At 56.4% G+C, this 115,343-nt stretch carries 107 protein-coding genes (2 of these 107 cut by a window edge); 50 read left to right on the top strand and 57 right to left on the bottom strand.

The window, feature by feature from the left end; all coding sequences use genetic code 11:
* On the top strand, positions 1-1,030 hold the 3' portion of the coding sequence (norR, locus tag ACNT1W_RS17470) for a nitric oxide reductase transcriptional regulator NorR (RefSeq protein WP_041418605.1). It extends 494 nt beyond the left edge of the window; 1,030 of the gene's 1,524 nt are visible here — the last part of the coding sequence; the start codon falls outside the window, past its left edge; its stop codon occupies positions 1,028-1,030.
* A 499-nt stretch (positions 1,031-1,529) separates the two neighbouring features.
* Here the strand turns inward: norR and ACNT1W_RS17465 are convergent, their stop codons facing one another.
* Positions 1,530-1,892: a hypothetical protein gene (locus ACNT1W_RS17465; RefSeq protein ID WP_071593028.1), complete on the bottom strand. Its 363-nt coding sequence runs from the start codon at positions 1,890-1,892 to the stop codon at positions 1,530-1,532.
* 227 nt (positions 1,893-2,119) lie between these two features.
* Positions 2,120-3,337 (bottom strand): M24 family metallopeptidase, encoded by a 1,218-nt coding sequence (locus ACNT1W_RS17460; RefSeq protein WP_261128457.1) that lies wholly within the window; start codon positions 3,335-3,337, stop codon positions 2,120-2,122.
* 616 nt (positions 3,338-3,953) lie between these two features.
* On the opposite strand from ACNT1W_RS17460, the gene ACNT1W_RS17455 reads away from it, so the two are divergent.
* The 10 genes from ACNT1W_RS17455 to sbmC all read left to right on the top strand — a co-directional run bounded on the left by ACNT1W_RS17455 (position 3,954) and on the right by sbmC (position 12,952).
* Positions 3,954-5,096 (top strand): MFS transporter, encoded by a 1,143-nt coding sequence (locus ACNT1W_RS17455; RefSeq protein ID WP_419245919.1) that lies wholly within the window; start codon positions 3,954-3,956, stop codon positions 5,094-5,096.
* Positions 5,097-5,140: 44 nt separating this feature from the next.
* The gene (locus ACNT1W_RS17450; RefSeq protein WP_259189773.1) at positions 5,141-5,995 is read left to right on the top strand and encodes a cupin-like domain-containing protein; all 855 of its coding nucleotides are present in this window, start codon (positions 5,141-5,143) and stop codon (positions 5,993-5,995) included.
* The gene (locus ACNT1W_RS17445) at positions 5,995-7,218 is read left to right on the top strand and encodes an aminotransferase class I/II-fold pyridoxal phosphate-dependent enzyme (RefSeq protein ID WP_261098025.1); all 1,224 of its coding nucleotides are present in this window, start codon (positions 5,995-5,997) and stop codon (positions 7,216-7,218) included. The genes ACNT1W_RS17450 and ACNT1W_RS17445 overlap by 1 nt, the downstream gene beginning before the upstream one ends.
* Positions 7,215-8,078, top strand: a complete 864-nt coding sequence (locus ACNT1W_RS17440) for a CoA ester lyase (protein WP_329906768.1) — start codon at positions 7,215-7,217, stop codon at positions 8,076-8,078. Before ACNT1W_RS17445 ends, ACNT1W_RS17440 begins: the two co-directional genes overlap by 4 nt.
* Positions 8,075-8,962 (top strand): acetaldehyde dehydrogenase (acetylating), encoded by an 888-nt coding sequence (locus ACNT1W_RS17435; protein ID WP_012145748.1) that lies wholly within the window; start codon positions 8,075-8,077, stop codon positions 8,960-8,962. The genes ACNT1W_RS17440 and ACNT1W_RS17435 overlap by 4 nt, the downstream gene beginning before the upstream one ends.
* Positions 8,946-9,947 (top strand): 4-hydroxy-2-oxovalerate aldolase, encoded by a 1,002-nt coding sequence (gene dmpG, locus ACNT1W_RS17430; RefSeq protein WP_419245918.1) that lies wholly within the window; start codon positions 8,946-8,948, stop codon positions 9,945-9,947. The genes ACNT1W_RS17435 and dmpG overlap by 17 nt, the downstream gene beginning before the upstream one ends.
* Positions 9,944-10,900, top strand: coding sequence for an ornithine cyclodeaminase family protein (locus ACNT1W_RS17425; protein ID WP_419245917.1), 957 nt, complete (start codon positions 9,944-9,946; stop codon positions 10,898-10,900). Before dmpG ends, ACNT1W_RS17425 begins: the two co-directional genes overlap by 4 nt.
* Positions 10,894-11,409, top strand: coding sequence for a MaoC family dehydratase (locus ACNT1W_RS17420; protein WP_012145745.1), 516 nt, complete (start codon positions 10,894-10,896; stop codon positions 11,407-11,409). The genes ACNT1W_RS17425 and ACNT1W_RS17420 overlap by 7 nt, the downstream gene beginning before the upstream one ends.
* A 197-nt stretch (positions 11,410-11,606) precedes the next feature.
* Complete coding sequence (gene kynA, locus ACNT1W_RS17415; RefSeq protein WP_012145744.1) at positions 11,607-12,449, top strand: tryptophan 2,3-dioxygenase; 843 nt, start codon at positions 11,607-11,609, stop codon at positions 12,447-12,449.
* A 32-nt stretch (positions 12,450-12,481) separates the two neighbouring features.
* Positions 12,482-12,952: a DNA gyrase inhibitor SbmC gene (sbmC, locus tag ACNT1W_RS17410; protein WP_419245916.1), complete on the top strand. Its 471-nt coding sequence runs from the start codon at positions 12,482-12,484 to the stop codon at positions 12,950-12,952.
* A 93-nt stretch (positions 12,953-13,045) separates the two neighbouring features.
* On the opposite strand, the gene ACNT1W_RS17405 is transcribed toward sbmC, so the two are convergent.
* The 27 genes from ACNT1W_RS17405 to ACNT1W_RS17275 all read right to left on the bottom strand — a co-directional run bounded on the left by ACNT1W_RS17405 (position 13,046) and on the right by ACNT1W_RS17275 (position 48,798).
* Positions 13,046-13,954 (bottom strand): hypothetical protein, encoded by a 909-nt coding sequence (locus ACNT1W_RS17405; RefSeq protein ID WP_012145742.1) that lies wholly within the window; start codon positions 13,952-13,954, stop codon positions 13,046-13,048.
* A 14-nt stretch (positions 13,955-13,968) separates the two neighbouring features.
* Entirely contained in the window at positions 13,969-14,451 is a 483-nt protein-coding gene (locus ACNT1W_RS17400) for an Hcp family type VI secretion system effector (protein WP_012145741.1), read from the bottom strand.
* A gap of 563 nt (positions 14,452-15,014) precedes the next feature.
* Positions 15,015-15,461, bottom strand: coding sequence for a DUF6386 family protein (locus ACNT1W_RS17395; protein WP_310473598.1), 447 nt, complete (start codon positions 15,459-15,461; stop codon positions 15,015-15,017).
* A gap of 5 nt (positions 15,462-15,466) precedes the next feature.
* Complete coding sequence (locus ACNT1W_RS17390) at positions 15,467-19,897, bottom strand: RHS repeat-associated core domain-containing protein (RefSeq protein ID WP_419245915.1); 4,431 nt, start codon at positions 19,895-19,897, stop codon at positions 15,467-15,469.
* Positions 19,898-19,899: 2 nt separating this feature from the next.
* Positions 19,900-20,340 carry a DcrB-related protein gene (locus tag ACNT1W_RS17385; RefSeq protein WP_419245914.1) on the bottom strand — a complete coding sequence of 147 codons (441 nt, stop codon included), beginning with the start codon at positions 20,338-20,340 and terminating at the stop codon, positions 19,900-19,902.
* A gap of 41 nt (positions 20,341-20,381) precedes the next feature.
* On the bottom strand, positions 20,382-22,310 hold the full coding sequence (locus tag ACNT1W_RS17380; protein WP_329906776.1) for a type VI secretion system Vgr family protein: 1,929 nt from the start codon (positions 22,308-22,310) through the stop codon (positions 20,382-20,384).
* 85 nt (positions 22,311-22,395) lie between these two features.
* A complete protein-coding gene (locus tag ACNT1W_RS17375; RefSeq protein WP_419245913.1) occupies positions 22,396-23,838 on the bottom strand; it encodes a serine/threonine protein kinase in 1,443 nt (480 codons plus the stop codon).
* Between the two features lie 48 nt (positions 23,839-23,886).
* On the bottom strand, positions 23,887-26,550 hold the full coding sequence (gene tssH, locus ACNT1W_RS17370) for a type VI secretion system ATPase TssH (protein ID WP_419245912.1): 2,664 nt from the start codon (positions 26,548-26,550) through the stop codon (positions 23,887-23,889).
* Between the two features lie 52 nt (positions 26,551-26,602).
* The gene (gene tssG / locus ACNT1W_RS17365; RefSeq protein ID WP_218217142.1) at positions 26,603-27,676 is read right to left on the bottom strand and encodes a type VI secretion system baseplate subunit TssG; all 1,074 of its coding nucleotides are present in this window, start codon (positions 27,674-27,676) and stop codon (positions 26,603-26,605) included.
* Entirely contained in the window at positions 27,673-29,559 is a 1,887-nt protein-coding gene (gene tssF / locus ACNT1W_RS17360; protein ID WP_112363592.1) for a type VI secretion system baseplate subunit TssF, read from the bottom strand. Before tssF ends, tssG begins: the two co-directional genes overlap by 4 nt.
* A gap of 4 nt (positions 29,560-29,563) precedes the next feature.
* The gene (locus ACNT1W_RS17355; protein ID WP_012145732.1) at positions 29,564-30,139 is read right to left on the bottom strand and encodes a type VI secretion system baseplate subunit TssE; all 576 of its coding nucleotides are present in this window, start codon (positions 30,137-30,139) and stop codon (positions 29,564-29,566) included.
* A 2-nt stretch (positions 30,140-30,141) separates the two neighbouring features.
* On the bottom strand, positions 30,142-30,957 hold the full coding sequence (locus tag ACNT1W_RS17350; protein ID WP_419245911.1) for a type VI secretion system accessory protein TagJ: 816 nt from the start codon (positions 30,955-30,957) through the stop codon (positions 30,142-30,144).
* 17 nt (positions 30,958-30,974) lie between these two features.
* Positions 30,975-31,961 carry a type VI secretion system-associated protein gene (locus ACNT1W_RS17345; RefSeq protein WP_419245910.1) on the bottom strand — a complete coding sequence of 329 codons (987 nt, stop codon included), beginning with the start codon at positions 31,959-31,961 and terminating at the stop codon, positions 30,975-30,977.
* A gap of 30 nt (positions 31,962-31,991) precedes the next feature.
* The gene (locus ACNT1W_RS17340; RefSeq protein ID WP_012145729.1) at positions 31,992-32,765 is read right to left on the bottom strand and encodes a PP2C family protein-serine/threonine phosphatase; all 774 of its coding nucleotides are present in this window, start codon (positions 32,763-32,765) and stop codon (positions 31,992-31,994) included.
* Positions 32,765-34,525: a type VI secretion system-associated FHA domain protein TagH gene (gene tagH / locus ACNT1W_RS17335; protein ID WP_419245909.1), complete on the bottom strand. Its 1,761-nt coding sequence runs from the start codon at positions 34,523-34,525 to the stop codon at positions 32,765-32,767. The genes ACNT1W_RS17340 and tagH overlap by 1 nt, the downstream gene beginning before the upstream one ends.
* Positions 34,526-34,748: 223 nt before the next feature.
* Entirely contained in the window at positions 34,749-35,231 is a 483-nt protein-coding gene (locus tag ACNT1W_RS17330) for an Hcp family type VI secretion system effector (RefSeq protein WP_012145727.1), read from the bottom strand.
* 280 nt (positions 35,232-35,511) lie between these two features.
* Positions 35,512-37,017 carry a type VI secretion system contractile sheath large subunit gene (gene tssC / locus ACNT1W_RS17325; protein WP_012145726.1) on the bottom strand — a complete coding sequence of 502 codons (1,506 nt, stop codon included), beginning with the start codon at positions 37,015-37,017 and terminating at the stop codon, positions 35,512-35,514.
* 3 nt (positions 37,018-37,020) lie between these two features.
* Positions 37,021-37,557, bottom strand: coding sequence for a type VI secretion system contractile sheath small subunit (tssB, locus tag ACNT1W_RS17320; protein WP_012145725.1), 537 nt, complete (start codon positions 37,555-37,557; stop codon positions 37,021-37,023).
* 104 nt (positions 37,558-37,661) lie between these two features.
* Entirely contained in the window at positions 37,662-38,687 is a 1,026-nt protein-coding gene (gene tssA / locus ACNT1W_RS17315; protein WP_419245908.1) for a type VI secretion system protein TssA, read from the bottom strand.
* Positions 38,688-38,710: 23 nt separating this feature from the next.
* Positions 38,711-39,430: a type VI secretion system-associated protein TagF gene (tagF, locus tag ACNT1W_RS17310; protein WP_419246876.1), complete on the bottom strand. Its 720-nt coding sequence runs from the start codon at positions 39,428-39,430 to the stop codon at positions 38,711-38,713.
* Between the two features lie 17 nt (positions 39,431-39,447).
* Positions 39,448-43,086, bottom strand: coding sequence for a type VI secretion system membrane subunit TssM (tssM, locus tag ACNT1W_RS17305; protein WP_419245907.1), 3,639 nt, complete (start codon positions 43,084-43,086; stop codon positions 39,448-39,450).
* Positions 43,086-44,306 carry a DotU family type VI secretion system protein gene (locus ACNT1W_RS17300; RefSeq protein ID WP_419245906.1) on the bottom strand — a complete coding sequence of 407 codons (1,221 nt, stop codon included), beginning with the start codon at positions 44,304-44,306 and terminating at the stop codon, positions 43,086-43,088. Before ACNT1W_RS17300 ends, tssM begins: the two co-directional genes overlap by 1 nt.
* 3 nt (positions 44,307-44,309) lie before the next feature.
* Complete coding sequence (gene tssK, locus ACNT1W_RS17295; protein WP_012145720.1) at positions 44,310-45,656, bottom strand: type VI secretion system baseplate subunit TssK; 1,347 nt, start codon at positions 45,654-45,656, stop codon at positions 44,310-44,312.
* A 40-nt stretch (positions 45,657-45,696) separates the two neighbouring features.
* Positions 45,697-46,227, bottom strand: a complete 531-nt coding sequence (gene tssJ, locus ACNT1W_RS17290; RefSeq protein ID WP_329906785.1) for a type VI secretion system lipoprotein TssJ — start codon at positions 46,225-46,227, stop codon at positions 45,697-45,699.
* A gap of 26 nt (positions 46,228-46,253) precedes the next feature.
* Positions 46,254-46,754 carry a type VI secretion system accessory protein TagV gene (gene tagV, locus ACNT1W_RS17285; RefSeq protein ID WP_419245905.1) on the bottom strand — a complete coding sequence of 167 codons (501 nt, stop codon included), beginning with the start codon at positions 46,752-46,754 and terminating at the stop codon, positions 46,254-46,256.
* A 66-nt stretch (positions 46,755-46,820) separates the two neighbouring features.
* Positions 46,821-47,108, bottom strand: a complete 288-nt coding sequence (locus ACNT1W_RS17280; RefSeq protein ID WP_129939748.1) for a hypothetical protein — start codon at positions 47,106-47,108, stop codon at positions 46,821-46,823.
* Between the two features lie 757 nt (positions 47,109-47,865).
* On the bottom strand, positions 47,866-48,798 hold the full coding sequence (locus ACNT1W_RS17275) for a LysR family transcriptional regulator (protein WP_419245904.1): 933 nt from the start codon (positions 48,796-48,798) through the stop codon (positions 47,866-47,868).
* Positions 48,799-48,895: 97 nt separating this feature from the next.
* On the opposite strand from ACNT1W_RS17275, the gene pcp reads away from it, so the two are divergent.
* Positions 48,896-49,543 carry a pyroglutamyl-peptidase I gene (gene pcp / locus ACNT1W_RS17270; RefSeq protein ID WP_419245903.1) on the top strand — a complete coding sequence of 216 codons (648 nt, stop codon included), beginning with the start codon at positions 48,896-48,898 and terminating at the stop codon, positions 49,541-49,543.
* A 115-nt stretch (positions 49,544-49,658) separates the two neighbouring features.
* Here the strand turns inward: pcp and ACNT1W_RS17265 are convergent, their stop codons facing one another.
* From ACNT1W_RS17265 to ydgT, 3 genes are all read right to left on the bottom strand, one after another.
* Positions 49,659-50,693 (bottom strand): NADP-dependent oxidoreductase, encoded by a 1,035-nt coding sequence (locus tag ACNT1W_RS17265; protein ID WP_419245902.1) that lies wholly within the window; start codon positions 50,691-50,693, stop codon positions 49,659-49,661.
* Between the two features lie 76 nt (positions 50,694-50,769).
* Positions 50,770-51,189, bottom strand: a complete 420-nt coding sequence (gene uspC, locus ACNT1W_RS17260) for a universal stress protein UspC (RefSeq protein ID WP_419245901.1) — start codon at positions 51,187-51,189, stop codon at positions 50,770-50,772.
* A 150-nt stretch (positions 51,190-51,339) separates the two neighbouring features.
* Complete coding sequence (ydgT, locus tag ACNT1W_RS17255) at positions 51,340-51,555, bottom strand: transcription modulator YdgT (protein WP_012145712.1); 216 nt, start codon at positions 51,553-51,555, stop codon at positions 51,340-51,342.
* A gap of 1,380 nt (positions 51,556-52,935) precedes the next feature.
* On the opposite strand from ydgT, the gene flhD reads away from it, so the two are divergent.
* The 15 genes from flhD (at position 52,936) to ACNT1W_RS17180 (ending at position 69,120) form a co-directional block, all read left to right on the top strand.
* Complete coding sequence (gene flhD / locus ACNT1W_RS17250; protein ID WP_012145711.1) at positions 52,936-53,286, top strand: flagellar transcriptional regulator FlhD; 351 nt, start codon at positions 52,936-52,938, stop codon at positions 53,284-53,286.
* Positions 53,287-53,288: 2 nt separating this feature from the next.
* Complete coding sequence (gene flhC / locus ACNT1W_RS17245) at positions 53,289-53,870, top strand: flagellar transcriptional regulator FlhC (RefSeq protein WP_012145710.1); 582 nt, start codon at positions 53,289-53,291, stop codon at positions 53,868-53,870.
* 158 nt (positions 53,871-54,028) lie between these two features.
* Positions 54,029-54,919, top strand: coding sequence for a flagellar motor stator protein MotA (motA, locus tag ACNT1W_RS17240; RefSeq protein WP_017893240.1), 891 nt, complete (start codon positions 54,029-54,031; stop codon positions 54,917-54,919).
* Complete coding sequence (gene motB / locus ACNT1W_RS17235; protein WP_017893239.1) at positions 54,916-55,881, top strand: flagellar motor protein MotB; 966 nt, start codon at positions 54,916-54,918, stop codon at positions 55,879-55,881. Before motA ends, motB begins: the two co-directional genes overlap by 4 nt.
* 4 nt (positions 55,882-55,885) lie before the next feature.
* Complete coding sequence (cheA, locus tag ACNT1W_RS17230; protein WP_261098047.1) at positions 55,886-57,883, top strand: chemotaxis protein CheA; 1,998 nt, start codon at positions 55,886-55,888, stop codon at positions 57,881-57,883.
* 32 nt (positions 57,884-57,915) lie between these two features.
* Complete coding sequence (gene cheW / locus ACNT1W_RS17225) at positions 57,916-58,416, top strand: chemotaxis protein CheW (RefSeq protein ID WP_012145706.1); 501 nt, start codon at positions 57,916-57,918, stop codon at positions 58,414-58,416.
* A 287-nt stretch (positions 58,417-58,703) separates the two neighbouring features.
* Positions 58,704-60,374 carry a methyl-accepting chemotaxis protein gene (locus ACNT1W_RS17220; protein ID WP_012145705.1) on the top strand — a complete coding sequence of 557 codons (1,671 nt, stop codon included), beginning with the start codon at positions 58,704-58,706 and terminating at the stop codon, positions 60,372-60,374.
* 135 nt (positions 60,375-60,509) lie between these two features.
* Positions 60,510-62,135: a methyl-accepting chemotaxis protein gene (locus ACNT1W_RS17215; protein ID WP_126501755.1), complete on the top strand. Its 1,626-nt coding sequence runs from the start codon at positions 60,510-60,512 to the stop codon at positions 62,133-62,135.
* Positions 62,136-62,163: 28 nt separating this feature from the next.
* Positions 62,164-63,036, top strand: coding sequence for a protein-glutamate O-methyltransferase CheR (gene cheR / locus ACNT1W_RS17210; protein ID WP_012145703.1), 873 nt, complete (start codon positions 62,164-62,166; stop codon positions 63,034-63,036).
* Complete coding sequence (locus ACNT1W_RS17205) at positions 63,036-64,085, top strand: protein-glutamate methylesterase/protein-glutamine glutaminase (protein WP_012145702.1); 1,050 nt, start codon at positions 63,036-63,038, stop codon at positions 64,083-64,085. The genes cheR and ACNT1W_RS17205 overlap by 1 nt, the downstream gene beginning before the upstream one ends.
* Before the next feature lie 186 nt (positions 64,086-64,271).
* Positions 64,272-64,661, top strand: a complete 390-nt coding sequence (gene cheY, locus ACNT1W_RS17200; RefSeq protein ID WP_012145701.1) for a chemotaxis response regulator CheY — start codon at positions 64,272-64,274, stop codon at positions 64,659-64,661.
* Between the two features lie 11 nt (positions 64,662-64,672).
* On the top strand, positions 64,673-65,317 hold the full coding sequence (gene cheZ, locus ACNT1W_RS17195; protein ID WP_012145700.1) for a protein phosphatase CheZ: 645 nt from the start codon (positions 64,673-64,675) through the stop codon (positions 65,315-65,317).
* Positions 65,318-65,493: 176 nt separating this feature from the next.
* Positions 65,494-66,645, top strand: a complete 1,152-nt coding sequence (flhB, locus tag ACNT1W_RS17190; RefSeq protein WP_017893234.1) for a flagellar biosynthesis protein FlhB — start codon at positions 65,494-65,496, stop codon at positions 66,643-66,645.
* Entirely contained in the window at positions 66,638-68,716 is a 2,079-nt protein-coding gene (gene flhA / locus ACNT1W_RS17185) for a flagellar biosynthesis protein FlhA (protein WP_419245900.1), read from the top strand. Before flhB ends, flhA begins: the two co-directional genes overlap by 8 nt.
* Positions 68,716-69,120 (top strand): flagellar protein FlhE, encoded by a 405-nt coding sequence (locus tag ACNT1W_RS17180; RefSeq protein WP_419245899.1) that lies wholly within the window; start codon positions 68,716-68,718, stop codon positions 69,118-69,120. The genes flhA and ACNT1W_RS17180 overlap by 1 nt, the downstream gene beginning before the upstream one ends.
* A gap of 4 nt (positions 69,121-69,124) precedes the next feature.
* Here ACNT1W_RS17180 and ACNT1W_RS17175 read toward each other — a convergent pair whose 3' ends face one another.
* The 4 genes from ACNT1W_RS17175 to flgA all read right to left on the bottom strand — a co-directional run bounded on the left by ACNT1W_RS17175 (position 69,125) and on the right by flgA (position 71,328).
* Positions 69,125-69,427, bottom strand: a complete 303-nt coding sequence (locus ACNT1W_RS17175) for a helix-turn-helix domain-containing protein (protein ID WP_419245898.1) — start codon at positions 69,425-69,427, stop codon at positions 69,125-69,127.
* Between the two features lie 317 nt (positions 69,428-69,744).
* Positions 69,745-70,179 carry a flagella synthesis protein FlgN gene (locus ACNT1W_RS17170; RefSeq protein WP_017893231.1) on the bottom strand — a complete coding sequence of 145 codons (435 nt, stop codon included), beginning with the start codon at positions 70,177-70,179 and terminating at the stop codon, positions 69,745-69,747.
* Between the two features lie 46 nt (positions 70,180-70,225).
* Complete coding sequence (gene flgM, locus ACNT1W_RS17165) at positions 70,226-70,552, bottom strand: flagellar biosynthesis anti-sigma factor FlgM (RefSeq protein WP_017893230.1); 327 nt, start codon at positions 70,550-70,552, stop codon at positions 70,226-70,228.
* 122 nt (positions 70,553-70,674) lie between these two features.
* Positions 70,675-71,328: a flagellar basal body P-ring formation chaperone FlgA gene (gene flgA, locus ACNT1W_RS17160; protein WP_261098054.1), complete on the bottom strand. Its 654-nt coding sequence runs from the start codon at positions 71,326-71,328 to the stop codon at positions 70,675-70,677.
* A gap of 160 nt (positions 71,329-71,488) precedes the next feature.
* On the opposite strand from flgA, the gene flgB reads away from it, so the two are divergent.
* The 11 genes from flgB to flgL all read left to right on the top strand — a co-directional run bounded on the left by flgB (position 71,489) and on the right by flgL (position 81,807).
* Positions 71,489-71,902 (top strand): flagellar basal body rod protein FlgB, encoded by a 414-nt coding sequence (gene flgB / locus ACNT1W_RS17155; RefSeq protein ID WP_012145692.1) that lies wholly within the window; start codon positions 71,489-71,491, stop codon positions 71,900-71,902.
* Between the two features lie 5 nt (positions 71,903-71,907).
* Complete coding sequence (flgC, locus tag ACNT1W_RS17150) at positions 71,908-72,312, top strand: flagellar basal body rod protein FlgC (protein ID WP_115184398.1); 405 nt, start codon at positions 71,908-71,910, stop codon at positions 72,310-72,312.
* 12 nt (positions 72,313-72,324) lie between these two features.
* Positions 72,325-73,002: a flagellar hook assembly protein FlgD gene (gene flgD / locus ACNT1W_RS17145; RefSeq protein ID WP_012145690.1), complete on the top strand. Its 678-nt coding sequence runs from the start codon at positions 72,325-72,327 to the stop codon at positions 73,000-73,002.
* Positions 73,003-73,072: 70 nt separating this feature from the next.
* A complete protein-coding gene (flgE, locus tag ACNT1W_RS17140) occupies positions 73,073-74,296 on the top strand; it encodes a flagellar hook protein FlgE (protein WP_012145689.1) in 1,224 nt (407 codons plus the stop codon).
* A 12-nt stretch (positions 74,297-74,308) separates the two neighbouring features.
* Positions 74,309-75,064: a flagellar basal body rod protein FlgF gene (locus ACNT1W_RS17135; RefSeq protein WP_017893227.1), complete on the top strand. Its 756-nt coding sequence runs from the start codon at positions 74,309-74,311 to the stop codon at positions 75,062-75,064.
* An 18-nt stretch (positions 75,065-75,082) separates the two neighbouring features.
* Positions 75,083-75,865 carry a flagellar basal-body rod protein FlgG gene (gene flgG / locus ACNT1W_RS17130; protein WP_012145687.1) on the top strand — a complete coding sequence of 261 codons (783 nt, stop codon included), beginning with the start codon at positions 75,083-75,085 and terminating at the stop codon, positions 75,863-75,865.
* A 235-nt stretch (positions 75,866-76,100) separates the two neighbouring features.
* A complete protein-coding gene (gene flgH / locus ACNT1W_RS17125; protein ID WP_012145686.1) occupies positions 76,101-76,802 on the top strand; it encodes a flagellar basal body L-ring protein FlgH in 702 nt (233 codons plus the stop codon).
* A gap of 10 nt (positions 76,803-76,812) precedes the next feature.
* Complete coding sequence (locus tag ACNT1W_RS17120) at positions 76,813-77,913, top strand: flagellar basal body P-ring protein FlgI (protein WP_012145685.1); 1,101 nt, start codon at positions 76,813-76,815, stop codon at positions 77,911-77,913.
* Positions 77,913-78,869 (top strand): flagellar assembly peptidoglycan hydrolase FlgJ, encoded by a 957-nt coding sequence (flgJ, locus tag ACNT1W_RS17115; RefSeq protein ID WP_012145684.1) that lies wholly within the window; start codon positions 77,913-77,915, stop codon positions 78,867-78,869. The genes ACNT1W_RS17120 and flgJ overlap by 1 nt, the downstream gene beginning before the upstream one ends.
* A gap of 273 nt (positions 78,870-79,142) precedes the next feature.
* Entirely contained in the window at positions 79,143-80,789 is a 1,647-nt protein-coding gene (flgK, locus tag ACNT1W_RS17110) for a flagellar hook-associated protein FlgK (RefSeq protein WP_259189730.1), read from the top strand.
* Between the two features lie 58 nt (positions 80,790-80,847).
* Positions 80,848-81,807, top strand: a complete 960-nt coding sequence (gene flgL / locus ACNT1W_RS17105; protein WP_012145682.1) for a flagellar hook-associated protein FlgL — start codon at positions 80,848-80,850, stop codon at positions 81,805-81,807.
* 422 nt (positions 81,808-82,229) lie between these two features.
* Here the strand turns inward: flgL and sra are convergent, their stop codons facing one another.
* From sra to fliF, 14 genes are all read right to left on the bottom strand, one after another.
* On the bottom strand, positions 82,230-82,361 hold the full coding sequence (gene sra / locus ACNT1W_RS17100; RefSeq protein WP_017893223.1) for a stationary-phase-induced ribosome-associated protein: 132 nt from the start codon (positions 82,359-82,361) through the stop codon (positions 82,230-82,232).
* A gap of 367 nt (positions 82,362-82,728) precedes the next feature.
* Entirely contained in the window at positions 82,729-83,511 is a 783-nt protein-coding gene (fliR, locus tag ACNT1W_RS17095; protein WP_012145681.1) for a flagellar biosynthetic protein FliR, read from the bottom strand.
* Between the two features lie 2 nt (positions 83,512-83,513).
* Positions 83,514-83,783: a flagellar biosynthesis protein FliQ gene (gene fliQ, locus ACNT1W_RS17090; protein ID WP_012145680.1), complete on the bottom strand. Its 270-nt coding sequence runs from the start codon at positions 83,781-83,783 to the stop codon at positions 83,514-83,516.
* A gap of 12 nt (positions 83,784-83,795) precedes the next feature.
* Positions 83,796-84,632: a flagellar type III secretion system pore protein FliP gene (gene fliP / locus ACNT1W_RS17085; RefSeq protein WP_232020724.1), complete on the bottom strand. Its 837-nt coding sequence runs from the start codon at positions 84,630-84,632 to the stop codon at positions 83,796-83,798.
* Positions 84,629-85,039, bottom strand: a complete 411-nt coding sequence (gene fliO, locus ACNT1W_RS17080) for a flagellar biosynthetic protein FliO (RefSeq protein WP_112364487.1) — start codon at positions 85,037-85,039, stop codon at positions 84,629-84,631. Before fliO ends, fliP begins: the two co-directional genes overlap by 4 nt.
* The gene (fliN, locus tag ACNT1W_RS17075; protein ID WP_012145677.1) at positions 85,039-85,452 is read right to left on the bottom strand and encodes a flagellar motor switch protein FliN; all 414 of its coding nucleotides are present in this window, start codon (positions 85,450-85,452) and stop codon (positions 85,039-85,041) included. The genes fliO and fliN overlap by 1 nt, the downstream gene beginning before the upstream one ends.
* Positions 85,449-86,450, bottom strand: a complete 1,002-nt coding sequence (gene fliM, locus ACNT1W_RS17070; protein ID WP_012145676.1) for a flagellar motor switch protein FliM — start codon at positions 86,448-86,450, stop codon at positions 85,449-85,451. Before fliM ends, fliN begins: the two co-directional genes overlap by 4 nt.
* Before the next feature lie 5 nt (positions 86,451-86,455).
* Positions 86,456-86,941, bottom strand: a complete 486-nt coding sequence (gene fliL / locus ACNT1W_RS17065; RefSeq protein ID WP_017893219.1) for a flagellar basal body-associated protein FliL — start codon at positions 86,939-86,941, stop codon at positions 86,456-86,458.
* 136 nt (positions 86,942-87,077) lie between these two features.
* A complete protein-coding gene (locus ACNT1W_RS17060; protein WP_419245897.1) occupies positions 87,078-88,301 on the bottom strand; it encodes a flagellar hook-length control protein FliK in 1,224 nt (407 codons plus the stop codon).
* Positions 88,298-88,744, bottom strand: coding sequence for a flagellar export protein FliJ (fliJ, locus tag ACNT1W_RS17055; protein WP_012145673.1), 447 nt, complete (start codon positions 88,742-88,744; stop codon positions 88,298-88,300). The genes ACNT1W_RS17060 and fliJ overlap by 4 nt, the downstream gene beginning before the upstream one ends.
* A gap of 22 nt (positions 88,745-88,766) precedes the next feature.
* Positions 88,767-90,128, bottom strand: a complete 1,362-nt coding sequence (gene fliI, locus ACNT1W_RS17050; protein WP_012145672.1) for a flagellar protein export ATPase FliI — start codon at positions 90,126-90,128, stop codon at positions 88,767-88,769.
* Positions 90,128-90,832: a flagellar assembly protein FliH gene (gene fliH, locus ACNT1W_RS17045; RefSeq protein ID WP_012145671.1), complete on the bottom strand. Its 705-nt coding sequence runs from the start codon at positions 90,830-90,832 to the stop codon at positions 90,128-90,130. Before fliH ends, fliI begins: the two co-directional genes overlap by 1 nt.
* Entirely contained in the window at positions 90,825-91,817 is a 993-nt protein-coding gene (gene fliG / locus ACNT1W_RS17040) for a flagellar motor switch protein FliG (RefSeq protein WP_012145670.1), read from the bottom strand. Before fliG ends, fliH begins: the two co-directional genes overlap by 8 nt.
* The gene (gene fliF / locus ACNT1W_RS17035) at positions 91,814-93,511 is read right to left on the bottom strand and encodes a flagellar basal-body MS-ring/collar protein FliF (RefSeq protein WP_419245896.1); all 1,698 of its coding nucleotides are present in this window, start codon (positions 93,509-93,511) and stop codon (positions 91,814-91,816) included. The genes fliG and fliF overlap by 4 nt, the downstream gene beginning before the upstream one ends.
* Positions 93,512-93,944: 433 nt before the next feature.
* Between fliF and fliE the strand changes: the two genes are divergently transcribed.
* On the top strand, positions 93,945-94,259 hold the full coding sequence (gene fliE, locus ACNT1W_RS17030) for a flagellar hook-basal body complex protein FliE (RefSeq protein WP_026142424.1): 315 nt from the start codon (positions 93,945-93,947) through the stop codon (positions 94,257-94,259).
* 682 nt (positions 94,260-94,941) lie between these two features.
* On the opposite strand, the gene ACNT1W_RS17025 is transcribed toward fliE, so the two are convergent.
* The 4 genes from ACNT1W_RS17025 to fliD form a co-directional block, all read right to left on the bottom strand.
* The gene (locus ACNT1W_RS17025; RefSeq protein ID WP_115184406.1) at positions 94,942-95,808 is read right to left on the bottom strand and encodes a helix-turn-helix transcriptional regulator; all 867 of its coding nucleotides are present in this window, start codon (positions 95,806-95,808) and stop codon (positions 94,942-94,944) included.
* Positions 95,809-96,156: 348 nt separating this feature from the next.
* Positions 96,157-96,525, bottom strand: coding sequence for a flagella biosynthesis regulatory protein FliT (fliT, locus tag ACNT1W_RS17020; protein WP_012145665.1), 369 nt, complete (start codon positions 96,523-96,525; stop codon positions 96,157-96,159).
* Entirely contained in the window at positions 96,525-96,935 is a 411-nt protein-coding gene (gene fliS / locus ACNT1W_RS17015; protein ID WP_419245895.1) for a flagellar export chaperone FliS, read from the bottom strand. Before fliS ends, fliT begins: the two co-directional genes overlap by 1 nt.
* A 27-nt stretch (positions 96,936-96,962) precedes the next feature.
* Entirely contained in the window at positions 96,963-98,360 is a 1,398-nt protein-coding gene (gene fliD / locus ACNT1W_RS17010; protein WP_012145663.1) for a flagellar filament capping protein FliD, read from the bottom strand.
* Between the two features lie 281 nt (positions 98,361-98,641).
* Here fliD and ACNT1W_RS17005 point away from each other — a divergent pair, with 281 nt between their 5' ends.
* The 7 genes from ACNT1W_RS17005 to tcyN all read left to right on the top strand — a co-directional run bounded on the left by ACNT1W_RS17005 (position 98,642) and on the right by tcyN (position 104,807).
* Positions 98,642-99,880: a FliC/FljB family flagellin gene (locus ACNT1W_RS17005; RefSeq protein ID WP_012145662.1), complete on the top strand. Its 1,239-nt coding sequence runs from the start codon at positions 98,642-98,644 to the stop codon at positions 99,878-99,880.
* A gap of 184 nt (positions 99,881-100,064) precedes the next feature.
* Positions 100,065-100,787 carry an RNA polymerase sigma factor FliA gene (locus ACNT1W_RS17000; RefSeq protein WP_012145661.1) on the top strand — a complete coding sequence of 241 codons (723 nt, stop codon included), beginning with the start codon at positions 100,065-100,067 and terminating at the stop codon, positions 100,785-100,787.
* Between the two features lie 57 nt (positions 100,788-100,844).
* A complete protein-coding gene (fliZ, locus tag ACNT1W_RS16995) occupies positions 100,845-101,354 on the top strand; it encodes a flagella biosynthesis regulatory protein FliZ (protein ID WP_012145660.1) in 510 nt (169 codons plus the stop codon).
* 127 nt (positions 101,355-101,481) lie between these two features.
* Entirely contained in the window at positions 101,482-102,474 is a 993-nt protein-coding gene (locus tag ACNT1W_RS16990; RefSeq protein WP_261413595.1) for a D-cysteine desulfhydrase, read from the top strand.
* Between the two features lie 114 nt (positions 102,475-102,588).
* The gene (gene tcyJ / locus ACNT1W_RS16985; RefSeq protein ID WP_135344173.1) at positions 102,589-103,389 is read left to right on the top strand and encodes a cystine ABC transporter substrate-binding protein; all 801 of its coding nucleotides are present in this window, start codon (positions 102,589-102,591) and stop codon (positions 103,387-103,389) included.
* Positions 103,389-104,051 (top strand): cystine ABC transporter permease, encoded by a 663-nt coding sequence (tcyL, locus tag ACNT1W_RS16980; RefSeq protein WP_012145657.1) that lies wholly within the window; start codon positions 103,389-103,391, stop codon positions 104,049-104,051. Before tcyJ ends, tcyL begins: the two co-directional genes overlap by 1 nt.
* A gap of 3 nt (positions 104,052-104,054) precedes the next feature.
* Positions 104,055-104,807: an L-cystine ABC transporter ATP-binding protein TcyN gene (gene tcyN / locus ACNT1W_RS16975; protein WP_012145656.1), complete on the top strand. Its 753-nt coding sequence runs from the start codon at positions 104,055-104,057 to the stop codon at positions 104,805-104,807.
* Between the two features lie 31 nt (positions 104,808-104,838).
* Here the strand turns inward: tcyN and ACNT1W_RS16970 are convergent, their stop codons facing one another.
* The 3 genes from ACNT1W_RS16970 to putA all read right to left on the bottom strand — a co-directional run bounded on the left by ACNT1W_RS16970 (position 104,839) and on the right by putA (position 109,604).
* The gene (locus ACNT1W_RS16970) at positions 104,839-105,252 is read right to left on the bottom strand and encodes a type II toxin-antitoxin system HicB family antitoxin (protein WP_012145655.1); all 414 of its coding nucleotides are present in this window, start codon (positions 105,250-105,252) and stop codon (positions 104,839-104,841) included.
* Between the two features lie 31 nt (positions 105,253-105,283).
* Positions 105,284-105,466 (bottom strand): type II toxin-antitoxin system HicA family toxin, encoded by a 183-nt coding sequence (locus ACNT1W_RS16965; RefSeq protein WP_012145654.1) that lies wholly within the window; start codon positions 105,464-105,466, stop codon positions 105,284-105,286.
* Positions 105,467-105,632: 166 nt separating this feature from the next.
* A complete protein-coding gene (gene putA / locus ACNT1W_RS16960; protein WP_419245894.1) occupies positions 105,633-109,604 on the bottom strand; it encodes a trifunctional transcriptional regulator/proline dehydrogenase/L-glutamate gamma-semialdehyde dehydrogenase in 3,972 nt (1,323 codons plus the stop codon).
* Between the two features lie 545 nt (positions 109,605-110,149).
* Between putA and putP the strand changes: the two genes are divergently transcribed.
* From putP to efeB, 4 genes are all read left to right on the top strand, one after another.
* Complete coding sequence (putP, locus tag ACNT1W_RS16955; protein ID WP_012145652.1) at positions 110,150-111,634, top strand: sodium/proline symporter PutP; 1,485 nt, start codon at positions 110,150-110,152, stop codon at positions 111,632-111,634.
* A 410-nt stretch (positions 111,635-112,044) separates the two neighbouring features.
* Positions 112,045-112,890, top strand: a complete 846-nt coding sequence (gene efeU, locus ACNT1W_RS16950) for an iron uptake transporter permease EfeU (RefSeq protein WP_012145651.1) — start codon at positions 112,045-112,047, stop codon at positions 112,888-112,890.
* Positions 112,891-112,908: 18 nt separating this feature from the next.
* Entirely contained in the window at positions 112,909-114,045 is a 1,137-nt protein-coding gene (gene efeO, locus ACNT1W_RS16945; RefSeq protein ID WP_419245893.1) for an iron uptake system protein EfeO, read from the top strand.
* A 10-nt stretch (positions 114,046-114,055) separates the two neighbouring features.
* A protein-coding gene (gene efeB / locus ACNT1W_RS16940; protein WP_261408796.1) for an iron uptake transporter deferrochelatase/peroxidase subunit crosses the window boundary here: on the top strand, positions 114,056-115,343 show its 5' portion. Its footprint extends 5 nt past the window's final position; the window shows 1,288 of its 1,293 coding nt (coding positions 1-1,288); it begins with the start codon at positions 114,056-114,058; its stop codon lies off the right edge, out of view.

The following is a 115,343-nucleotide window of genomic DNA, read 5'->3' as shown; positions in this document are numbered from 1 at the left end:
GCTGGAGCGACAGGCGCTGTCTCCGCTGGCCTCTCCGGGGGGAAGTTCCCCGAGAGAAAATGATGAAATCATCGGGCTTTCGTCGGTGATGCAGCAGCTCAAGCAGGAAATCAGCATTGTTGCCGGTTCCGAGCTCAACGTATTGATCACCGGAGAGACCGGTGTCGGGAAAGAGCTGGTAGTGCGGGCGATCCATCAGGGATCGGCGCGGGCGGCCAATCCGCTGGTCTATCTAAACTGCGCCGCGCTGCCGGAAAGCGTGGCGGAAAGTGAGCTGTTCGGCCATGTCAAAGGCGCATTTACCGGTGCCATTCAACATCGCGCCGGAAAATTTGAAATGGCGGATAATGGCACTCTGTTCCTCGATGAGATTGGCGAACTGTCGTTATCGTTACAGGCCAAGTTGCTAAGGGTGATCCAATACGGTGATCTCCAGCGGGTGGGGGATGACCGGGTCAAGCGCGTTAACGTGCGCATTTTGGCGGCCACCAATCGTGACCTGAAACAGGCTGCGGTGGATGGGGCATTCCGCCTGGATTTATACCATCGGCTGAGCGTGTTCCCACTTGCCGTGCCGCCATTGCGTGAACGGGTCAGCGACATTGCCCTGCTGGCGGGGTACTTTTGCGAACGCTGCCGCATCAAACTGGGCTTGATGCAGTTAACGCTCTCGGTACAGGCGTTATCGGCGCTAGAACAGTATTCATGGCCGGGGAATATTCGCGAACTGGAACATTCGATCTATCGGGCGGCGATTTTAGCCCGCGCCGAGCAAAGCAGCAGCGAGCTACAACTGTTACCGGCGCATTTCACTATCAAGGCTGGAGCCTTGCCGGCCAGGATCATAGATGACGCCCTGCCGGAGAGTGCTATTGGGGTGAGTCTTGCCACACTGACGCAGCATTTCCAGCGCAGCGTGATTGAGAAAACCCTGGTGGAATGCGAGATGAACTGGGCCGCCACGGCACGTAAGCTGGAGTTGGACAGCGGTAACTTGCACCGATTGGCCAAGCGATTGAATATGAAATAAATACGCTTTTTTTATGATACCTATTTCTCATATGTTGGGCGATTTTATCAATGTTTTTTGAAAACCACACAGATGACTTTATATATGGAAATAATAATGGAAAGTGAAAAGAACACGGCAACGATGAGTTTTGAGATTTTTTCTGGCGCAGAGTAAAGATAATCAACGCCGATGCCTGCACCAGCTAATAAAACCATCCCAATTAAAACTGATATTGTCCAGTATGTTATCTTCATGCTGAAGACTTTGTAAAAAAATCGAATACTTTAAAAAATAAAGAAATGAAAAAAGAGAAAGTGGCAATGATAATGACTAATTGAGACATGCCTGCCGGCGCGGCAAAGCCTGAACCAGGGTTAAGCACACCAACGCCGCTAAGGAAAGGGCTGCTGGAAACTATAGCTAACAATACAAGTAACGATCTAATTGTCTTTATCATATATAACGCGACTCTGATGTATAAGGCGGTAGTAATAAACTACCGCCTATGGTTTCTAGTTTAGATACGGCATGAGCTACCAATTGAACCATTACAATTAGAACTTTTATTTCCGGCATTGCTATTATTATCACCATTAGAACCTTTGTTGGTGAAGCACCCACCAGCAAGTGATCCACCAATAAGTCCTAATCCGAGACCAAGCGGTCCGCCAGCAGCTCCTGCAATCATGCCGCCGATAATGCCAGCACTACAATTTGTTGTCTCCTGACTCTGTTTCTTATAATAACCACCATTATCAGCTTTTCCACTGGTGTTGCTGGTTCTACCTCTGTTTCTGCCGCCATTATCTACACGGTCGCCACCGTTATTACCACGGCCACCGGCGATAGAGTCTAGCAAAGCTATATCAATTGTTTTCATTATCAACTCCATTTGAATGTGTAATTTATTTTCATATTCACTTTTGAAAGGGACGGTTAATTTTTAGCTCACAACTATTTTTATATCAAGAGTTATTTCACTCAGGCGGCGCGAAATTTTAATTAATTAGTGGTTTCACTAAGTTTTATAATTAAATGGTTTTATTAAACATGGTCGATATTAATATTTATATTTAAACCCGAGCGGCATCGCCGCCCGGGGGATTATCAGCCCGCTAAATCAAATGGGTCATCAATGGATTTTGCCGGTGGGGTAAACCAGCGTGCGCCTTCGTGGGTAACGTAAAAATGATCTTCAAGGCGGATGCCAAACTCACCCGGCAGGCACAGCATGGGTTCGATGCTGGCGCACATGCCGACATCGAGCGGTTGCTGCTGTTTGCGGATCAGATACGGGGCTTCATGAATATCCAGCCCGATACCGTGCCCGGTGCGATGCGGCAGGCCCGGCAGCTGATAGTCCGGCCCAAATCCATAAGAAACCAACACATCGCGCGCCGCGTCATCCACTTTATGGCAGGGCACACCGGGCGCGATAACGGCAAAAGCGGCGGCCTGCGCCTCATGCTCCGCCTGCCAGGCGAAACGCTGCCGTTCGTTGGCTTCGCCGTACACATAGGTACGGGTGATATCGGACAGGTAACCCTTATAGCGGCAGCCGGTATCGAGCAGCACGATATCGTTGTTTTGCAGCGGGTTGGGTTGCTTCACGCCATGGGGGAACGCGCTATCGGATCCGAACAGTGCAATACAGAAGTACGAGCCGCTGGTGCCCATTTTACGGTGGGCTTTATCGACGAAGTCGATCAGTTCGCTGGCGGTGATGCCAGGGCGCAATATGCTGGCCGCAGCCTGCTGCACCCGCAGAGTAATATTATTGGCGGTTTGCATCAGCGCGATTTCCGTCGCCGATTTACGGCTGCGGCAATGGCCGGTGATCGGCTGGGCACTGATCAGCCTGATATCGCCGGCATATTGTTGCAGGCCGAGGAACAGGGTGACCGAAGCCGTTTCGCAAATTGCCACCTGGCGTGCGCCCGTTAGCCCGCGAGAGGCCAGTACGGTGAAGAACAACCGGTAGGGATCTTCTTCCTCATGCCAGCTAAAAATTTCTGCTTCTATCACCTGTGCGTCTTTGAAGGTGCCAATTTCAAACCAGGGGGCAATATAGGCGATTTCGCCTTCGGCTGGGATCACCGCGCCGACCATGCGTTCACTCGCCGACCATTGAGTACCGGTAAAATAGCGCAGATTACTGCCGGCGTTGACATAGCAGGCGTCGATACCGTTTTCGCGCATCAGGCGCTGTGCATGCTGAATGCGTTGCCGATACTCATCGCCGGCGATTTCAGGCGGATTGTCCGTCAACGGTTGCAACTGTTCCAGGGCCTGTTGCGCCGTGCAACCGCCAATGCCTGTAGCCATGCTTCTCTCCTCGCGTAGTGTCAAATGTCAGGGCCGATGCTCCTGCGCACTAAACCTTCATCATAAGTAAACCACAGCAACAAAACTTGGCTTTATTAGATAAGAAAGTTGTCGATTACGGCACAGTTTCTTGCCTGGCATTCTGATGCGCCAGAGTGCCAACCAATTTTGCTGAAAATGGTGAGTTTAGCGAAATAAAAATTATATTCGGTCATTATTTTATCGCTAACTGGTTATATTATCTAGATAATGCAATAACGCATCAATGTGATGCAAAAACGCTCTTGCTAATATCCATTAGCGTTGCTAATTCTTAATGCCCATCGTATTAAATAAATTTATAAACTTTGGAGAGCATATTTAGCATGGCGAAACTTAATCTTTGGGCGTGCTTTCACTTCCTCGGATTATTGTGTGTAAATAATTAAATTATTATCTCTATTGTGCGCACTTAATCTAATAGGTGGGTGGATGTATTCTGACGAATATATTTAATTGCCTGGGTATAAGCGATATTTTAACGAGAGTCCTTATGGAAACAAATGCCGTTGAGTCTAAATTCAGTTTTGGCTCCTATACCCGATTACTGTCCGGCCCCGGACATGCCGCGCTTTCGTTGTTTGGTTTATTGCTGCGCTTTCCCGTGGCGATGCGATCTATTAGCTGCATTATGCTGCTTTCTGCCACGACCAATTCGCTGTGGATAGCAGGCACCGTCGCCGGAACCTTAATGATTACCCAGGCTTTGGCCAGCCCGATACTGGGGGGCTTTGCTGACCGATTCAGCCAGCGAAAAGTGCTTATTGTCACCAGTTGCTGTCACGTTATCGCCATAGTTTTGCTGATTGCCCTGGTGTTTCTTGATGCCCATTTATGGCTAATTATGGCCGCGGCTATTGGTATTGGTTGTTCATCAGTACCGGTTGATGGCTTTATTCGTACCCGTTGGGCGGCGATGGTCACCGATGAGGCTCTGCGAACCGCCTATGCTTTAGAAACCGTACTCGACGAGATTATTTTCTTGTTGGGGCCATTGGTTGCCATTGTGTTAGCCACGGTATTGCACCCCGCTGCGGGGTTGGCTTTATGTGCCGCATTCACCTTCAGTGGGTCGATGGCGTTGGTGCTGCATCGGCGTTCAGAGCCGGTTATTGTGCAGAAGGTTGACGAAAAAAACCGCAGGGCTATTAGCATGATATGGGTGCGTAGCCTGATGGTTTCTTATGCGGCGGTGGGCATATTCCTTGGCTCGATCGATGTCATGATGATCGCCTTTGCCAAAGAGGTGGGCAATCCCACTCTCGCCGGAGTGCTGTTGTCTATTTGCGCCGGGGGCAGCCTGGTAGGAGGGCTCTGCTATGGTGCGATGAACTGGTCTATACCGCAGCCACGGCTGCTGTTGCTCACTTCCGCCACGCTTTTCGCAGGCACCGTTCCCCTGGTTTTCACCAGTTCCCCGTTGGTTATGGGTTTGTCTGCATTTATCGCCGGTTTATCGGTGGCGCCGTTATTAATCACCTGCAGTAACCTGCTGGAATCATTAACCCCGAAAGGCTGTTTATCCGAAGGCTTTTCCTGGCTTTCAAGCGCCGGGTGGCTGGGTTTTTCCTTCGGTGTCTCGGTGGGCGGGCAACTTTCAGATCAAACCGGGGCTGCCCAGGTCGCCTGGATCGCTCTGGCCGCTGGCATGCTCGCCTTATTAGCCAGTCTGTTCAGCCAATCACTACTCAGTAAGAAATCAATGCCAAGCCCCATTTAAGCGGGTTCTCTCACTCTTATTACCGAGACAGGAAAACGGCCATCGTGAACCAGTTAACCACGGGTATGCCCGTTCCACGTATTAGCTTTAATGAATTTGTCGCTATGGGAGTGGAGGCTATTTTCCGAGCCGACGTTCCTGTGATTATTACTGATTTACCGCTTGATACCAGCAATAGTGCTAATGACCTTATTGCTCAACGGTTAGGTGATGACAATGTCACATTATTCCGGGAGGCGAGTAATAAGGAAAATACCGAGCGATGGCAGACCACGAAAATTCAACTTCGTGGTTTTTTGGAAAATGAACAATACCAGCGAGACAACAGCACCTGGTACCGGGTGGTTTCCAATATTATGCACCGGCCAGAAGATATCAATACTCTTCTCGGCTTTGATGCGTTTTCGCTACTGGCTTCCCGTCGCGGTCTGAATGCGGCCAATTTATGGATAAGTTACCACGGTGTATTCACCCAAAGTCACTTCGACGAACTCGAGAACTTTAATATCGCCCTGCAGGGAAGAAAACGATTCATCCTTTACCCACCCGGCCGACGCGATTATTACCCGCGTTCTATCCTAAAGGGATTTGGCGACAAATCGCAGGCCTTCGATTTTAACAATATTGACCCACAGCGTTTTCCACGGTTGGCAGCGAAATCCCCGCAGCGCCGCGATTTTATTCTGGAGCCCGGTGAAATGCTGTATTTGCCGCTGGGCTGGTGGCATCAGGCCGAATCGTTAGACGACCTGAATATCAACGTTAACTTTTGGCTGTGGGATCTGAAAATCCTGCGCAGGCCTTATGTTTTGTATTCCGCGCTCTACACGGCTGCCTACCGTAAATTCAAAGGCATTTATAACTATCAACCCGAACCTGCCAAGAAGGAAGGAATTTGATGACCAGCCGCAAGAAGATCATGCCAACCAACCAATATCGCAACAACGACAAAGCTATCGGTATTGGTAATCCCTTCTGGGATATGTCAGAGCAGAACGGACTCGCAGGGATCGTCGCCGGACTCGAAAACGATCGCCTGTCCACCCCGAGTGGTCATCAATTTGTCAATTTTAGCTGCTGTTCTTACCTGAATCTGGACTCCCATCCCAGGGTGATAGAAGGGGCTATCGACGCGGTACGTCGTTACGGCGTGCTGGATCACTGCATCGCCCGTAGCCGGGTCCAGCTTCCGGTGCTCAAAGAGCTGGAGGAATCGCTCGGCGAACTGTTCCAGGCCAATGTTCTCAGTGGCGTGTCGGCCAGTAGCATCAGTGGGGGACTGCTACCGCTGATCGCCTCCGGACATTTGGGTAACGGTGTTCGGCCGTTAATGATTTTCGATAAGCATGCTCATGTTTCTTTGGCGGCGGCAAAACCCGCCTGTGCCGATGAAACCGAGGTCGTCACCTGCAATTACCACGATCTGGAGTTCATCAAGGACTGCTGCAAGAAATACCAACGGGTCTGCTACGTGGTTGACGGCAGCGATAGCCTGGGCGGCTATGCGCCGGTTAAAGAGTTGGCCGAACTGCAGGACAAATACGGCCTGATGGTGTTCTACGATGATTCACATTCTATTTCCGCCTATGGCGAACGTGGGATCGGTTACGTTCGCTCACACAGCCCGGCGCTCAATGAGAACACCGTTATGGTGGTCACGCTCAACAAGGCTTTCGGCACCAGCGGGGCGGCGATACTGCTCAACGGCTATTCACAGCCGATGTTGCGCCTGGTCGAGCGCTTTGGCGGCGGGCTCAACTATTCGCAAAATCTGAACACGGCGGCTATCGGTGCCAGCCTGGCCTCTGCCGAAATTCACCGCACGGCAGAACTGCCGATGCTGCAAAAGAAATTGTACGACAACATTGCGCTGTTCGATTCCCTGATCCCGACCGAGCAGAGCGGCAACGCCTACCCGATCCGACTGGTGCCGATGAGCGATGAGACGGTGATCAGCGAAGGGCGTCAGGTGATAGAAGCCGGTTTCTATGTCTCACCGGTATTCTTCCCGATCGTCGCCAAAGGCACTGCCGGTCTGCGGGTCATGATGCGTGCCGGGCAAACAGAAGATCAAATTCGCCGTTTGTGCAAAATACTGGCTGAAGTAAGGGCTCCCCAATGACGGATAACACACGCGCCATTCCGCGCAGCATTCTGTATACGCCCGCCTTGTCGCTCAACCGGGTAGTCAAGGCGCTGACTTATGACGCCGATGTCCACCTGATCGATCTGGAAGACTCGGTTCCCGGCCCGTCGAAGGCAGAAGGGCGGATTATCTGCCGCACCGCTCTTGATAATGCCCCTCCGTCGGCGAATATTGCCGTGCGCATCAACGCGCTGGGTACGGTTGATGCGCTGCATGATCTGGTGATGCTCTGTGGTAGCGGCACCGCGCCGGGGTTTATTGTCATGTCGATGGTCAGGTCACCTGCCGAGGTGGTTTTTCTGCGTGAGACTTTTGCCTCTGCGGGCAAGTACCCGGAGATTTACCTGACGATAGAGACCGTTGAAGCCATTACCGATCTCGATGACGTCGCGGCCGTAGCCGATGGCCTGATTTTTGGCTCTGCGGATCTGGCGGCCACGCTGGGCGTACCCATCACCTGGTCGGGAATGCTGGCGGCACGTCAGGCGATGGTTCTGGCCAGTGCCAGACACGGCATTGGTTGCATTGATACCGCCAACTATCGTCTTTCTGAACCCGAGGTGCTGGCTCACGAAATCCAGAACATCAGGGATCTGGGCTTCCACGGTAAAGCTACCGTGCATCCCAGTGAACTTGAGCCGATCAATTCAGCGTTACGGCCTAACGAAGGCGCGTTATTGGCGGCGCGCCGCATCACCGAGGCGGTCAAGGCTGCGCAAGGGGGCATTGCCTTGCTCGATGGTCATATGGTGGGGCCACCCTTCGCCCGCATGGCCCATACCACCCTGGGATTAGGCCAGGCCTGGGCTGCTCGTTTTAACAGGAGCAACTCATGACGCTCTCCGTTGCCGTGATAGGGACCGGCGCCATAGGGATGGATCTGGTCAATAAAATATATCGCTCATCCTGGCTGCATTGTGGGCTGGTGGCAGGGCGTAACAAGGACTCGGCCGGTTTGGCGATTGCCACTGAGCTGGGTTGCCCGATCAGTGCCGGCGGTATCGACGCCATTCTGGCTGCCCCCAAGCCATTCGATGTGGTGTTCGACGCCACCAACGCCATGTCACATGTCAAACACTGGGAGTTGCTACGTCCGTTGGGTACGTTGCTGATCGACCTGACTCCCAGCCACCTGGGGAAAATGATCGTCCCCACGGTGACCGGTACCGAAGCCCTGACCGATCGCAATGTCAGTTTGATCAGTTGCGGTGGGCAGGCGTCGATCCCGATCCTGCATGCCCTGAGCCGGCATTTCCAAATTAACGACATCGAGGTGGTGGCGACCGTAGCCAGCAATATTTTGGGGCGAGCGACCAGAGTCAACATCGATGAATACGTAGAAACCACGCAGATTGCGCTCAGCGCTTTCACCGGCGTGGCAAATACCAAGGCGATCCTCAATATCAGCCCGGCCACTCCGCCAGCCATGTTCAGGGTCACTATATTTGCCGATATTCCCGGCGTGACGGCAGAACAGATAACCCCGGTGGTCACTGCGGCGGCGGCGGCGGTGCGGGAGTTTTCGGCGGGTTATCGGTTAACGGCGCTCAAGGTGACCGAAGGGCGAGCGTCAATCTCGCTGGAGGTGACGGCCAGCAGCAAGGTCATGCCAGAATACGCGGGCAACCTGGACCTGATTAATTCCGCTGCCATTCTGGTCGCCGAACAGTATGCGCACTATCGAAATAAAGCGGAGGTGGCCAATGACTATTCTCATTAACGATTCAACCCTGCGCGATGGTCAGCATGCGGTAAAACACCAACTCACTGCGGCGCAGTTGCGAAGCTACGCCACGGCGGCAGACAAAACCGGTGTGGCGATGGTTGAAGTCGGCCACGGTAACGGGCTGGGGGCTTCCTCCTATCAGGTGGGGCGTGCGGCATTGAGTGACGAAGAGATGCTGACCACCGTGCGCGAGTCTTTGCAAAACAGCAAGATGGGGGTGTTTATGTTGCCCGGTTGGGGCACCATCGCCGACTTGACCAAAGCTCTGGCTTACGGCACGGATGTGGTGCGCATTGGTACCCATTGTACCGAGGCTACGCTGGCCGAACGCCATCTGGGTTGGCTGCGGGAACAGGGCGCTGAGGCTCATGCGGTGCTGATGATGAGCCATATGGCAAGCCCGGCCGAGTTGGCTGACCAGGCGGAGTTATTGGTGAGTTACGGCGCCCAGGCGGTCGGCATTATGGATTCGGCCGGCAGTCTTTTGCCGCAGGATGTCACCGCACGTATTACGGCCATGCGCATGCAGGTAGCGGTACCGCTGATTTTCCACGCGCATAACAACCTTGGCATGGCGGTGGCGAATTCGCTGGCCGCCGTTCAGGCGGGCGCCGGCATTATTGACGGCTGCGCTCGTGGGTTTGGTGCCGGGGCGGGCAATACCCAACTGGAAGTGCTGATCCCGGTATTGGAGCGCCTGGGTTTCAACACCGGCATCGATCTCTATCATTTTCTGGATGCCGCCGATCTCGCCGCCAGAGAGTTAATGGTGGTTCCGCCAATGATTGACTCTCTGGGCATCGTCAGCGGTCTGGCCGGTGTCTTCTCCGGCTTCAAAAGCCCGGTGCTAAACCATGCAGGCAGCGCCGGGGTGGATGCGCGCGATGTCTTCTTCGAACTGGGACGACGACAAATTATTGCCGGGCAGGAAGACCTGATCGTTGAGGTTGTCGCCGAACTGAAGAGGGCGGCCTCATGACCATGTTAATCATCGACGCCGCTGAAATGGCGGGGGGCGATCGTCTGCGACAGGTGATGATCGCCCTGAGTGACGTGTTCCAGGATTTACGCAGCGGTAAAGAACAATCACCGCCGCGCACCTTACTGGACCATGGCCGTTCAGAGATGCTGGTCAGCCCGGCCAGCTGGCTGAAACGCGGTGTCGCCAGCGTCAAAATCACTACGCTCACGCCGGGTAACTCCGCCCACGGGCTGCCGCTGATCCACGGTGTGGTGGTGCTGACCGACATCAATACCGGCCAGATGCTGGCATTACTTGACGGCGCAAGCTTAACGGCAGTTCGCACCGGCGCAGTGGCCGGTTTGGCGACCGACCTGTGTGCTAATGCCGATGCCGGCAACCTGGCCATTCTGGGGGCCGGGGTACAGGCCCGGGCAGTGCTGCTGGCAATGCTTGCCGTTCGCCCGATCCGCAAGGTGCGAATCTTTTCCCGCACGCCGGCCAGAACCGAACGGTTCGTGGAGTGGGCGAGAACGGTGACGGCGGCAGAGATTGCTATTTGCCATAGCGTGTTCGAAGCCGTGCAGGGGGCGGATATCATCTGCACCACCACCTCAACTTCATCTTCCCAACCCTTGATTGAGGCCGATTGGGTAACGCCGGGGGCGCATCTGAATATTATCGGCGGTACCCATGAAGAGGCTATTGAGGTTGATCCTGCCTTGCTGAAAACGGCGTTTGTGGTGGTGGAAACCGCCGCTGCCGCCAGGGAGGACGCGGGAGAGGTGCGAACCGCCCTCACGCAGGGTTACCTCCAGCCTGAAGATCTTAATGAACTTGGCGCTGTCATTCTTGGCGAGTCTGCTGCGGGCGAAGGGCTGACAACCTTGTTTCGCAGTGTGGGGCTGGCGATTGAAGACACGGCCGCAGCGATCGCACTCTATCCATCTAAAGAGAAGAGACCATGCTAAGACGAGTTGGCGAAAATGAGTACGTTGAAGAACACGGTGGCGACTACGAGGACTTCGAGCCTGGCATGACCATCAAACATTGGCCGGGGCGCACGCTTTCAGAAGCCGACAACACCTGGCTAACCTTGCTGACCATGAACCAGCATCCGTTGCATTTCGATCAGGCCTATGGCGCCCAGGTTGAATATGGCCGGGTATTGGTGAACAGCAGCATTACCCTGGCGTTGGTCAGCGGCATGACCGTGCAAGCCTTGTCCGCCAGAGCCGTGGCTAATTTGGGGTGGGAAAAAGTGCGTTTGAAAGATCCGCTTTTTGTCGGCGATACGCTGTATGCCACCAGCAAAATCTTGGCAAAACGGCCTTCAAAATCCCAGCCGAACAAAGGCATTGTCACGGTTGAAACCCTGGGCATCAAATCCACCGGCGAGACGGTGATTACTTTTGAGCGGTCGTTTATGGTTCTGCGACGGGATTATATTGCCGCCCAATCTTCGTCCGCGCAGGATTAAATGCCTGGCTCATCCCCGTTGATCACCGCAGCGGGGATGAGCAGAAAAAACCATGAAATGAAAGCGCTGTTACCCAGCCTGAGATCTGCGTGGCAACTCTGGTTGATAGTCCTTCAGGGCTGGGGGTTGTGTACTATGTTTTCTGTTTGCAGCACGCTACACGCCGCTTCCGGTCGTGAGCGCAGCGGAGAGAACAGATGAACAAACGGGAATTAGAAAGCGCGATTGTCACCGATTTTTCCAAACGCATGAGCTACGGCGACTATCTGTGCCTGGATCAACTGCTGGACTGCCAACATCCGTTGTCCAACCCGCAGCATCATGATGAGATGCTGTTTGTGGTGCAGCACCAGACCTCCGAACTGTGGATGAAGTTAATGCTGCACGAGCTGCAGGCGGCGCGGATACTGGTGCAGCAGGACAAACTCAGCCACTGCTTCAAAATCCTGGCCCGGGTCAAACAGATCCAGCGTTTGCTGTTTGAGCAATGGGCGGTGCTGGAAACCCTGACACCGTCGGAATACGTTGAATTCCGTGACGTGCTGGGCAACTCATCGGGTTTCCAATCCCATCAGTATCGCTCGATTGAATTTTTGTTGGGCAACAAGAATGCCGCCATGCTGGCGGTATTCAGCAACGATGCGGATAAACACGCCGCGCTGAAGGCGATCCTCGAGGCACCCAGCCTGTACGATGAATACCTGCTCTATCTGTCACGTCACGGCCTGCCGATTCCGCAGGAGTGTATCGAACGTGACTGGACCCAGCCTTACCAGCGCAACCCGGACCTGCTGCCGGCGTTTAAAGAGATCTACGACCACCCGCAAAAGTATTGGGAAGCCTATGAAATGGCCGAGAAGCTGGTGGATATTGAGGAGAGCTTCCACCTGTGGCGTTTCCGCCATATGAAAACGGTGGAGCGGATTATCGGCTTTAAAACCGGCACCGGCGGTTCCAGCGGTGTCAGCTTCCTGAAAAAGGCGCTGGAATTGACCTTCTTCCCGGAACTGCTGGATGTGCGAACCGAGATTGGTGCCTGAACGGTATCCCGTATTAGTGCGAGGAGAGGGCGATGACGGTAAGAATTGAAGATAAATCAGCGGAAAGAGTGGTGGGTGTGCGAGTGGTCGGGCCTTATCCGCAAACCATCCCTCAGGGCTGCCAACGGCTGATGGCCTGGCAGCAGCAACACCAGGTGCCACTGGGGAAGTGGCTGGTGCTGTACTGGGACGATCCGGCTGAAGTGGCGCCCGAGCGACTGCAGGCCGATGTGGTGTTTACCGTGGCGGATGATTTCGTATTGCCGACGTCGGGCAGTGAGGGTTTTGCGTTACAAACCCTGCCCGCCGGGCAATATGCGATTTACAACGTGCGCGTCAGCGACGGGGATTTCGAGCGGGTATGGGGTGATTTCTATCAGCGGGAACTGCCGGCCAGCGGCTATCAGCCAGTAGAAGGGGTGAGCTATGAGCACTACCTTAATGACTGCGAGGCGGATGGTTACTTTGACCTGGATATTTACCAGACGGTGAAAAAAGGCTGAGTTTGCGGTGCAGGGAAGGGAAAATGCTGAGGCGTCAGGGAGAGAAAAGGGGCTGAACCCGGCGAATACCGGGCTCAGCTCTCTTATTATCGGCTAGAAGGTACTGGCGATTTCATACATTAACTTCATATGCGCCCTTGAGATATCCGTCGTGCCGCTATCACTGATGACCGAGACATACTGCTGCTCACTGGTTAACAGGATTTTGGCTTGTAACGGCGCGGATCGTTCGTTCAGGGTGGTAAATAGCAGAGTTTCAATGCGATCCAGATTCGGATCCGCTCTGCCCCTGGCCTGGTCCGTATAACGTCTGCCCATATAGAGCTCGGCATTACTGCGGCATTTGTCTTCATCCTTGATGATTTTTATCCGCGTTTCGTTAACGAACTCAATCAGCTTGATCCTCGCCTTGGCCGTTCTTTTGGTTGCTTCCAGCAAGTCCTTATTGTCCGTCTGCTGACGCTCGGACAAGGTATTTCTAAGCATCAACAGGCCGGCGCTGACGATACCGGTCGCGCCGATCGTCGTCATGGCATACCGGACATAGATGTTGGTCATCAGTGTGTCTGCTGCCTGAGCGGCGGCGATCGCCGCATAGGTAGCCCCCGCGCCTGATAATGCGCCCACGGCACCTACTGCCTTGGCGGCATAATCATAGTTACTCTTTTGCCTGTCGTCATAGACGTTGCCTCCATAACCCCGCAGCGAGGTTTTATATTTTTGGAAGAAACCAGAGTTCTCTTGCAGAGTGGTATTGTTGCCATTATTTAATAGCCCCATTTCCATCTCGTTGGTGTTATCTTCACCATTGCGCTGGGCATCACTGCTCTGGCGCAATCGTTCGAAACTGGACATGATTGCCCGTTCGGAGTCATTCTCATACTGGTTGAGCGCTGTATTATCCAGCTCATTAACAAAGGCGATAATTATCCGCAGCTCGTCAGCATTGTATACCGAGAGATCGTTGAGCAGATTGTCTATCGCCAGCGTTGGGTCTGCCATAGTGCTGCCCTCGATTAAATCTCTTTATTCTGTTTAATATCCCAACCGGCTTTGGTTTCTGCACCCTTGGTGCCGCTGGCGCTTTGCTCCCAGTAATGCAGATTGACCTTGGAAGCCTGAAAACGATATTTAACCAGGATATTGTCGGTGTGCCCAACACCGGTAAAGTCCGCCATACTGACCAGGACATCTTCCAGCACGATCCTGGTATATTCGACCTGGGTCCCCCCGGCCTTGCAGATAGAAAGTTCTACTTTGGTTACATGTTTACCGCTGGAGCAAAACTTCAGAATGGCCGGTGTAGATTTATCAATAAGTGCCTGCACCTCCAAATCCTTGAAGTTTACTTTCCCCGTCCCGCCGCCACCGCCTACGGCCATATTGCCAGACTGGGTCGCCCCCCAGTTGAATGACAGAATATCAGTCCAATTCTTGTGATTCGAATCATTAGATTCGCCAGTAACCCCGTCAACCTTCAGAAATGAGTCAATTGCCATTTTGATACCTATATGAAATTGATTAATTTGCATTGGCGAAGCGGATTTATATCCATCAAGGCCAATAAGTGAGGTGATACTTCTGGGCAGTTACAGCATTTGCTAATACGCCCAGAATTAAACTTGAACCAAATATTAATGGTGATTGCAACGGCTATGGGTGGGTATCTCTCCTTTGGTTTTTAGGGTGAGTTTGGTTGTGCAGCGCAGAGAAGTCGCACTACCACAGGTTTTTATATTTAGGGGTGAATTTACGAATGCTTTTTATAAATAACTTATTGATTAGATAGAATGTTTTATATTTTATGATTTTCGTTTTTATTCACCAACCCAGACAGGTTCAGTGCATCACAAAGCTAAAGGTCGATATTTAGGGTTAAACCCAATCGAAGAGAGACCGGCATGCCATCGCGGGTTGCCTGCTGCAGTCGGAAACATTCCCTATGACTGGTGCTTCTTTAGGGTGTGTCAAACAAGTCTGGGCTGGTTCAGCATGCTACTAATCCTGAAGGATCTTTTAGATTACTTCAGGATTATTTTAGTTAATTAACATCCATACTTAACTAAATTCTAATGAGATCAGTGATGTTATTTACTTTACAATTACTTATAGAGAAAGATATCGATATGTCAGTTTCGTCTCTATTATATTTAACTTCATATCCACCAGGAGGTAATTTAATCATTATACCAGCCATGTAATCAGAGCCGTCTGGTTCAAGGTCACCACCACTCACATCCTCCCCAGCACCGATGAATACGTCTCCAGATGGGACGTTTAAAAAGAATGAGTCACGATCTCCATTTATCTCATCAATGATTTTAACTGTGTAACTACCATCGTCTCCTAAATTTAAAAAAAGCACATTACCTTTATTAATCTCATCTATTTCATCCTCAGGAATGCTCCACCAATCAGGTGAGTCACTAACTCTATGCTTTAGAGAGGACAAGTCGTAAATTACCAGAGTTGCTGTATCTGTTGAAAATGAGAAGGTTTTATTCATCATTACCTCTAATTAAATATTATTTCACTTATCCGGTCTCCAGGTTGAAGCCCAGCCTTCCGCCCAGCATTTTTTAACGAACTACCAACACTTTTATTTATAGATTCATTCAGCATTTGTAGACGTTGTGTTGGTGAACCACCAACGATTAAATCAACAGGATGATCCGCATTCAACTTAGTTAAATCTGCAGGCTTGCCGAACATCTTTTCATAGCGTGATGACACAGCTTGGCGATATGAACTCTGAACCGAAGAGATCCTCACATCATGAGTTCCTGGGGACCAAACTAACTCACCTCTTTGAGCTGCACGATTTAGAGAGTTCTGTTTTTTCATAAACTGCCTTTCTAGATACTTTCTTTCAGTATCCGTTAAGTTCGAGCTACTCAATATTTTGGGCTTATTAACAGATAATGATTTTCCGGTAGAACACTTGCTCAAACCCAGCGGATCCACCCACCCCAAAGGGTTCGGTGCATACTGATAAAGGTTTATCCCACCCGCCAACCCAATCGGGTCGTGCTGGGTAAATCTGCCGATATCCGGGTCGTAATAACGGAACAGATTGTAGTGCAATCCGGTTTCGCGATCCAGATATTGGCCCTGAAGGCGCAGGTTTTGGGAGTAATCCAGATGCTGCTGATTTTCTTCATACTTTGTTTTGCCCCAGGCGCTGCTGTGGCCTTGCCAGCGTAGGGTACCGTCGCTGTCGGTCAGGCTTTCCGGTTCGCCGTTGGGCGCGGTGTGGAAGTAAAACACCTGCGCCTGCGGCCCGCCGTCGATACGTGCCAGTGGCTCATAGCTTCCCTGATCGGCATACACATAGGTGAGCGGCATGCCGTCGCGGGTTTCCTGCAACAGTCGGAAACCTTCCCACAGGAAGGTGGTGGTCTGGCGTTTTCCGCCCGGTTGGCGCAGGTCCTGGCTTTGCATCCATACCTGTTTTTGCGTGCGCCGTCCGAGTGGATCGTAACGGAACTGCATATGCTGCAAGGGTTCGCTGCGGTGCAGGCTGTAACGTACCACTTCGCAGAGTCGGTGTTCGGCGTCGTAATGGTACTGCCAGCGGTAGTGACCCTTGCGTTTTTCCACCGTGCGGCCAAAGGTATCGTAACGGTAATCGATGCCTTGATAGTGCATCACGCGATTATGCCGCTGGCGGAATTGCCCCTCATCCAACAGGTTGGAGGCCGGATCGTAGCGGTAGCGCTCGGTGTCTGGCAAGGTGCCGTCCTGGCTTAGCAGACGGCCTGCGGCGTCATAGTGATAACGCTGATAGGCGAACGGGTTGGCGTTCTGTTCTTCGCGCGTCAGGTTATTTTGATAGTCGTAGAACCACTGCCGCGAACTGCTGGCAGGGGCCGGACGTTGGCGATTGTCGTGAAAAATCTCCCGGCGATCTTTGCGGCCGAGCCGATCGTAGTGCAGCCGGCTGGTCAGTCGGCCCTGGGTGCGGCTCAACTCACGGTGCAGGTTGTCACGCTCGAACTCGCTAATGGTAACGTCATCCAGCGCCACCTGCAGCAGGTGGCCGCTGCCGTAGTACAGCGAACGCAGGGTGCGGCCGTCGGGCAGAGCAATTTGCGTGCGGTTGCCCATCGGGTCGTAATCGTAGTTCAGCGTGCCCTGATTACCTTGCTCACTGAGCACCCGACCCAACAGGTCATAGCTGAAGCTGGCTTCGCTCTCCGCTTCCGGCTGAAAATCCCGCCATACATCGCCGCGATAGAAGGCGGCGTGCAGTAACTGGCCGACCGGATTGTAGCGATAGCGGGTTTCTCCGTCCGGTGTCTGCTTGTTCAACAGTTGTCCGGCGGCGTCATGGCTGAAGTAGTGTGAAAAGGCAGCAGGCGTATTGGCTGCAAAGATGCGCTCAATAACCCGACGGCACTCGTCATAACGATAGCGGGTACTGATACCGTCCAGCCCGGTCTCTTCCTGCAGCAGGTTGGCCGCTGTCCACTGGAAGCAGTAGCTCTCGCCGTTCTCATTGCGCAGGGCGGTCAGCCGACCACGAGTATCGTAGCTGCGCAGCACTTCGCCATCGAGCGGGTTGCGGGTGGCCAGCAGGCGGCCGACGCTGTCGTAACGGTAATGTGTCAGGCGACCATCGGCCCCCTGGTAATGCACCAGCTGACCCTGTGCGTTCCAGCCCAGTTTCTCCTGCCAGCCTTCGGCACGCTGCAACTGTGTCAGGCGGCCGACGTTATCGTAATGGTAACGGGTGCTCTCACCGGCGGCATCGGTGACCTCGGTTAACCAGCCTTGTGGCAGGTAGCTGTAGGTGGTCTGTTTACCTGAACAATCGCGGGCGCGGATCAACTGGCCGTGTTCGTCATAGGCGAAATGGCTGATGCCGCCGTTGGCGTCGACCGACTGTACGACCTGGCCGTAGTCATCGCGCAAATAACGCTGGGTGTGACCGAGTGCATCGACGTCGGCTACCAGCGCGTGGCGCTGATCGTAATAAAAATACTGTGTGCCACCGTTAGGTGCTTTGATACTGACCGGCAGCGCGCGCTGTGGCAGCCATTGTGTCAGGCGGATATTGCCGAGAGGATCTTGTTCTTCGACCAGGTTACCGGCTTCGTCGTAGCGAAATTGCCAGCCATGGCCCAACGGATCCTGGCTCGCGACCAGCATATCTTCGTCGTTCCACTGGTAGCGCCAGACTTCACCGCGTTCGTCGGTGTATTCGGTAATCAACTGCTGGCTGTTCCAGCGGTGGCTGTGTTGCAGACCATCGTATTCGGTGACGGTGGTCAGGCCTGCCGCCAAATCGTAATCTATGGTGCAGCCGTTTCCGGCTTCATCGCGGTGTTCCACCACCCGCCAGTCGTCAAACATTGCCCAGCGATATTCGAAATAGGGGCTGCCTGCCTGTTGATGGCGGGTCAACAGAGACTGATCGTTATAATGGAACTCGCGGGTAATCAGGCCACCGGCGTCAACCACCTGGTGAAGATCGCCAGTGTCGTTATAGCAATAACGTACCCGTGTCTGCTGGTTATGGCACAGTGCCGTAACGCGATCGGCAAAGCGAGCATCGGCGTATTCCAGTTGCAACGTCATGGCGTTGGCACTGTCGCTGATCTGGCTCAGACGTTGTTGTTCGTCGTAGCTCAACAGCAGCGCGTTGTCATATTCGTCGCTCAGCGACATTAGCCGCAGGCGAGAGGGCTCCTGTGGTAGCGGGACAAACAGCCGCCACACGCTGCCATCGGTATCGGCGATGACCAGTTGGCCCTCTTCACCGCTGCGGAACATCAGCCCTTCACCGGCGCTGAAGCTGGGTTTGTTCACTTCGGGTAGCGGGAAGCGCAACTCGCGGCCGGTTTCATCATGCAGGCAGCATTCGACACCGCCTTTGCCGTCGTCAACCAGATCGACCCAGGTTTCAAACGGTGTACGCCAGCCGTGACCGAACAGGCCCTGATAGCGGTTACGGCTGTTGTAATTACGCTGCCAGACCAGCGGGAAGCGTGCCGACAGCAGCAGATCGATATCCTCTTCGCCGTTCAGGACCTTGGCACCGGTGGCAGCGTGTACTGGATTAAACGCTGCGTGGATCGCTTCCCCAAGCGCATTGGCACCTGCCGCCGCCAGCCCGCCGCCAATCATGCAGGGCAGGTTCTTGACCAGTTTGGACGGGTTGCCGAGCAGCAATGGCAGTACGGTCAGCGCCAGGCCGATGCCTGGCAGTTTGCCGCTTTTGATATCCCGCACCACAACCGCATCGCCGCCGATCAGGACGTTCTTTGAAACGTCGGTCGAGACCTTGGCTTCACAGGTTGAACGGTCGTTACTGCGCACGGCTGGTTGACCATTAATGAATACCTTGCCGGAACCTTCCGCCAGATATTGCGGGCTGGAGTGCTTGTCGCAAGCGATCTTGTCTTCTTCCAGCGCCTGGCTGGGCAGGCTGGGACCGGCGACACTGGGCTGCCACAACTGGGAAATGATATTGCCCCCGGCGGCCAGCAGCTCAGAACCGTAATCCCAAAAACTTTGTGGCGGTTGCGGCGCGGGCAGGGCTTTGATCTCATCAGCTGTGAGCAACCGCCCGGCGGCACGAGCGGCCGGTTTGGCGTTAGTGAACACATTGGCCGATCCCGTGAGGATCACGCCGGAGACCACCGGGGGAAACAGCCAGTTGGCCACGGTGTCACAACCGTTGCTGATATGTTCGCCGACGCCGGTCAGGCTGGCGGTGAAGCCGACGATCAGACCGGCACCGACACAGCCGGAAGCCGCTGTTGCCGCCGCACCTAACACAGCCACTCCCGCCAGTGCCGGAGCTGCCGCTGCCGCTGCGGCCGCAACGGCGGCTGTCGCCAGTGAGTAAACCGCGACCTCGGCAACGGCGCTGGCGATGTCCGCCAGCGGGCTGGTATGGATCAGTTCGTCATCCTTTCTTGCCGCCCAAATATCGCTCATGGTTATCGGTCATCCTGTCCGGTCAATGCCAGCGAAGCTTTCACCTGCAGCCATTCATGGTCATCCTCGCGGGTGAAAGGCTTCATTGAGGAATACGTCACGATCAGCAGCGTCTGGCTCCCCTCGGGCTGTGCCGCTAACTGATGCTGATGATGGTGGTGGCCGGCGCGGATGAAATTGCTGGTGACCTCGATAGCCCGGATAAGGTGGTTTGGCCCGACGCTGATGCGCTGGCGTGGTGACTGCTGCAAATCGGTGATCTGCGGCAACAGCGCCTGCCACTGTTTTTCAAATTCGTCTTCCAGCGTGCTGTCCTGCGGGATCGCGCCACGGGTGATCACCAGAGAAGCGCCGGTCTGCGGGTTTTTGAGGATATTGACGGTGCAGTCCTGCCAAGGGCCGGCGGGCAGGGTGAAATGACCTTCCTGGAAAAGATAATTCATGGGTATTCTCTAAACGTGTTGAGGGCCGAAAAGTTCGGCGGTCAGGATTTTGGGAACAACTGGTCGACGGCACCCTGGATTGCCGTTTTGTGATCAGGCCCTGGGGCGGCAGTGCGCGCGGCACCGCCCGGTTGATTGAGTTGCAGCTTGCCGCCGGTGTTGATCTCGCCGTCGTTTTTGACCGTGATGTTAAAGCTGGTACCGGTGATGTTGATCTGGCCATTGGCCCGCAGCTCAATGACACTTTCCCCGCATTCCAGCCGCAGTGACTCCCCTGAGCCCAGGGTGAAGGCGTCTACCACATTGTCGGCACGCGTTTTGCCGGTCAGCGACGAAGCGTCGCCTTTAACCCCAATTGCCTGGTTGAGCACCACCCGTTGCATCTGATTGCCACCGACCAGGTGCGTATGGTTCTTATCGATGGTATGGCTCTCATCGTTCTTCACCTGGGTGTCCATGTTGCGTTCCGCCTGGATCCACACCTGTTCCGAACCGGCTTTATCCTCAAAGCGCAGGGCGTTGGCGTTGTCGGCGGTGCCATCCTTGGTGCGGCTCATAAAACCCATCTGGGTTGCGGCGGCCGGCAGTGCCCAGGGCGGCATACTGGCGTCGTTATACACGCGACCGGTCACGATCGGCCGGTCCGGATCGCCATTGATAAAGTCCACCACCACTTCGTCGTTGACGCGCGGGATCTGTACTCCGCCATAACCCTGGCCGGCCCAGGCGCTGGACACGCGCACCCAGCAGGAGCTGCCGTCGTCTTTCGGCCCGAAGCGATCCCAGTGGAATTTCACCTTGATGCGGCCGTATTTGTCGGTCCAGATCGACTCACCGGCCGGGCCGACCACTTTTGCCGTCTGCGGGCCGTGAGTTTTTGGCCAACTGGCCTGTTGCGCCGGGTGCCAGGGAATATCCGCCGGCAGCACGGTGAAATCGATACGGTGTTCGCTGTGCTGATCGTCGCCGCTGGCGTAGCGGTTTTCCTTCAGGTGATATTTGGCCTGCAACGTCAAATATTCCCGGTTGTCGTCCGCATGCGGGGCGTTATACAGCGTGAAGGTGCTACCGGGGGCAATGCCCAGTGCGGTAGCGGTGCCTTCAATCTGCTGATGCTCGGCCTGCCAGGCTTCCTGACGGATACGGGCGTAGAACTCCCCCTGCTGATGCTCGGTATAGCGGCCCGGCCAGTCGTAAACGTCAATCTGGCCCGGCGTCGGTGAGGCGGGGTTCTGACGTGCCTGGAACAGCCAGGCATTGGGTTTGCGGAAGTCGTAATCGTCGAGGCTGTAAATACCCGGCGTGACGTGATCGGACAGGGTCCACTGGCTGATGCCTTCTTCGCTGGTACTGCCGCCAGACGGCGTCAGGTGGTAAGGGATCATCTCATAGCCGGGATAGGGCTGATGATGGTGAGGCGCATCGCCCAGCACCAGGGTGTGCTTGCCCATCTCATGTTTGAAATAGTAATAGATACCCTCCAGCTCCATCAGCCTGCTGATGAAGTTGAAGCTGCTCTCGTTGTACTGCACGCAATAGCCCCACAGGCGGTAGTCGCCCGTGAGCTGGTCTTCCAGCTGAACATTATGTTCGGTCAGCAGGGTTTTGACGATCTGCGGCACCGTCTGTTCCTGGAAGATGCGGAAGTTGCGGTCCTTGGTCATCGGCCACAGATCCGGCTGCACGTGCAGGTTGTACACCGCATAACGGGTGCCGCCGATCTCTTCGCTGCTGACGGCGATCGACGTGATCTTGCCGTTCAGGTAGCGGGGCGGGCCAAGAAAACCCTGGGTCGGGATCTCCAGCGTCAGGGGTTGGCCCAGCAGCGCTTTGCGGTCGAGGCGGGCGTTTTTGCTCAGCAGTTCGATGGCGAAATCGAAGGGTGAGGAAAGGGCTTCAGTCCCTTCCAGCGAACGGAACAGCAATGATTCCTGGCCCAGTGGCGTATGCGCAATAATACGATCCAACATGAGAACGTCCTCTGTGAATGACGCATGCGTCAATCTCATGAAAATACGGTGAAGGCCCGCGGTGTCGGGCCGGAAAAGCGGAGGGTTAGCCTGCGACGACCGGGTTGACCAGCCAGGTGCCAGCGTTCTCGATGCTGAGCTGTTGGCGGCGTAACTGGTCGTTATGGCGGATTTCCAGCTGATAGCTGCCCGGAGCCAAATTCAGGCGGGCAAAACCGTTGTCACCGGGGGTCACCTGCTGGGGTTTGCCGTCCAGGCTGACCTGCTCACCGGGTTGCAGTTTGAAATACACCAGTGCCACCGGCGCTGGTGCCGGAGGGGTCTGGGCTGCAGGCGGCTGTTCGGCCGTCTGCGGTGCGCTTTGTGGCGGCGTTATGGGTTTATCCACCGCTGCACTGTCTGGCGTATTGGCCGCTATCGGGGCAGGGGGACTGTCGCCGCCGCTTAGCCAGGCGATGACGCCGATCACCAGCAAAGCCGCCACGCCTGCACCTGCCATCATCGGGCGTGTGAGCTTCATGCCGTGCGCGGTAACGGTGCCTGCCGCTGCGGCACCGGCGGCCGGGTTGGTGGCCACCAGCAGGTTTTCCGGTGCGGCGGCCGGGGTGCTGATGATTTCGTTTTCATCGGCAATCGGCAGATGCAGCAGTTCGGCCATTTCGTCGATGGTTTGTGGCCGGTCTTCCGGTTTCAACGCCAGCGCATGGTCGATAGTGCGCAGCAGTTCCAGTGAATACCCCGCCGGGCGCCGCTCGGTCAGCGGTTGGTAGCTGTCCTCGATGCTGCGCACCACGCTGACCGGCGGCGGTGAACCGACGATCAGCGTATGCAGCACGGCGCCCAGAGCGTAAATGTCGGTCCAGGGGCCTTGCTCACCGTCGCTGTTCTCGGTGTATTGCTCAATCGGCGCGAAGCCCGGTTTGAGCATGATTTCCGTTTCGTCGGACAGGTTGCCGATCTCTTTGCGCGCTGAGCCGAAGTCCAGCAGCACCGGCAACTGGTTTTCCTGGATCTGAATGTTATCCAGTGAAATGTCGCGGTGCAGATAACCTTCCTGATGGATGGTGTTGATGGCGCTGAACAGCGGTGGCAACAGTCTGCGGATCCAGGCCTCGTCGATTTTCTCCGGCTGCTGCGCCTGCAGGTTCTTCAGGGTAGTGCCGCTGTAAAACTGGGTGCCCATGTAGGCGGTACCGTTCTCTTCCCAAAAGCGCAGTACGTGCAGCAGCCCTGGATGTGAGAAACGCGCCAGCAGGCGGGCTTCCTGAATAAAGCTGTTTAACCCGGCCTGGAAGGTTTTGCTGAAACGCTCACCGCGTAGCCCGATGCTCAGATCGTCATTGCGCATCGCCAGCGAGGTCGGCATGTACTCTTTGATGGCGATGGTGCGTTCCAGCTGATGATCGTAGGCGCGGTAGACGATGCCGAAACCGCCTTCGCCGATAGCTTCCTTGATCTCGAATTCATTGAACCTATAGCCGATCGGCAGGCTGTTTGAATTCGGTTTGCTTACCCCGGTTCCCGACATAATGATGACTCTCTGTGAACAATGGCCGCCATACCGGCGGCCGCGGCGTTATGCCTGAAATTGACAAATAAATTCGTTTTGCTGCAGCGCGATATGCAGTTGGCGATAGCGCTGATCGTTGGCGCTGCCGGTCAGTAAGGTGTGGCTGATCTGCGGCAGCAGGGTGTTGGTCAAAATAGCGTCGACCATGCGGCCGCCGGACTCCACCTCGGTGCAGCGGCTGACGATTTGCTCGATCACCGCGTCGTCGAAGGTGCAGACGATATCGTGGTTCTCCGCCAGCCGGCGCTGCACTCGCCCCAGTTGCAGGCGCACGATATTGCCCAGCGTGGCGTCGGTCAGCGGGTAGTAAGGCACCACTAGCAAGCGGCCGAGCAGCGCCGCCGGGAATACCGACAGCAGCGGTTCGCGCAGGGCGCCGCTCAGTGCCTCCGGCTCCGGCATCAGGTCCGCATCGCTGCACAGCCCTGCGATCAGATCGGTGCCGACGTTAGAGGTCAGAATAATGATGGTGTTACGGAAATCGATGTGGCGGCCTTCACCGTCCTCCATCCAGCCTTTGTCGAACACCTGGAAGAAGATCTCGTGCACGTCCGGGTGGGCTTTTTCTATTTCGTCCAGCAGCACCACGCTGTAAGGGCGACGGCGCACCGCTTCGGTCAGCACGCCACCCTCGCCGTAACCCACATAGCCGGGAGGGGCTCCTTTCAGGGTTGAAACGGTATGCGACTCCTGGAACTCGCTCATGTTGATGGTAATCACGTTCTGCTCGCCGCCGTACAGCGTTTCCGCCAGCGCCAGCGCGGTTTCGGTTTTCCCGACGCCGGAAGGGCCTGCCAACAGGAAAACCCCGACCGGCTTGTTCGGATCGTCCAGCCGCGCGCGTGAGGTGCGTACCCGACGGGCGATCAGATCCAGTGCATGCCGTTGGCCGATAACCCGCTGGTTCAGCGTATCCGCCAATTGCAGTACCGCGTCGATCTCGTTTTTCACCATGCGACCCAGCGGGATACCGGTCCAGTCGGACACCACGGCGGCCACCACGTTGGCATCGACGGCGGCGAAAATCAGCGGGGCCTCGCCCTGCAGTTCGCCAAGCTGTTGCTGCAACTGCGCCAATTGCGCGCGCAGTTCATCGGCAGAGGGCGCGGGCTGTGGCTCCTCGGTGGCCTCGTCAGTCGGTTCAGCCTCAACTTCTTCCCGATGCAACTGGGCGCGCAGGTCGATAATCTGTTGGATCAGCGCCAACTCCTCCTGCCAGCGGGCAGTGAGCTGCTCGAGTTGTTGTTGCCACAGCGCCAACTGAGCCTCGATATCCTGTGGGCGCTGCGGATTGCCGATGCCGACCTTGGCTTCGCGCCGGGCGATATCCCATTCAATCTGCAACGCTTCAATGCGGTGGCGGCAGTCTTCCACCTGGGCCGGCTCGGCATGTTGGCTGACCGCCACGCGGGCGCAGGCGGTATCCAGCAGCGCCACGGCCTTGTCCGGCAACTGGCGTGCCGGGATGTAGCGATGCGACAGGCGCACGGCGGCGTCGACTGCCTCATCAAGCAGCAGCACGCGGTGGTGCTGTTCCAGCGGACTGACGGTGCTACGCAGCATCAGCAGCGCTTTGTCTTCGCTCGGTTCATGCACCTGCACCACCTGGAAACGGCGGGTCAGCGCCGGATCTTTCTCAATGTATTTTTTGTATTCCGACCAGGTAGTGGCCCCGACGGTACGTAATTGGCCGCGTGCCAGCGCCGGTTTCAACAGGTTGGCTGCGTCGCCGGTGCCCTGTGCGCCACCGGCACCAATCAGCGTATGGATCTCATCGATAAACAAAATGATCGGGGTGGGGCTGGATTGAACTTCGTCAATCACCGTTTGCAGGCGTTTTTCGAACTCGCCCTTCACCCCGGCCCCGGCCTGCAGCATGCCGATATCCAGCAGATACAGCTGGACGTCGCGCAGCTGTGGCGGAACGTCACCGGCCATGATACGCAGCGCCAGGCCTTCGACCACGGCGGTTTTGCCGACCCCGGCCTCACCGGTCAGCAGCGGGTTGTTCTGGCGGCGCCGCATCAGAATATCGACAATCTGGCGGATTTCTTCGTCACGCCCGGTCACCGGGTCAATCTCGCCATTACGCGCCTTGGCCGTCAGATCCTGAGCATATTGCGCCAGCACGCTGCCGCCGGTCTGCGCTGCCGTCGGCGTGGTGTCGGCCTGGGCGCTCGCCGTCAGGCTGTTTTCCGCCGAGTGGGCGGTGATAGTGGCAAATTGCTCCATCAGCAGATCGGCGTTGATGCGATCAAACTGTGAGGAAATGGCTTTCAGCAAGTGGCGCAGGCTGTAGGTTTTCAGGATACCGAGCAGCAGGTGGCCGCCGCGGATCTGCGCAGCACCGAATTTCAGCGAGCCATAAACCCAGGCCCGTTCCACCGCGCTGTCGATATGTTCGGACAGATCGGAAATCGCGCTGGCACCGCGCGGCAGGCGATCGAGCGCCTCGACGATGTCACGCGCCAGTTGCCCCTCATCCAGCGCAAAGTGGCGGATCACCTGTTGCAGGTCCGCCTCCGGTGCCTGCATCAGTTGATGCAGCCAGTGCGCCAGCTCAACGTAGGGGTTACCGCGCAGCTTGCAAAACGCCGTCGCACTTTCCAGAGAGGTGAATAACAGGCTATCGAGTTTGCCAAATAATACCGAGCGGCTGATTTCAGACATGGTTTTCCTCAGGTCGTGGCGGAGCGCTGTGCGGCTCAGGCCAAAATAATAGTCAGAACGGGTTTTCCAGCGGTTCGGGGCTGAAGATCAGATCGTCAAGGTCGCGTTGCTGACGGGCGTCTTCCAGCCAACTGCTTAATCCCAGGCGCTGGGCACCGCCGAGTTGGGTACCGCTGAGCTGATCCTTGGCCAGGATCAGCCGCAGTTCCCAAACAAACTCAATGCCCAGATACTGGCGCACCCAGTCGCGCAACTGCCGGCACAGTTCGGCTCCGGGCAGGAAGCCTTCATAGTTTTGTTGCGACATCGGCCCCAGTTCGATGCGGAATTTGTGCTGAATATCGCGCACGGCAATCCCAAGGAACGAAGACTCACCGAGCCGGGGGGCGCCGCGACCGGCCTTCAGGCGCGCCTGCTCGCGCGGTTCCACCCGCAGCCAGTGCGGGACGTTTTCCACGATGCGCACCGGCACTTTGAAGTACTGTTGCAAGATTTTGCTCAGGCCTTCCGGATCGCGGCTGTGGCGAATCAGATGACCGGCCATAAAATGCTTGGCATGAGCATTGATGCTGTCGCGCTGCTGCTGTGCCGGCTGGCCGATGCCAATCAGGCTGGAAAGGTATTGGTCGAAACGCCGGTTATCCTGACGATCCAGCGATACCGTGGGCTGTGCGTCGGCCCAGGCGCGGTAAAACAGCAGCGTCAGCCGGTGGTGAAACAGGTTGGCAAAGGCCAGCAGGGTGGTGTCCTGGTGGTGATAGACCCGTTCACGCACGTATTCGGTCAGGTGCAGCGGCAGCGGCCCGTTGGGGCCAAACAGGCCAAAGCTGAAAATCGAAACGTCGTGCAGCGGGCTTTGCGGCCGTGGGCTGACCTGTGCCAGCGTCGACGGAGCGAACGACAGTGAAGGTTCTTGCCCCAGCCGCAGCATCTCATGGCGCGGCAGGGGGGCACGGCCCAGCAGGTATGCCTGCCCGCCCTGGGCGTCGAGGCGCCGCAGCAGCTGAAACAAATCGTGCTTATAAGGCGCATTGCCGAGCCGCAGCCAGAAATCCTCCGGCAGGCGGTGCAAGGCATTGATCTGTGGCGGTGCCGTCAGTTCCGCCTCGGCGTCAAGAGTGCTCAAATCAGCGTCCTTTTGCCCATGCGCGCCTGCCAGTGCGCAATCTCACCGCGCTGCTGGCTGGAAAGCGTCATTTCGGTAAAGGTGTTCATCGCTACCAGCCGGGAGAACAAACGCTCCAGAACGCTACCCAGCAGGTAGGGGCTGCTGCCGGAGAATGACTGTTCATCGACGGTCAGGTCGATGGCGATACCGCGGGCAAACACGATCGGCCCCGGCTCGGGCACCCGGCGGTATACCGGGCGCAGGTTACAGTGGCGAACGCCCTGGATCTGCTTGGTGATCGCCGGCTCGCTCAGGTTGCCGTACAGGCCGAGCAGCTGACGCAGGCTGGCAGCCCCCTGTTCCGGATCGCCGTCCATCATGCTGAGGTAGTTCAATTGCAGTTGGCTGATCAACCGCCAGGTGATCATGCCTTCGGCCAGCGCCGGGCGCGGCGGCGTCGGACCTTTTTTCAGCGACACCTGTTTGATCGGGATCGAGTCCGGCATCACGAAATTGCCCTGATCCTGCTGCAACAGCATCAGCGGCAGATCGCGACTGGTACACAGCACGTCGGCGGTGAGGTATTTCAGGTCGCTGTGCCACGGTGACTGCCGTTCATCCACCAGCGAGACGAACACTTCCGAGCCGACATAGCCGGTGCGGGTGCCGTAGCGACGGGCGTGTTCGGACAACGTGCGCTGTTCGCGCCGCAGTGAAAAGTAGGCGCCGTAGTTGCCGTCATCCGCGCTCAGGGTGCTGTAAAACGGCCGGAATTCCTGTTCATAGCGTTTTTCGCTGGCGCTGCCACCGAGCCGTTGTACCGAGAACACCTCATAATCAAGCGGACGAATGTTATCGACCACCAGATGATATTCATGGCTTTTTTCGCTGACCGTGATGCGTTCGGCGACCTTGGGGAACAGATTAATCACCGGCGTGCAGTGCAACGCCAAATGGGCGACGTCGATTACCCGCTCCAGAGCCGCATCCTGACGGTCAAGCAGCACCAGGATCTCAAACTGCCGCAGCGTTTTTTTGCCTTCGCGTACGCTTTGCAACAGCGGGCGTATGCCATTGACGCTGAAGAACTGAAAGCGCGCCGGAAAGGCAAAATACTCCTGCAGCAGGCGATAGCCTTCAAAATTGCGCAGATCGTTCGGCAGCAGCGCCTGATCGGCGGCGAAGCCTTCCTGCCGCAACCCGTCCAGCGCCAGCACCCGCCGCTGCGGTTGCGCTTCCACCGTCTGGCAAATCAGCCCGACGCTGTGCTGCATCAGCAGTTCCAGCAGTTGCTGTGCCTGCAAGTCCGGGCCGGAGAGATAAAACATCAACTGGTCCAGCTGCAGGTTGTTGAGTGTGACGCTGTCATAGCACTCCAGCCGGATGCGCAGCGCGCTGACGCAGCCACTGTGCTGCAACCCCAGAGCGGCCAGTGGAATATCGGCCGGAATGCCGCCCAGCTCGACGCTTTTCAGCCGCACCGGCTGCAGCGTGACGTCGTGCGCGGTGGTGTAGCTGCAGGTGATGCCACTCTTTTTCAGCGACTGGCTGTCCATCATGGTGCCGCGTGGCACGACAAAGCCGTTGCTGATATCGCCCTTGTTGCTGTCGGGTTGCAGCTCGGCAATCGCCATTGATGGCGTTGGCGACAGATAGTTGGGGTAGATGATCTCCAGCAGACGCTGGGAGAAACGCGGAAACTCTGCGTCCATCTTCAGTTGTACGCGAGAGGTGAGAAAGGCAAAGCCTTCCATCAGACGCTCGATATAAGGATCCGCTACGTCGATACCGCGCATGCCAAGGCGGCCTGCCACTTTGGGATATTGCTCGGCGAACTCTGCGCCCATCTCACGCAGATAGGCCAGCTCGCGGTTGTAATAGTCTAAAAGTTTACTGTCCATCGGCTTACCCTATGTCTTTCAGATCGAAGTGGCCGTTCTCCAGGTCCACGTCGGTACGGAACAGAAACTCCAGCGGATAGGGCACACACCACAGGCGCCCCTTGATTTCAATCGACAATACGTTGTGCAGCTCCAGCGAGCCGGTATCTGAAATGCAGCGCACCTGCAGCCCTTCGGGCAGGATGCGCGGTTCGAAATTGAGGATGGATTCGGTCAGCGCCAACTGGATATCCTGCCATTCGATGTCTGACATGCGTTTGCCGGCCAGCGAGGCGATGCCGTAGTTCAGGGTTGAACGCCGTACCTGCGGAAAATCGCCCAAATCGAGGCTGGCTTCGCTGTTCACGCAGTTAAACAGCCACTGCAGGTCGCGCAGCACCCGACGGCGCAGTTCGCTGTGCGAGACCAGGTTGCGCACCTGAGCTTCCTTTTTTTTCTGCGGTTCGTCGTCGGTCAGCATGTCGAGCAGCACCGGCTGCATTTTGTCGCGCGAGGTCAGGCGTTCGCTGTCCTGGCGGGAGCGATAGCCCTGACGGCGCAGGTCACCATCATCATGTTGGGTTGGCCGCTTGCTGTTCATCGTCAGGCGCTCGCGTTAAAACTCAGGTGGCGCAGGCTGTGTAGCGGGAACTCATCGTTCTCGCTCAGCCAGGTTTTCAGACCCTGACCGGCGTAGTGCGGCCCTTCGCCCAGCGCTTGCCATTCGGTGCGTTTGCCGAGCAACAGCGCATCGTCACTGCCTGCGTTCAGGGGATAGCGGGCAGGCAGCTGGCAGACCTGCTCGCGACCGTCGTTCAGTCGCACCAGTGCGTGGCTCCACACCAGATCGACGGCGCTTTGTGGGGCCTGGAACTGAATTTCCGCAATCTCGGCGAACGGCAGCCAGTAATAGGTGCCGTTCAATGCCAGTTCGCAAACCGGGCCGAGACGACCATCACCGTCGGTCAACCAATCAAACGCCACGGGTTGTGGCCGTTCAGCCAGGGTCAGTTGCCCGGCACTGGCCGGTGCCGCTTCCAGCGCGTCGTCGCGCAATGCCTGCGCCTGTTCGGTTTCGCCCAGGGCATCGTGGCGCAACGCCTGGATCATGGGTTGCAACCAGGGCTGACTTTGTTGCAGCAGCGCGGGAGGGGCCTCGCCGGCGAACACCGCCTGACGCTGCAGTTCCGCGTTGACCGATTGCATTAACAGCAATGTGGTGGGCTGGGCGATGGGCTTCAATGCCTGCCAGGATTTCAGCTGCGCATTGGCGCGCTGCCAGTTGCCGCTCAGACACAGCAGTTGCACCAGCGCGGCACGCAGATCGGCATCCGCCGGTCGCGCTTTGATCTCATTTTCCACTGCGCCGATAGCGGCGCTGACCGTGCCGCCTTGCAACATGTTTGTTAATGATTTCACAGGGCTTTCCTTAATAATCAGTGAGTGGCGTTGTTAACCGACAGGTAGCTGCCACTGGCAGGGTCAAGACGATCGTCGGCCAGCTTTTCCACCAGCTTGAAGTTCAGCGGCGTGGCCGGGCTGGCAAGCAGTGGCTGCCAGGCGCGCTGTGCCTGCTCAATACGTTGTTTGACTTTGGCGGTGTCTGCGGCTTCTGCACGCGGCATTTCGACGATCACTTCGCCGTTAAATGACCAGGCGTGAAGCTGCGGGGCGAAAGGTAACAGCGCGAAACTGCCCGGTGCCTGCGGGTTGGCACCGAGGACCAGCCGCTGCACGTTGGCGCTGATCACGTTCAAGGGGTGTTCACCCACGTTGATCTTCACCAGCGGATAGCCCTGATAGAACGACAATGCCGGCGAGGCGGTTTTGCCATCTTGCTGTAGCGTGACGCTGCTGCTGCCGTTTAACCAGCCGTCATCACCACAACGCAGGGCGTCGCCACTCGGGATAAACAGCGCGCTGCCGTTGGCTTCTTCGCTCCAGTAGGTGCGGAAATGGCAGCCCTGCGGCAGGTCAAACTTGGGCACCGGCGTGCTGTCTGCCTGCGGCGAGGTGACCGCCACGGCGGCGGGGATCACCGGCGTTGGGGGTTCAGCCGGTTCGACGGCCTGCTGTTTGTGTACCGGCTTCCAGCCCCGTGCCTTGCTGGCTTCGCCGGACGCCAGTTTTTCACCGCGTTTGTCGGTCAGTGTCCAGGGGAGTTGGCTGGCTTTGGCACACTGCTTTGCCAACAGATTGCCAACCCGTGGCAGGAAGTCGTCCAGCACTGCGGGATCTTTGCTCTGTGCCGAAACGATGCGCAGCGGGATGGTTTTGCCGCACCAGCTTGCTGGTTGGCTGTTTTTGACGCCATCGATAAACACTTCCAGCTTCTGGCTGGGGGAGTAGACCAAGCGATAATTCGCCGCCTGCGCGGCCGGTATCGCCATCAGGGCGATAAATCCGGGCATCCAGTATTTCATAGGTAACCTTGCTGTGAATTTGTACCTGACTCAGTCGCGGGACAGAAACCGCTCCGCATCCGCCAGAGAATGCAGCAGGGTGGTTTCCTGCGGTGAGCCAATCCAGACGGCGATAGCGCTGTAGTTATCGCTGTTATTATTTTTCTTCCATGCCTGCTCCATCAGGGCAATCCACTCGCTGGGGGAGTTGACCATATGTAGCGATTGTTCCAGTTCAGACTGGCTAAAGCTGTGCCAAAAACCGTCGGTACACAGCAGGAAAACGTCGCCGTCTTCCAGTTGCAACACGTCGCTGTAACTGGCGTCGCGTTCTTCATTCAGGCCCAGGGCGAAATACAGCAGGTTGCTGTTGATGCCGCTGGTTTGGTAGCCGGCGTCCTGCATTTGCTGGATCAGGCTGTGGTCGGTGGTCACCGAATGCAGATAGCCGCGCCGGAACAGGTACAAACGGCTATCACCGGCGTGCGCCCAGTAAGCCAGTTGGTAATCGCGATCGATAAACAGGCTGACCAGCGTGGTGCCCATCTTGCCGTATTCGTCCGACTGCCGTTGCTGCTGGTGGATGGCGGCATTGGCACTGGCAATGTGTTGGCGAATGCTCTGGGCATTGAGATGTTTTTCACCGTCGAAGTTTTGCAGGATGGTGTCGTGTGCCAGTTTGGCGGCAACGTCACCACCGGGAAAACCGGCGATGCCGTCACAGACCACGAAACAGGCTGCGCGGTTACCGACCACTTCACCGGTCTGATCCTGATTAGAGGCGCGGCCGCCCTGATTGGAGGTAGAGGCTATAGTGATATTCATTACGCGTCCGGTTGGGTCTGTGAGTCTTTATATTGATTCACTTCAACGTCATAGGCGTGCAGGAAGGCTTCGCCGAACAGGGTGTGAAAGTCGTCTTCGATTTCGCCGGAGGTCTGCTGATAGCTTTTCACGAAGTAATCCCACAGCGCCGCCTTGCGGCTGGCCGGCAGGGACAGACGAGGTGCCGCGCCTTCCTTGCGCGCCTCCTCTTCGAGGCGATCCGGATTGAACGACTGCAGCATGGCGGCGATGATGGCGCGAATACCGGCGATCATGCCTAACTGGTGTGCCTGCAGGTCGATCAGTGCGTCGCGTACCGCCTGTTCCGGCGGCATAAACCCCGGCATTTTGCTGCCGAACATCTGCATCAATACCGTTTTGCCCGAGGGCAGCAGTTTGAACGGGTTATTGGCCTCGTCGAGGATCATGGTCATCTCGGCCTTCACACCGCGCTTAAGGATTGAGCGGGAAGAGAGCAGGGCGACGGTCCCCTGAGAAAACAGGCTCAGCAGCCGACCGGCCTGGCGGAGCTGTTGCTCATCAAAGTGCGGCTGTGGCTGCAGGTCATCCAGACCCACCCCCTGCAGTAATGCGGCTAACAGTGGGCCTTCCAACCGCTCTCCCGCAGGTACGCTACCGTTTTGGGCACGCGCAGTCTGATAGGCAATAGGATCGATACCCAGGCGGTTGGCCGGGCGTGGACGCGGTTGCGGTGAAGGCGGTGGGGTTGAAGGCGAAAACTGTGGCTCAGGTTGCGGCATGGGCTGCGGTTGAGCGACCGGCTGCGGCTCGACTTTGGGTTGCGGTGCTTCCAGCGGGGCGGCCATCACCGGTTGCTGTAATGGGGGCGCCGGTGGTGGCGCCGGTGGTGGCACCGGAGCCGGAGGCTCTGGCTGTGCCAGGGGAACAGCGCTGCCCATCAGCAGGCCGAGCGGATCGTTGCTGTTCAACGCGTCCGGCGACGTGGGGGCAGAAGAAGCGCCAAACAGCGCCAGCGGATCGAGCTCCTGGGCATTTTTTTCCGCCTCAGCGGGTTTGATCGGCGCAGCCTGGCTGGTGGTCTGGCGTTGTTCGGCCAACAGCGCACTTGGGGTGGTATCGGCCAAAATAGGATCGCGCTCGAAGGTGGTGTCGGTGTTGAACAACATTGCCGGATCGGTTTGCTGCGACTGCAGTTGACGTAGTTCGACGTCGCCCGCCAACTGCGCCAGCGGATCGGCCGGGTTCATCTCAGGCTCCGGCGTTTCCAGCAGCGGATGGCTGTCCTGATTAATGACCGGTGCCGGGGGCGCAGTCACCGCCGTGGCTGGCGTGAACTCTTCTACCAGGCTGTCCCAGATCTCATTCGGGATGGGGGCTGCCGCTTTCTCTTTGGCAGCCGGTGTAGTGACTGGCGCGGTGTCGGCGGTTTTAATTGCCGGCTGAGCCTGCGGTGCAGCCGCTTGCTGTAAGGAGCTGACCTGGATCTGATAATCGTCGATGCCGAGAATATCACCATCCTGCAGCTCCACCTGACGGCCGCGCTCCAGGGGAATATCGTTCAGCAACACGCGGGTGACGTTGCCACGGTTGGTTACGCGGCATTCGCCATCAGCAGAAATATGTACGATCGCCTGCAACCGGGAGATGGCACGCTCTTCGTCCGGCAATACCAGGTTGTTGTCCACGCTACGGCCAATGGTGCCGCCGGGCGGCAGAAAGTCGCAGCTGCTCTGTGGCGGAACCTGGCCACTTTTATTTTTGACAATAGAAAATCGCATAAGGCATTCCTGCTGATTAGGATATATTGCAGTTAATTATTATTTCGGTGTCTGGCTTACCAAAATTTGCGGTTATTTTGGTAAGCCGGTTAGCATGCGGCTTTTTTATTATGTGACTGGTTTTCTATTTTAATATTAATGGCGAGATGACTGCAGGTACGAATAACCCGATTTACTAATGAGAGGGTATAAATAGCCCCCGGCCGGAACCGGGGGAAACAGATTAAGCTTCGCGGTTTTCCTTGATATTCCAACCTGCGCTGCTTTCTGCGCCTTTACCACCTTTATCACTCTGCTCCCAGTACTGCTGTTTCACTTTCGATGCCTGGAAGGAGTAGGTTACGCCCACGGTGTCTTCACCGCCGGCACCGGTGTACTGCACGGCAGTGACCAGCACGTCGTCCAGAGTGATTTTGACGTATTCAACCTGGCTGCCACCGGCTTTACAGACTGACAGTTCAATCTTGGTCAGGTGTTTACCGCTGGAGCAGTGCTTCAGCAGCGCCGGGGTTGATTTGTCGACCAGCGCATTGACATGCAGATCGTTAAAGCAAACCTTACCGGCACCGCCACCACCACCCACGCTCATGTTGCCTGGTTGAGAAGCGCCCCAGGAGAAAGAAGTAATGTCGGTCCAGCCTTTGTGATTTGAATCTTTAGATTCACCGCTGGCACCTTCAACTTTCAGGAACATATCAATAGCCATAGTATCTTCACTCTTTATTAAGGGTTAACAGTAGTATTAACGTTACGTTGAAAAATTCAGGTAATAGCAGCAGGAATTGAAAATTTGGCAATGCACTACCATTTAATATCCTTGTGCCATGCACCTTATTAAATACCGAATACTATCGGTATTAATTACCGAGCCATCATTAAAAAACGACAATGGCTCAATGCTGATTACTGCGGGTTATCCTGCTGATAACCATCATGGGGATTACCGGCAATGTTTTCACCAGACCCACGGCCTGACTTTCAGCACGTCAGGATGCGTCGTTCTGCTTCAGTGAAGGCAGTTTCGATACCAGACGCAGGGAGACGGTCAAGCCTTCCAATTGGTAATGTGGGCGCAGGAAGAACTTGGCGCTGTAGTAGCCCGGGTTGTCTTCGATCTCTTCCACCTGAACTTCCGCAGCGGCCAGCGGTTTGCGCGACTTGGTTTCCTGCGAGGAGTTGGCCGGATCGCCGTCCACGTAGTTCATGATCCAGTCGTTTAACCAGCGTTCCATATCGTCGCGCTCGCGGAAAGAACCGATCTTGTCACGGACGATGCACTTCAGGTAATGCGCGAAGCGGCAGCAGGCGAACAGATAAGGCAGACGGGCGGAGAGCTGAGCATTGGCAGATGCATCGGCGTCGTAGTATTCGGCCGGCTTTTGCAGCGACTGGGCACCGATAAAGGCGGCAAAGTCGGAGTTTTTCCGGTGCACCAACGGCATGAAGCCGTTCTTGGCCAACTCGGCCTCGCGACGATCGCTGATGGCGATCTCGGTCGGGCACTTCATGTCCACGCCACCGTCGTCGCTCGGGAAGGTGTGGCACGGCAGGTTCTCTACCGCACCGCCAGACTCCACCCCACGGATCGCGGTACACCAGCCGAACTCTTTGAACGAGCGGTTGATGTTGGCGGCCATGGCGTAGGCGGCGTTGGTCCAGGTGTAGTTACCGTGGTTCGCGCCGTCGGTTTCTTCCTCAAAGTCGAACTCGTCAACCGGATTGGTTCGGATGCCATACGGCAGGCGCGCCAGGAATCGTGGCATTACCAGGCCCAGATAGCGGGCATCTTCCGATTCACGCAGGCTGCGCCAGGCGGCGTATTCGGTATTTTGGAAGATCTTGGTCAAATCGCGTGGGTTGGACAGCTCCTGCCAGGATTCCATCTGCATCACGCTCGGTGCGGTACCGGCGATGAAGGGGCAGTGGGAGGCTGCGCTGATTTTCGCCATCTCACCCAGCAACTCTACGTCCTGTGGGCTGTGGTCGAAGTAGTAATCGCCCACCAGGCAACCGAAGGGTTCGCCGCCGAACTGACCGTACTCTTCCTCGTACACTTTCTTGAAGATGGGGCTCTGGTCCCAACCCACACCTTTATGGCGCTTCAGCGTGCGGCCCAGCTCCTGCTTGGAAATGCTCATAAAGCGGATTTTCAGCATTTCATCGGTTTCGGAGTTGTTGACCAGATAGTGCAGGCCATGCCAGGCGCCTTCCAGCTTCTGGAATTCGGCGTGGTGGATAATCTGGTTAACCTGTTGCGACAGTTTTTCGTCTATTTCGGCGATCAGCGCCTGAATGGTGCGATAGGCGTCAGAGGAGACCGTCACGGTGTTTTCCAGCGCCTGCTGCGCCAGAGTTTTTACCGCATTTTCCACCGCTTCCTTGGCCTGATCGGTCTTGGGGCGAAACTCTTTGTTCAGCAGCGCGCTGAATTCATCGCTGGAGAAAGCTTCGCTGGTCTGCAGCGCTTTTTGTTGCTGAGGCGAGTTGCTCATCGATTAGTCCTCACGCTGATTGTTGTCGTCCGTGGCGGCCGGTTTCGGCGCATCGGTCAGGGATTGCAGTAAGGCCGGGTTTTGCAGGATTTTGGAGATCAGTTCTTCAGCGCCGTTTTTACCGTCCATATAAGACAACAGGTTGGAAAGTTGGGTGCGGGCGTCCAGCAGGTTGTCCAGCGCGTCCACCTTGCGGGCAATCGCCGCAGGGGAGAAGTCTTCCATGCTTTCAAACGTCAGATCGATATTCAGTTTGCCTTCGCCGGTCAGGGTGTTGTCGACCTGATAGGCAACGCGCGGTTTCAGCGATTTCATGCGTTCATCGAAGTTGTCGATGTCGATCTCCAGGAACTTGCGCTCATCAACGCTCGCCTGTGGATCAACCGATTTCCCCACCAGGTCTGCCATCACGCCCATCACGAACGGCAACTGGATTTTGCGCTCTGCGCCATAAATTTCGACATCGTATTCAATCTGTACGCGCGGTGCGCGGTTGCGGGCGATAAATTTCTGCCCGCTACGGGATTTCGAGTTTGGCATGATTTACTCCATCTAATGGCGATTGGGAACGCGCCTCTTCCGGCTTGGAGAGTCAGGTTCAAATGCGGTTATGAGTATCGTTAAGAGAACAAAGGGGTCGGCGGCTAGTTGTTCTCCTCGTTATCGGGGCGACCTAGAATGGTCTCCAGTTGGTTAAGACCATCGGGTGCCAAATCACGGATTATTTGCATAAAGTCCAGTGCAATCAGCCGCTGTACCCGGTCGATCATCAGCGGCGCCGGGTGGCTGGGCTCATGAAGACGGAAATAGTGTTTTACCTTGTCCAGCATCAGTTGGGCGTCGTCCCGTGACTGAATTTGCGCACTGCGCCAGTTGAGCGTGGTGGCCGGGGCCGCTGCGGCAGCGCTGGTCGGTGGTACGGCAGCGTCATTTGGCTGTTCGGCTGACTCGCTGACCGGGGCGCTGTCCTGGCCGAACTGAGCGACCAGGGCGAAAATTTTTGTCAGGTTGTGCATTTCCGGCAGGGCGCTTTCGCCTAAATGGCGAGTGACCGTAGTACTGATGGCTGCGAGGGTTTCGGCGATGCGTATCACCAATTGCGCCTCCGGGCGCTCCGGCTGAGACAGTTCATCCTGCAGGCGCGCACGGCCGCCAGGAAAGGTCGGGCACTCGAGCTTACTGCCGTCGAGCAGGGCCCCGGCGTCGCGCAGCGAGATTTCACCGGTAGCCCCTTTCAGCAGCGGCGCGGCGCGCACGCTGGTGGTCAGCGCGGCCTTGTCGCCGAGATCGGCCAGCACGTTGATGCGAAACAGCGGGTCAGCCTCGCCGTCGAACTCCAGCAAAGGCAGCAGCGTGTCCCAGTAGCGCTCCAGCGCCTGGTGGATCAGCATCAGACCGTCGGCGTAACCTTGCAATCCGCGCAGTTGCGTCCAGGCGCGGGTCAGGCACAGCATCACCCGTAAATCTTTGGTACGCATCAGCAACGTGGTCGCGAGCCGTTCCACCTGCACCCAGTCCGGTGCTTCTGCCGGAATGATAGTGCTGCCGAACTGCTGCTCGCTCTTACCGGTCGCAGCCTGCTCCATCGCCAGAAAATCGGTGTCATATTCCAGGTTTTCGCCGCAGGGATTTTCTGCGTCAACCGGGGCTAACAGGGTGTCGATAGCCATAAAATTTCCTTCAACAGGCGAGATTAATCAAACATCTGCGGATATTGACCGCCACGACCGGGGCGCGCCCAGCCATTGGGTTCAAACAGCAGAGAGAACAGTTGCACGGTAAGGTTACCGCTGTGCACATGGGTATAGAGTGGATGCCCATCGGCCTGATTGGTCCACCAGAAACTGGTGTATTGCGCCGGGTCGAAACAGTCGGCCGCCTGTTGCCAGCCCAAGCCGGGCACGTCCGGATGCTGGAAGCCGATAATCGACAGGATCTCGGAGTCGGCCTCCGCCGGTGGGGTCGGCAGCGTGGGGATTTCCAGCAGCGAACGGTCGAGCTGCTCGGCGGAAAAACCGTTGCGCACGCCATTGAGCAGCCGGTGGCCGAGCTGGTTGTACCATTCCGCCGCCATGTTCAACTGCTGAGTTCGCCAGTCTTGCTGGCAGAACAGGCGCAGGGCGCAGATCGGGTAATGACGTCCCACCCGGTCACGAGCGGGCAACAGGCAGCCCATCTGGACATACTGACTGCCGAGCGTGGCCGGAATGACGAAGTTCCATACTGGCGCATTGCTGAAAGGATTTCCGTTCGCGCCCGGTGGATTGCGCTGCAGATTCACCAGGCCGTTATGGAACCAGTGGGCCCAATTGTTAACCACCATATCCGGCAGACGACGCTGCAGGAAGTCACCGGCGGAAGGGATCTTGCCATACCAGCCAATGCTTGTGGTTGGGATCAGGTCATTGCTCATCATCTTGTCCTTCGGGCCTACGGGCAGGAGAATGCCGGTAACTGGAACGGATTGCGGATACTGTTGGGGGTGAACTCCAGCGTTACGCGGTGGCCATCCAGGTTAAAGGTTGCCTGACGACCGAGGCTGCTGCTGCCGGCGGAAGTCTGCGCCATATCCACCAAACGGTTTAGCGCCCAGGGGCCGCTGGTGACCAGGCTGGCGGTGGATCCGTTGGCCAGCGCCAGCTGCAGGTGCACCTGATTGGTATTACGGGTACCCGGCCAACTGATCACCAGAGGAACCTGCGGCCCGTGGCTGTATTTGAACAGTTGCCCGTCGATATCCAGCGTCAGGTTGAGGATGTCGTTATCCATCCGTACCGGTCGAACGGTCACGCGGTAAGACGGCGTCGCGGTGCCGTTGGCGAAGAAGGCGTCACGAATGCGTTGTGCCTGCTGAAATGAACGCAGGATGCCTTCGCCACCGGGCAGCGTTTTGCCGTCTACGCCGGGAGTGAAACGCCAGTTGGCACGGGTGGTGTCGACCTTGCCCTGCAAATTGTCACGGAAGAAGCTGTCCATCAGCCCGCTGTTCGGCGCAAACATGCGCGCCAAATCGTCAGGCGTCACTTCCTGACGCGCCCGGGCGACCAGGGGATAACGCCCGGCAATCGCCTGGCGGCAGAAGCTGCCGACTTCGACGCTGATGCGTTTCTTGACGTTTTCCATCTCTTTGCGTTGCGTGTCGCTGCTGGCACCAATCGCCAACGACAGCAGCATCTGTTTGAACGGCACCGGTAAACGACCGGACTCGGCCTGCAAGCGCGGGATGATATCGCTGGGCGGTGCCGACATGCCGCTGTTGGCCGCACCCTGAACCGCGGTCAGGTAGCTGTACAACTCATCAACCTGTTTCAGCACGCTGTCGAACGGGATCGCCTTGTTGCCTTCTCCCTGACTTTGCGCCAGCTCCAGTAATGCGGCGAAATGCGCCATCACCAGTTGTTCCGGCTGGGCTGAGACATCGCCGTCGGCGTTGGCCGGTCGATGGGTGAACAGGGCTTCCAATTGGTGGTTGGCACTCTGGCTCAGCCGGTCTTCGGTTTTATCCAGCAGCGAACGGGAGTCAGCAGTGCTTTTCTCGTCGCGCAGGGTGACATTTTTGCTGACGTTAACCAGCAGGTTACGCATCGGCGAAGGGTTGCCTGACAACAAGCGTGCGCTGCTGATGCGCTGACTCAGGTTTCCGATATTGGCCAACTGAATATCACCCAGCAGTTCATCCCAGGCGTTGATAAAGTCCTGCATGTACAGTTGGCGAATGGTTTTGATCAAATCGGCGTTTTTCTGATCCGGGGTTTTGCTGTTCAGTACCCAAACATCTTCCTGACGCAGGGTATCGGTCACCGGATCAATATTGTCGTTGAAGGTTTTCCAATAGCCCCGTGAGGTATACAGGCCCGGCACCCCGTCGGTCACCGGTTTGCCGCTTTTGCGCGAAAAGGCCAGTTCGGTCTGCGGGCCGGCCAGGTCAACCAGGCTGACCGGTTTAATCTCGGTTTGCTTAAGCAGCAGGCGTTTCAGGCGGCCGTACACCCGCTGCGACAGGGGAGCACGGTTTAGCGCGGCCTGGGCCTGTTCCACCATAGGTTCATCTTTGGCGTAAGGCGAAGCTTGGATCTGTTCGTCGAGCAATTGGCTCAGGTGCCATTCAATCTGCTGCAGCTGCTTCTGGGTGCTGCCCTGCGGCAGGTTGCGTTGCAGGTTGAGCATGACCCAGGCGCGCAGGAATTTGCCGTCATACTGTTTCGGCAGATACAGCATCTGGTAGGCCTTCAGCGCTTCGTAGCTAAAATCGGCATCGCCGTGGTTGTCGTTGCGCAGCGTCGTGGCGATCTGCTGTGCCACCTGTGGCAGCAGCAACTCCTTTAGCGCTTTCTGATACAGCGAGTCGCTGGCATCACTGACCTGATCGCCACGGTACAGCCCCATGCGATAGGTGAACGGGGGATCTTCCAGCGAGAAGTTCTGACTGTCCGGCAAATGCAGCACGCTGTTGAGGAACGGCAGCAGCGAAAGCATATCGTCATTGCCCAACTGCGTCAGGCCCAGCCCCTGGCGTTCTACGCCGGGTACCTTGGCGGCCACTTCAGCCAGATAAGCCTTGTTGTTGCTGTAGCTGGTGAACCAGAAAATCGCCAGGATCGCCAGGCAGGCCGCCAGCAGGATATAGCCCGCCCAATGCACCGCGCGGTTACGGTATTCCCACCAGCGGTTGCTGCCCGCCAACCCGGACTCCTGGAAAATCACCGATTCCAGCGTGTCTTTCAGGAAGAAGCTTTGGCCCTTGCCAGCCGGGATGGGTGCGGCCGGATCCACATGGTTCCAGGCCGGGTTGGCGTGTGGTTGGCTGTTCGCCGTTGGCAATTGCAGGTAACGGTTCAGTTCGCCCATCACCCGATCGAACGGCAGACCTTCCTGGGTGCCGCTGGTGAAGTAAATACCGCGCGGGGTGAAGCGGGTTTCAAAACTGGAGGTGGCAAACACCTGTTCCAGATACTGGCCCAGCAGCGGACGCAGGGCCGCGAATTCCTGCGGGAACAGGTAGCTTTCAGCCCGCTGGCGGCCATCATGTTCAACCAACAAGGTCTCAGGCAGCGCGGCATCCAGTCGCTGCTGCAGCAAAGCATACTGTTGTTCGAAGGTGGCATTCAGATTGAAATCTGGCTGACGCGATGCCTCATAGGGGAAGGTGAACCCCCAGATTTGCTCGCGCTGCGCTTTATCAAAGCCGTTGAAATAGGCCATAAAGCCATTAAGCAGGTCGGTCTTGGTGACCAACACATAAACCGGGAAATGGATCCCCAACTGTTCATGCAGCTCAATCAGGCGTTTACGCAGCGAGCTGGCCTGCGCGGCGCGGGCTTCGCTACTTTCGCTCAACAAATCGGCGATGCTGATGGTCACCATCACGCCGTTGATCGGCTGACGGGTACGGTATTTTTTCAGCAGGCCGACGAAGCTTTTCCACTCGTCGGCATCTTCCTCGCGCTGGCTTTCCTGAGTGGTATAACGACCCGCGGTATCAAGCAGCACGGCGTCATTGGTGAACCACCAGTCGCAGTTACGGGTACCGCCCACACCGCGCAGGGCAGACTTGCCGAAGCGATCTGCCAGCGGAAAATGCAGGCCGGAGTTGACCAGCGCGGTGGTTTTACCGGCACCCGGCGCACCGATGATCACATACCACGGCAGTTGGTAGAGATATTGGCTGCTGAAGTGGGTCATCCAGCGGTGTTTGCTGTCCCCCTGACCCGGTGCGAAGCGGGCTTTCTTCAACAATTGCGCCGCTTCATCAAAGCGCTGGGCCAGCTGCTCATCCTGTTTGGCTACCGGCTTGCCGTTTTCAGCCGGGACTTCTTCGGCGGCACGCAGGTTACTCAGCAGGCGGCGGTTGAACCAGGCACTGTAGATGCGTGGAATAATGCGGCACAGGAACCAGATCAGATAGATAGCGCCGATGGTTAACTGGCGGTTGAGTGCCGGCTCCAGCGGCCGATAATCGCCGATAGCCACCAACGGGCCGATCATCCAGATGATGAACGCCAGCGCAGTAATGCCGGCAAAGCCCCATAACAGGCGGCTGGTGATGATGGAGAATAACGTACTGAGCATTACTTTCCGTTTCCTTGCGGCAAGCCGTTGATTTCCGCCTGGGTATTTTCTGGCGCAACCAACAGCGTAATTTCTACCCGGCGATTCAGCGCGCGGTTCACTTTGCTATTGTTCGGTGCGACCGGGTTGCTTTCACCGCGGCCTTCCGCCTTCACCCGTTGCGGGTTGTCGAGGTGTTTCTGCAGTTGGGCGCTGACCGCGTCGGCGCGTGCCAGCGACAACTCCCAGTTGGAAGCGAAGCGTGCGCTGCGGATCGGCAGATTATCGCTGTAGCCGGTGACCAGGATCTTGCCGCTGACGCCGTTCATCGCCGCGGCAATGCGGTCAATGACCGGGATATAGTTGCCGCGCACCGTCGTTGCGGCGGAGTCGAACAGGCCATCCCCTTTCAGGATCACCACGCTCTGCTGAGCTTCGTCACGCACCACCACCAGACCTTCGGCAATTTCTTTGCGCAGGAAGCTTTTCAGGCTCAGCGTCGGTGGTGCCGCCGGTGCCGGATTGCTGATGGCAACCTGTGGCAGGTTGGTCTGATAAATAGCTGCCAGCACCGGACTGGTGCTGTCGCCCAGCCGCCAGTTGAGGCCGATAAACAGCAACGACGCCAGAAAACCGGTCAGTGCTACGCAGGCCCATAATGGCACCAGAGGGCGCCACAATTTTTGCTGTACCGGCAGATCCAGTGCGTTGGGGGACAGTGGCGGGGCGTAACCGCCGCGTACCGAGCGGATCAGTTGCAGCAGACGTTGCTTCATGGTTTCCAACTGCGAGCGGCCGTTCTCCATCACTCGATAGCGGCCTTCGAACCCCAGCAGCAGGCAGAAGTTAATCAGTTCCAGCAGTTGGATGTGTTCGCGTGGGCTTTGCGACAGCTTGGCCAGCAGTTGGAAGAACTTCTCTCCGCCCCAGGTTTCGTTGTGGAAAGTCACCAACAGTCCGCTGCCGGACCAGACGCTGCTGCTGCCCCAGGGCGTTAGCGCGGCGGCTTCGTCCAGCGCGGTACACAGGCAATAACGTGCGCCGATAATCACTTCATACGGCAGGTTGGAGCGCTGACCCTGGAGTTCGAAGTGGCGAACTTTATCGATCAGTTGCTGGCGCAGCTGCGCCGGATTGGCGTGGGTGGCCGATTGGCGGATTTGCGAAATGGCGTTCAGCAAAGGGTTCGCGGCTTCTACCAACGGGTTGCCTGCCGGCGTTATGTTATTTTCCTGAGTCATAGGTTACCGGTCCGTATGGCTGCGAATCGCCCAGAATTCCATATCCAGACCCGGGAAGTCGCCGGCCAGGTGCAGAGCGAAGGCGCTGGATTTTTCCATCTGCTTCCACAGGTCACTGCCTTTTTCCAATTCGAAATAGGTATAACCCGCGTGATAGGGGATTTGGCGTGGTGCCGCCGGCATGGTGCGCAGCCCGATGCCTGGCAGTTGCAACTGCACCAGATCGCGAATACGCGTTACCGGGGCAATCTTCATTTGCGCCGGGAAGTGAGTCAGCAGCACTTCGGCGGCGACATCGGCACGTACCGCCAGCACGAAACCGAAGTCGCGCATCATTTTGGTGTCTTGTACGGTGGCAATGTTCAGGCCATGCGAGCGTTCGACCAGCGTCAGTTGGATGGCGTTGTCTTCCAGCACCACCGACAGCCCCTGGCGCAGCAACAGCATCAATTTGCCGAAACACAGCGCCAGGTTGTCATGGTCGTACACCGGTAGCCGGGCTTCCGGTGTGCGCTGCGCCGAGAAACTGGCTAGCTCGGTGGCGAACTGCAGCCAGTCGGCGAACAGGCGTTCCGGGTGCAGGTGATCGAGATGGTAAGCGTGGCTCACCTGGCCGAGATGGCGGTTAATCAGTTGCAACAGCATGAAATCGACCATCTCGGAACTGCCGCCGCGCCCCGGTTGCAGCAGGCGCTGACTCATCTGCTGGCTACGCTGTTGCAGCAGGCCTTGCAGATCGTTGATAAAGGTTTTCAGCACCGGGCTTCCCTGACAGTTCAGCATCGGCGGAATTTGCACCTGATCGAGACGCAGGCTGGCGTCACCGCGTTTTTCCAGCACCCGGGTTACGCCGAGGGCTGTCCATTCGGCATTGAGTTCGCTTTCCAACATCAGACGCAGACGCAACTGACCAAACTGCAATGCCGCGCTGCCGACCGAAACGGCGTTCAGGTCGTCGACTTCGTTTTCATAGGCCAGATAACGCGCCAGCGCGTCCGGTGCTTCCTGAAAAATCACGTCTTCACGGCCCGCGCGGTAGGTTGGCAATGCCAGAACCACGTTTTCGCCGGTCTTGTTTTCGGCAATGGCCAGCGGAGCAGGCGCCTGTTGGGCGCCGGAAAAACGAAAGGGCGTGCCGTCCGGCATGATGCCACTGGCAGCGTTAAGCGCAATTTTGCCCTGACGCAGCAAGGTTTGATCCAAATCCAGCTGGAGGAAGCCCCAAAAATAACCCTGGTGGGCCTGGCCCCAATTACGCATGTAGTTTTCGAGATAGTTTTCCGCCTGCTGGAAATGATGAGGGCGCAAAAACATCCCTTCAGTCCAGACGACCTTATGAGCATCTTTCATCGTCACACCTATAGTTACTTCGCTTGGCCCTGGCTGCAGGTCAGTCGGGATCTTTCACGGAGTGCAGGCCATTAATGCCTGCCACAATGTGGGCTTCCAGCTCATCCGGTGAGAATTGCCACACCTTGTAGAAATTGGTCTCGGTCGGTTCCGGTAGCGGCAGTGAAATGCGCCAGGCTTTGCCATCGAGGTTCTGATATTCGGCGATGATGCCGATATAACGAGTTTCGAGCGTGCTTTGGCCGCCGAGTTTCTTGCCCCTTTGGCCCGGGGTCAGGAAGAATTGGTCGCTGTCCAGCAGGCTGGCGCCGAGCACGCTTTTGGCATCGCTCTGCAGGCTGAAGAAGTCAGCGTCCATAAATTCCGCATCGGAACGTAGCAGCAGTACCCGAATCTTTATCGGTGCCGGTCGTTGGCCTGCCGAGGCGTTCACCTGGCTGTCGGCATCGAAGACCAGGCTATAACGCGAGGGCACGCTCTTGGCAGAAGACATGCAGCCGTTGAGCACCAATGCGCCCAACAGCAGGAACACTATCCCGCACCAGCGGGAGGTGGTGGGTGTTGTTATCATGGTGAGTCTCGTCAACCAGGGGGAAACTACTGGAGGATCCAGGTGGCAGAACCGCTGTCTTTACAGGCTTTGCTGTCACCGCCGACTTTCACGCAGTCCTGCCGGGTAGCACGATTACGACGCGGTAAATCTTTACGCAGCGTCGATTTGTAGCGCGAAACCGGTACGCCGGCGTTGGCCTGGATGTAGCCCATCAGGTTTCCACCTTCGGCCTCGGTGATCGCCAGCCAATTGTTTTCGACTTCCCCCAGCACATAAAACGCGGCGGCATTGTCCAGGCTGCCGACGGCGCTGCCGCTGTAACCCGGGCTACTCATGATGCTGGCCGCATACAGGCTGCGGTATTCCTTGCCGATAGGTTTGAACTGTTGCGGAGCCTTGATGGCTGCGCGGTGCTGAAGTTTTACGCCGTCCACTTCACTGCTGATCATGGCGTTGATATCGAGAGCCGGCGGCGGCGGTGGCGGGGTGGAACAACCGGCAAGCGTCAGGGCGGTTAGCAGCGTTAGGGCAATCCGTGTTTTCACAATATCCTCTTTGATCTTTTTATGGGCAGAAATGACATGAAGGGCTGTGTAATAAAAACGTCTATTTCAGGGGGCAAACAGCAATATCTCTGACCGACTGGGCGCGGTGTAGATGCCCAATGCAGTCGTGGAGTTTTGCAGATGGAGATTGGCTTTGAGAATGACGGGCTGAGGACGCCACTGTGTAAGCCGTAGCTCCTCGCTGGCGAGTTGCCGTAGTTCAGGCTCAGGGCGCAGACGCGGGGAAACCCCCATGTCGGTTTGCACCAAAATGGAGACATCCGGGTGATGTTGTTCCTGCCGGTGGCAAGAACGATAAGGCACGCTTGGACGCAATGTTTTTATGAGTTTCATTGTGTGTGTCAGGCTTCCTGTAGATATCAGCGAACAGTTGGCTGCATCGCTCAAAAACAATCCCGTTTTTCGGTTTAATAGATATCAGGCTACTTCACAATCTTGATGTTTTGGCTGCTTGTACGTCGTGGTTTTGTAGGGGCGGTGGTCAGGTTTTCAAGACTCAAAAATCCCAGTGAATCTCCCCTCCCGGAAGGTTCTTAAACCGTGGCTAAACAGGGTTGAGGGAATTGAGTAATGATAAGTTAATTCGTACTATCCATGGCTTTAGGCATGGCTACCGCACGAGAGTTGACGCGCGATCCCGATAGCGTATTTGTCACGATTTGAGACATGGTCTGACGAAAAATTTAACAAAGTTTACATATAAACAGAGAGTCTGCAGTCTACAATAGCCCTGAAAATTTGCAAAATAACCTTCTGGATCAATGTTTAATTCGTTAGCTTACTCACGTTTTGTTTTTAATGCATATAAAACATGGTGTTATGTTTAATTGGTTTTTGTGTGTGCCTTTAGTGGGTCATTGGTAATACCATGAAATAATTATGTAACACTTAAGCCAATGTACTTAAATAACAACTATTTTTTAACGAAAAAAAAGTGACAGGCTGTTTTATGTGCTTACCATTTGCAGGGTAAAGATGATCACATATATAAATAAGCGGAATGTAATTTAGGAGGATTCCTATTTGTCTGGACGCGAAGCCACTCGCGCTGGGGCGCCTGGCTTGGTTGTTAAAACAGCAGAGTGGATGATTAACGGTGAAAAGAAGGAAGATTTAGCTGGCTGAGAGTGTCGCATAACCATGCCAGCGCAGGATCGCGTTTAACCTGTCGGCCGGCGACACATTCGATAGGGAAGGCAGGCATAGCCAATTCACTGGGGAGCGGCAGGAACTGAATTCGTGAAGGATCGGCAAATTGCCGGGCAACGCTGGTGGCAAGGGTGGCTATCAGATCGCTACCCGCCACCACGGCAGGCAGCGCGACAATATGTGAAAACGTCGCGGCGACCCGCCGCGCCAGCCCCATTTCAGTCAACCTCTGATCGATGATCCCGCGTGCTGAACCGTCGTCCGACGGTGCATAAAGCGCATGGGGCAGGCCAATGTATTGCTGCAAACTCCAGCTTTCGGCCGCTATCTGTGGGTGATGTCGGCTGGCGATACAGGTGAAACTCTCGTTAAATAACGGCTGCACCAGCATGCCTTCCGGCACTTCAAGATGCCCGCCGAGGGCGACATCTATCTCTCCACGTTCAAGCTGTTGCACCACCGTGCGCCGATCCAGCCGTGATACGCGGATATCAATACCGGGCGCCGCCTGACGCAGCCGACTGATGATGGTGGGTAACAGTGTGATATCCGCATAATCACCGGCTGCCAGCCTAAAACGGCGCTGGCTGGCCGTTGCCGGATCGAAACGGGTCGGCGGCGTTAATGCCTGATGGATCTGTTCCAACACCGGTTGTATCTGCAGCATCAGTTGGTGAGCACGGGCGGTGGGCAGCATGCCGCCGCCGCTGCGAACGAACAATGGATCGTCAAACAGGGTACGAAGTCGGGCCAGCGCATTACTTACCGAGGGTTGAGCGCGGTTCAGGCGTTGGCCGGCGACGGTGACATTACGCGTTTGGTACAACGCCTCAAACACCACCAGAAGATTGAGATCGACGTTGGATAAATTCATATTATGAATACTCTATATACAGATAATCCATTTCCAGAATCATACCGCGTTGTTTAGGCTGAGAGCACGCTGATTCAATAACAACATAGGTGTGGCGATGGACAGGGTATTAGTGACGGGTATAGAGCCGTTTGACGGCGACGCGATTAATCCTTCATGGCAGGTCGCGCAAGCTCTGGCCGGGGAACAGGTGGCGGGTGCGGAGGTGGTGGTACGTCAATTGGCTTGCGTGCTGGGTTTGTCCAGCCAGCAGCTCATTGCCGCGATTGAAGAGTTGCGCCCAAAGGTGGTTATCTGTCTGGGGCTGGCGGGTGGGCGCGGTGAAATCTCCATTGAGCGGGTGGCCATCAACCTGATCGATGCCCGTATTCCTGATAATGCCGGTAAACAACCGATAGATATACCGGTAGTGGAGGGCGGCCCGGTGGGCTATTTTTCCACGCTGCCGGTGAAGGCGATTGTGCATCATCTGCGTCAGTCAGGCATTCCGGCTGTGGTTTCGCATACGGCGGGGACCTACAACTGCAACCAGCTTTTTTATGGCCTGAGTCACCATATCGCCAGCCATAATTTGGCGATCAAGGGCGGTTTTATCCATATTCCCTACAGCCATGAGCTGGCGGTCAATCATCCGGGAAAACCAAGTATGGCATTAGCGACGATGATCGCGGCGGTGCGCAGTATTGTGCATACCGCGCTGACGGTGGGGGAAGATTTAACCATCACCGGGGGAGCGCTGCATTGAGGTGCCGGTAAAGTGTTCAGTGTTTCATGGTAGGGGCGCCGCATGCTGCGTCCGCCGGCATCATCGATGAGTTAAATCGGGTCGAACTCATTTTCGACCCGTAGCAGTTTTAGCGTTATTCGTCGCCGACGCGGATCACCAGCTTGCCGAAGTTCTTGCCGTGCAGCAGGCCGATCAACGCCTGTGGCGCATTCTCCAGTCCGTCGACCAGATCTTCGCGGAATTTGATTTTCCCTTGCTCGACCCACTCGCCCATCTGCTGCAGGAATTCGCCAAAGCCTTCTGCATAGTCATCAAAAATAATGAAGCCCTGCATGCGGATGCGTTTACGCAGAATCAGCCCCTGCAGCATCGGCAGGCGATCCGGGCCGGCAGGCAAGTCGGTGGCGTTGTAGTGGGCGATAATGCCGCACACCGGAATACGCGCCTGGGTATTGAGCAGCGGGATCACCGCATCAAACACCGCACCGCCGACGTTCTCGTAGTAAATGTCGATACCTTGCGGGCAGGCTGCGGCCAGCTGCTCGGCAAAATCAGGCGCCCGGTGATCGACACAGGCATCAAAGCCCAGCTCTTCTACCACATAGCGGCATTTCTCTTTACCGCCGGCCACGCCGACCACGCGGCAACCCTTCAGTTTGGCGACCTGTCCGACGACCGATCCGACGGCGCCGCTGGCGGCAGCAACCACCAGGGTTTCACCGGGTTTCGGCTGACCAATATCCAACAGGCCCATATAGGCGGTGAAGCCCGGCATGCCCAGGACGCCGAGCAGGCGGGAAGGGTGTTTCTGGTCCGGACCGAGATTACGCAAGCCACTGCCGTCAGATAAAGCATAATCCTGCCAGCCGTCATAGCCCAACACCCAGTCACCGGGTTTGAAGTCGGGATGCTGTGACGTAACAACACGCGATACCGTGCCGCCAACCATCACTTCACCGATCTCTACCGGTGGCGCGTAAGAAGGGGCATCGCTCATCCGGCCGCGCATGTAGGGATCCAGTGACAGATAGACGGTACGTAACAGTACCTGGCCAGCAGCTGGTTGCGGCGTCGCCACTTTTTCCAGGCGGAAATTGTCTGCGGTAGGCTCACCATGCGGGCGTGAGGCAAGTAAAAAACGGCGGTTGTGTTGCATAGACTGGGACATCAGACATTCCTTATGCGGATGGAATCCCAAGTCTAGTCAATCATTGACCAGAGGAAATAGCCGAATGTGCTCAGCGTTAAAGAGGTATGATCAGTACGTCGATATGACTGGTATTGATAAAGCGTGCTGCAGAGCAGGAAACCTTGTTCATCATGCTGTCGCTATGATTGCCGCAAACCACCAGATCATAGGTCTGCCGCTGGCTGGCGTAGTTGAGGCTGTCACCCAACTCGCCGTGGACGATCAGCGTATCGGCTATTGGATAATCGGCCCGCAGGCGTAATTCTTCCATAAACAACAGAGTTTCCTCCTCCATTAAGGCACGCAGATCGCCCAACATCGGCCCGGCGAAGTTATTGTACATTTCTGGATTGGCGATCATGCTCAGCAGGGTGATTTTGCCGTTGTAGGGGCGCACGATGGAGACGGCTTTTTCAACCAGGCGATGGCTGTCTGCCGCTACGGCGACGGTAACCAAAACGTTTTGATATCCCATCTTCCACTCCTGTTTCCTGTTGTTAGGGTAAAAGGGTAGAACCTGGCGAAACTAATAAATGTGTTTTGTATCACGCGCGTCAATAAATCATGGGGCATTGCCGTTATTTAGCAATAAAAGATCAACAGACACGCGCGCGTAATAAAAAAATTATAGCACCTGCGCCCACAGAGTTTTTGGTACCTTGCCCAAGTCGAACAGTTTTCCGGCAACCAGCTCGGCACGACGGTGATCGGCAGCACGGTACATGTTGCTGATTTCAATATCATTATCAATGGAATAATTGAGCTTGTCGTACACCTTTTCCACGCTGTCCAAACTGGTGCATTTGCGGAATGTCATCAGGTAATCCAGGGTATCGGTCATGATTAAAATATAGCCTGTTAAGAGTTGTTGTCGGACGAAGAAACATCACCCTGTCATCATGACAGCAGCAAAAGTGTGATGTGCGACCTGAAAAATTAATTTCAAATAAATAAATTTCAATACGGTAATAAATGGCTGCGCGCAAGTTGACCCTGCGCTGCAAATAATAATATGCCCGTGGATTGTCGGCAATGCCTGGCTGTCGATCGGCATACAAAATAGGGAAAGTCTCAGGCTTAAAAAGTCCGGGCGGCAAGGCGGGCGGGCGCCTTTCCCCCGACTTGTGCAAATGCGACATGCCTTGCTCTTGGGATCACAGAGGAGGGGGGATGCCAACCCGAGCTTTTTCATTCCCATTAGTGCCAACCTGACAACTCTTCTTCAGCATGAGTGAGCGACTGCCTGGCTGCAACGTGAAATCTACTGGGTATATATGAAACCCGTATAAAATAAAACGAAACTACGTTTTATTTTATACGGGGGTTTTTAATGACCGATAAACATGAAGTGAGGTTTCAATCATTTTTAACTAACGATAAAAAATGATTAAAGTTTTAATTAATACCGCCGATAAATCGTTTTGAGATAATTTTAGCCAAAAAACATCCGAAACCTGCCGCTTTCATTCCCATGATCATGAAACATATGGTTACCTCTGCTTTCTTGTTCACAACCTCAACGAGACATTGTTAACCTGATTGGATCATTAGCTGAAAATTAAAACAGCCAATGACTCGAATTTTAAGTCAAATCCGAAACCCTAAAACCATATAGTTTACGTGAGTTACTTTTCAATGCGGATAGTTTATTCGTCGGAAAATGGTTATTTATACTGTCTTTATCGGCTACGAGCAGATTTTTGTTCTGTTATTTTAGTTTGGTTATGCTTTTGTTCGAATTGATCTAAAAACGATATTTTTTTGGCTTATATACATTGTTTTTTAGACGTTTTTTTACCTGTGGTGATTTTGCGAACAAAAATAAGGTCAAAAAAAACACTATAAATGCGATATTTGGCTTAATTATTTTTTATTTTTGTGACGCAGATCACATTGTATTTAAAATTGCCTCTCACTTACATTGTGTGTGCTAATGGTTCGGGGGTAGAGTTGCGCTGCATTAGGAATAATCTTATTAATTTTGTAAAAATAGTTTCACGGTGATTAAACACTGCTGAAGCAAAATGCTGTACATCCATACACGTTGGTTTACGCACGTATCAAATACTGAATGACGGTCCGAATTTAGTGATGTTGAAAAATTTATAACGGTCGTTATTCAGGGATTCATTTGCCAATTTAGGGAACAAACCCAGGTCACGGGCGATAAAAATTATCACCCAGCGTATGTTTTTAAACATAGTCTGTCGGGATGGGGAATATGGGTACGTCTGAATTACTTAAGCATATTTATGACATCAATTTGTCATATTTACTTTTAGCACAGCGTCTGATTAATGATGAAAAAGCATCGGCAATGTTCCGTCTGGGGATCGACGAGACCATGGCTGATGCGCTCGCTCAACTCACGTTGCCACAAATGGTCAAACTGGCTGAGACCAACCAGTTGGTCTGCCAATTCCGTTTTAACGATCACCAGACGATCGAGCGCCTGACGAAAGAGTCGCGCGTGGACGATCTGCAGCAAATCCATACCGGCATTTTGCTATCAAGCCACTTACTGCAAGAACTATCGGCTAAAGACGGTAGTGCGACGAAGAAAAGAGCTTGAAGATGGCAGAGAAAAGTATTGTTCAGGAAGCCAAGGACATTCAGCTGGCAATGGAGCTGATCACGCTGGGCGCCCGTTTGCAGATGCTGGAAAGTGAAACTCAGCTCAGCCGTGGGCGTTTGATCAAGTTGTATAAGGAGTTGCGCGGCAGTCCGCCGCCGAAAGGGATGTTGCCGTTCTCGACCGACTGGTTTATGACCTGGGAACAGAACATCCATTCATCGATGTTTTATAACGCCTACAGTTTCCTGATGAAGAGTGGGCACTGCACTGGCGTTGAGGCGGTGATTAAAGCCTATCGTTTGTATCTGGAACAGTGTCCGCACCAACCGGGAGAACCGCCGTTGTTGGCGTTGACCCGTGCCTGGACACTGGTGCGTTTCGTCGATAGCGGTATGCTGCAGCTCTCGGCCTGCAACTGCTGTGGCGGCACTTTTATCACCCACGCGCACCAGCCGTTGAACAGTTTTGTATGCAGTTTATGCCAGCCCCCATCCCGCGCAGTAAAAAGACGTAAACTTTCGCCGCAACTGGCCGATATTATTCCTCAACTGCTGGACGAGCAGGTTAAACGCGCGATTTGAGCCGGCGACAGCGCCGGTTTATCCAGGCTTAAATCGATTTGTGACACGCAAGGTTCGGCATACCGAACCCATCGACGCAGCCCAGACTGCTGCGTCGGTGCGTCTCAAACGCGCGCTTATCCCACCTTCCATCCACATTGTTAATTTAAGGAATGCGTGTGCTAGTTATTTTGGGTTATCTCGTGGTATTGGGTGCGGTCTTTGGGGGCTACCTGATTGTGGGGGGCCATCTGGGCGCGCTTTATCAGCCGGCAGAATTTTTGATTATCGGCGGCGCGGGTATCGGCGCTTTTATCGTGGGAAACAACGGTAAGGCGATAAAATCCACGCTGCGTGCCATTCCCAAGCTGATGCGTCGTTCGAAATACAGTAAAGATTTATATATGGACCTGATGGCGCTGCTCTTCCTGCTGCTGGCCAAATCTCGTCAGCAGGGCATGCTGTCCCTCGAGTTCGATATTGATAATCCGCAAGAAAGTGAAATTTTCTCTAATTATCCGCGCATTCTTGCCGATAACACCCTAGTGGAGTTTATTACCGATTACTTACGGCTGATGGTGAGCGGCAACATGAATGCGTTTGAGATCGAAGCGTTGATGGACGAAGAGATCGAAACCTTTGAACAGGAAAGCGAAGTCCCGGCAGGCAGCCTGGCGATGGTCGGTGATTCGTTGCCGGCTTTCGGCATTGTTGCGGCGGTGATGGGGGTGGTGCATGCGCTGGCCTCGGCCGATCGCCCGGCGGCCGAGTTGGGGGCGTTGATCGCCAACGCCATGGTCGGTACCTTCCTCGGTATTTTGCTGGCCTACGGTTTTATCTCGCCGTTGGCCACCCTGCTGCGGCAGAAAAGCGCTGAAAACGTCAAAATGATGCAGTGCATCAAGGTCACTTTACTGTCCAGCCTGAATGGTTACGCACCGCAGATTGCCGTCGAATTTGGCCGTAAAACCCTGTACACCACCGAGCGTCCGTCCTTCGTCGAGCTGGAAGAACATGTGCGCCGGGTGAAAGCGCCGGCACAGCAGGCGACGGAAGAAGAACAGGCATGAAGCAGAATCACCCGGTTGTTTTGGTCAGAAAACGCAAGTCGCATCAGGCCGGTCATCATGGCGGCTCCTGGAAGATTGCCTACGCCGATTTTATGACGGCGATGATGGCGTTCTTCCTGGTGATGTGGCTGCTGGCGATCGCCAGTCCGCAGGAACTGACGCAAATTGCCGAATACTTCCGCACGCCGCTAAAAGTGGCGCTGACCAGTGGCGACAAGAGCAGCTCGGAAAGCAGCCCGATCCCCGGCGGTGGCGATGACCCGACTCAGCAAGACGGACTGGTGAAAAGGCAGATTGATACGCTGGAGAAGCGCGACGAGGAACTGCGCTTGAACAAGCTGCGGGAAAAACTCGATGAGCTGATTGAGTCCGATCCACGGTTGAAAGCGCTGCGTCCGCATCTGCTGATCAACATGATGGATGAAGGTCTGCGCATTCAGATCATCGATAGTCAGAACCGCCCGATGTTCAAAACCGGCAGTGCGCAGGTTGAAAGCTATATGCGTGACATCCTGCGGGCGATTGCCCCGATCCTCAATGATCTGCCGAATAAAATCAGCCTGTCCGGCCACACCGACGACATTCCTTACGCCACGGGAGAGCGGGGTTATAGCAACTGGGAGCTTTCGGCCGATCGCGCCAATGCTTCCCGGCGTGAGCTGATTGCCGGTGGGCTGTCGGAAGGGAAGGTGCTGCGGGTGGTGGGCATGGCTGCCACCATGAGCCTGAAACAGCACGGCGCCGATGACGCCATCAACCGCCGCATCACCGTGCTGGTGCTGAACAAGCAAACCCAGCAGGGCATTGAACACGAAAATGGCGAAAGCAACGCAATCGAGGTCGCTCAGCCGGTCGAACTAAAATCGCTGGCCCCGGCGGCGACGGCTCCGGCCACCCTCATTGCACCGGAGCAGCCGGCGGCTGACCCAGTACCGACTAACAGCGACTCACAGCAGAGGTGATCCCGTGAGCATGGATATTAGTGCGTTTTATCAGACCTTTTTTGATGAAGCAGACGAGTTGCTGGCCGATATGGAGCAACACCTGCTGGAGTTGGATCCACTGGCACCGGACATTGAGCCGCTGAACGCCATTTTCCGCGCAGCGCACTCTATAAAGGGCGGGGCGGCTACCTTTGGTTTTACGGTACTGCAGGAAACCACCCATCTGCTGGAGAACCTGCTCGATGGTGCGCGGCGTCAGGAAATGAGCCTGAGCACCGAGATTATCAACCTGTTTCTGGAAACCAAAGACATTATGCAGGAGCAACTGGACGCCTATAAGACGTCACAAAAACCTGACGCCGACAGTTTTGAATACATCTGCCAGGCGTTGCGGCAGCTGGCGTTGGACGCACAGCAACAGGATGCCCCCGCAGCGCATCCGGCCACGGAACATGCCGTCGCGGTACCTGCGGCGATCGAAGGCGGGATGCGAATTTGCCTGAGTGGCCTCAAATCCAGCGAAGTCCCGCTGATGCTCGAAGAGCTGGGGAATCTGGGCGAGGTGAAAAACCCGCAGCAGACCGAAAACAGTCTGGAAGTGACGCTGCTGACCTCCGCCAGCGAAGATGACATCAGCGCGGTGCTCTGTTTTGTGCTGGAACCGGAGCAAATCAGCTTCGCTACGCCGTCGCAGGCCGAAGTCGCGCCTGCCGCACCGCTACAGTCAGCGCCTGTCGTCGCCGCACCATCAGCGCCTGCCGCCGCGACAGCACCGGTGGTCAAACCGGCACCTGCGGCTGTCGAAGTCGCCAAACCACGGGCCAAGGCCAGCGAATCCACCAGTATCCGCGTCGCGGTAGAGAAAGTGGACCAGTTAATTAATCTGGTCGGTGAGCTGGTGATCACCCAATCGATGCTGGCGCAGCGTTCGGGCAGCCTGGATCCGGTGAATCACGGCGACCTGCTCAACAGCATGAGCCAGTTGGAACGCAATGCGCGTGACCTGCAAGAGTCGGTGATGTCGATTCGTATGATGCCGATGGAGTACGTGTTCAGCCGCTTCCCGCGGTTGGTGCGCGATCTGGCCGGCAAACTGAATAAACAGGTGGAGTTGCAGCTGCAGGGCAGTTCGACCGAACTGGACAAGAGCCTGATCGAACGCATCATCGACCCCTTGACCCACCTGGTGCGCAACAGCCTGGATCACGGTATTGAAGATCCCGATACGCGCGTCGCCGCCGGCAAATCGGCGGTGGGTAATCTGATCCTGTCGGCGGAACACCAGGGCGGCAATATCTGCATCGAGGTGACCGACGACGGCGCCGGTCTGAACCGCGAGAAAATTCTCGCTAAGGCGGCCTCGCAGGGGCTGGCGGTCAGTGACAGCATGAGCGATGAAGACGTCGGTATGTTGATCTTTGCTCCGGGCTTTTCCACTGCCGAACAGGTCACCGATGTGTCCGGGCGTGGCGTCGGCATGGACGTGGTGAAGCGAAATATTCAGGAGATGGGTGGGCATGTAGAAATCCATTCTCAGGCAGGCAAGGGGACCGCGATCCGCATCCTGCTGCCGTTGACGCTGGCGATCCTCGACGGTATGTCGGTCAAGGTGAACGACGAAGTGTTTATTCTGCCGCTCAACGCGGTGATGGAATCACTGCAGCCGCAGGCCGAAGACCTGCATCCATTGGCCGGTGGCGAGCGAGTGTTGCAGGTGCGCGGTGAATATCTGCCGCTGGTGGAACTGTTCCGGGTGTTCGAAGTGGCAGGCGCCAAAACCGATGCCACTCAGGGCATTGTGGTGATCCTGCAAAGTGCCGGTCGTCGCTATGCGTTGCTGGTAGATCAATTGGTCGGTCAGCATCAGGTCGTGGTGAAGAATCTGGAAAGCAACTATCGCAAAGTGCCGGGGATTTCCGCCGCCACTATTCTCGGCGATGGCAGCGTGGCGCTGATTGTCGATGTCTCGGCGCTGCAAACGCTGAACCGTGAACAGCGTCAGACCGACGCGGCCGCATAATAATTAATCTATTGATTTGAAGGGTGAATGACATGGCAGGACTGGCAACCGTCAGCAAACTGGCTGGCGAAACGGTAGGGCAAGAATTCCTGATTTTTACCTTGGGCAATGAGGAATATGGCATTGATATCCTCAAGGTGCAGGAGATCCGCGGATACGATCAGGTTACCCGCATCGCCAACACTCCGGCCTTTATCAAGGGCGTCACCAACCTGCGCGGCGTGATTGTGCCGATTATCGACCTGCGGGTGAAGTTTGCTCAGCAGGATGTGTCTTACGATGAAAACACCGTGGTGATCGTGCTGAACTTTGGCCAACGGGTGGTGGGTATTGTGGTTGACGGCGTATCCGACGTGCTGTCGCTGACCACCGAGCAGATCCGTCCGGCACCGGAATTTGCCGTGACGCTGGCGACCGAATACCTGACCGGCCTGGGTTCGTTGGGTGACCGTATGCTGATTCTGGTGGATATCGAAAAGCTGCTGAGCAGCGAAGAGATGTCCCTGGTCGACAGCGTGGCGAAAAGCGCCTGATCCGCCGATAGCATTCAGCGTAGGGGCGCTGTATACCGCGCCTTTAAGGCGGCTAACATTGCCCGTTATTAGGGAGAGCGTGCCGAAGGGGTCGTAGCAGCTTTAGCTGCCGGAGCCGCCCCTCGGTGCGCTAGGCCCGGGTATCTCAGGCTCAAAGGCAACCTTTGCATCAAAACCCTACATAAAAATAGTTACCTCCCCGCATAAAGTTCTTCCCCGCTGCGCCGATAACTCTGTCAGTCAACGTAATCAGGGCCTGTCCGCGCGGGCGTTTATCAAGGGAAAACATGTTTAATCGTATGAAGGTGGTCACCAGCCTGTTACTGGTGCTGGTGTTATTTGGCGCCTTGCAGCTGGTTTCAGGCGGGCTCTTCTTCTCCTCACTGAAGAATGATAAAGAAAACTTCACCGTATTGCAGACCATTCGTCAGCAACAATCCGAGCTGAACGAAAGCTGGGTCAATCTGCTGCAGGCGCGCAACACGCTAAACCGTGCCGGTATCCGCCACATGATGGATACCAATAATATTGGCAGCGGTGCTACCGTCGCCGAGCTGCTGGCGCGAGCCAAAAGCAACCTGGTGGTGGCGGAACAACACTATGCCGCCTATGACAAAATCCCTCTCAATGCCCGCCAGGACTTGCAGTCGGCCGAAAAGCTCAAACAGCAATACGGCATTCTTCACGGTGCCTTGACCGAACTGACGGTGTTACTGGGCGAGGGCAAAATCAACGCCTTCTTTGACCAGCCGACGCAAAGCTATCAGGACGCGTTCGAAGATATCTACAACACCTATCTGGCGCAAAACGACAAGCTTTACCAGAGCGCAGTGGAAGACAGTAACCACTCCTTCAACTTCGCTATCTGGACGCTGGCGGTGGTGCTGTTGACGGTACTGGCAGTGATTGTTCTGGTGTGGAGCGGTATTCATCACATTCTGGTGCGTCCGCTGAATCGCATGATCGAACACATCAAAATGATTGCCGCCGGCGATTTAACCCAGCCGATCGCAGTGACCAGCCGCAATGAAATGGGCGTACTGGCCGCCAGCCTCAAGCATATGCAAAACGAACTGATCGACACCGTTAGCGGTGTGCGTCAGGGGGCCGACGCTATTTATAGCGGCGCATCTGAAATTGCCGCCGGCAACAACGACCTCTCTTCACGTACTGAACAGCAGGCCGCCTCGCTGGAGGAAACCGCTGCCAGCATGGAGCAACTGACCGCTACGGTGAAACAGAACGCCGAAAATGCTCGTCAGGCCAGCCAACTGGCGTTGAGCGCCTCCGAAACCGCGCAGAAAGGCGGCAAGGTGGTAGCCAATGTGGTGCAAACCATGCATGACATCGCCGGTAGTTCGCAGAAAATTGCCGACATTACCGGCGTGATCGACGGTATTGCCTTCCAGACCAACATCCTGGCATTGAACGCGGCGGTAGAAGCGGCACGCGCCGGTGAACAGGGCCGTGGTTTTGCGGTGGTAGCAGGCGAAGTGCGCAATCTGGCACAGCGCAGTGCCCAGGCGGCGAAGGAAATCAAAGGATTGATCGAAGACTCCGTCAATCGCGTCGATATGGGCTCGGTACTGGTAGAAAGCGCCGGTGAAACCATGGGCGATATCGTCAATGCCGTCACCCGCGTTACCGACATCATGGGTGAGATTGCCTCGGCGTCCGACGAACAAAGCCGTGGTATCGATCAGGTCGGCCAGGCGGTAGCGGAAATGGACCGCGTCACCCAGCAGAACGCCTCGTTGGTGGAAGAGTCCGCGTCTGCTGCTGCGGCGCTGGAAGAGCAGGCCAGCATGCTGACCCAATCCGTGGCGGTATTCCGTCTGAAAGCGGCAGGCCAGGACGAATTCAAAATGCCCGTCAGCAGCAAGGCAACAGTGACCCCGGTACTCAATCATAAAAAAATGAACGCCAGCGATCCGCAGGATAACTGGGAAACGTTCTAACCGGCATTGGGCCTCCTGCCTTTCAGGGGGAGGCCGATTCCCCGTTGGCCGATTGGCTCAAGGCAGGAGAAAACCCGTTTCCCCGCCTGGCCAGAAATCTGAGCTGGCCACCGGCCGGCTGCAAGGAGGTTCACAGTGTTTAACCGAATCCGCGTCTCTACCAGTCTGTTTCTGTTGTTGATGACTTTTTGTGTTATGCAGTTGGCCACCAGCGGCCTGTCGTACACCGCTTTTCGTTCCGATAATCACAACCTGAATCTGATCACCCTCGGCAGCCAGCAGCGCGATGCCCTCAGCCTGAGCTGGGTATCGCTGTTACAGGCTCGCAATACGCTCAATCGCGCCGGAACCCGCGCGGCGCTCAAGCTGCCGCAGGATCAGGTCAATGCGCTGATGGGCAACGCGCGTAGTTCACTGCAAAAAGCCGACCTCTATTTCAACCAGTTCCTGGCGGTACCGCGTAACAGCGAACAGGAACAACAGCTGACGGCAACCACCAAGGCCAGCTATGACCGGCTGCGCAATACCCTGCGCGAGCTGATTGGCTTCCTGGAGAACGATAACCTGCAGGCGTTTATGGACCAGCCGACGCAGAAAACCCAGGACCTGTTTGAAGCCGATTTTGTCCAGTATCTGCAACTGGTGAGCGCCAACGTCAGTGAAGCCAATGCGGCGAATCAACGCTCCTTCACCCTGTCCGGCTGGCTGGTGGCCGGTGCGGTACTGATGCTGATCGTAGTCACCGGCAGTGCCATGTGGTGGCTGCGTAACATGTTGGTACGGCCGCTGAATATCATGCGCAGTCATTTTGACCGCATTGCCGCCGGCGATCTGGCCACGCCGATCCAGGTGTATGGCCGTAACGAAATCAGTCAATTGTTCGCCAGCCTGCAGCGTATGCAGCAGTCACTGATTGGCACCGTGGGTGCGGTACGCGACGGGGCGGAATCGATCCTGATTGGCCTGCAGGAAATTTCCGAGGGCAATAACGATCTTTCTTCCCGTACCGAGCAGCAGGCGGCCTCGCTGGAGGAAACCGCTGCCAGCATGGAGCAGTTGACCGCCACGGTGAAACAGAATGCCGATAATGCACGCCAGGCTTCACAACTGGCGCGTGACGCCTCCACCACCGCGGCCAAGGGCGGCGAGCTGGCGGGCGACGTTGTCACCACCATGCACGACATTGCCAACAGTTCGCAGAAGATTGGCGCCATTACCAGCGTGATCGACGGCATTGCCTTCCAGACCAATATCCTGGCGTTGAACGCGGCGGTTGAAGCGGCGCGTGCCGGTGAGCAGGGCAGAGGTTTTGCGGTGGTGGCCGGTGAAGTACGCAATCTGGCGCAGCGAAGTGCGCAGGCGGCGAAAGAAATCAAAGGCCTGATCGACGAGTCGGTCAGCCGCGTCAAGCAAGGGTCGGTGCTGGTGGAAAACTCCGGTGCCACCATGCAGGACATCGTGCGTTCGGTCACCCGGGTGACCGACATTATGGGAGAGATCGCCTCGGCGTCTGATGAGCAGAGCCGCGGCATCGAACAGGTGACGCAGGCGGTCACCCAGATGGATCAGGTTACACAACAAAATGCCGCATTGGTGGAGGAAGCGGCCTCGGCGGCCGTCGCGCTGGAAGAACAGGCGATTACCCTGGCCGACGCGGTGTCGGTATTCCGCCTGGCGGACGATAACTTCACCGCCCCGGCCAACTCTCAAAACGCAGTTTCACCCGTGGTAAAGGAAGCCCCAGATTGTCAAACCGCATAAGCAGCCCGTTTTTATTGAGTGAGATGGTATGAAGCCGGCACCCTCGACCCCTAACCGAGACCCTGCGACCTTATTGACGCAGATGGTACAGCGTCTGCCGTTGCTGGATGTGCATTTCCGCCGCATCAGCCAGCTGATTTACCAGCGCGCCGGTATCGTGCTGGCAGAGCACAAACGCGAGATGGTTTACAACCGTTTGGTACGACGTCTGCGACTGTTGGGCCTGAACGATTTTGGTGACTATCTGGCGCTATTGGAAAGCGATCCGAACAGCGCCGAATGGCAGGCGTTTATCAATGCGCTGACCACCAACCTGACGGCTTTTTTCCGCGAAGCGCATCACTTCCCGATCCTGGCGGAGCATGCGCGTCAGCGGCCTAACGGTTATTGCGTGTGGAGCACTGCGGCATCGACCGGCGAAGAGCCTTATTCGATCGCCATCACGCTCAGTGAAGTGCTGGGGCAACGCGCTACCGGTTGCCAGGTGTGGGCCAGCGACATCGATACTCAGGTGCTGGAAAAGGCCGAAGCGGGCGTTTATCGCCAGGAAGACTTACGCACCCTGACGCCGACGCAGATGCAGCGTTATTTCCTGCGCGGCACCGGGCCGCATCAGGGGTTGGTGCGGGTGCGGCCGGAACTGGCGGGGCGGGTGAACTTTCAGTCGCTCAATCTGTTGGCCCCTGAATGGGCACTGCCGGGGCAATTTGACGCCATTTTCTGTCGCAACGTGATGATCTATTTCGACAAGGCGACACAGGAGCGCATTCTGCGTCGCTTCGTGCCCTTGCTTAAACCTGGGGGCCTGATGTTTGCCGGTCATTCAGAGAACTTCAGCCAGATCAGCCGGGATTTCTACTTGCGTGGGCAGACCGTGTATGGCCTGACCAAGGAGAGGTAATGAATAAAATCAGAGTATTGTGCGTGGACGACTCGGCCCTGATGCGGCAGTTGATGACCGAAATCGTCAACAGTCACCCCGATATGGAAATGGTGGCGAGCGCGCCGGATCCGCTGGTCGCACGCGATCTGATCAAAAAATTTAACCCACAGGTGCTGACGCTGGACGTCGAAATGCCGCGCATGGATGGCCTCGATTTCCTTGAGAAACTGATGCGTCTGCGGCCGATGCCGGTGGTGATGGTGTCGTCACTGACGGGCAAGGGTTCAGAAATTACGCTGCGTGCTCTGGAGCTGGGGGCGGTCGATTTCGTCACCAAACCGCAGTTGGGTATTCGTGAAGGCATGCTGGCCTACAGCGAACTGATTGCCGAAAAAATCCGCACGGCGGCCAAGGCACGGTTACCACAGCGCTCCAGCAGCCCGGCCCCGGCGATCCTCAGTCATGCACCGCTGTTGAGCAGTGAAAAACTGATCGCCATCGGCGCCTCTACCGGTGGTACCGAAGCGATCCGTCAGGTGCTGCAGCCGTTGCCGGCCACCAGTCCGGCGCTGTTGATTACCCAGCACATGCCGCCGGGCTTTACCCGTTCGTTTGCCGAACGACTGAACAAACTGTGCCAGATCACGGTGAAAGAGGCCGAAGACGGCGAACGCGTGCTGCCGGGCCATGCCTATATCGCACCGGGCGATCGCCATCTGGAGTTGTCCCGCAGCGGAGCGAATTACCAGGTGAAACTGCACGATGGCCCGGCGGTCAATCGCCACCGGCCTTCGGTGGACGTGCTGTTCCGCTCGGTCGCGCAGTACGCCGGACGCAATGCCGTGGGCGTGATCCTGACCGGCATGGGCAATGACGGCGCGATGGGCATGCTGGAAATGCATCGCGCCGGGGCTTATACCCTGGCGCAGAACGAAGCCAGTTGCGTGGTATTCGGTATGCCGCGCGAGGCGATTGCTACCGGTGGCGTCAATGAAGTGGTGGAGCTGGAGCGCATGAGCCAACGCATGCTGGCGCAAATTGCCGGTGGCCAGGCATTACGTATTTAATTTTATGTTGCCGCCCGATGGTGTTATGCCAATCAGAAAAGCAAAGTGCTGTAAATTTGTACGATGTTGCTTGAGTGAAAGTCACCCTCTCCCAAGGGAGAGGGGACTATTACACCTTAACTGAAGAGCATGACCCAAACGGCGGCAGTTGTTTTGCATCTTTAACGGTTAAACCTTGGAGTAAAAATGGCAGACAAGAGCCTCAAGTTTCTGGTGGTCGATGATTTTTCCACTATGCGTCGCATCGTCAGAAACTTGCTGAAAGAGTTGGGATTCAACAACGTTGAAGAAGCCGAGGACGGCGCGGACGCACTGAACAAACTTCGTGCCGGTGATTTCGACTTTGTGGTCTCCGACTGGAACATGCCGAACATGGACGGTCTAGAGCTGTTGCAAACCATTCGTGCCGACGGCGCGTTGGCGAGCATGCCGGTATTGATGGTCACGGCGGAAGCCAAGAAAGAAAACATTATCGCGGCGGCGCAGGCCGGTGCCAGCGGTTACGTGGTGAAACCTTTTACGGCGGCAACGCTGGAAGAAAAGCTCAACAAGATCTTTGAAAAACTGGGCATGTAAGGAGAGGGGCGATGAGAGACATTCCAATGCCTGCCAGCGATGCGGCAACCGCGGGAGAGATTATCTCCCGCATTGGCCAACTGACGCGCATGTTGCGCGACAGCATGCGCGAACTGGGGCTTGATCAGGCGATCGCCCAGGCGGCAGAGGCAATCCCGGATGCACGCGATCGTCTGGATTACGTGGTCACCATGACGGCGCAGGCAGCGGAACGGGCGTTGAACTGTGTGGAAGCCGCGCAACCGCGTCAGGCGTCGCTGGAATCAGAGGCCAAGGCGTTAAAAGGCCGCTGGGACGACTGGTTCGCCGATCCGATTGAGCTGGACGATGCGCGTGAACTGGTCACCGACACCCGTCAATACCTGGAGCAGGTGCCGGAGCATACGTCATTCACCAATGCCCAGTTGCTGGAAATCATGATGGCACAGGACTTCCAGGACCTGACCGGTCAGGTGATCAAACGCATGATGGACGTGGTGCAGGAGATTGAAAAGCAGTTGCTGATGGTGCTGATGGAAAATATCCCTGAACAGCCGGCGAAAGAGAAAAAGCCAAACGACAACCTGCTTAATGGCCCGCAGCTCGACCAGAACGGTGCCGGTGTGATCGCCAACCAGGCGCAGGTGGACGACCTGCTCGACAGCCTGGGTTTCTGAGGTTCTCTGGGGCGCGGCTTTGCTGCGTCCCAGGTATCAGAAAGGGTCTTAACGCTGGGTCATTCACTCATCCCGCAAATAACCCGTCTTTTTCCCCGCTGTTCCATCAATGAAATCCGCGATTTTTTGGCATGCTGGCGGCAATTTTATTCCCTCCCGGCACAGGAAGCGCATCCGTGGCTGAAGACAGCGATCTGGAAAAGAGCGAGGCCCCCACACCCCACCGGGTGGAAAAGGCGCGCGAAGATGGCCAGATCCCGCGTTCGCGCGAGTTGACGTCGGTGTTGATGCTGGTGGCGGGCTTATCGATTATCTGGGTGGCTGGCAGCAATATGTCGCAACAGTTGGCGATGATGCTGACGCAGGGCCTGAATTTCGATCACAGCATGGTCAGCAACGATAAACAGATGCTGCGCCAACTGGGGATGCTGTTACGCCAGGCGGTATGGGCGCTGTTGCCGGTGATGGCAGGATTGACGCTGGTGGCCATCACAGCGCCGATGCTGCTCGGCGGCCTGCTGCTCAGTGGCAAATCGCTCAAGTTCGATTTAAAGCGCATGAATCCGCTGTCCGGTCTGAAACGGATCTTTTCCAGCCAGGTATTGGCGGAGCTGCTGAAGGGCATCCTGAAGGCGACGCTGGTGGGCTGGGTCACCGGTTTATATCTGTGGCACAACTGGGCGGCGATGCTGCATCTGGTAACGCAACAGCCGCTCGACGCGCTCGCTAATGCGCTGCAGATGATCATCTTTTGCGGTTTGCTGGTGGTGCTGGCGCTAACGCCGATGGTGGCGTTTGACGTGTTTTATCAGCTGTGGAGCCACTTCAAAAAGTTGAAGATGACCAAGCAGGACATCCGCGACGAGTTCAAGGACCAGGAGGGCGATCCGCACGTCAAAGGGCGTATTCGCCAACAGCAGCGTGCCATCGCCAGGCGGCGCATGATGGCCGATGTGCCCAAGGCCGACGTTATCGTCACCAACCCAACCCATTACGCTGTCGCACTGCAGTACAACGACAAAAAAATGAGCGCGCCCAAGGTGCTGGCCAAGGGCGCCGGCGAAATTGCGCTGCGTATCCGCGAACTGGGTATGGAACACCGCATCCCGATGCTGGAGGCACCGCCGCTGGCGCGTGCGCTGTATCGACACAGCGAGATTGGACAACACATTCCCGCCACCCTGTATGCCGCCGTGGCCGAAGTACTGGCCTGGGTTTACCAGCTAAGACGCTGGCGGCGCGAAGGTGGGCTGATCCCGAAAAAACCTGAACGTTTACCGGTGCCGGAAGCACTGGATTTTGCTGGAGAAAGTGACACTAATGGCTAATTTGGCCGCCCTGCTTCGTTTGCCGGGCAGTTTTAAAGATACGCAGTGGCAGGTATTGGCCGGCCCGATACTGATTCTGATGATCCTGTCGATGATGGTGCTGCCGTTGCCGGCATTTATCCTCGATCTGTTGTTCACCTTCAATATTGCCTTGTCAATCATGGTGCTGCTGGTAGCGATGTTTACCCAGCGCACGCTGGAATTTGCCGCATTCCCTACCATCTTGCTGTTCTCGACCTTACTGCGCCTGTCGCTCAACGTGGCGTCGACGCGCATTATCCTGATGGAAGGGCATACCGGTTCCGCCGCTGCCGGGCGTGTGGTGGAAGCCTTCGGCCACTTCCTGGTGGGTGGTAACTTCGCCATCGGTATTGTGGTGTTTATCATTCTGGTGCTGATCAACTTTATGGTTATCACCAAGGGTGCCGGACGTATCGCCGAAGTAGGCGCGCGTTTTGTACTGGACGGCATGCCGGGTAAGCAGATGGCGATCGATGCCGATCTCAACGCCGGTTTGATCGGTGAAGAAGAAGCGAAAAAACGCCGTTCTGAAGTCACGCAGGAGGCCGACTTCTACGGCTCGATGGACGGTGCCAGTAAGTTCGTTCGTGGCGATGCGGTCGCCGGCCTGATGATCATGATACTGAACGTGGTCGGTGGTCTGCTGGTCGGGGTGATCCAGCACGGGATGGAAGTGGGTACGGCAGCGGAAACCTATACCTTGCTGACTATCGGTGACGGCCTGGTGGCGCAGATCCCGGCGTTGGTTATTTCGACCGCGGCCGGCGTTATCGTGACCCGCGTGGCAACCGATCAGGATGTCGGCGAGCAAATGGTCGGGCAACTGTTCAACAATCCGCGCGTAATGTTACTCAGCGCCGCAGTGCTCGGCCTGCTTGGCATGGTGCCGGGGATGCCGAACCTGGTCTTCCTGCTGTTCACCGCCGCTCTGTTGGGGTTGGCTTGGTGGCTGCGTGGGCGCGATCAGCAAGCTCCCAAAGAGCAGGAAGCGCCGATAACGCAGGACAACCCGCAGGCGGTAGAGGCCAGTTGGTCTGACGTGCAGTTGGAAGATCCGCTGGGGATGGAAGTCGGTTACCGATTGATCCCGATGGTAGATTTCCAGCAAAACGGCGAACTGCTTGGCCGTATCCGCGGCATCCGTAAAAAGTTCGCGCAGGAGATGGGTTACCTGCCGCCGGTGGTACACATTCGCGACAACCTCGAATTACCGCCAGCCAGTTACCGCATCCTGATGAAGGGAGTAGAAATCGGCAGCGGCGAAGCCCAACCGGGACGTTGGCTGGCGATTAACCCAGGCAACGCGGTGGGTGAATTGGCGGGGGATAAAACCACCGACCCGGCGTTTGGGCTGGAAGCGGTATGGATTGACAGCGCGCTGCGTGAGCAGGCGCAGATCCAGGGCTTTACCGTGGTAGAAGCCAGCACCGTGGTGGCGACCCATCTGAATCATCTGATTGGTCAATTCGCCAGCGAGCTGTTTGGTCGACAGGAAACGCAGCAGCTGTTGGATCGCGTAGCGCAGGACATGCCGAAACTGACTGAAGATTTCGTGCCGGGCGTGGTGACGCTGACCACGTTGCACAAGGTGTTGCAGAACCTGCTGACTGAACGGGTTTCGATCCGCGATATGCGCACCATTATTGAAACGCTGGCGGAGCATGCACCGACGCAATCCGATCCCTATGAACTGACCACCGTGGTGCGGGTCGCGTTGGGACGAGCCATCACCCAGCAGTGGTTCCCGGGCAACGGTGAAATTCAGGTCATTGGTCTGGACACCCAACTTGAGCGCTTGCTCTTGCAGGCGTTGCAGGGCGGTGGCGGTCTGGAACCGGGGTTGGCGGATCGTCTGCTGGATCAGGCCAAACAGGCGTTGCAACGTCAGGAAATGTTAAGTGCGCCGCCGGTGCTGTTAGTGAACCATGCGCTGCGGGCCTTGCTGGCACGCTTCCTGCGCCGTAGTTTGCCGCAACTGGTGGTGCTGTCGAATCTGGAAATCAACGACGACCGTCAAATCCGCATGACCTCGACCATTGGGGCCGCATAATGAAATACAGCATGGCGATAATCTGCCTGTTGGCTCCGCTGAGCCTGCAGGCGGCGTCCGGTTCCTGGGTAGCCGACAGCGTGGGTGCCACGCTGGAACATGGCGGGGAACGGGGAGAGTCACCGGGGCTGCGTGCACCTAACGAGTTACCGAATGCCAATGCGCGTATAACCAGCGTCAGTTGGCGTTACCGGTTGCTGGCCACCGAACCGGCCGGTATGCAGGTGCAGCTTTGCAGCTTGACCCGTTGCATTGCGCTGAGCGGCGGCAGTGGCAGCAGCAGCGGGTTACAGGGCGAACCGGCCAACGCCGAGCTGCGTTTTGTCTACTATGTGCAGGCGCGCGGCAGTTTGAACCCACCGCTGCGGGTGATCAGCAATCAGGTGATTGTCAATTACCAGTAACGGTCTAGGCGAGGATCGCCAGACCGTTGCGATCGACCAGCGAAAGAAGCTTCATGGCGGCGGAGTTGGGCACGGCTTCGCCACGCTCCCATTTTTGCACCGCCTTTTTGCTGACGTTCAGATGCAAGGCAAACACCGGCTGGCTGACGTTTTCACGGTCGCGCAGGGCGCGGATGTCCGCTGGAGTATATTGTTTGACCGGGCGTAAACACAGCATGTCGAAGGTGCGCATGGTGCTGGCATCAACAAATCCTGCCTGATGCAGTTCTTGGACTTCCTGATGGATCTCAGCAAGGATCTTGCTCATAGGTCAGTCTCCTTAACCTCTTGTCATTAACCAACTGATAAAGCCTGAAAGGCGAATAGTCCAGATAAAGGTAGATATCGATCATTCACTCTCCCTCAGAAATTATCCCCTTATAGGGTATAGATCAAGTGATTTAAAAACCAACACAGGGTGGAGGAACGGCATGGGAGAGGACAGGCGGAAATGCCAGGTTTGCGTAGTGTTACGAATACAAAATCAGAGGGCTGGATAAAATGGCAATTGAAGTGCGAGTTGTCTCGCAATGGGGGAGGCACACCCGGCGGAACGGTGACGTGACCGGGTGAGGTTTCGTTGATTTAAACGCCGATTTTTCGCCCCAGCAGGCTGGCGTTACGCGACTGGCCATCCGGGCCGTACAGCGATTTGTTTTGCTTGCTCAGGATCGCCAGCGCCTGGGCGTTGTGATCGATCTGCTGATTGAGCAGCATGCCGTTATGCTGGTTTTTTTCCCGCAGCAATTGGCTGAGCGACTGCACCCGTTGCCAGGCGTCTGCCAGGCGCGGATGAGCGGAATAGGGGGCTTGTTGCCCCAATGCACTTTCCAATTTCAGTCGCTGCTGTTCCAGGTAGTTTACCGTAGCCAGCAGTTGGCTCTTGGCGTCGGTGGCACGTTGCAGTGCCACGCCGGGCAATTGGCCGGAGCACAGCAAATGATGTTCTTCCGCCAGCACCGTATCCAGCGCTTGCAGGGTTTCCAGCAGCTTATTAATCAGTTGCGCCAGATTTTCCATTACGATAAATCACCTTTCAAAGAGTTCCGGATGTTTAACCTGGCGGTCAAACCTTTGGCGATGGGTTGCCGTTCGACATCCACTGGGCATCGCTTTGCACGTCCTGCAGCAATGCATCGGCAATTTTGCCGGCATCCATTTTCAGTTCGCCGTTGCGGATCGCCTGTTTGATGGCGTCCACCCGGTTCATATCAATATCCTGCGTTCCCGGTTGCATCAGGCGCGCTTGCGCGTCGCTCAATTTTACCTGGGTGCCGCTGACGGTGCTTTCCGTCTGGGCGGTTTTACGTGGCTGAAGTTGATTCTCCGCCGGCGTCTCACGCGCTTGCACCGTGGGAACGGGTTGCAGCCGCTGGGTGCGATCGATACTCATGGTCAATCTCCATCAATGCCGTCACCTGGCAGGCAATGGCTGATATTTTTTGTGGCCCTGGCGGCCAATAAAATACTGCTTATGACTTTGTTATCGGCAAGGTTTGATAAACCTTTACTTATTTATAGGGTGATGCGAATAGCTCCGTCGTCACCGACAATGCCGTTAACAATTTGCCCGGAGGCCATGCGCACGCGGACGCTATCTTCTGTGGCGGCGTTGTTCATCGCCTTGCCCGAGCCGCTGATGTTAAATCCGTCCCCCTGTGCGGTCACCTGCACTGCCTGACCGGCCTTGACTGCCCAGGCGCGGCGCAGCATGGCCAGGTTCAGTGGCTGGCCAGGGCTGATATTACGCAGGCTGACGGCCCCAAGCGCCTTGCCGGCCTCGGTCAGCGTGCGGGGTGGCAGAGTGTCGAGCCGACCGGTCTTCAACTTGATATCCGCCGCCGTCAGCTTGCTGCCGGCATTGATCGAGCGAGCCGACACCAGGTATTTGCCGATCACCTGGACCTGCGTCTGGATGAAACGCCGTTCCTGACCACAGCGAGCCGAAATACTGATGTTGCCCCAACGGCGGGCATTGGAGGCGAGAGACAGCTGTGGAAATTCGCACGCTGGCCACAGGGCCGCAGGCGTGCGCACCAGCACTTTAACCTGTACCGGACTGCCGCTGAATTGGCTGGTGACGAAGCTTTCAATCTGCGCCGCCAGATCCTCGGCCCGTGCGTTCAGGCTGCACAGCAGCGCTGCCAACAGCAGCATTCTACCTTTCATCTTCGCTTCCACCACAACCATCAGGATACGCGTAAGTGTACCCGGACTGCGTTCAGGCTAAGCAGATAAATAGCGACGCATTTTGCTCTTATTCCCACGATAGGCTGGCACAAGGGGCGTTTATGCTGTCGGCTCCAAATTCTAACCTCGCGGAGGGAGCATGATCGACAAACTGGACGCTGCTCTGCGCTTTGGTCAAGAGGCGCTGAACCTGCGCGCCCAGCGGCAGGAAATTTTGGCCGCCAACATCGCCAACGCAGACACCCCGGGCTATCAGGCGCGGGACATCGATTTCGCCGGCCAATTGAACAAGGTGCTGGAACAGGGCCGCGTCAGCGGCAGTGGCATTGCGCTGAACATGACGTCTGCGCGCCACATTCCGGCGCAGAACATGCAGCCGCCACAGCTCGACTTGCTGTTCCGCGTGCCGGATCAGCCGTCCATGGACGGCAATACGGTGGACATGGATCGCGAACGTACCAACTTCGCCGATAACAGCCTGAAATATCAGACCGATCTGACGCTGATCAACGGTCAGATCAAAGGGATGATGTCAGTGTTACAACAAGGATAAGGCGCATGTCGCTACTGAATATTTTTGATATCTCCGGCTCGGCGCTGTCCGCACAGTCGCAACGCCTGAACGTCAGCGCCAGCAACATGGCCAACGCCGACAGCGTCAGCGGCCCGGACGGCCAGCCTTATCGCGCCAAACAGGTGGTGTTTGAAGTCGCCAGCGCGCCCGGGCAGCCAACCGGCGGCGTACGCGTAGCGCAGGTGGTCGACGACCCCGCTCCGGAGCGCCTGGTTTATCAGCCGGGCAACCCGCTGGCGGACGGCAAAGGCTATGTCCGTATGCCGAACGTGGATGTGGTGGGCGAAATGGTCAACACCATTTCCGCCTCCCGCAGCTATCAGGCCAACGTCGAGGTGCTCAACACCACCAAGTCGATGATGATGAAAACCCTGACGCTGGGTCAATAACCGGAGCTTGCCATGGCCATTGCCGCAACCACCACTGAATCGCTGGATAACAGCGTCATCGGTGCCAACGCCAAAAATAACACCAGCCAGGATCTGAACAACAGCTTCCTGACGCTGCTGGTGGCGCAGTTGAAGAATCAGGATCCGACCAACCCGATGCAGAACAATGAGCTGACCAGTCAATTGGCACAAATCAACACCGTTCAGGGCATCGAGAAACTCAATACCACGCTGGGCTCGATTTCCGGCCAGATCAACAGCAATCAGTCACTGCAGGCCAGCGCCCTGATCGGTCACGGCGTGATGGTCCCCGGCAGCAATATCCTGGCCGGCAGCAAAGACGGCAAGGTCAGCACCACGCCGTTTGGTCTGGAACTGGAGCGTGCGGCCGATTCGGTGACCGCCACCATTACCGACGCCACCGGTAAAGCGGTACGCACTATCGAGCTCGGCGGCCTGACCGCCGGGGTGCATTCGTTTAGCTGGGACGGTTCGATGACGGACGGCACCGCCGCACCCGACGGAGCCTACAGCTTCACCATCAACGCCAAGGGCAACGGTGAGCAGTTGGTGGCGCGCAGCCTGCACTTTGGCATGGTCAACGGCGTTATCCGCGATGCGAACGGCGCGAAGCTGGATCTGGGCCTGGCGGGCAGTACCACGCTGGAAGAAGTCCGCCAAATTCTTTAATACGATTTTTTATTTCACTCATTCACAGGGCGTTATCGGACGATAGCCTAAACATTATTCGGAGAATGACATGGCCTTTTCTCAGGCAGTAAGCGGCTTGAACGCAGCAGCAACCAACCTGGACGTGATCGGTAATAACATCGCTAACTCCGCCACTTCCGGTTTTAAATCAGGCACCGTTTCCTTTGCCGACATGTTTGCCGGTTCGCAGGTCGGGCTGGGTGTCAAGGTTGCGGGCATCACCCAGAACTTTAAGGGCGGCACCACCACCGGGACCAGCCGTGCGCTGGACGTGGCGATTTCCGGCAACGGTTTCTTCCGCATGCAGGACCAGGACGGTGGCGTTTTCTACAGCCGTAACGGCCAGTTCAAACTGGATGAAAACCGCAACCTGACCAATATGCAGGGCCTACAGTTGACCGGTTATCCGGCTGCCGGTACGCCGCCGACCATTCAACAGGGCGCCAACCCGGTGCCGCTCAGTATTCCTGAAGGCATGATGAACGCCAAGGCGTCCACATCAGGCACCATGGTAGCCAACCTGAAGTCCACCCATAAGGTACCGGACAACAAGACCTTCGATCCGGCCAAGCAGGATTCTTATAACTACGTCAACACCATCACCGCCTACGACTCATTGGGCAATGCACATAACATCAATGCCTATTTCGTGAAGACTGACGAAAACAAGTGGCAGGTGTATACCCAGGATGGCTCCGCTGCGCCTGTCGATGCCGGCACCATGACCTTCGATACCAGCGGCAACCTGACAGGTACCACCAGTAAACAAGGCACCGCCGCCGAGTTCAGTATGCTGGTCCCGATGTCCGCCAAGGACGGTGCTCCGGCGCAGAACCTCAGCCTGAGCTTTGCCAAGAGCATGCAGCAGAGCGTTAGCGCAGATTCGGTCAGCAAGGTGTCGCAAGACGGCTATGGCGCCGGTGAGTACACCAATTTCCAGATTAACAACGACGGTACGGTCGTGGGCATCTATTCCAACCAGCAGACTCAGGTGCTGGGGCAGATTGTGATGGCCAACTTCTCCAACCCGGAAGGCCTGTCCTCGCAGGGCGATAACGTCTGGCAGGAAACCGGTGCATCGGGCCAGCCGCGTGTGGGTATTGCGGGTGGTGGTGGCTTCGGCAAGTTGACCAGCGGGGCGCTGGAAGCCTCCAACGTCGATCTGAGCCAGGAGTTGGTGAATATGATCGTCGCCCAGCGTAACTACCAGTCGAATGCCCAGACCATTAAAACGCAGGATTCGATCCTGCAGACGCTGGTCAGCCTGCGCTAATAGGATTGATTTATGGATCACGCGATTTATACCGCGATGGGCGCGGCGCGGCAGACGCTGGAGCAGCAATCGGTTACTGCCAACAACCTGGCTAATGCCTCGACGCCGGGTTTCCGTGCTCAGCTTTCGGCGCTGCGTGCGGTGCCGGTAGACGGGCCAAGCCTGCTGACGCGCACGCTGGTTACCGCGTCAACGCCGGGTGCCGACATGAGCCAGGGGGCGCTGAACTATACCGCGCGCCCGCTGGACGTGGCGTTGCAACAGGACGGTTTTCTGGCGGTCAGCCTGCCGGATGGCGGCGAAGCCTACACCCGCAACGGTAATCTTCAGATCTCCTCCACCGGGCAGTTGACGGTGCAGGGCAGGCCGGTAATGGGCGATGGCGGGCCGATTGAGGTGCCGCCGTCGGCAGAGATCACCATTGCCGCCGACGGTACCATCTCGGCACTGAATGCGGGCGATCCGCCGAATACCCTCGCACAGATTGGTCGGCTGAAACTGGTCAAGGCCGACGCGCGCGAAGTGATGCGCGGCGATGACGGTCTGTTCCGTCTGACGCCGGAAACCCAGCAGCAGCGCGGTAATCAGTTACCGAACGATCCTTTGGTACGGGTCATGCCGGGCGTGCTGGAAGGCAGCAATGTCAAACCGATGGAAACCATGGTTGACATGATCGCCAACGCCCGGCGGTTTGAAATGCAGATGAAAGTCATCCACAGCGTGGATGAAAATGAACAGCGCGCCAACTCGTTGTTATCACTGAGTTAAGCAGCAAGGAAATAACCCATGATCCCATCTTTATGGATTGCCAAAACCGGTCTGGATGCGCAGCAGACCAACATGGACGTGATTGCCAACAACCTGGCCAACGTTAGCACCAACGGCTTCAAACGCCAGCGCGCGGTATTTGAAGACCTGCTGTATCAGACCATGCGCCAGCCGGGGGCTCAGTCCTCCGAGCAGACTACGCTGCCGTCCGGTTTGCAGATTGGTACCGGTGTGCGTCCGGTGGCCACTGAGCGCCTGCACAGCCAGGGCAATCTGTCGCAGACCAATAACAGCAAAGACATCGCCATCAAGGGGCAAGGCTTTTTCCAGGTGATGATGCCGGACGGCACCCTGGCTTACACCCGCGACGGTTCGTTCCAGAGAGATCAGAATGGCCAACTGGTGACGGCAAGCGGCTTCCAGGTGCAGCCGGCAATCATCATTCCGGCCAATGCCCTGAGCATTACCGTGGGTCGCGACGGCATTGTCAGCGTCACCCAGCAGGGCCAGACCGCGGCCCAGCAGGTGGGCCAGCTGACGCTGACCACCTTTATCAACGACAGCGGCCTGGAAAGCATGGGCGAGAATCTGTACCAGGAGACCGAAAGCTCCGGCGCACCGAACGAAAGCACACCTGGCTTAAACGGCGCCGGCCTGCTGTATCAGGGCTATGTGGAAACCTCCAACGTCAACGTGGCGGAAGAGTTGGTCAATATGATCCAGACCCAGCGTGCTTATGAGATCAACAGCAAAGCGGTATCGACTTCCGATCAGATGCTGCAAAAACTGACGCAACTGTAATTGACGGGCGCGGCAGCGCCCGTCAGACAGCTAACAAATCTCAAAACAGGGTTTGAAGGTCAGGATTTGCTAACAAAAAATTAAGGAAAATCAAATTATTGATTTTCGGCTGATAACCACAAAATGGGGAAAAACCACGCTTTTTCCCCACTTTGTCAACACATTCACGGGCGCGGCAGCGCCCGTAACCCTATTTTGTGAAACAAAGGCGATACCCGTGGTAACCACAACTCTGATGGCAAACGTGCCGCCGCAAGGCAAACGCTGGTTGGCGGCGATGGTGATGCTGACGCTGGGCGGCTGTGCTTATATTCCGCATAAACCTCTGGTGGATGGCACGACCACGGCGCAACCGGCTCCGGCGGGCGCACCGGTACCCAACGGCTCGATTTTCCAGACGGTACAACCGATGAACTACGGCTATCAGCCTCTGTTTGAAGATCGCCGCCCGCGTAACGTGGGTGACACCCTGACCATCGCGCTGCAAGAAAACGTCAGCGCCAGCAAAAGTTCTTCCGCCAATGCCAGCCGCAATGGTGCCAGCAAGTTTGGCGTTGCCACGGCGCCGCGCTATCTCGATGGCCTGCTGGGCAATGCGCGTGCCGATATGGAGATGTCCGGCGACAGCACCTTCGGCGGCAAGGGCGGAGCCAATGCCAACAATACCTTTAACGGCACCATTACCGTCACGGTCAATCAGGTGCTGGTTAACGGCAACCTGCACGTGGTGGGCGAAAAACAGATCGCCATCAATCAGGGCACCGAGTTCATTCGTTTCTCCGGGGTAGTGAATCCGCGCACCATCAGCGGCAGTAACTCGGTCACTTCCACTCAGGTGGCAGATGCGCGCATTGAATACGTCGGCAACGGCTATATCAACGAGGCGCAGACCATGGGTTGGTTGCAACGCTTCTTCTTAAATGTCTCACCGTTCTAAGGATTGATCGATGCTGAAAAAAATACTGCTTACGCTGTGGATTGGGCTGGTGTGTTTACCGGCAACGGCGGAGCGCATTCGCGATCTGGTCACGGTGCAGGGCGTGCGTGATAACGCGCTGATCGGTTACGGGCTGGTGGTGGGGCTGGATGGTTCCGGTGACCAAACCATGCAGACGCCGTTCACCACCCAGAGCCTGAGCAATATGCTGTCGCAGTTGGGGATCACCGTGCCGCCGGGCACCAATATGCAGCTGAAAAACGTGGCGGCGGTGATGGTGACCGCCAGGCTGCCGCCGTTTTCGCGTACCGGACAGAATATTGACGTGGTGGTGTCCTCAATGGGCAACGCCAAGAGCCTGCGCGGCGGTACCTTGCTGATGACGCCGCTGAAAGGCGTTGATAACCAGGTTTACGCACTGGCGCAGGGCAACGTGCTGGTGGGCGGTGCCGGTGCCTCGGCCGGCGGCAGCAGCGTACAGGTCAACCAACTGGCCGGTGGCCGCATCAGTAACGGGGCCACCATTGAACGCGAACTGCCAACCACTTTCGGTGCCGGTGGCGTGATTAATCTGCAACTGAACGATGAGGATTTCACCCTGGCGCAGCAGATCAGCGATGCCATCAACCGCCAGCGCGGTGGTGGCACTGCCTCACCGTTGGACGCCCGCACTATTCAGGTATTGGTGCCGCAGGGCAACAGTTCACAGGTGCGTTTCCTGGCGGAGATCCAGAACATTAACGTCAGCGTCGGGGCAATGGATGCCAAAGTGATCATCAACTCACGTACTGGGTCGGTGGTGATGAACCGCGATGTGATCCTGGATTCTTGTGCGGTGGCACAGGGCAATCTGTCGGTGGTGGTCGATCGGCAAAATACCGTCAGCCAGCCAACGACGCCGTTTGGCGGCGGGCAGACCGTGGTGACGCCAAATACCCAGATTTCGGTGCAGCAGCAGGGCGGTTCGCTGCAGAAGGTTAATGCCAGCGCCAATCTGAACAACGTGATCCGCGCGCTGAATGCTCTGGGGGCGACACCGATCGATCTGATGTCGATCCTGCAGGCAATGCAAAGTGCCGGCTGTCTGCGTGCCAAGTTGGAAATCATCTGATGGCCAGCGATCTGATGGCGATGTCGGGTGCCGCTTATGATGCGCAGGCGCTAAACGGGCTTAAGCGTGACGCGGCGAGCGATCCGCAGGGCAATCTGAAACAGGTGGCGCAACAGGTTGAAGGCATGTTCGTGCAGATGATGCTGAAAAGTATGCGTGCCGCGCTACCCAAGGACGGGGTGCTGAGCAGCGATCAGTCGCGGCTCTATACCTCAATGTATGACCAGCAGATTGCCCAGCAGATGTCGCAAAAGGGGCTGGGGATGGCCGACATGATGGTTAAGCAGATGAGCAATGCCAACGCGGTGCCGAGTGAGACCGCAGGCATGTCGCCAATGGCGCTGGACCTTCTTTATCAGGACAGTGAGGTGCTGCAAACGCTGCCAAATCAGGCGCTGGAGCAAATGATCCGTCGTGCGGTACCGAAAGCGCCTGCCGCGTCGCCGCTGTCGCTCAATAACGGCAACTTTGTCGCCAGGTTGTCTGTTCCGGCGCGCGTTGCCAGCCAGCAGAGCGGCATTCCCCATCAGTTGATTGTGGCGCAGGCCGCGCTGGAATCGGGCTGGGGCCAGCGTGAGATCCCGACCGCCAACGGTTCGCCGAGCTACAACCTGTTTGGCATCAAGGCCGGCAGCAGCTGGAGCGGGCCGGTTACCGAGGTCACCACCACCGAGTTTGAGCAGGGGGCCGCGAAGAAGATCAAGGCGCAGTTCCGGGTGTACGGCTCTTACGTTGAAGCCATTGCCGACTACGTCAAGCTGTTGACCAATAACCCACGCTACGCCGAAGTGGCCAATGCGCGCAGCCCCGAACAGGCGGCACATGCGTTGCAGAAGGCCGGTTACGCTACCGATCCGCAATACGCCAACAAACTGGTCAGCGTGATCCAGCAGATGAAAAACACCGGCGAGCAGGTGGTTAAGGCTTATACCCATGACCTGAAGGATCTGTTCTAAATCCCCGTCATTCTTGACGCTGCAGCTGTGTTGGCTGCACAAGCTCACCCCGGTCACTTGGCAGACCAAGCTTCCGGGGACTCCCTTGCTGGCCGCCGTGCTGCAACGCCAATTATTTTGGGGATTTGCGAATGTCATAAATCATGAATAGGGCTAGCAATTTGCTATCAAGTTTCCCCGCTTTTTGCCGATAACCAACACAGGCTGAGCGAGTGGGTTCAGCAGATTAATTGACTTCTGTGGGCCAGCGGCGCCGCAGCAAAAGGAACTTTTATGTCCAATAGCTTAATCAATACCGCGATGAGCGGGCTGAATGCGGCTCAGGTGGCGCTCAGCACCGTCAGTAACAACATCTCCAATTACAACGTGGCGGGCTATAACCGCCAGACGGCAATTCTGGCGCAGAATGGCGGTATGAGTACCATGAATGGCTTTATTGGCAACGGCGTTACCGTCACCAGCGTCAACCGCGAATATAATCAGTTCATTACCAACCAACTGCGTGGCGCGCAGAGCCAGGCCGGGGCGCAGAACGCCTATTTCGAGAAAATTTCGCAGATCGATAATCTACTGGCCAGTAAAACCAATACCCTGTCGACCAACATGCAGGACTTCTTCAGTAACCTGGAGAATCTGGTCAGCAACGCCGGTGATGACGCAGCGCGTCAAACGGTGCTCGGCAAAGCCAATGGTCTGGTCAATCAGTTCAATAACACCGATAAATATCTGCGAGATATGGACAGCGGCGTTAATCAGCAGCTCAGTGATAGCGCGACGCAGATCAACAGCTATAGCCAGCAGATTGCCAAACTCAATGATGAAATCACCCGCCTGCGCGGCAGTGGCGGTGAGCCGAATGCCTTACTGGATCAGCGCGACCAGTTGGTCACCGAGCTAAACCAGGTGGTGGGGGTGCAGGTGACCCAGCAGGACGGCGATGCTTATACGGTCTCTTTCGCCAACGGCCTGACCCTGGTGCAGGGTAACAACGCCTACCAGGTTGAAGCCATCCCCTCCAGCGGCGATCCTGCCCGTTTGACCATCGGCTATAACCGCGGCAACGGTGTCAGCGAAGTGCCTGAAGGGCAAATTACCAGCGGCAGCGTTAGCGGCGTGTTGAAATTCCGCACGGAATCGCTGGATGGCGCTCGCAACCAACTGGGGCAGTTGGCGCTGGCGATGGCCGACAGTTTTAACCAGCAACACCGTGCAGGGTTTGATCTCAACGGCGATGCCGGGACCGACTTCTTCAACTTCGGTGGCGGGCGCGTGGTGGACAACAGCCGCAATACCGGCGATGCGACGCTGTCGGTGTCCTACACCGATACCGGCAAGGTGAAAGCCAATGACTACCGGGTAGAATTTGACGGCAGCAACTGGCAGGTGAGCCGTCTGCCGGACAACGTGAAGGTGAATGCCACCGCGGGTACCGATGCCGATGGCAAAGCGACGTTAAGTTTTGATGGCCTGAAGGTCGGCATCGAAGGTAACGCGCAAAAGAACGACAGCTTCACCGTGAAGCCGGTCAGTGACGTAGCGGGCAGCCTGAAGGTCGCCATCACCAACTCTTCAAACATCGCCGCTGCCGGTAAGGACGACAGCGGCCGCGGCGATAACGAAAACGCCAAAAAGCTGCTCGATCTGCAAACCAAGAAGCTGGTCGACGGCAAGGCCACCTTCAGCGGTGCTTACGCCAGCATGGTTAGCAGTGTCGGTAACCAAACGGCATCGGCCAAGGTTTCGGTGACCTCACAGAACAATATCGTCAAGCAGCTGACTATCCAACAGCAGTCGGCTTCCGGCGTTAACCTGGATGAAGAGTACGGTGAGCTGCTGCGTTTCCAGCAGTATTACATGGCCAATGCGCAGGTGATCCAGACCGCCAGCTCGATGTTTGATGCGTTACTGAATATCCGTTGATTTTCATTTTGACCGGGGCCGCATTGGCTCCGGTCACCGATTTTGAGGAATCTGCACCATGCGTATGAGCACCAGCATGATGTACCAACAGAACATGTCCGGTATTACCGACAACCAATCACTGTTTATGAAGGCGGCACAGCAGCTTTCCAGCGGTAAAAAGGTCAGTAATCCGTCCGACGATCCGCTGGCGGCATCACAGGCGGTGATGCTGGCCCAGTCACAGTCGGAAAACACCCAGTATGCTCTGGCGCGGACCTTTGCCCGCCAAAGCGTGTCGATGGAAGAGACGGTGTTGGGCGGGGCAACCAGTACCATCGCCGATATGAAGGCGCTGATCGTCAATGCCGGCGGTACCGAAAGCGATAATGACCGCGATTCGCTGGCGACCCAACTGCAGGGGCTGAAAGACCAACTGCTCAACCAGGCCAACAGCACTGACGGCAACGGCCGCTACATGTTTGGCGGCTTCGTCAATGACAAGCCCCCGTTTGTCGATAACGGCGGTTCAGTCAGCTACGCCGGCGGTAACAAGGCCGTTGAGCAGAAAGTGGATGCCAACCGCACCATGACCATTGGCCATACCGGCGATACGGTGTTCATGTCATTGACCAGCAACCCGAAGCCGGAGCCGGACGGCAGTGCGCCGGTTTCTAACGTGTTTGAAAGCATTGATATCGCGCTGAAGGCGTTGAAAACCCCCTTGAAGGATGCTGACGACGCCACCAAGCAACAGGTGAACGATGCGCTGGCCAAGGCCAACCGTGGTCTGGACAACTCCTACAACAAGGTGCTCAGTGTGCGTGCCGAACTGGGTAACCAACTGCAGGAAATGGATACGCTGGACAGCATTGGCAAAGATCGCGACATGATCAACCAAACGCAGATGAGTGCGCTGGTGGATGCCGATCTGGCCGAGTCAATTTCCAGCTACTTTATGCAGCAGGCGGCCTTGCAGGCGTCGTATAAAACCTTCGGTGATATGCAGGGGATGTCGCTGTTCCAGATGAACCGCTGATACCCGTCGTCTTTCAAGCTGCAGCGTTGTTACCTGCACTCACACACCCCAGTCACTTACTTAAGTAAGCTCCTGGGGATGCGTGAGCTGGGCGCCTAGCTGCAGCATGAAATCCATAGGGTATGTTAATGAAACATCTCCGTTAGTTAGGGCGCAGCATGCAGCGCGCCTACAGAATGAATGGCAATAATAAACATCCGTTGTGAAGTCATGGCGGGTCACTAATTGGGTGTGCTTAGAAAACTCTATCTCTGTAGAGCATTCTTGAAACCGGGCGCACTTTTTTGGCACGTCACTCTTTCCCCCACGAAGGTTCGAGTGACGTGCTTTTTTTTCGCCTGATTTAACGGTGGGAAACGTTTAAATATTCAGGCGGGAAGGGAGGTAACACCAGAGGCTATATTTTATTTATAGCCTGGCTGTTATTTTTTCTTTTTCACCATGGTCCATTTTTCACCGTTCGGTGAAGAGGATAGTGAAATTTGAATACGGTTGGTTGCCCAGTGCGCCATGCCTAAGGCTCTGCGTGCTCTTCGGTTGGTTTTCGCTTTCATTTCTGTGCTCCTGAGGGTAGAGGTAAAACCGCAGATAATAAATATGCCTGTCCCGCCGGCTGACCCCGGTGAGAAAGTATTTTTATCCCTGCAGATGATGGATGTCAGAGTTTTTATTTAACTTCCCTGTGCGTTATTTAATATTTAAATTCACTCCTTTATTTTATTTTTCGACGGCTGTTTTTACTGATGGCTTTATATTTAACAAGGCCATTCTAAGGTGGGTATTTTATTATTCAAGGCAATAACAATAATCGAAGCCAAATCGTGTTAATTTGGATTTTTCAACTTTTTATAGCGAGAAAGGGATTTTACTGCCAGTTTGTCCGGCGAGGTGCGGCCGTTAAGCCGCACTAATGGGGTAACGCTAGGGGGTCATGCTGCCAATCACATCGGCCAGCCTGTCGAAGAACTCACCGAACAGGTGCTCACAAAACGGCGCCAGCATCGGCATCATCATGCCAATGGTCATAATGCCGATGGTCATGGTGACCGGAAAACCGATGACGAATACCGACAGTTGCGGCGTCATACGGTTGAGCAGGCCGAGCGCCATGTTCAGCGTCAGCAACAGGCAAATCAGCGGCAGCGCCAACATCATACCGTTGATGAAAATCAGCGAACCGGCCTGGGTCAGTGCCAGAAAACCGTTGCCGTTGAGCGGCTCGGCCTGGATAGGCAGGGTATGGAAGCTGTCGACCAGCAGGGAAATCAACCACAGATGGCCGTTAAAACTGAGGAACAGCAGCATTGCCAGCAGGTTGAGCAGCCGCGCCAGCACCGGGGTGTTCGGCCCGCCGCTAGGATCAAAGAAGGTGGCGAACGACAGACCCATCTGCATGCCGATCACTTCGCCGGCCAGGCGTATTGCCGCGAAGGCGAACTGCATGGTCAGCCCCAGCGCCACGCCGATCAGGATTTGCTGTGCGGCCAGCCATAGCCCGGCGGCGGAGAAGATAGGGACGGTGCTGACGGGTAAACCAGGGGCGATCAGGATCACGATCAGTCCGCCCAGACCGATCTTCACCTTCTTGCTGATTTGTTTTTCGCTGAATACCGGCGCGGTGCTGATCAGCGCCAGAATGCGCAACAGCGGCCAGAAATATTGGCTAAGCCAGACGCCGAACTGCGCGCTGTCAAATGTGAGCATGGTTAACCAATCAGATTCGGCAGGTTGGTGAACAGCGTGCGCATATAGTCCAGCAGCAGGTTGAGCATCCAGGGGCCGGCAATCACGATGGTGGCGACCACCGCCAGAATTTTGGGGATAAACGACAACGTCATTTCGTTGATCTGGGTGGCGGCCTGCAGCAGGCTGACCACCAGACCGCTGATCAAGGCAGCGAGCAGCATCGGGGCCGCCAGCGCCAGCGCAACTTTCATCGCTTCGGTGCCCAGCGCCATTACGGATTCAGGGGTCATCGGCGGCTCCGGTTATGAATAGAAACTTTGTGCCAGCGAGCCAAGCAGCAACTGCCAGCCATCCACCAACACAAACAACATCAGTTTGAACGGCAGCGAGATAGTTGCCGGGGGCACCATCATCATCCCCAACGCCATCAGCACGCTGGCCACCACCAGATCGATAATCAGGAACGGAATAAACACCGTGAAGCCAATTTGGAATGCGGTTTTCAGCTCGCTGGTAACGTAAGCCGGCAGCAGAATCCGCATCGGCACCGCTTCCGGCCCGGCCAGTGGCGGCAGGTTGGCGAGCTTGGCGTACAGGGCCAAATCGGTTTCACGCGTCTGGCGCAGCATAAATTCGCGCAGCGGCTGCGAGCCTTTATCCATTGCCACGTCCAGGCTGATTTTGTCCTGGCTGAACGGCAGGTAGGCATCCTGATAGACCTTGTCGAATACCGGCGACATGATGAAAAAGGTCAGAAACAGCGCCAGACCCAGCATTACCTGATTCGGTGGAGCGGATGGGGTGCCCAGCGCGTTGCGCAATAGCCCGAGTACGATGATGATACGGGTGAAACTGGTCATCATCAGCAGCATCGCAGGCAGGAAACTGAGCGAGGTCAGCAGCACCAGCGTTTGCACCGGCAGCGACCAGCTTTGGCCGCCACCCGCCAGTGGTTGGCTGATAAGCCCAGGCAATTGCGCGAAAGCCGCTGGGCTTGCCAGCAGCAGGGCAGTGGCCAGGAGGTGTTTTCCCCTCACCCCGACCCTTTCCCGGCAGGAGAGGGGGACGACGGTGGTCTTCTGGCAATCCGCGCCGAGGGGGGCAATAGCCGGGGATGCTGATTGTTGAGTGTGAGTCATGCCGATTTTTCCGGACGTTTCAGAACTTTTTGCATCAGTTGGCGAAAATCAGCCGGCGCTGCGCTGTCGCTTGTGCTGCTATCTTGCGCTTGCGCAGGGACAGGCATGGTATGCAGCGGAGTGATTTGCTGGGCGGTGACGCCCAGTACCAGCAAGGTGTTGTCCACCTCGACCACCACCACGCGCTCACGCTGACCGACCTGGCAACTGGCCCGCAGGTTTAACAGCTTACTGTTGCGTGCCTGTGGGGCGAACCCCAATCGGCGAAACAGCCAGCCCGCCAGCAGGATCAGCAGCAGGATCCCGCCGAGTGCGGTACTGACCTGTGTCAGCACCGAACCGGCCGGTAACGCCGGCGTAGCGGGTTGCAAGGTGCCCTGACCGGGCGCGGTGGCGTTTGGGTTCATCAGCGGCTCAGGCGGCGCATACGTTCGGATGGGGTAATGATGTCGGTGATGCGCACGCCGAACTTGTCGGCCACCACCACCACTTCGCCCTGGGCAATCAGATAACCGTTGATCATGATATCCAGGGGTTCACCCGCCAACCCGTCCAACGCCACGACAGAGCCTTGCGACAGGCGCAGCAGCTCCTTGATGGTCATTTTGGTGCGGCCCAGTTCGACGGTCAGTTTGACCGGGATATCCAGGATCAGATCGATATCCTGCAGGCTACCGCTGGCATCCTGCGGTTCCAGCGATTTGAATACCGCGTCGCTGGCAGAGGTTTTGTCGGTGGCAAGCTGCTCGTTAAACGCGTCAGCCCACAGGTCGTCCACGGATTCCTTTCCTTCGCCAGACGGTTGCTTAGGATCACTCATTTGGGCTGTTCCTCACTCAGGGCATTCAAAATAGGGTTAATCAAATGTTCAACACGCAGGGCGTACTGCCCGTTTAACGTGCCGTATTGGCTGGTTAGCACCGGTACGCCATCCACGTGGGCGATCAGGCGATCCGGTTTATCAATCGGTAATACGTCACCCGGCTGCAGCTTCAGGATTTTTGACAGCCGCATCGGGATATCGACGAAGTTGGCAATCAGCTCCAGTTCGGAATGCTGCACCTGTTTCACCAGCGTTTCGCGCCAGTGGCTGTCCTCCTGCCGTGAATTTTCCAGCGGCGGGTTGGTCAGCAGTTCACGCAGTGGCTCGATCATCGCGAACGGAATACAGATGTTGAATTCACCGCTCAGCGCGCCGATCTCCACCTGGAACGGCGTGGTGACCACAATGTCATTCGGCGAAGTGGTGATATTGGTGAATTTCACCTGCATTTCGGCGCGCACGTATTCCACGTTGATCTTGTAAATCGCACTCCAGGCATCGCCGTAAGCATCCAGCGCCAGACGCAGCATGCGCTTGATCACCCGCTGCTCGGTGGGGGTGAATTCGCGGCCTTCCACTTTGGTCGGAAAGCGGCCGTCGCCACCGAACAGGTTATCGACCGCGATAAACACCAGGCTCGGCGCGAACACGAACAGCGCGGTACCGCGCAGCGGGTTCAGGTGCACCAGATTGAGATTGGTGGGCACCGGCAGGTTGCGGGCAAATTCGTGGTACGGCTGAATTTTGATCGGGCCGACGGTAATGTCCGGGCTGCGACGCAGCAGGTTGAATAACCCCATGCGGAACTGCCGGGCAAAACGTTCGTTGATGATTTCCAGCGCGTGCAGACGCTCGCGCACCACGCGGCGCTGGGTAGTCGGATCGTACGGCTTGACCTCGCTCTCGTTGCTGGTGACCGCGACGGGTTCATCTCCCGCGCTGTCGCCGTTGAGCAAGGCGTCGATCTCTGCCTGTGAAAGAATGCTGTCGCCCATAGTGATTACCGCAGTATGAAGGCGGTGAACAGCACGTCGCTGACCACCTGCTTCGGTTGTCCTTTAACCAGCGGCGGGCTAAGTACGTCCTTAATCTGCGCCACCAATTGCTGTTTCCCTTGTTCACTGCTCAACTGACCCGCCTCCTGACGGGACAGCAGCATCAGCAGACGGCTGCGCACCTCCGGCAGAAAATCGTTCAGTTGGCGGCGGGTGTTCTCGTCCGGCAAGCGTAATGTCAGGCCGATGTACAACACGCGATCGGGGTTGTTATCCGGCGTCATCAGATTGACGGTAAAGGTGTCCAGCGGCATAAACACCGGTGCGGCCGGAGGTTGCGGTTTGTCTGCGGGCTGTGCGCCATTCTGGTGCTGTTTAAGCTGCCACCAGCTGTAGCCGGCTGCGCCGCAGGCGAGCAGGGTAATCAACACCAGCAGGTAAGCCAGTAGCGGACGTTTTTTTGAGGCTGTTGGAAGGGAGTTCTGAGACATTGCTAAGCCAAATTCCTGTTTTCTGCGTACATGAAAACCGCACGCATGACATGTAGCGGTATTATCCCGTCTATTCCGGCGTGCAATAGCCAGAATAGGCGGGGAAAAGCGTGCCAGCTTGGGCGTTTGCGCTCAGTCAGGCGAAAATATCAACGCCGTTGACGGCCCGAGCCATCGCCTGCAATGCCTGTGGAGCACTGAGGGCCTCTGCGCCCGGTTCGCTGCCGGCGTGGCTATCGCGATAACCTGGTTGGCCCTGTTGCCCGGCGTTTTGTTGTTGCGCCTGTTGCCCCTGCGGCATGGACTCACTGCCGACGCTGCTTTGTCCCAGATTGATGCCGCTCTCTGCCAGCGCATGGCGCAGTTGCGGCATGGCGGCTTCCACGGCGGCACGTACCTGACCGTGGGCGGAGGCAATATGCAACTGTGCCTGGCTGTCATCGAGCTTAAGGGTGATCTGCAATGCCCCCAACTCCTGCGGATGCAGGCGCAGTTCTGCGCTTTGCTGGCCGTTGCGATGGAACATCAGTACCTGCTGATTCAACGCCTGTTGCCACTCGGGGCTGCCAAGCTGAGCATTTAGCTGCGGCGTCGGCGGGGCGGTAACCAGCGAAGAGGCTGGAGCGGCTGTCACCGTCGGGCTGGAGACAGGCGGTGCCATCAGGTGATTGACCGCTGCCGGCGTATCGGCGCCGAATTTCAACGCGGTAGCATCCGGCTTATCCTGAGTGGCCGCCGTTTTTTGTGGTGCGTCGCTGCCGCTTTCCGTGCCGAGAGGATCTTTGCTCAGGGTCGGCGGGGTTTTCTGCGTGTCCGTTATCGGGCTACCAGAGGCGTCCGAGGAGCGGCCCAGCGTGGCGCTCAGCACAGCCGTAGGTTGTGTCGTACCCGGTTCGCCTTCAATGCTCAGTTCCCCGGCGCCCGCCGCGGTGGCCTGCATCACCGGCGTTACGGCGATCGGTAGCATGGCAAACAGCGCCTGTAAGGTGGCCGCGTCGATTTCACCGGCGGGGCGCAGGGCCGTATTTTCCGCAGTTTGATCTTTCAGCGCCTCTTCCCCCGGCGCGACGGCCGCCTGCTGACCGCTGCTTAATAGCGAGGGTGCCAAAAGTCCATCTCGTTCGCCGAAGGTGGCCAGTAGCTGGGTTAGCTGATTGCGGCTCAGCGGCGTGGAGTCCTCGTCGGCACTCAGCGTCATCGGCGACAGCTTGCCTGTAGCCTTATCGGCCGGCAACACACGTGCGCCGAGCAATTGAGCAAAGGCGGACGAAAGAGAGGATTCATCCAGCGGCAACTGCGCGTCCGGCAGTACTCCGCTGTCACCTGGGGTCGACAGACCTGACAATAGGTTGAGGTTCATGGGTGGATATTCCTTTGTGCACTGCGTTGAGCAAACTCATCCATCAGTTTTTGATCCCGTTTATTCTCCAACTGCAGCTGCGCACTTTGAGCACGGGTATGCAGGGTTTCGAAGGCATTCAGCCGTTGCTGTTTGTCCTGCCAGTGTTTCACGGCGCTCTCGACCTTTTCCCCCCACTGCGTCAGTTGCTGGCGATGCTGGGTGATGGCCTGCTCCAGCGTGCCGATAAACTGCTGGTAGTTCTGCCAGTTGGACGATTCCATACCGCCGCTCAATTGATTATTCAGCTTCTGGCGGTACTCATCCTGATAATTGAGCAGCATGGAAAGCTGCTGCTCTGCCGCCTGTTGTGCCTTACGCACCTGGCCCAACTGCTGCGTCGCCTGTTCCACTGCGTCCTGCGCCAAATCGCGCAGGGTAATCAGGGGGGACTGTGATTTCATCGGATTTTCGCCTTTGGTGACGTTAAACGATCAACTGCTGTAACTGTTGGCAGGCGTCGTCATAACCGCTGCGTTCAAAAATGCCCTGTTGCAGATAGGCTTCCATCTGCGGGTAAAGTGCCATCGCCTTGTCCAGCAAAGGATCGCTGCCTGAAACGTAGGCACCGACGCTGATCAAATCGCGGTTGCGTTGATAGCTGGCCAGCATCTGTTTGAAGTTACGTACCCGGCGGTAATGTTCCTCATCGATCAGTGAAGTCATGGCACGACTGATCGAGGCTTCAATGTCGATTGCCGGGTAGTGACCGGCCTCTGCCAGCCGTCGCGACAGCACCACGTGACCATCGAGGATGGCGCGCGCCGAGTCGGCAATCGGATCCTGCTGGTCATCGCCTTCGGTCAGTACGGTATAGAAGGCGGTAATTGAACCGCCACCGCTGATGCCATTGCCCGCACGTTCCACCAGTGCAGGTAATTTGGCGAACACTGACGGCGGATAGCCTTTGGTGGCCGGTGGCTCGCCGATGGCCAGGGCAATTTCACGCTGCGCCATGGCATAACGGGTCAGTGAATCCATAATCAGCAGCACGTGCTGACCGCGATCGCGGAAGTCCTCGGCGATACGCGTGGCATAGGCTGCCCCCTGCATGCGCAGCAGCGGCGAGACGTCTGCCGGCGCGGCAATCACTACCGAACGTGCCCGACCTTCGGGGCCGAGGATGTTTTCGATAAAGTCTTTGACCTCGCGGCCACGTTCGCCGATCAGCCCGACGACAATCACGTCGGCCTGGGTATAACGCGCCATCATGCCCAGCAGCACGCTTTTGCCGACGCCGGAGCCGGCGAACAGCCCCATGCGTTGGCCACGGCCGACGGTTAACAGACCATTAATGGTGCGCACGCCGACATCCAGGACCTGTTCGATCGGCGTACGCTGCAACGGATTGAACGGGGCGGTGATCAGCGGCGCACGATAGCCGGTTTCCGGTGCGGGCAGGCCGTCGAGTGGCTTGGCGCTGCCGTCCAGCACCCGACCCAGCAATGCCGGGCCAAGCGGTAGCTGTTTGCTGGCGCTTTGTCCTTCCGGCGAGACGCGGGCATAAACCCGTGCGCCGGGCACAATGCCTTCCACTTCTTCCAGCGGCATCAGGAACAGCCGCTGGCCGTTAAAACCGACCACTTCGCTCTCGACTTCCTGCACTTCACCGCCGTCGTGACGTTCGATCAGGCAGGTGGCACCGATCGGCAGTTGCAGCCCGGTGGCTTCCAGTACCAGCCCGGTTGCGCGCGTCAGGCGGCCGTAACGACGAACCTTCGGCGCGTGCGTGATGCGTTTTTCCAACGTATCGAGTGAGGTCAGCCAGCGGCCGAGTCGAAGCGTCATTACACTTCTCCCGGAGCCGCCAGGCGGCAGAGTTCGTGCCAGCGGGTTGCCAGACTGGCATCCAGGTCGCCTTCATCGGCGCTGACCTTGCAACCGCCAGGGTGCAGTTGGCCATCTGCCAGCAGTCGCCAGCCGTGCAGGCTGAGCGTCGCGCCCAGTTGTTGCTCTATCCGCTGATAATCATCCGGATGTACGCGCAGCTGGGGTTTGCCGCTGAACATCGGCTCCTGCTGGATCAACTGTTGGATCTGCGCCAGCAGGGCGGTGCCGTCACACACCGGTGGTTGACCGAGCACCTGTTTGGCGGCGGTTAACGCCAACTGCATCAGGCGCGAGGCGATCACGCTGTCCAGCGCGTCCAGCGTATGCTGGAATTCCGTCACCAATTGTTGCCAGTGGGCGGTCAGCGGTTGTTGTTGCTGTTGCGCCTCCAGCAGGCCCTGTTGACGGCCTTCTTCCATTCCGGCCTGGAACCCGGCTTCGTAACCTTTTTGCTGGCCGTCGGCATAGCCCAACTGCTGGCCTTGCTGCTCTGCCTGCAGGCGCAATTGGGCCAGTTGCTGTTCCTGAACCACAGTGTCGTCCAGTGGTGTGCCGAAAGATTCCACCGGCGGTAACGGCAGCGGCTCGACCACCGTTTTCGGCTCGGTCAAATCGTTAAGCGACCAGGGCTGCCAGGGCAGGGTGTTAATGCGATCAGACATAGGTGTCCTCGCCACCGCCAATAATCATTTCGCCGCTTTCCGCCAAACGACGGACGACCAACAGGATGGCTTTCTGTTCGTTCTCGACCTGCGACATGCGTACCGGGCCACGGTTGGCCAGGTCGTCGCGCAGAATATCGGCAGCGCGTTGCGACATATTCTTGAGGAACTTCTCGCGCAGCGGCTGTTCCGCACCTTTGAGCGCCACCAGCAAGGATTCGCCTTCCACTTCCTGCAACAGGCGCTGGATGCTGCGGTCGTCGACCTCCACCAGGTTTTCGAACAGGAACATTTCGTCGATGATCTTCTGCGCCAGTTCGCCGTCGTATTCGCGCATGGCGTCGATAACCGCTTCTTCCTGCTGAGTTTTCATCAGGTTGATGATCTCGGCTGCGGTGCGTACCCCGCCCATTTTGCTGCGCTTGAGGTTCTGGCCGTCGAGCAGGTTGTTCAGCACTTCGGTCAGTTCCGCCAGCGCTGCCGGTTGCACGCCGCCGAAGGTGGCGATACGCAGCATCACGTCGTTGCGCAGGCGTTCGTCGAACAGCGCCAGAATATCCGCCGCCTGGCCACGTTTCAGGTGGACCAGAATGGTGGCGATGATCTGCGGGTGTTCGTCGCGGATCAGATCGGCGGCGCTCATCGGCTCCATAAAGTTGAGCGTTTCCATGCCGGTGGTGGTCTCGCGGGATTCGAGAATATCCTCCAACAGGCTGGCGGCGCGCTCTTCGCCCAGCGCTTTAACCAGCACCGAACGCAGATAGTCGCTGGCGTTGACGCTCAGTGCCGCATATTGTTCGGCGTCATCTTCAAATTCGCGCAGTATTTCATTCAGTTGTTTGTGCGAGACCTGGCTCATGCTGGCCATGGTGCCGCTCAACTGCTGGACTTCCCGCGAGGAGAGGTGTTTGAACACCTCGGCGGCGCGATCTTCACCCAGGGTCATCAGCAGGATGGCGCTTTTTTCGGTTCCGGTCAGACTCATAATTCGTTGCTCATCCATTGGCGGATTACCAGAGCGACCACGCGTGGGTCTTTATCAGCCAGATCGCGGATCCGCTGGCTCTGGACTTCTGCACTGACGCGCTGTTGTGATTTACGGTGCTGCGCCAGCTCCTCGTTACTCTGTTTATTGCTCTCTGCCGGTTTGGCCATTGGCGTATTGGCGGCGGCGATAGCGGCTTTTTGTACGGCCTGACGGTTTTGCAGCTGCGGACGTACCAGTTTGCGCCATAGCAACCAGCCGACCAGCAGGACCAACAGATAGCGACCGGCGTCGAACAGACGATCGATAAACGCCTGGCTTTGCCAGAACGGCAGCTCACCGCCGGTGACTTCGTTATCGGTAAACGGCGTGTTGACCACGTTGAGCGTGTCGCCGCGGGTGCTGGAGAAACCCATGGACTCGCGCACCAGCGATTCGATCTGCGCCAACTGCTCTTTACTCATCGGCAGTGGTTTGCCGTCTTTATCCGTACCGCGATAGTTAACCACCACTGCCACCGACAACCGCTGCACCGTCCCGGCTTTTTGCTGGGTATGGCGGATGGTGCGATCGACTTCGTAGTTGGTGGTTTCATCCAGGCGTGAATTTTGTGGCCCCGAGGCTGCGCTGCGGGTTGCCGCGGCATTGGGCTGGGTGGCGTTGGCGTTGGCGTTGTTGCCGGTGGCCGCCGGTTTGGCGGTTTCAATCGGCGCGGTCGCTGGAGCGCTAGGCTGATTGGACAAGGCGCCCGGTACGCCACCGACCAGTGGCCCGCCAATCTGATCGCTTTGACTCATCTGTTTGGAACGAACGGCGGCCTTATTCGGCAGTTGGTTCGGTTGGTATTCTTCGTCGGTTTGCTCGCGGGTGGCAAAATCAATCTGCGCGGTGACCTGGGCGCGCGCGTTACCGTTACCGACCATCGGTGCCAAAATCGCTTCGATGCGACGTTGATAGCGGCTTTCCACTTCGTTGGCGTACTTGAGCTGTGCGGCGTTCAGATCGCGCCCGGCACCGTCAGACTGGGTCAGCAGACGACCGGACTGATCGACCACGGTCACGTTGCCCGGCGGCAGGCCGGCGACGCTGCTCGAGACCATATAAACGATGGCATTGATCTGGCCGTCATCCAACGCGCGGCCGGGTTGCAGCGTCAGGGTCACCGAGGCGGAAGGGGATTTTTGCTCGCGCACGAACAGCGAGGGTTTTGGCAGTGCCAGATGCACCCGGGCGTTTTGTACCGGCCCCAGCGATTCGATGGTGCGTGACAATTCGCCTTCCAGCGCGCGCTGGTAATTGATTTGCTCACTGAACTGGCTGATGCCGAATTTTTCCTGATCCAGCAGTTCGAAGCCAACGGCACCGCCTTTCGGCAGGCCCAACTGCGCCAGACGCAGGCGGGTTTCGTGCACTTTGTCTGCCGGGATCAGCAGCGCCGCGCCATTTTCGGCAAAGCGGAAGGGGATGTTCATCTGCGTCAGTTGGGTGACGATGGCACCGCCGTCGCGATCGTTAATGTTGCTGTACAGCACCCGGTAATCAGGACTTTTTGCCCATAACAGCAGCGCGACCACAATGGCGATGGCGGCAGAAGCGGCGATCAGCAGTGGGATTTTCGGGTTGGCGCGCAGACGGCTCCACATGGCTTGCAGGCCATTATCGCGGCTTTCGGTGGCGGAGATTGAAGCACTCATTTTAGCCAGTGTCCTTCAATGACGCTCAGGATCCGGTTCGGGCCACGGCGTAGCTCCCTGCCAGGCTGATGAACGATGTGGTTAGCGTTGTGTGACAAAACAGACTCCCTGATACACATATAAATATACCCTATGCCTTTCAAGTTGCAGCTAGGCGGCCAGCTCGCTCATCCCCAGGCGCTTACTCGAGTAAGTAACTGGGGTGAGCGAGTGCAGATAACAACGCTGCAACTTGAAAGACGACGGGTATAGCGGCGCTCCCATTACTGGGCAGGCCATTATTTGCTTTTATGGTGATTTCGATGGCCCGAAAAGCCGGGTTTTTTGCAGTTAATTAGCCGCTTTAGGATAAAAACGCTGTGTTAGGGTGTGCAGCATCAGAGTAGTGTCTGCCGCCACAATGGCCGGCAGCCGCATTTTTATTGGGGTTACCATGGCAATTCAGGGTATTGAAGGGGTATTGCAGCAGTTACAAGCCACCGCGATTCAGGCCGGGCAAATGGATCGCGGTGCTGCTGCGCCGGGCGTCAGTTTCGCCAGCGAGCTGAAAACGGCTATTGGCAAGATCAGCGATACCCAGCAGGCCGCACGCAAGCAGGCGCAGGATTTTGAGATCGGTGTACCGGGCATCAGCCTCAATGATGTGATGGTCGATCTGCAAAAATCGTCAATCTCGCTGCAGATGGGCGTGCAGGTGCGTAATAAGCTGGTTTCCGCTTACCAGGAAGTCATGAATATGGCGGTGTGATGGAGTGTCACGCGCGCCCGTGCCACCAAATTGCGTACCACGACATTGTCTTATTAAGTCTTATTAAAAGTCTGGCTGGCAATAGATCAATTGCTGGCGCAACTGCCGGCCAGATTGGCGCAGCTCGGGCCTTAGGTTGTGATGGCGGGATTTTTAGTGGTGGGGTTTTGAATACTGAATTAGCATATTAGGCGTATTACCTTCGGCATAGCGATCACCAATCGCTGGAGTAACAGGGCAGAAACCCTGCTTCAACTCACATTGCGACACTTGTCACAGAGTTATAATTCCCAGGTTAAGGATGTTTTATTACCGGGAAAGACGATGAGCAGCAAAAGTGAACAAAGATGGCGGCTGTTGAGTATTTTGATTATGGCCGTTTTGGTCGTATTAATAATCGTTTTAATTAAACAAAGCTAAAAAGCCCGGGCCACTTTTGTGGCCTTGCCGGTTTATTTACCCGCCAGTATCCGCATAACGTCTTCCTCGTAGGTCAGGCCCAGCAGCCACATACCGAGCAACAGTATGGCCAGGGAAAACAGCAGTTTTTCGTTGAGCATGGTTTATCACCCCTGATTGAATTAATGCTCGCCGATGCTATCCCACCCGGCTGTTTTCCGCTAACCCGCACTGCATAAACGACGCTCCCGTTGCTCAATGATTTAACTTATGGCCGTGGCTGTCATTCCTGTGCCTCCATCATGCTGAAATGATCGGGGCGAATAGCGCTGCTCTCCATTGCCCGTTGGTGGCCGCGAATGGCGGTGGGGGCAAAGCCAAAGCGCTTACGAAAACGTTCTGCAAACCTTGAGGAACTTTCATAACCGACGTGCTGGGCGATGGCGGAAATGGGCCAATCGGTGGATTGCAGCAGTGCCAGTGCGCTGCTCATGCGCACGTCGATCATCAGGGTACGCAACGAGGTATTTTCTGCCGATAATTTACGGCGCAGCATCACTTCACTCATCGACAGGGTGTCCGCTACCTCGGCCGCCGTCCAGATATTATGCGGATCGGTCGCCAGACAACGGCGCACCTGCTGGGTTAAATTTCTGACCTCGTTATGAATGAAACTGATATTGAATTGCTTCAGCCACAGCAGAATCTCCAGCATTTTGTGGCGAATGATGACCGCAGGGAAACGATGTTTAAGTGCCAGCGCCAGGCTGGTGGTTTCAAAACTGTGTATTAGTGCGCAGGGCAGGTTGCGCAATGCCAGCACTGCGTCGAATGCCGTTGGGGCCTGGGTTTCAACCTGGGCCAGTGGTGCGGCGAACAGCAACGGATCGCAGGTCAACAACTGACAGCTGAATGCCCCTTCCTCTGAGGGCTCATTAATGATATCCACGGTTTGCCCTCCGTCGATAATCAACAATTCCCCGCTATGAGCCACCACTTCACGCTGTTGCCAACGTACGCGTTTATGGCCTTGCTGTACCAAATACAGATGGGGTTGTTCAAAATAGACTGAAGGGAATAATAATTCAGTATGCTGAATGATATGCGCCGAGGCACCAATTCCAGGACAAAGATTAATTGTACGTTCCATCGATATTCATTTCGCAGCCAGTATCTGGGAATATCTTTACGCTTTGATCGGCGCTGGAGCAACATTTTTCCATGCGTTGTGAAACACAACGACGTGTTTTATCTATCAAAAATCAATTTCCTGCTGAACAGAAAACGTCCGTGTCGGCGTAATATTTATCCGTCTCGTAGGGGCGTTGCATGCCGCGCCCGTGTAGGTCGGGGCGAATATATTCGCGCCCTACCAGACCGAGGTGAAAAATACTATAGGTGTATATAATTCAAATGTCATGGATTAATATCCTGACTTAACCGGAGAATAATAGTGCATAGTGCTATTAATTCTGCTTTTCCCGTTATTGTTATGAGTTCATCTGATTTGCGGCTCTCCCAACAGCAGGGCGCGGTCGTTAAACTGGCCATAGGTGCTGTTAACCACGTTCTGACGAGTTGACTGGCCGATCAACTCTTTTAATTGGTCCATGCGTTGCTGCAGCAGGCGTTTGAGCTCGGTTTCGTTGTCCAGGATCTGCTGCAGCTTATTGCGCAGCAACTCCTGCAGTGCCATCGATGGGCCAGCCTGCCCGGTAAAGGCGGCGGTGCTTTCCACTGCGGTGACGTAGGCCAGTTCCAGTTCGACCAGGTCCTCCCATCTTTCGGTTTGCGCCAGGGCGATCATCTGGCTGCTCAGGCTATGTATTTGTTGATACGCGGCTAGCAATTGCTGTTGACGTTCCATTAAACGGCGTCCTGAGAGGGGTGATAATTGGGGCCGATTTGGCGCCAGGCGTCGGCAATATTTTCCAACAGTTTGACCACTTCGGTGATCGCCGCCTCGTCATTATGCAGGTTGGCCTGCATCAGGCGGCGCTTCATATAGTCATACAGCGCCGCCAGATTATCGGCCATTTCGCCGCCCTGTTGGTGGTCGAGACCACTTTTCAGGCCGTTATCGATAATGTTGATGGCCTTTGACAGTGCCACTCCCTTGCCGGCGATATCGCCCTGGTTCATCAGAATGCGTGCGCGTAGCAGGGCGCTAAGCGCCCCGTCGAAAAGCATCACGATTAACTGATGCGGGCTGGCGCTCATTACGCCGCTTTCCAGACTGACCTGGGCGTAGGCTTGAGTTCCGCTTCGGTTATACATGTGATTTCTTACCTGGTTAAAAAGTTCTTATTTGAACTGTTGGGTTAAATAATTACCTGTACTGCCCAACTTGGACATCATGGTATCCAGTTGAACGAATTGTTGTTTATAGCGATCTATGGTGTTTTGAATACTGGCGGTCACGGTGGTGATCTGGCTGTTCAGGCGGTCGAGGTTGGTATTGATGCTTTTGGTCGAGTTCTCGATGATGCCGCCGGCCTTGATGTAGTTCTGGATCTCGTTATGGATCTCGGTCGCCATGCCGGTGTCTTTGCCGTTGCCGGCGAAGAAGTTGGTGACTTGGTCCGGCTTCTCATCAATGGCTTTGTTCAGCTTGGTGCTGTCGATCTCGAGCTTGCCGGTTTTGGTGTTGGTCGTAATTCCCAGATTGCCGAGGCCCTTCAGCTCGGGGTTGTCTTGCGCGCCGCTGAGTGCGCTTTTAATCGACGACTGAATGCCACGCAGGGTGTTATCGCCCAGCAGTGCGCCATTTTTGGCATTCTGCGCTTCGCCGGTTTTGACCGGGGTATATTTGCTCAGCGAATTAAAGGTATCCAGCAGCGAGTTATAGTTATCGACCCAATCTTTAATCTTGGTGGCGGTGCCGGCTTTATCGGTGCTGATCACCAGGTTCTGCGGTTCATCTTTCTTGGTGGTGGTTTTCAGATCGATGGTTACGCCCTGCAACGCATCGGCAATCGAGTTGGTGCTGCGTTTAATTGGCGTGCCGTTGACCTTGATCTCTGCATCCTGGCCGGCCACGGTTTGCTTCATTGAACCGCTTTTGGTCTTGTTGTCGTAATTGAGGATAGCACCCAATTTATCGTCATTATTGACCTGGACCGAGACGGTATTTTTTTCACCGGTAGTGGTGGAACTGATTGCCAGTTGATAGTCGTTGTCGCCCACCCGCATGATGCTGGCGTTGACGCCGGCTTTGGCGTTGTTAATCGCATCGCGCATTTCCACCAGTGAGGTTTGGTCGTCGGTCAGCGGGATCTTCACTTCTTTCTGCGGGTCCCCAGCGGTGAGGGTAATGGAACGATCGCTGCTGCCGGGGGTGCCCAGTTTTTCCGTCTGATTGGCAATCGGGGTTTGGGTGGTCAGCGTTTGCGGCTGTGCCAGTTTCAGTACCTCGACGCTGTAATTGCCCGCCACTGCCTTGTCGGTGGTAGTGATGGAGAACTGGTCGTGCTTGCTGGCGGTGGTGTTGTTGAAAAACGCCGGTTTCGCCAGTTCTTTACTCAAGTTATCAAACTTTTCCAGCGAACCTTTCAAGGTGCCGTACGCCGTCAGTTGGGCGTTATAGCTGGTTTGCTGGGTGGTATAAGGCGTCAGTCGCTGCTGTTCCGCTTTGGTTAGCTTGTCCAGCAAGCCGTTGAGGTCGAGTCCTGAGCCGATGCCTAATGAGCTGATCGATGCCATTGGTAATTCTCCTTGATTATGACTTTATTCGCTTTACGCGTTATCGGCCCAGTGGAGAAAAAGTTTACCGAAAAGTTTAAAAACCGATGGCGCAATAGAAGAAGGAAAAACCACGTTATTTCTGCCATTGCTGCGAAGAGAAAAAAAAACAAAAAATTTCTAAAGGTTGCAGGGGGAGGGCCGATACCTGATGGGACGGTGGTTGACGCCGTGGGCAAAGCAGCCCGAACCATTTAAACCCTGTTGCGAAGATCGCAACTGACTCGTAAGGAAAGCATACAATGGCACAAGTAATTAACACCAACAGCCTGTCGCTGATGGCGCAGAACAACCTGAACAAATCACAGTCTTCTTTGGGTACTGCGATCGAGCGTCTGTCTTCTGGTCTGCGTATCAACAGCGCCAAGGATGACGCCGCGGGTCAGGCAATCTCTAACCGCTTCACCGCTAACATCAAGGGCCTGACTCAGGCTTCTCGTAACGCCAACGACGGTATCTCTCTGGCACAGACCACTGAAGGCGCACTGAACGAAGTTAACGACAACCTGCAAAACATCCGTCGTCTGACCGTACAGTCTCAGAACGGTTCCAACTCTTCCAGCGACCTGCAGTCCATCCAGGACGAAATCAGCGAACGCATGTCCGAGATCAACCGTATCTCTGAACAAACCGATTTCAACGGCGTGAAAGTGTTGAGCGGCGACCAGAAACTGACCATCCAGGTGGGTGCCAACGACAACGAAACCATCCAGATTGATCTGAAAAACATCAACTCCAAAACTCTGGGTCTGGACAAGTTCAGCGTGGCAGACGGTGTTGATGTGGCTAAAATTGGCGGCGACGCAACGACTATTGCTACAGGTAAAGATCTCACCATCACCAACACCACCAACAAACAAGCTAACGGTGCTGCACCAGCCAGTTTCCTTAAAGACAATGCTACCGGCGACGTTTACGCTGTAGGTACCGATGGTAAGAACTACAAGGCTACCATCGACAAAACCTCTGGTGACATCACCGCGATCGCAGCAGCAGAAACCACTGGTCTGACCGATACGGCTGCTACTACTACCGTTAAGGAAGAAGTCACTGCAACGGGCGACACTGCTGGTCTGAAATCCTATGACGGCGGCAAATCTTACCTGATTCAGGAAGGCACTGGCGCTGATGCCAAATACTTCAAAGCCACCGCAGACAGTGCAGGTAAAGTAACCAAAGGCGCTGAAATGAGCACCACGCCTAAAACTGCTGACCCACTGGCTACCCTGGACAAGGCACTGTCTCAGGTTGACGGTCTGCGTTCTTCCCTGGGTGCGGTACAGAACCGTTTCGATTCTGTTATCAACAACCTGAACAGCACTGTGAACAACCTGTCTGCTTCCCAGTCTCGTATTCAGGATGCTGACTACGCGACCGAAGTGTCCAACATGAGCCGTGCCAACATCCTGCAACAGGCTGGCACCTCTGTTCTGGCACAGGCTAACCAGTCTACTCAGAACGTGTTGTCCCTGCTGCGTTAATCGACTCTCCCCGATTAACCTGTCGCAAAAGAACCCCGCCTCGGCGGGGTTTTTTTATGGTCGCTTGCCGCCGGGATAGTGCATGGCGCAAATAAGGCCTGTTTTGTACGACTGTTCAGCCGATTGGCATTTTGCCCCCTACGGATAATAGCGCTGACTCTCTTATCCGCAGGTTTTAGACATAGTGAGCGATTTGTATACCGCCGAAGGCGTGATGGACAAAAATTCTCTCTGGCTACGCTACGTTCCGTTAGTGCGCCACGAGGCGTTGCGCCTGCAGGTCAGGCTGCCCGCCAGCGTGGAGCTCGACGATCTGTTGCAGGCCGGAGGAATCGGCCTGTTGAACGCCGTTGAGCGTTATGACGCTATGCAGGGCACGGCCTTTACTACCTACGCGGTGCAACGTATCCGTGGCGCCATGCTTGATGAGCTGCGCAGCCGCGACTGGGTGCCGCGCAGTGTACGTCGCCATGCGCGTGAAGTGGCGCAGGTTATGCGGCAATTGGAACAGCAACTGGGCCGCCCGGCCAGCGAAGTGGAAGTTGCGCAGACGCTGAATCTGTCACTGGATGAGTACCGTCAAATTCTGTTGGACACCAATAACAGCCAGCTTTTCTCCTACGACGAATGGCGGGAAGAGCATGGCGAAAGTGCGGAACCGCTGCTGGAAGGGCACGAAGAGGCCAATCCGTTACATCATCTGCTGGAGGGCAATCTGCGCCAACGGGTGATCGACGCCATCGAGGCGTTGCCGGAACGCGAGAAAATGGTGCTGACGCTGTATTACCAGGAAGAGTTGAACCTGAAGGAGATCGGTGCCGTGCTGGACGTGGGGGAATCGCGTGTCAGCCAGCTGCACAGTCAGGCGATCAAGCGCCTGCGCGCCCGTTTGGCAAGCGAGAACTGACATGCATTCAACTCTGAACCTTCAACCTTGCCACCATTGCGAAAACCGGACTGCCTAATGCCAGGAATAATGTTGAAAAAACGGCCGCTGAGCCGTTATTTAAAAGATTACAAACACAGCCAGACTCATTGCTCCCAGTGCGGCAAGTTGTTGGATCGCATGGCGTTGGTGTTTCGTGGCAAAATCATCAATAAAGACGCCATCGCGCGTATGGATCAGCCGATTGACGATCACGTCTGGCTGAACGTGCAAAATGAGCTGACCGCACTGTGCCGGTTCTGCAGTGAAATTTCCTGCAACAGCCATCCGAGCTATTTCGACATTATGGCCTTCAAGCAGTATCTGTTTGAGCAGACCGAAATGAGCCACAGCACCATTCGCGAGTACGTGGTGCGCCTGCGTCGGCTGGACGAAATGCTGGTGGAGCGCAACTACCCGGCAGACAAGTTTGCCAGCAACGCCAGTCATCAACGCATCATTGAAGACTTGCCTTCTGCGGCACACAACAATTACCGCATTGCCCTGCGTAAATACGACCAATATCTCGCCTGGCAGAAAAGCTACTGATCTTGCCTCCCCGGCAGGCCAGCCGGGGTTTCCACCGCTCTCCTATTACGAATAAAGAGTGATTATTAGGTTCACATCTGCTAAATCTATCCTTTAGCTATTGATACCTTATTCCCTGGGGGAAGTTGTGAATCTGCAACAAAAATTGGCGCAGTTCCCGCGTCTCGATTTAGTCGGTTCTGCCACACCGCTCGAAAAACTGTCTCGCCTCTCAGACTACCTTGGCCGTGAAATTTACATCAAACGTGACGACGTCACGCCGATGGCGATGGGCGGTAACAAACTGAGAAAGCTTGAGTTTTTGGCCGCCGATGCGCTGCGGCAGGGAGCCGATACGCTGGTCACCGCCGGTGCCATCCAATCCAACCATGTGCGCCAAACGGCGGCGGTGGCGGCCAAGTTGGGCCTGCACTGCGTGGCGTTGCTGGAAAATCCGATCGACACCCAGGAAGAAAATTATCTGACCAACGGCAACCGCCTGCTGCTCGGGCTGTTCAACGCGCAGGTGGAAATGTGCGAAGCGCTGCACGATCCGCAGCAGCAGTTGGCCGATCTGGCTACACGCCTCGAAGCACAAGGCTTCCGACCTTATGTGGTACCGGTAGGTGGCTCCAATGCGCTGGGTGCATTGGGTTACGTACAGTGTGCGCTGGAAATTGCCGAGCAGAGTCAACGCAGCAACGTCGCTTTCAGCTCGGTAGTGGTGGCGTCTGGCAGTGCCGGTACCCATGCCGGGCTGGCGGTCGGTCTGCAGCAATTGCTGCCGGAGACTGAGCTTGTCGGTGTGACCGTTTCACGCAAAGTTATCGACCAATTGCCCAAGGTGGAACTGATCCAAAAAGCGCTGGCCAACAGTTTGGCTATCGACCAACTGGCACCCATCACCCTGTGGGATGATTATTTCGCACCGCAGTACGGCATGCCCAATGAAGAAGGGCTGGCGGCCATCCAGTTGTTGGCGCAGCAGGAAGGAGTGTTACTGGATCCGGTGTATAGCGGCAAGGCAATGGCTGGGCTGATTGACGGCGTAGCCCAGCAGCGTTTCCGTGATGACGGCCCGATTCTGTTCATCCACACCGGCGGTGCTCCGGCGTTATTTGCCTACCATCCACAGGTGTGAACGCACTTGGTTATTCCATTTTGAACTATATTTATAATGTTATATTCCTGCGTTCAAATGTTGTGGCTGTTAAAGTGCTGATATCAAAAAAGATAAACAACAGATGGGGTGTTTATGATGTTTTCTAAAGTTCGTCGTCAATTGCTGCTGGGAGTAATGAGCGTTGCGCTGACCGCCGGTTTGAGTGCGCAAACCTATGCCGCCGATAACCTGCTGGAGCAGGTGAAGCATCACGGGACTCTGGTCGTCGGGCTGGAAGGCACTTACCCGCCGTTCAGCTTCCAGGGGGAAGACGGCAAACTGACCGGCTTTGAAGTAGATTTCGCCAATGCGTTGGCGCAGCATCTTGGCGTAAAAGCCAAGCTGAACCCGACCAAGTGGGACGGCATGCTGGCCTCGCTGGATTCAAAGCGTATCGATGTGGTAATCAACCAGGTGACCATTTCGCCAGAGCGTCAGAAGAAATATGATTTCTCCACGCCTTATACCGTCTCCGGTATTCAGGCGCTGGTGAAGAAGGGCAATGAAGGCACCATCACCAAGCCGGAAGATCTGAAGGGCAAGAAGGTCGGCGTCGGCCTGGGCACCAACTACGAACAGTGGCTGCGTGACAATGTGCAGGGCGTGGACGTGCGCACCTATGATGATGACCCGACCAAATACCAGGATCTGCGCGTAGGCCGTATCAATGCCATTCTGGTTGACCGTCTGGCGGCACTGGATCTGGTGAAGAAAACCGGCGATACGCTGGCGGTAGCCGGCCCGGCGTTCTCTCGTCAGGAGTCTGGCGTTGCGGTACGTAAAAACAACCCGGAACTGCTGGCCGCGATTAACCAGGCGATTGCCGACATGCAAAAAGACGGCACGCTGGCGAAGATCTCTGACAAATGGTTTGGCGCGGACGTAACTAAATAATGCACGAAAGTATTCAACTGGCGCTGGATTCAGCGCCATTTTTATTGAAGGGCGCGATACTCACTCTCCAGCTCAGTCTGGGGGGCATGGCGCTCGGTTTAATGCTCGGTTTTCTGCTGGCGCTGATGCGCCTTTCGCCGTTATGGCCGCTGTCCTGGCTGTCGCGTTTCTACGTGTCGCTGTTCCGTGGCACGCCGCTGATTGCCCAGCTGTTCATGATTTACTATGGTCTGCCGCAGTTCGGCATCGAGTTTGATCCCTTCCCGGCGGCGCTGATTGGTCTGTCGCTCAATACCGCGGCTTATACCTCAGAAACCCTGCGTGCGGCGATTTCGTCGATCGAAAAAGGGCAGTGGGAAGCCGCGGCCAGCATAGGTATGACCCGCTGGCAGACGCTGCGCCGGGTGATCTTGCCGCAGGCGGCGCGTACCGCATTGCCTCCGTTGGGTAACAGCTTTATCGGCCTGGTGAAAGACACCTCGCTGGCGGCGACCATTCAGGTACCGGAGCTGTTCCGTCAGGCGCAGTTGATTACCTCACGCACGCTGGAAGTGTTCACCATGTATCTGGCGGCCTCGCTGATTTACTGGGTGATGGCGACTCTGCTTTCTGCGCTGCAAAATCGTCTGGAAGCCCACGTCAACCGCCAGGATCAGGAGTAACCCATGAGTGCCATCGAAGTAAAACAGCTGATCAAGCAGTTCAAAGGTCAAACGGTGCTGCATGGGATTGATCTGGAGGTCAGTGCGGGCGAAGTGGTGGCGATTATCGGGCCCAGCGGCTCGGGTAAAACCACCTTGCTGCGCTGCATCAACCTGTTGGAAGTACCGGATTCCGGTACCATTCGCGTCGGCGATATTCAGATTGACAGTTCCAAATCGCTGAGCAAACAGAAAAATTTGGTGCGGGCGTTACGCCAGCAAGTCGGGTTCGTGTTCCAGAGTTTCAACCTGTTTCCACACCGTTCGGTGCTGGAGAATATTATTGAAGGCCCGGTTATCGTTAAAGGCGAGTCAAAAGCCAGCGCCGAACAGCGGGCACGGGCATTGTTGGCTAAAGTGGGTTTGAATGGTAAAGAGTCCGCCTATCCACGTCGTCTTTCCGGTGGCCAACAGCAACGGGTGGCGATTGCCCGGGCGTTGGCGATGCAACCGGAAGTGATCCTGTTTGATGAACCCACTTCTGCGCTGGATCCGGAACTGGTGGGCGAGGTGCTCAATACCATCCGTTCGCTGGCGGAAGAAAAGCGCACCATGGTGATTGTGACCCATGAGATGAGCTTTGCCCGTGATGTGGCTGACCGCGCCATCTTTATGGATCACGGCCGCATCGTTGAGCAGGGCCCGGCGAAAGAGCTGTTCGCTAATCCGCAACACCAGCGCACCCAACAATTCCTCGACAAGTTTTTGAATCAGTAAGAAGGGGGGCATTTTGCCCCCTGACTCTCGATTAGCCAGCGTTCAATAATTCATTACGGGCGGCTGCGGCCAAAAAGGCGCTGCGGCTACCATAGCCCGGATGCTGCTGTACCATTGAATCGATACGGTTCAGCAGGCGGTGCGGCAGGGTAATATTGATACGTTCAGCCCGACCGTCAAACTTATCCATATTGATGTCGACCAGCAGCCACTGTCCGCCATTCAGCGTGTCGCTCTCCTGCGCCAGATGGAAGGAAACTGCCTGTGGGCGTGGGATGGACTGGTTGTCTTCGCTCAGAAGTTCGAAATGTGCGTCCAGCGCGCTTTTGGCGTCTTCAAAGGCTCTATCGAGGGTATCGCCTGCAAAATAGCAGCCCGGCACATCGGGAAAGAAACCGCTGGCGCTGCCGTCGTGTTCTGAATGTACATAAGCAGGGTAGAACATAATTTCTCCTGTTAATTCATGGTGCCGGGGGTTAGCGCAGTCCGGCATCTTTCATGATTTGGCGCAGCGTTCCCGGTTTAAGATCCTTACGCGGGTGTGGAACGGTGATCACCAGGCGGGATCCTGGGTGTTTAAACTGATGGTGGCTTCCCTTTATCCGCTCTAAAACCCAACCTTCCTGTTCTAATAGCCCGATCAGTTCTGAACTTTTCACACGCCTACCGTCCATTTATTGTACACACCATACACACTCGATGGCAACGAGATTAATACGCTAACGTGCCGCTTTTGTGCAGACAATAAAAAACCCTGCACGAGTGCAGGGTTTGCGGGAAGGTACGCAGGCTGGATGATAAAAGGCAGTAATCCAGCGCTACGGATTAACCAATGGTCATCAGGCTGGCGTTACCGCCGGCGGCTGCGGTGTTGACACTCAGCGAGCGTTCGATCAGCAGGCGTTCCAACAGGATATTGGTCTCGCCGTGGGCAAAGCCCTGCACCGAAACGATCGCGCCACTGCGCTGGGCAATTTGCTCGCACAGGGTACGCAACTGATCGGCGTCGCCGTGGTAAATGGCGGCGTCAAACTCCACCTTGTCCTGTTGCCAGTCCTTGCTGAAACTGATGCTGGCCTGAACCGCGGCCGGCAGGCGGCGATACAGGGCGCGTTGCAGCTCGGCTTCCGGCCACAGCACGCTGCTGCCCACGGCCAGTACCGCAGCCAGTTGCGTCAGAGCATCGGCTTCGTTATCGGCCAGGCACAGTACCCGCTCACGCGGCAGCAGGGCGTAGGTATTGCGCTCGCCGGTCGGGCCTGGCAGAGGGCGCAGAGTGCCGCCCTGGCCCAGTTCGGCGTAGCGTTGTGCCAGCGTCACCAACTCAGATTGTTTTTCGGCAACGGCCCATTGCTCCAGAGCCTGATGGGCTTTGAGCAGTTGTGGCCGTGCGGTAGCTTCCAGCGGGCGCTCGTCGTCCTGACGGTTCAGGGTACGCAGCACCGCGTCATCCGGACGGTTGGCCAGCAAGCGGTACAGATACAACGGGCCACCGGCTTTCGGACCGGTGCCGGACAGGCCTTCGCCACCAAACGGCTGCACGCCGACCACGGCACCGACCATGTTACGGTTAACGTACAGGTTACCGACCTTGGCGCGTTCGGTGACGCGGGCAATGGTTTCGTCGATACGGGTATGAATACCCAGCGTCAGGCCATAACCGGCGGCGTTGATCTGATCGACCAGCGATTCCATATTCGAGCGCTGGAAGCGAACCACGTGCAGTACTGGGCCGAAGATCTCTTTTTGCAGCTCGTCGAAGCTGTCCAGTTCGATCAGCGTTGGCTTGATAAAGGTGCCGCGTGACCACTCTTTCTCATCCTGCGCATTGCCTTTCGCCGCCTGATAGACCTTACGGCCCTTGGCGCGCATCGCCTGGATATGGCGTTCGATACCGGTTTTGGCCTCGGCGTCGATCACCGGCCCGATGTCGGTAGACAGGCGTTCCGGGTTACCCATGCGGCACTCGGCCATCGCACCGCGCAGCATTTGCAACGTATGGTCCGCCACGTCTTCCTGAATGCACAGGATACGCAGGGCAGAACAACGCTGGCCGGCACTGTCGAAGGCGGAGGCGACCACGTCCGTCACCACCTGTTCGGTCAGGGCGGAAGAGTCGACGATCATCGCGTTCAGACCACCGGTTTCGGCGATCAGCGGCGTTGGGCGACCTTGCGGATCCAGACGACCGGCGATATTGCGTTGCAGAATACCGGCAACGTCGGTAGAGCCGGTAAACATCACGCCACGCACGCGGGCATCATTGACTAGCACCGAGCCGACGCTTTCACCCTGGCCTGGCAGCAGCTGCAGCACGCCTGGTGGAATGCCGGCTTCCAGCAGAATACGTACCGCCTGTGCGGCGATCAGCGGGGTTTGCTCGGCCGGTTTGGCCAGCACGCTGTTGCCGGCCGCCAGCGCAGCGGCAATCTGGCCGGTAAAGATTGCCAGCGGGAAGTTCCATGGGCTGATACAAACTACCGGGCCCAGTGGACGGTGGCTGTCATTGGCGAAGTCATCGCGTACCTGACCGGCGTAGTAATGCAGGAAATCGACTGCTTCACGCACTTCGGCAATGGCGTTGTTGAAGGTTTTACCCGCTTCGCGTACCAGAATACCCAGCAGGCTTTGCAGTTGGCCTTCCATCAGTTCAGCGGCGCGTTCAAGAATGGCGGCGCGTTCGGACGGCGGGGTGGCGAACCAGATTGGGCCGGCAGCGGCAGCGGCGTCGAGCGCCCGGCTGACTTCCCCTTCGGTGGCTTCACGCACGTAACCGACGATATCGCCCGGTTCGGCAGGGTTAATTACCGGTTGTTCCACGCCCTGATCCAGCTCGGCATCAATAATCGGTTCGGCGCGCCATGGCTGTGTGGCGCTGGTCAGCAATGCGCTGGACAGTGACGCCAGACGCTGTTCGTTGGACAGATCCAGACCGCTGGAGTTGGTACGTTTCTCGCCATACAGCTCACGCGGCAGCGGGATACGCGGGTGCGGCAGGCCAATTTGCCCTTCGCTGGCCGCCATGGCTTCAACGGCGGTGACCGGATCGGCCACCAGTTCGTCGAGCGGCAGAGTAGCGTCGGCGATACGGTTAACGAATGAGGTGTTGGCCCCGTTTTCCAGCAGGCGGCGCACCAGGTACGCCAGCAGCGTTTCATGGGTGCCGACCGGAGCATAGATGCGACACGGACGGTTTAACTTGCCGTCGGCCACTTTACCCACCACCTGCTCATACAAAGGTTCGCCCATGCCGTGCAGGCACTGGAACTCATACTGACCTGGGTAGTAGTTGTTGCCCGCCATGTGGTAAATCGCGCTCAGGGTGTGGGCGTTATGGGTAGCAAATTGCGGATAAATCAGGTTTGGCACCGCCAGCAGTTTGCGGGCGCAGGCCAGGTAGGAAACGTCGGTGTAAACCTTGCGGGTGTAAACCGGATAGCCTTCCAACCCGTCCATTTGGGCGCGTTTGATTTCGCTGTCCCAGTAGGCACCTTTCACCAGACGGATCATCAGGCGACGACGGCTGCGCTGCGCCATGTCGATCACGGCGTCGATGGCGAACGGGCAGCGCTTTTGATAAGCCTGGATCACGAAGCCAATGCCGTTCCAGCCGGCCAACTGTGGTTCAAAGCACAGCTTCTCCAGCAGATCGAGTGAAATCTCCAGGCGGTCGGCTTCTTCGGCGTCGATATTGATGCCGATATCATATTGGCGCGCTTGCAGGGTCAATGACAGCAGGCGAGGGTAAAGCTCTTCCATTACGCGTTCGTACTGCGCACGGCTGTAGCGCGGATGCAAGGCGGAAAGCTTGATCGAAATGCCCGGGCCTTCATAGATCCCGCGGCCGTTAGAGGCCTTGCCGATGGCGTGGATCGCCTGCTGGTAAGACACCAGGTAGGCCTGCGCGTCGGCTTCGGTCAGCGCGGCTTCACCCAGCATGTCGTAGGAGTAGCGGAAGCCTTTGTCTTCCAGCTTGCGGGCGTTGGCCAGCGCTTCGGCGATGGTTTCACCAGTCACGAACTGTTCGCCCATCAGGCGCATCGCCATGTCCACGCCTTTACGGATCAGCGGTTCACCGCTCTTGCCGATAATACGGTTCAGTGAGCGCGACAGATTGGCTTCGTTATGGGTCGCGACCAGTTTGCCGGTAAACAGCAGGCCCCAGGTGGCGGCGTTAACGAACAGCGACGGGCTACGGCCAAGGTGAGAATGCCAGTTGCCGTTGCTGATTTTGTCGCGGATCAGCGCGTCACGGGTTGGTTTGTCAGGAATACGCAGCAGGGCTTCCGCCAGGCACATCAGTGCCACGCCTTCCTGTGAGGAAAGGGAGAACTCCTGCAGCAGGCCCTGCACCATACCGGCGCGGCCGTTTGCACTCTTTTGGTTACGCAGTTTCTCGGCAATATCGTAAGCCATCTTATGGGTGGCTTTGGCGAGATCGGCAGGTAAGCGCGCCTGTTCGAGCAACATCGGCACCGCTTCGGTCTCAGGACGGCGATAGGCTGCGGTGATCGCCGCGCGGTTGACCGACTGCGGCAGAATTTGTTCAGCAAATTCAAGGAATGGCTGGTGGGACTCTTCCTGCAGTTGCGGCATAATGTCGTCCGCTTCGGCCTGGCCGGCAGCGGCAGTGGCAGGGATTTCAGGAATGTCGGAACCGTTCTCGAGACGCTCGAGATAATTAAAAATGGCCTGCTTGATCAGCCAGTGCGGCGTGCGATCGATACGCTGTGCTGCGCTTTTGATGCGATCGCGAGTTGCCTCGTCGAGCTTTACGCCCATGGTGGTAGTGCCCATGCCAATCCAACTCCTGTGTTTAAGAACCTATATACAAACGGCGGGCCAGATAGGCTGCTGGGATAGGTTCGTGCGTTGTGTGCTGTGATGAATGCAGACAATATCCAGCATGTTGCAACTTTGTGCAACCGTGTTAAATCAGGCGGATGAACGAAGTGTGAGTTCCATCGATTTTTTAACATCAATAATCGGCATGGTTCTTGCGTGGCCTTTGGCACGACAGGGTGGCGAGGGAGGTTTTGAGTGGGATATCCCCAGTGATATCAGGGCTAACATCAGATTTTTATTAGGTGCAACTCCGTTTGGTGTCGTCGGGTGTAACCCTGAGAGCGGTTAAATGTGACGCAGGGTAAACTTTGTGTAACTTTGTTGTTAAATATCTTGTTGGATAATGAATGGGTCATCTAGGATAGCCGGCAGTCAGACAATTGCGGGCGGAAACTATTTTCACCTGCGGGGGCCCGCAATTTCGCCACGTTCCGGCGGATTGGCAAGCAGTAACTATCGCAATACAGCGCGAAATAATAATGAGAGTGGAGAATTTCATGACAATGAGCACACCGATGCTGGTGACCTTCCTGGTGTATATCTTCGGGATGGTGTTAATCGGCTTACTTGCCTATCGGGCAACCAATAACTTTGACGACTACATTCTGGGCGGTCGTAGCCTGGGTAGCGTAGTGACCGCGCTTTCTGCCGGCGCATCAGACATGAGCGGCTGGCTGTTGATGGGCCTGCCGGGCGCCATCTTCCTGTCCGGCATCTCCGAAAGCTGGATTGCCATTGGCCTGACGATCGGTGCTTATTTCAACTGGAAGCTGGTGGCGGGGCGGCTGCGCGTGCATACCGAAGCCAACAATAATGCCCTGACGCTGCCGGATTACTTCACCAGCCGTTTCGAAGACAACAGTAAGCTGCTGCGGGTGATTTCCGCCATTGTTATCCTGGTGTTCTTCACTATCTACTGTGCTTCCGGCATTGTGGCCGGTGCGCGCCTGTTCGAGAGCACCTTCGGGATGAGCTACGAAACCGCGCTATGGGCCGGTGCTGCTGCCACTATCCTTTATACCTTTATCGGCGGATTCCTGGCGGTGAGCTGGACCGATACCGTGCAGGCCAGCCTGATGATTTTCGCGCTGATCCTGACGCCGGTGATTGTTATCTTCGCGGTTGGCGGCATTGATACCTCAATGATGGTGATTGAGGCCAAGAATCCGGCCAATCTCGATATGCTGAAAGGTCTGAACTTTGTGGCGATCCTCTCGCTGCTGGGTTGGGGCCTGGGTTACTTCGGTCAGCCACACATTCTGGCGCGCTTTATGGCGGCAGACTCTCACCGCACCATTCGCAGCGCACGCCGCATCAGCATGACCTGGATGATCCTGTGTCTGGCCGGTACCATTGCGGTCGGTTTCTTCGGGATTGCCTATTTCGCCAATAACCCGGATCAGGCGGGCAATGTGTCACAGAACGGTGAACGCGTGTTTATCGAATTGGCGATGCTTCTGTTCAACCCGTGGGTAGCGGGCATTCTGCTGTCGGCGATTTTGGCGGCGGTAATGAGCACCCTGAGCTGCCAACTGTTGGTGTGTTCAAGTGCGATTACCGAAGACCTGTACAAGGCCTTCCTGCGTAAGGGTGCCAGCCAGCGTGAGCTGGTGTGGGTCGGGCGCTTCATGGTGTTGCTGGTGGCGCTGATTGCCATTGCGCTGGCGGCAAACCCGGAAAACCGCGTACTGGGTCTGGTGAGCTACGCCTGGGCCGGCTTCGGTGCAGCCTTTGGTCCGGTGGTGTTGATCTCGGTAATGTGGTCACGCATGACGCGTAATGGCGCTTTGGCCGGTATGTTGGTGGGCGCGGCAACGGTGATCGTCTGGAAACAGTTTGCCTGGTTGGATCTGTATGAAATTATCCCGGGCTTCCTGTTCGCTTGTATCGCCATCGTGGTGGTGAGCCTGATGGGGCGTCAGCCTTCGGCAACCATCACCGAACGTTTTGATCAGGCAGAAGCCGAGTTCAAAACCGTTTAATCCTCTCGAGTTAATCATCTCAAAGGGCGCTTAATGCGCCCTTAGGTTGCTGACAAAGCAGGAAAAAACGTGGTTTTTCCTGCTTTGTGGTGATCAGCCGAAAATCAATAAATTGATTTTCCTGATTTTTATTTATCGACCTCTACTCGCTCTGGGCAGGAATGAGGTTTGTCATCAGTCTGAGGGCGCTTAATGCGCCCTTTGTCATTTATCACGCCGCGGTTTTCTGTCACTTGCCTGAAACACCTGGCGACATTTGATTAGAAAAAATCACCCTTGCGGCTCTTGTATTTCTTCCAGCCAGAATGATAATCACTATCGTTGTGTTTTACTTTTCTTTACATTGGCGTTGCCGCTATTTCTGGCGTGCGGGCGCTTCGCAGCAGATGCCTTTTTAGGGGTTATTAATTATGTTTGTTCCCTTCCTTATCATGTTCCGTGAGGGGCTGGAGGCGGCGTTGATCGTCAGCCTGATTGCCAGTTACCTGAAACGCACGCAGCGCGGTCAATGGTTAGGCGTGGTATGGATAGGGGTGATTGTTGCCGCTGCCCTGTGCCTGGCGCTCGGCATTTTCATCAATGAAACCACCGGCGAATTCCCGCAGAAGCAACAAGAGCTGTTTGAAGGCATTGTTGCGGTGGTGGCGGTGCTGATCCTCACCTATATGGTGTTCTGGATGCGCAAAGTATCCAAGTCGGTCAAGGTGCATCTGGAAGGCGCTATCGATAACGCACTCAGCTCCGGTAAAGGCCAGGGCTGGGCGCTGGTGGCGATGGTGTTTTTTGCCGTGGCCCGCGAAGGTCTGGAATCGGTGTTTTTCCTGCTGGCAGCCTTCCAGCAAGACGTTGGCATTGCGGCGCCTATCGGAGCGGTACTCGGCCTGGTGGCGGCCATCGTGCTGGGCATGATGATCTACTGGGGCGGGGTAAAGTTGCACCTGGCCAAGTTCTTCAAGTGGACCAGCCTGTTTATCCTGTTTGTGGCCGCCGGTCTGGCTGCCGGGGCGATCCGCGCCTTCCACGAGGCCGGGTTGTGGAACCATTTCCAGGATATCGCGTTCGACTTCAGTAACCATCTGTCGACCCATTCGCTGTTTGGCACCCTGCTCGAAGGCATCTTCGGCTATCAGGAAGCGCCAACGGTAAGCGAAGTGGCGGTCTATTTCCTGTATCTGATCCCAACGCTGATTTTCTTTTTCCTGCCGCAGCGTGCGGAACCGGCAGCGGTTTCGGCGCAACGTAAAATCAATCATTAATTTAAATAGGGAATCTGTATGTCTACTCCATTATTCCGCCGCAAGGCGTTGCACGCAGCATTACTGGCTCTGCCGGCGTTCGCGCTAAGCATCAACGCTCAGGCGGCGGACGTGCCGCAGGTGAAAATTACCGTTAACGACAAACAGTGTGAGCCGATGCAGTTGACGGTAGCGGCCGGTAAAACCCAGTTTGTGGTGCACAACACCAGCCAGAAAAACGTCGAATGGGAAATCCTCAAAGGGGTGATGGTGGTGGAAGAGCGTGAGAATATCGCGCCGGGCTTCACCCAGAAGATGACCGCCAACCTGGAGGCGGGTGAATACGACATGACCTGCGGACTGCTCAGCAATCCGAAGGGCAAGCTGACCGTGACCGCTGCCGCAGGTGCCACCACCGACGGCAAACCGAATGCGATGGATTTGGTCGGGCCGATTGCCGAATACAAGGTTTATGTGACCAAAGAAGTGGAAGGCCTGGTTAAACAGACCAAGCTGTTCACCGATGCGGTGAAAGCCGGCAACGTGGCCGAGGCGCGTAAACTCTATGCACCGACGCGCCAGCACTACGAGCGCATTGAACCGATCGCCGAACTGTTCTCCGACCTGGACGGCAGCATCGACGCCCGTGAAGACGATTACGAGAAGAAAGCGGAAGATCCGAAGTTCACCGGTTTCCACCGCCTGGAAAAAGCGCTGTTTGCCGATAACACCACCAAAGACATGAGCAAATACGCTGACCAACTGTACAACGACACCGTCGAGCTGCAAAAACGCGTCACCGATCTGACCTTCCCGCCGAGCAAAGTTGTCGGCGGGGCGGCCGGTCTGATCGAAGAAGTCGCGGCGAGCAAAATCAGCGGTGAAGAAGACCGTTACAGCCGTACCGACCTGTGGGACTTCCAGGCTAACGTCGACGGCGCGCAGAAAATCGTTAACCTGCTGCGTCCGTTGCTGGTCAAGGCCAACAAACCGCTGCTGGGCAAGATCGACGCCAACTTTAAAACCGTTGATACCATTTTGGCGAAGTACAAAACTAAAGACGGCTATGAGTCTTATGAGAAGTTAACTGATGCCGATCGCAATGCCATGAAAGGGCCAATCACCACTCTGGCGGAAGACCTTTCACAACTGCGTGGCGTTCTGGGTCTGGATTGAGGCAAGCATAATGAGTAACAAGATCGGCCCGGAAAACGGGCCGCATCCACAGGGCGCGGCGTCACCGTCGCGCCGTCGTTTGTTGCAGGGGTTGGGGCTGGGCGTGCTGGCGCTGGGCGGCAGCCGTCTGACCCAGGCGGCGGATAAAACCGCCGATCCGCTGGCGGTACCGCAGGACGAACGTTGGCAGAAGCAACCGTTCTATGGCGTGCATCAGGCCGGGATCCTCACGCCGCAGCAGGCCGCGATGATGCTGGTAGCGTTCGACGTGCTGGCGAGTAACAAGCAGGATTTAGAGCGTTTGTTCCGGTTGCTGACCACCCGTATTGCCTTCCTGACTACCGGCGGCAGGGCACCGGAGGTGGATCCCAAGTTGCCCCCGCTCGATTCGGGCATCATGGGGCCGGAGATTTATCCGGATAACCTGACGATCACCGTGTCGGTCGGTACCTCGTTATTTGACGAACGTTTCGGTCTGCAGGCGCAAAAACCGCTGCGGCTGCAGAAAATGACGCGCTTCCCGAACGACTCGCTGGACGCCAGCCTGTGCCACGGGGATTTGGTGCTGCAGATTTGCGCCAATACCAATGAAACGGTAATCCACGCGCTGCGCGACATTATCAAGCATTCGCCGGATCTGCTCAGCGTGCGCTGGAAGCGGGAAGGGTTTATTTCTGCCCACGCCGCACGTAGCAAAGGCAAGGAAACGCCGATCAACCTGCTGGGCTTTAAGGATGGCACTGCCAACCCGAAAACCAGCGACAAACCCTTGATGGATCAGGTGGTGTGGACAGCAGACAACGCCGGGGAACCGGCATGGGCGGTGGGTGGCAGCTATCAGGCCGCGCGTATTATCCGTTTCCATGTGGAATTCTGGGATCGCACGCCGTTGCAGGAACAGCAAACCATCTTTGGCCGCGACAAGCACAGTGGTGCGCCACTTGGCATGAAACATGAGCACGACGAGCCGGACTACGCGCAAGATCCCGAGGGGAAAATGATCCCGATGGACGCGCATATTCGCCTGGCCAACCCGCGCACGCCGCAAACCCAGAGCAACTTACTGCTGCGTCGTGGTTACAGCTATTCAATTGGCGTGTCCAATTCCGGCCAGTTGGAGATGGGGTTGCTGTTTGTTTGTTATCAGGCCGATCTGGAAAAAGGCTTCCTGACGGTGCAAAAACGCCTGAACGGCGAAGCGCTGGAAGAGTATGTCAAACCGATCGGCGGCGGCTATTTCTTTGCGCTGCCGGGGGTAAAAGACGCCAATGATTACCTGGGCAGCGGCCTGTTGAAAG

The organism is Serratia sp. NFX21 (genome assembly GCF_048517035.1).
In the GTDB taxonomy this organism is placed as follows: domain Bacteria; phylum Pseudomonadota; class Gammaproteobacteria; order Enterobacterales; family Enterobacteriaceae; genus Serratia; species Serratia quinivorans.
This window is presented reverse-complemented; position numbering and strand designations above follow the sequence as displayed.

Bases quoted from the DNA above. Each gene is read 5' to 3' on its own strand.
- tcyL (WP_012145657.1), top strand. From the start codon at position 103,389: ATGCACGAAAGTATTCAACTGGCGCTGGATTCAGCGCCATTTTTATTG.
- tssA (WP_419245908.1), bottom strand. From the start codon at position 38,687: ATGGCTATCGACACCCTGTTAGCCCCGGTTGACGCAGAAAATCCCTGC.
- uspC (WP_419245901.1), bottom strand. From the start codon at position 51,189: ATGGGATATCAAAACGTTTTGGTTACCGTCGCCGTAGCGGCAGACAGC.
- flgL (WP_012145682.1), top strand. From the start codon at position 80,848: ATGCGTATGAGCACCAGCATGATGTACCAACAGAACATGTCCGGTATT.
- ACNT1W_RS16970 (WP_012145655.1), bottom strand. From the start codon at position 105,252: ATGTTCTACCCTGCTTATGTACATTCAGAACACGACGGCAGCGCCAGC.
- tssF (WP_112363592.1), bottom strand. From the start codon at position 29,559: ATGGACAGTAAACTTTTAGACTATTACAACCGCGAGCTGGCCTATCTG.
- ACNT1W_RS17380 (WP_329906776.1), bottom strand. From the start codon at position 22,310: ATGTTGGATCGTATTATTGCGCATACGCCACTGGGCCAGGAATCATTG.
- ACNT1W_RS17330 (WP_012145727.1), bottom strand. From the start codon at position 35,231: ATGGCTATTGATATGTTCCTGAAAGTTGAAGGTGCCAGCGGTGAATCT.
- fliD (WP_012145663.1), bottom strand. From the start codon at position 98,360: ATGGCATCGATCAGCTCATTAGGCATCGGCTCAGGACTCGACCTCAAC.
- fliS (WP_419245895.1), bottom strand. From the start codon at position 96,935: ATGTATAACCGAAGCGGAACTCAAGCCTACGCCCAGGTCAGTCTGGAA.
- ACNT1W_RS17340 (WP_012145729.1), bottom strand. From the start codon at position 32,765: ATGAATATCACTATAGCCTCTACCTCCAATCAGGGCGGCCGCGCCTCT.
- flgA (WP_261098054.1), bottom strand. From the start codon at position 71,328: ATGAAAGGTAGAATGCTGCTGTTGGCAGCGCTGCTGTGCAGCCTGAAC.
- ACNT1W_RS17300 (WP_419245906.1), bottom strand. From the start codon at position 44,306: ATGACTCAGGAAAATAACATAACGCCGGCAGGCAACCCGTTGGTAGAA.
- ACNT1W_RS17205 (WP_012145702.1), top strand. From the start codon at position 63,036: ATGAATAAAATCAGAGTATTGTGCGTGGACGACTCGGCCCTGATGCGG.
- dmpG (WP_419245918.1), top strand. From the start codon at position 8,946: ATGACTATTCTCATTAACGATTCAACCCTGCGCGATGGTCAGCATGCG.
- flgH (WP_012145686.1), top strand. From the start codon at position 76,101: ATGGCAAACGTGCCGCCGCAAGGCAAACGCTGGTTGGCGGCGATGGTG.
- flgK (WP_259189730.1), top strand. From the start codon at position 79,143: ATGTCCAATAGCTTAATCAATACCGCGATGAGCGGGCTGAATGCGGCT.
- efeO (WP_419245893.1), top strand. From the start codon at position 112,909: ATGTCTACTCCATTATTCCGCCGCAAGGCGTTGCACGCAGCATTACTG.
- flhC (WP_012145710.1), top strand. From the start codon at position 53,289: ATGGCAGAGAAAAGTATTGTTCAGGAAGCCAAGGACATTCAGCTGGCA.
- cheW (WP_012145706.1), top strand. From the start codon at position 57,916: ATGGCAGGACTGGCAACCGTCAGCAAACTGGCTGGCGAAACGGTAGGG.
- cheY (WP_012145701.1), top strand. From the start codon at position 64,272: ATGGCAGACAAGAGCCTCAAGTTTCTGGTGGTCGATGATTTTTCCACT.
- ACNT1W_RS17460 (WP_261128457.1), bottom strand. From the start codon at position 3,337: ATGGCTACAGGCATTGGCGGTTGCACGGCGCAACAGGCCCTGGAACAG.
- flhD (WP_012145711.1), top strand. From the start codon at position 52,936: ATGGGTACGTCTGAATTACTTAAGCATATTTATGACATCAATTTGTCA.
- ACNT1W_RS17405 (WP_012145742.1), bottom strand. From the start codon at position 13,954: ATGGCAGACCCAACGCTGGCGATAGACAATCTGCTCAACGATCTCTCG.
- flgG (WP_012145687.1), top strand. From the start codon at position 75,083: ATGATCCCATCTTTATGGATTGCCAAAACCGGTCTGGATGCGCAGCAG.
- tssM (WP_419245907.1), bottom strand. From the start codon at position 43,086: ATGCTCAGTACGTTATTCTCCATCATCACCAGCCGCCTGTTATGGGGC.
- cheR (WP_012145703.1), top strand. From the start codon at position 62,164: ATGAAGCCGGCACCCTCGACCCCTAACCGAGACCCTGCGACCTTATTG.
- tcyN (WP_012145656.1), top strand. From the start codon at position 104,055: ATGAGTGCCATCGAAGTAAAACAGCTGATCAAGCAGTTCAAAGGTCAA.
- fliP (WP_232020724.1), bottom strand. From the start codon at position 84,632: ATGACTCACACTCAACAATCAGCATCCCCGGCTATTGCCCCCCTCGGC.
- tcyJ (WP_135344173.1), top strand. From the start codon at position 102,589: ATGATGTTTTCTAAAGTTCGTCGTCAATTGCTGCTGGGAGTAATGAGC.
- ACNT1W_RS17025 (WP_115184406.1), bottom strand. From the start codon at position 95,808: ATGGAACGTACAATTAATCTTTGTCCTGGAATTGGTGCCTCGGCGCAT.
- ydgT (WP_012145712.1), bottom strand. From the start codon at position 51,555: ATGACCGATACCCTGGATTACCTGATGACATTCCGCAAATGCACCAGT.
- fliM (WP_012145676.1), bottom strand. From the start codon at position 86,450: ATGGGCGACAGCATTCTTTCACAGGCAGAGATCGACGCCTTGCTCAAC.
- ACNT1W_RS17435 (WP_012145748.1), top strand. From the start codon at position 8,075: ATGACGCTCTCCGTTGCCGTGATAGGGACCGGCGCCATAGGGATGGAT.
- tssB (WP_012145725.1), bottom strand. From the start codon at position 37,557: ATGCCAAACTCGAAATCCCGTAGCGGGCAGAAATTTATCGCCCGCAAC.
- flgE (WP_012145689.1), top strand. From the start codon at position 73,073: ATGGCCTTTTCTCAGGCAGTAAGCGGCTTGAACGCAGCAGCAACCAAC.
- ACNT1W_RS17375 (WP_419245913.1), bottom strand. From the start codon at position 23,838: ATGTCGGGAACCGGGGTAAGCAAACCGAATTCAAACAGCCTGCCGATC.
- ACNT1W_RS17390 (WP_419245915.1), bottom strand. From the start codon at position 19,897: ATGAGCGATATTTGGGCGGCAAGAAAGGATGACGAACTGATCCATACC.
- efeU (WP_012145651.1), top strand. From the start codon at position 112,045: ATGTTTGTTCCCTTCCTTATCATGTTCCGTGAGGGGCTGGAGGCGGCG.
- ACNT1W_RS17280 (WP_129939748.1), bottom strand. From the start codon at position 47,108: ATGAAACTCATAAAAACATTGCGTCCAAGCGTGCCTTATCGTTCTTGC.
- ACNT1W_RS17420 (WP_012145745.1), top strand. From the start codon at position 10,894: ATGCTAAGACGAGTTGGCGAAAATGAGTACGTTGAAGAACACGGTGGC.
- tssJ (WP_329906785.1), bottom strand. From the start codon at position 46,227: ATGATAACAACACCCACCACCTCCCGCTGGTGCGGGATAGTGTTCCTG.
- tagH (WP_419245909.1), bottom strand. From the start codon at position 34,525: ATGCGATTTTCTATTGTCAAAAATAAAAGTGGCCAGGTTCCGCCACAG.
- flgJ (WP_012145684.1), top strand. From the start codon at position 77,913: ATGGCCAGCGATCTGATGGCGATGTCGGGTGCCGCTTATGATGCGCAG.
- ACNT1W_RS17060 (WP_419245897.1), bottom strand. From the start codon at position 88,301: ATGAACCTCAACCTATTGTCAGGTCTGTCGACCCCAGGTGACAGCGGA.
- fliH (WP_012145671.1), bottom strand. From the start codon at position 90,832: ATGTCTGATCGCATTAACACCCTGCCCTGGCAGCCCTGGTCGCTTAAC.
- flgC (WP_115184398.1), top strand. From the start codon at position 71,908: ATGTCGCTACTGAATATTTTTGATATCTCCGGCTCGGCGCTGTCCGCA.
- ACNT1W_RS17180 (WP_419245899.1), top strand. From the start codon at position 68,716: ATGAAATACAGCATGGCGATAATCTGCCTGTTGGCTCCGCTGAGCCTG.
- ACNT1W_RS17005 (WP_012145662.1), top strand. From the start codon at position 98,642: ATGGCACAAGTAATTAACACCAACAGCCTGTCGCTGATGGCGCAGAAC.
- ACNT1W_RS17400 (WP_012145741.1), bottom strand. From the start codon at position 14,451: ATGGCAATTGACTCATTTCTGAAGGTTGACGGGGTTACTGGCGAATCT.
- flgD (WP_012145690.1), top strand. From the start codon at position 72,325: ATGGCCATTGCCGCAACCACCACTGAATCGCTGGATAACAGCGTCATC.
- fliR (WP_012145681.1), bottom strand. From the start codon at position 83,511: ATGCTCACATTTGACAGCGCGCAGTTCGGCGTCTGGCTTAGCCAATAT.
- flhA (WP_419245900.1), top strand. From the start codon at position 66,638: ATGGCTAATTTGGCCGCCCTGCTTCGTTTGCCGGGCAGTTTTAAAGAT.
- ACNT1W_RS17170 (WP_017893231.1), bottom strand. From the start codon at position 70,179: ATGGAAAATCTGGCGCAACTGATTAATAAGCTGCTGGAAACCCTGCAA.
- pcp (WP_419245903.1), top strand. From the start codon at position 48,896: ATGGACAGGGTATTAGTGACGGGTATAGAGCCGTTTGACGGCGACGCG.
- ACNT1W_RS17440 (WP_329906768.1), top strand. From the start codon at position 7,215: ATGACGGATAACACACGCGCCATTCCGCGCAGCATTCTGTATACGCCC.
- ACNT1W_RS17265 (WP_419245902.1), bottom strand. From the start codon at position 50,693: ATGTCCCAGTCTATGCAACACAACCGCCGTTTTTTACTTGCCTCACGC.
- sbmC (WP_419245916.1), top strand. From the start codon at position 12,482: ATGACGGTAAGAATTGAAGATAAATCAGCGGAAAGAGTGGTGGGTGTG.
- fliE (WP_026142424.1), top strand. From the start codon at position 93,945: ATGGCAATTCAGGGTATTGAAGGGGTATTGCAGCAGTTACAAGCCACC.
- motB (WP_017893239.1), top strand. From the start codon at position 54,916: ATGAAGCAGAATCACCCGGTTGTTTTGGTCAGAAAACGCAAGTCGCAT.
- ACNT1W_RS17355 (WP_012145732.1), bottom strand. From the start codon at position 30,139: ATGAACAGCAAGCGGCCAACCCAACATGATGATGGTGACCTGCGCCGT.
- cheZ (WP_012145700.1), top strand. From the start codon at position 64,673: ATGAGAGACATTCCAATGCCTGCCAGCGATGCGGCAACCGCGGGAGAG.
- putP (WP_012145652.1), top strand. From the start codon at position 110,150: ATGACAATGAGCACACCGATGCTGGTGACCTTCCTGGTGTATATCTTC.
- fliL (WP_017893219.1), bottom strand. From the start codon at position 86,941: ATGTCTCAGAACTCCCTTCCAACAGCCTCAAAAAAACGTCCGCTACTG.
- fliZ (WP_012145660.1), top strand. From the start codon at position 100,845: ATGCCAGGAATAATGTTGAAAAAACGGCCGCTGAGCCGTTATTTAAAA.
- flgB (WP_012145692.1), top strand. From the start codon at position 71,489: ATGATCGACAAACTGGACGCTGCTCTGCGCTTTGGTCAAGAGGCGCTG.
- sra (WP_017893223.1), bottom strand. From the start codon at position 82,361: ATGAAAGCGAAAACCAACCGAAGAGCACGCAGAGCCTTAGGCATGGCG.
- ACNT1W_RS17395 (WP_310473598.1), bottom strand. From the start codon at position 15,461: ATGATGAATAAAACCTTCTCATTTTCAACAGATACAGCAACTCTGGTA.
- fliQ (WP_012145680.1), bottom strand. From the start codon at position 83,783: ATGACCCCTGAATCCGTAATGGCGCTGGGCACCGAAGCGATGAAAGTT.
- flgM (WP_017893230.1), bottom strand. From the start codon at position 70,552: ATGAGTATCGATCGCACCCAGCGGCTGCAACCCGTTCCCACGGTGCAA.
- ACNT1W_RS17465 (WP_071593028.1), bottom strand. From the start codon at position 1,892: ATGAAAACAATTGATATAGCTTTGCTAGACTCTATCGCCGGTGGCCGT.
- ACNT1W_RS17425 (WP_419245917.1), top strand. From the start codon at position 9,944: ATGACCATGTTAATCATCGACGCCGCTGAAATGGCGGGGGGCGATCGT.
- ACNT1W_RS17220 (WP_012145705.1), top strand. From the start codon at position 58,704: ATGTTTAATCGTATGAAGGTGGTCACCAGCCTGTTACTGGTGCTGGTG.
- fliG (WP_012145670.1), bottom strand. From the start codon at position 91,817: ATGAGTCTGACCGGAACCGAAAAAAGCGCCATCCTGCTGATGACCCTG.
- ACNT1W_RS17345 (WP_419245910.1), bottom strand. From the start codon at position 31,961: ATGAAATACTGGATGCCCGGATTTATCGCCCTGATGGCGATACCGGCC.
- ACNT1W_RS17275 (WP_419245904.1), bottom strand. From the start codon at position 48,798: ATGAATTTATCCAACGTCGATCTCAATCTTCTGGTGGTGTTTGAGGCG.
- putA (WP_419245894.1), bottom strand. From the start codon at position 109,604: ATGGGCACTACCACCATGGGCGTAAAGCTCGACGAGGCAACTCGCGAT.
- tssC (WP_012145726.1), bottom strand. From the start codon at position 37,017: ATGAGCAACTCGCCTCAGCAACAAAAAGCGCTGCAGACCAGCGAAGCT.
- ACNT1W_RS17445 (WP_261098025.1), top strand. From the start codon at position 5,995: ATGACCAGCCGCAAGAAGATCATGCCAACCAACCAATATCGCAACAAC.
- ACNT1W_RS17385 (WP_419245914.1), bottom strand. From the start codon at position 20,340: ATGAATTATCTTTTCCAGGAAGGTCATTTCACCCTGCCCGCCGGCCCT.
- fliF (WP_419245896.1), bottom strand. From the start codon at position 93,511: ATGAGTGCTTCAATCTCCGCCACCGAAAGCCGCGATAATGGCCTGCAA.
- ACNT1W_RS17175 (WP_419245898.1), bottom strand. From the start codon at position 69,427: ATGAGCAAGATCCTTGCTGAGATCCATCAGGAAGTCCAAGAACTGCAT.
- fliI (WP_012145672.1), bottom strand. From the start codon at position 90,128: ATGACGCTTCGACTCGGCCGCTGGCTGACCTCACTCGATACGTTGGAA.
- fliO (WP_112364487.1), bottom strand. From the start codon at position 85,039: ATGAACCCAAACGCCACCGCGCCCGGTCAGGGCACCTTGCAACCCGCT.
- tssK (WP_012145720.1), bottom strand. From the start codon at position 45,656: ATGAAAGATGCTCATAAGGTCGTCTGGACTGAAGGGATGTTTTTGCGC.
- kynA (WP_012145744.1), top strand. From the start codon at position 11,607: ATGAACAAACGGGAATTAGAAAGCGCGATTGTCACCGATTTTTCCAAA.
- ACNT1W_RS17120 (WP_012145685.1), top strand. From the start codon at position 76,813: ATGCTGAAAAAAATACTGCTTACGCTGTGGATTGGGCTGGTGTGTTTA.
- fliJ (WP_012145673.1), bottom strand. From the start codon at position 88,744: ATGAAATCACAGTCCCCCCTGATTACCCTGCGCGATTTGGCGCAGGAC.
- ACNT1W_RS17135 (WP_017893227.1), top strand. From the start codon at position 74,309: ATGGATCACGCGATTTATACCGCGATGGGCGCGGCGCGGCAGACGCTG.
- fliT (WP_012145665.1), bottom strand. From the start codon at position 96,525: ATGGAACGTCAACAGCAATTGCTAGCCGCGTATCAACAAATACATAGC.
- fliN (WP_012145677.1), bottom strand. From the start codon at position 85,452: ATGAGTGATCCTAAGCAACCGTCTGGCGAAGGAAAGGAATCCGTGGAC.
- tssH (WP_419245912.1), bottom strand. From the start codon at position 26,550: ATGTCTGAAATCAGCCGCTCGGTATTATTTGGCAAACTCGATAGCCTG.
- tagF (WP_419246876.1), bottom strand. From the start codon at position 39,430: ATGAGCAATGACCTGATCCCAACCACAAGCATTGGCTGGTATGGCAAG.